The sequence below is a fragment of the Arthrobacter sp. TJ-265 genome (assembly GCF_058269135.1).
On the sequence record NZ_JBZCND010000001.1, the window covers coordinates 1,691,516 to 1,806,858 of the forward strand.

The window sequence follows — 115,343 nt, forward strand, 5'->3', positions numbered from 1 at the left end:
GCTCCACGGGCTCCATGTAGGTGACCACGCCGCGTCCCGCACAGTGCTCGCAGTCCTCTCCGAAGACCTCGAGCAGGCCCGTGCCCATGCGCTTGCGCGTCATCTGGACGAGGCCCAGCGAGGTGACCTCGGCGACCTGGTGCTTGGTCCGGTCCCGGCCGAGGCATTCCACGAGACGCCGGAGGACGAGGTCGCGGTTCGCCTCGAGCACCATGTCGATGAAGTCGATGACGATGATGCCGCCGATGTCACGCAGGCGCAGCTGGCGCACCACTTCCTCGGCGGCCTCGAGGTTGTTCTTGGTGACGGTCTCCTCCAGGTTGCCGCCGCTGCCGGTGAACTTCCCGGTGTTGACGTCCACGACGGTCATGGCCTCGGTGCGGTCGATCACGAGGGACCCGCCGGAGGGCAGGTAGACCTTGCGCTCGAGGGCCTTGGAGATCTGCTCGTCGATGCGGGACGCCGCGAAGATGTCCTCCTCGCTGGTCCACTTCTCCAGCCTGCCCACGAGGTCCGGCGCCACGTACATGACGTAGGCCTCGATGGTGTCCCACGCGTCCTCGCCCGAGACGACGAGCTTGGAGAAGTCCTCGTTGAAGACGTCGCGGACCACCTTGATGGTGAGGTCGGGCTCGCCGTACAGCAGTTCGGGCGCGAGGGTCTTGGTCGAGCCGGCCTTGCGCTCGATCTCCTCCCACTGCGCGCGGAGGCGGTTGATGTCGTGGGTCAGCTCCTCCTCGCTGGCGCCCTCGGCCGCGGTGCGGACGATCACGCCGGCGCTCTCGGGCAGGCGGTCCTTGAGGATGCGCTTGAGCCGGTTGCGTTCGACGTCGGGCAGCTTGCGGGAGATGCCCGTCATCGACCCGCCCGGGACGTACACGAGGTAGCGGCCGGGCAGGGAGATCTGGCTCGTGAGCCGGGCACCCTTGTGTCCCACCGGGTCCTTCGTGACCTGGACGAGGACGGGATCCCCCGACTTCAGGGCGAGCTCGATGCGGCGCGGCTGCCCGTCGAGGCCCGCTGCGTCCCAGTTGACCTCACCGGCGTACAGCACGGCGTTCCGTCCCCGTCCGATGTCGACGAAGGCGGCCTCCATGCTAGGCAGCACGTTCTGGACCTTGCCGACGTACACGTTGCCGATCAGCGAATCCTGCTGCGTCCTGGAGACGAAGTGCTCCGCGAGCATGCCGTCCTCCAGCACGCCGATCTGGATCCTGTCGTCGGACTGGCGGACGATCATCTGGCGGTCGACGGACTCGCGGCGGGCGAGGAATTCAGCCTCGGTGATGACCGTGCGGCGGCGCCCGGTGTCGCGCGATTCGCGGCGGCGCTGCTTCTTCGCCTCGAGGCGCGTCGACCCGCGCACGCTGGTCACGCGGTCGGAGACGGGCTCGCTGGCCTGCCGCGGCGCCCGGACGCGCGTGACGGTGTTGGGCGGATCGTCGTCCTCGCCGCCGGTGAGTTCCAGGTCCTGGTCACCACGGCGGCGACGGCGGCGGCGACGGGACGTCACGCTGGCGCCCTCCTCGGGACCGTTGCCGTCGGGCTGGTCATCAGGGCTGTCGGCGTCCTCGGTGGCGGCCTCGGCCTGGCCGGAGTCGCCCCGGCCGCGGCCCCTGCTGCGGCGGCTGCGGCGCGAGCGGCGGCCGGATTCCTCGGTCTCGTCCTCGCCCGCTTCCTCCTCGCGCGGCGGTGCGACCTTCACGGACGGCACGGAGACCGTAGTGAGGTCCGGCGCGTGGAACAGGAGGGACAGCGGCGACTCCGGGATCGCGAACGGATCGAGGCGGCCGCCGTCCGGGGTCTCCCCGGACTCTGCGTCCTCCGCTGCGTCGACGGTTCCGCGGGCGGTGTCGTCGGCGGTGTCGTCGGCCCTTGCGGCCGCACCGCTCGTGGCGGAGGGCTCTGCTGCTACGGGATCGATCCCCGCCTGCTCGTCCTGCTGCGGGGGCTCGGAGGCACGGCGGCTGCGGGTCCGCGCGGAGGTGCGGCGGGCGCGGGCCGGCTTCTCCTCCACGGCGGTCCCGGCTGCCGCCTCGGCGTCGACGGCAGGCGCGTCGGCGGCGACCGGCGCGGCCTGCCCGATCGAGCTGTCGACAGCGGTGTCGACGGCGCCGGCGGGTCCTGCCTCGGCGCTGGCGGCACGACGGCGGGTGCGGGATGCCCGCGCGGGGGCGGCGGGAGCCTCGGCGGGATCGCCGGCGGCGGGCGACGCCGTCCCGGTCGAGGTGTGCACGGCGTCGGCCGGTTCGATCGCGGCCGGCTCCGCCGTCTTTCCGACGGCAGGGACCGCTACGGGCTCGACGGGGGCCGATGCCACGCCCGCGGGTCCTGCCTCGGCGCTGGCGGCACGACGGCGGGTGCGGGGCGCCCGCGCGGGGGCGGCCGGGGCGTCGTCGGCTGCTGCCGGCGGCGCCTCCCCGGCGTCCGCCGTGATCGCGGGGGACGCCGTCTGGTCGGTCACGACGACCGGCTTGCGGACGCGCGGGGCCCGCTTGCGGACCGGCGCGGCGGTCTCGGCTGGAGTATCGGTGGTGGTCTCGGTGGGGGCGGCGGCCCCTGCAGCGGTGTCCGCGGCGGTCCCGGCGTCGGGCATCACCTGCGTCGCCGAGGGCGGCGCCCCGGCCGGGGCACTCGCCGTGCGGCGTTTCCTCGGCGCCCTCGCCGGTGCGGCCTGGGCCTCGGGTGCCTGCGTGGTCACGGATGCTTCCGCTGCGGTCCGGTCGTTGCCCTGCTGTTCTGACTGATCCATGGGTGCTCGCTCCAAGCCCCTGCGGCACCGGCCACATTCCAGCGCCCTCGAGGGCGGTCTGTCGGCCGACCGCGGGCCTTTCGCCCGGCGGCTGACCGGAAGTCGATGTCATGTCGTCCGAGGTCGCACCGTCATGGGGGTGCTGAATCACTCGGCGACCAGTGGCGCTTTTCCAACTCAGCCGCCGTGGTGGACGGTGGGTCCCGCCGGCGGATTCCGCCTACTTCCGCCGACGGGCGGACTCGGTAGGACGGAAGCATCGCTTGCGGAACGGAAGCCTGTCACTGGACCGGCGGAGGAATGTGGTTCCCTCGCCAGCCTTCGTCATTGTCTCACACCACCCCCCGAAAGGGGCGTCCCGTGCGGCGTGGACGCGCTCGGGACGCCCCCGGGAACTGCTCCCGGACCTGTCAGCTCCGCGGGAACCGATCCGTGGCGGGAGCGTGGTCGCCGGCGAGCGGACGGGCCACGGGAACCTTCGTGCCGAGAACCTGCGCGACGACGTCGTGCGTGATCTTCTGGGCGGTCAGTCCCACCCGCTCGAGGACCTGGCTGCGCGAGCCGTGGTCGAGGAACTCGACCGGGAGACCCACCTCGTTGAGCGCGGTGTCCACGCCCGCTGAACGCATCTCCTGGCGGATCCTGGACCCCACGCCGCCGGCCCGGACGCCGTCCTCGACGACGATCACGATCCGGTGCTCCGCGGCGAGGTCGATCACCGATCGGCGGACCGGCAGGAGCCAGCGGGGGTCGATGACGGTGGAACTGATGCCCTGCGCGCCGAGCCTGTTCGACACGTCGAGCGCCAGTTCGCTCATGGCACCGACACTGACGATCAGGACGTCGTTGGTCCGTGAGCCGGCGGGCCGGCGGGACAGGACGTCGACGCCGTCGTCCAGGCGCTCGACAGCCTCCACCTCTGCGCCCACCGAACCCTTGGAGTACCGCACCACTGTGGGGGCGTCCGAGATGGAGACGGCTTCGCGCAGTTCCTCGCGCAGCCGGGAGGCATCCCGGGGCGCGGCGAGGTGCAGACCGGGGATGGCCTGCAGCAGGGCCATGTCCCACATGCCGTGGTGGCTCGCGCCGTCGGGTCCGGTGACGCCGGACCGGTCGAGGACCACCGTCACCCCCGCCTTGTGCAGCGCGACGTCCATGAGGAGCTGGTCGAAGGCACGGTTGAGGAAGGTGGCGTAGAGGGCGATGACCGGGTGGAGCCCGCCGTAGGCCATGCCCGCCGCACTGGTGACGGCGTGCTGCTCGGCGATGCCGACGTCGAACACGCGGTCGGGGTGCCGGGCCGCGAAGCGGTGCAGTCCCACGGGGATCAGCATGGCCCCGGTGATGCCCACGATGTCGGGGCGCTCGTCGGCGATGTCGGCGATCTCGTTCGCGAAGACCGAGGTCCAGGACTGGGAACCGGCGCCGTCCACGGGTTCGCCGGTCTCGGGGTCGATGATGCCGACGGCGTGGAACTGGTCGGCCTCGTGGGCGCGGGCGGGCGCATACCCGTGGCCCTTCTCCGTGATCGCATGCACGATCACCGGTCCCTCGTAGTTCTTGGCGAGCTGCAGGGCCTGCTCGACGGCGGACTGGTCGTGGCCGTCGACGGGGCCCACGTACTTCATGCCGAGGTCCTCGAAGAGGCCCTGCGGCGCCCACCAGTCCTTGACGCCCTTCTTCATCGCGTGCAGGCTCTTGTAGCTGAACTCCCCGACCGGCCCGCCGTTCTGCATGCGGTTCTTCAACCGGTCCAGCGTGCGTTCGTAGATGCGGTGTGTCCGCACCGAGTCGAGGGTGGGCCGCAGGGACGCGAGGTAGTCGGCGACGCCGCCGATGGTCGGTGCGTAGGAGCGGCCGTTGTCGTTGACCACGATCACCACGCGGCGCCTCTTGTCCGCGGCGATGTTGTTGATCGCCTCCCACGCCATGCCGCCGGTGAGGGCGCCGTCGCCCACGAGGACCACGGTGTAGCGGTCCCCCTCACCGCTGAGGACGCGGGCCCGCGAGATGCCGTCGGCCCAGGAGAGCGAGGACGAGGCGTGCGAGCTCTCCACGATGTCGTGCACCGACTCCGCCCGCGAGGGGTACCCGGACAGTCCGCCCTCCTGCCGGAGTGTGCTGAAGTCCTGGCGTCCGGTCACGAGCTTGTGCACGTAGGACTGGTGGCCGGTGTCGAAGATGATGCTGTCGCGCGGCGAGTCGAAGATGCGGTGGATGCCGAGCGTGAGTTCGACGACCCCCAGGTTGGGGCCCAGGTGGCCGCCGGTGCGCGAGACGTTGCTCACCAGGAAGGTGCGGATCTCCCGCGCGAGTGCCGTCAGTTGCGCGTGGCTGAGCTTGCTGAGGTCCTGTGGGCCGTGGATCGTCTCCAAGAGTCCCATCCGCGCCTCCTTGATTCGTTCGGCGGGGCGGCGTGGCCGCCCCGAGTGGTCCTTAACTCTAACGTTCGGGGTCCGGGGAGGGTGCCATTGACAGGCGTCCGCGCAGCGGTGGGCGCTCCGGCTCGGTCGGGGCACGCTCCGGTTCAGGCGGGCGGCAGGAGGCGCGCGAACGACTCCATGTGGTGCGTGTGCGGGTACAGATCGAAGACCCGCAGGGCGTCGAGCGACCATCCGGCGGCGAGGAAGTAGCCGAGGTCGCGGGCGAAGGACGCCGGGTCGCAGGACACATAGCCGACCGCCCTCGGGCGGGCCTGGACGATCTGCCGGACGACCTTCTTGCCGGCCCCGGCGCGCGGCGGGTCGAGCAGGACGCCGTCGAGCGGTTCGTTCCAGCGCCCGAGCACGGCGTCCACCCGTCCCTGCACGATCGAGACGTGGTCCTGGCCGTGGAGGTTGCGTTTCGCGTCGCGGCTCGTGCCCGGTGATCCCTCGACGGACAGCACGCTGCCGTCCGGTCCGACGGCGCGGGCGAGCGGCACGGTGAAGAGACCGGCGCCGGCGTAGAGGTCGGCGAGGCGTTCGCCCGCCGCCGGCTGGAGTCCGTCGAGGACGGCGGAGACCAGGGCCTCGGGCGCTCCACGGTGGATCTGCCAGAAGCCCGCGCCCGTGACGCGGTAGTCGAGGCCGAGCACGCTCTCCTGGAGCCACGTGCGGCCCGTCAGCCGCTGCACCTGCCCCGACTCGGGCTCGAGGACGCCCACGGAGGCGCCGTCGATGGAGGAGGCGACGGCCGCGACGCGACGCGGCGAGGTCGCCGCGGCCGGCACGAGCAGCACGAGCGGCTCGCCCCCGCCGGACGGTACGGCGACGTCGACCCGCTCGATGCCGGTCAGGTCCAGCGTCCACAGGCGGAGATCGTTGACGGCTGCGACCGCGAGGGGCATCTCGCGGACCGGGACGACCTCGTGCGAACGGTGCAGGTGCATGGCGAGCCGCCCGGCGCGATCGACGGCGAACGCGGCGCGGGTGCGCCAGCCGAGACCGTCGGCCGACTCCCCCGGTGCCGATTCCACGGTCACCGGGTGGTCGACCCTCGCCAGGCGGGACAGCTGCTCCTCGAAGACGGCACCCTTGAGCCGGCGCTGCTCGTCGAGGGCGATGTGCCCGAACTCCGCGCCACCGACCGCCGCGCGCCCCCGGGCCGCGGCCCTCAGGGCGTCCGCGACGGGCCAGGGATGGGTGACCCGGGCGGGTGAGGCCTCGAGCACCTCGACGACGTCCGCGCGCCAGAAGCTCGCGGCGTCGTCCGTCTCCGTGAAGCGGACCCTGACGCGCTCACCCGGCAGGGCGTGCCGGACGAAGACGACGCGACCCTCGTGCCGGGCCACGAAGTGGCCCCCATGCGCGGCCTTCCCTACGGTCAGTTCGGCGGTCGGTTCTGCGGTCGGTTCACCGGTCGCTTCGGCGCCCTCGTCGGCAGCCGGGTCGGGCCGACCTCCGGGCGTCGCGGGATCGGAGGCTGGGGCGGCGTCGCTCATGGGTTTCTTCCTACTTCATGTCCTGATAGATCTGGGCCGCGTCGGAGGACGCGAGCTGCCACGGCACGCTGGCGACCATCACCCCGGGCACGAAGTGCAGCCGCGCCTTGATGCGCAGGGCGGTCTGGTTGTGCACCAGCTGCTCCCACCACTTTCCCACCACGTACTCGGGGATGTAGACCACGATCAGGTCGCGGGGCGAGTCCCTGCGGATCGAACGGATGTACTCGAGGATCGGGGAGATGGTGTCCCGGTAGGGCGAGGCGAGCACGGTGATCGGCACCGGGATCTCGTACTTGTCCCAGTCCGCGAGGGTACGGCGTGTCTGGTCGGCGTCGACGTCGACCGTGATGGCGTCGAGCCGTGAGGGCCGGGAGGCACGGGCGAAGGCCAGGGCCCGCAGCACCGGCTTCCGCACGTGGGAGACGAGGATCACGGCGTGGACCCGCGAGGGCAGGGCGCGCAGACGGACGGCGTCGTCGATCGCGAGTTCCGCCGCCACGGCGTCGTAGTGCTTCTTGATGGCACGCATGAGGACGAACAGGACCGCCATGGCGAGCACCGCGATCCAGGCCCCGTATTCGAACTTGGTGACGAGGACCACCACGAGGACCGCCGCCGTGAGGCCGAAGCCGAGCGTGTTGATGGCTCGGGACTTGTGGATGGTCCACCGGTTCTGCTTGCCCACGGTGCTGCGGAGCACCCTGTTCCAGTGCCGGATGAGCCCCAGCTGGCCGGCGGTGAAGGAGACGAACACGCCGACGATGTACAGCTGCACCAGGGCGGTGACGTCCGCCCGGAACACGAGAATGAGGACGACGGCGCCGAGTCCGAGCGCGATGATGCCGTTGCTGAAGGTGAGGCGGTCCCCCCTGGTCCGCAGCTGCCGCGGGAGGTAGCCGTCCGTGGCGAGGATGGACGCCAGGACGGGGAAGGCATTGAAGGCCGCGTGGCCCGCGAGCATCAGCATGAGCGCCGTCGCGGCGACGACCAGGTAGAAGGCCGGCGAGCCGGCGTCGAAGACGGTGCGGGCGAGCTGGCTGACCACGGGCGCCTGGATGTAGCCCTCCGGGATTGGTCCGCCGTCGAGCAGCAGCTGTGCTGCGGGGTTCTGCACCACGTGCACGCGCGCGGCGTTGGCGAGGTAGATGACGCCCGCGAGCATCGCGGAGGACACCAGGCCGAGGACCAGGAGCGTCGTCGCCGCATTGCGTGAGCGCGGCTTCTCGAAGCGCGGCACGTTGGAGCCCGGGCCTTCGAGCCCGGTCAGGGCGGCAGCTCCCGCGGAGAACGCCCGGAGGATCAGGAGGCCGCCCGCGAGACCCACCAGGCCGGCGTCGAACGCGGCATCCGGGACGATCTCGAAGCGCGCGCTCGGGGCCTCCGCCAGGGTCCCGGTGAGCGCCTGTACGGCGCCCGTGACACACAGGGCGAGGATTCCGGTCAGGAAGCCGTACGTGACGACGGCGCGCGCGCGGACGCCCCGCGTGATGCCGCGCAGGTTCAGCAGCACGAGCACCGCGACGCCGGCGACGGCGAGGCTCACGCGCACGTCCTCCAGCGCCGGGGCGAGCGAGACGACGTACTGCGCAGCCGCCGAGACGGACACGGCGACGGTGAGCAGGTAGTCGATCATCAGCGCCGAGGCCACCGTGGTGCCCGCCCGGGGTCCGAGGTTCCGTTTCGCGATCTCGTAGTCGCCGCCACCGGAGGGATAGGCGTGGACCGCTTGCCGGTAGGAGGCGACGACGACGAGCAGGACGGCGATGACGGCGAGGCCCACCCACGGCGAGATGGCGACGGAGGCCACCCCCGCGAGGGCGAGTGTCAGGAGGATCTCGTCCGGCGCGTAGGCGACCGACGACAGCGCGCTGGCCGAGAACACGGGCAGGGCAAGGCGCTTCGGCAGGCTCCTGTTCCTCAGCCTGTCGCTGGCGAAGGGCTTGCCCACCAGCACCCGCTTGACGGCCTCGAGAAATGTCAGCACAGCCCAAACACTAGCGCGTCCGGGCGTCCGGCCAGCCACTAGGCTTGGTGCTGGTACGGCAGGGAACGACAGGATCTACACCAAGAATCAGGGGTGCCCTCGGTGGCTCATTTTGTGATCATGGGTTGTGGCAGGGTGGGCGTCAGCCTCGCCCACACACTCGACGAATCGGGCCACTCGGTAGCGATCATCGACCAGGACGACCGCGCGTTCCGCCGCCTCCGCTCGTCCTTCGGCGGCCGCAAGGTCACGGGTGTCGGCTTCGACCGGGAGACCCTGAAGTACGCCGAGATCCAGGACGCCTACGCCTTCGCGGCCGTGTCCAGCGGCGACAACTCGAACATCCTCGCCACCCGGGTGGCGCGCGAGACGTTCCACGTCCCGCACGTGGTGGCGCGCATCTACGACCCGGGACGTGCGGAGATCTACCAGCGCCTCGGCATCCCCACGGTCGCCGCCGTGCGCTGGAGCGCCGATCAGGTGCTCCGCCGGATCTTGCCCGAGCAGACCATCAACGGCGACTTCCGCGAGACCTCCGGCCGCCTGATCCTCGCCGAACTCGCGCTGAGCGACGCATGGCTGGGGCGGTCGCTGAGGAGCATCGAGGCCGCGAGCGGCGTGCGGATCGCGTACCTCACGCGGTTCGGCGAGGGCATCCTGCCCACCGGTGAGACGAGTTACCAGCAGGGCGACATCCTGCACGCCATGATGAAGACCACCGCGACGGGCGAGATCGGGCGCATCCTCGCCGCCGCACCGAAGGAGGAGAACCAATGAGGGTCGTCATCGCGGGGGCAGGGAGCGTCGGCTCGTCGATCGCACGGGAGCTGCTCGGCAACAAGCACGAGATCCTGCTCATCGACGAGAAGCCCGAGGCGATCGGCCGGAGCGGGCTCAAGGGTGCGAAGTGGCTGATCGGGGACGCGTGCGAGCTCACGACGCTCAAGGATGCGCGGCTCGATGAGGCCGACGTGGTGGTGTCCGCGACCGGTGACGACAAGGTCAACCTCGTGGTGTCGCTGCTCGCCAAGAGCGAGTTCGGGGTGGGGCGCACGGTCGGGCGGGTGAACAACCCGAAGAACGATTGGATGTTCGACGACTCCTGGGGAGTGGACGTGGCCGTCAACACGCCCCGGCTCATGACGGCCCTCGTGGAGGAGGCCGTGGAGATCGGCGACCTGGTGCGCCTGCTGACGCTGCAGACCGGGGTGTCCTCGATCGTGGAGTTCACCGTCCCTCAGGATTCCCCCCTCATCGGCGAGACGATCGGCTCCCTCGACCTCCCGCAGGACTGCGCCGCCGTCGCCATCCTGCGCGACGACTCCCCCATCACGCCCAGCCCGGACGACCTGGTGGAGGGTGGCGACGAACTGTTCTTCCTCGCGGCCATCGCGGCGGAGGACGAACTCCGGGTGGCACTGTCCGCCCGGAACGACGACGACTAGCTGTCCCGGCCGGAGCGTCGATCGAGTGGCTCACCCGTCCCGACCATGCACCGGCCTGGCGTTCGCCGGGGGTTCTCCGACCTCGTGGAGGGTATGGCCGCCGCAGGCCGTCCTGGTCACGTCGGCCCGCTCGATGCGCGACACGGTGAACCATCGCATCGCGTTGCGCAGTCGGCACCACCCGACGAGGTACCACTGGCCGTTTGTGGAGGCGAACAGCACGGGTTCGACGTCGCGGGTGGTCGTGGTCCCGTCTCCCGATGTGTAGCGGAGACGGATGACCCGCTGCTCGGCCATCCCCTCCTCCAGTGCCGACCTGATGGTGCGCGGGGAGGAGGGCATGGCGTCGACCCAGACGCGGCCGGCCAGCTCGTCGGCTCGTGCTCGGGTCCTGGGATCGAGGACGTCCAGGATCTTCCGGATCCCGGCTGCCGCCAGATCGGCGTAGGGGGCATCGGGTGCGGCGGACACGGCCGCCATGAGCGCCACGGCCTGCGCCGGGGACAGGCTGACAGGCGGCAGGGAGGCGCCTGCGGCCAATCCGTAGCCACCGCCCGGACCCGGGCGCGACCATACGGGCGCGCCGCTGTTCCCGAGCGCAGCGAGGTCTCTCTTGACCGTGCGCACGGACACGCCGAACTCTCCCGCCAGCCGCTCGGCGGAGCAACCCCGTGATCCGTTACGGCGCAGCATCTCGGACAGGGCATGGAGTCGTTCTGCTCGCTTCACCGTCCGGTCCGCACCAAATTCATGACAGAAATGGTGACATACACCTGCCCGTAGCGCCCACGAGGATGTCGACATGACAACTACCACGAGCAGTCCGACCATTCTTCTCATCCCGGGTCACTGGCTGGGTGCCTGGGCGTGGGATGACGTCCTCGAACACCTGGGGACCGACCACTCCCGTGCAGTCGCGATGACGCTGCCCGGTCTCGATGGGGACGATCCCGAGCGTGCGGTGAGGAGTCTCGACGATCAAGCCGCAGCGGTCCTGGACGTCCTTGCCGGCCTCGGGGTCTCCGAGGATCAGCCGGCGACCATCGTCGCTCACAGTGGGGCGAATGCCCCCGTCAGTCTCGTCCTCGACCGGCACCCCGAGCTCGTCCACCGGGTGGTGTGGGTCGATTCCGGCCCTGTGGCGACGGGAAGCGTCTCCGCCCCGGACCTCCCTGAGGGGTTGGAGGAGCTTCCGCTGCCGCCCCTCGACGTCCTCGCACAGCAGGCGAGCCTCGAGGGCCTGAGCGCGGAGGTCCTCGAGCATTTCCGGGCCCGGGCCGTCCCCGAGCCCGGCCCCGTGCTTCGTCAGCCCGTCGAGCTCACGAACGATGCCCGCCGCAAGGTCCGGACCACCCTGGTGTGCTGCTCGATCCCGAGTGCGCGGGTGCTGGAGCTGGCTCGTACAGGCCATGTCATGTTCGCCGAAGTCGCGACCATCGAGCACCTCGACGTCATCGACCTCCCGACGGGGCACTGGCCCATGTGGAGCCGTCCCCGCGAGCTCGCCGAGGCGATCCGGTCGGAGGCCTCCCGAACCGGCTGAACTGCACGTACGACCTGTGAGGGCCGGCCGCATCCGGTGAGTACGGCTACCCGACGGCGGACGGTCCGGCGTCGGCGGCCGGGCGGGGGCGCGAGACCAGCCACGCGAGCCAGAGGCCGAGCGCGTACAGCGGCAGGCCCATGGCGACGCGCATCGATCCCAGCGCGGCGATGTTCCCGGCCAGGTAGAGCGGCACCTGGACGGCCAGGCGCAGCGCCAGCACCGCCACGATGATCCAGGTGGCGATTGCGTAGGCGCGGACGCGTGCGGGGTCCTTCCGCCATTCGATGCCCTCGTTGCGGATGAAGCCGAAGAGCAGCCCGGCGAAGGGCCACCGGAACAGCACGGAGGCGGTCATCGCGATGATGTAGCCGCCGTTGATGAAGAAGCCCGGGAGGAAGAAATCCTCCGCGTTGCCGGTGCGCTGTGCCACGACGGCGCAGAACGCCACACCGATGAGTCCCGCGAGGGCCTGCGTCAGCGGGGTCCTCGAGACGAGCCGGAGGACGGCGAAGACGGCGGAGACCGCCAGCGCCGCGACGAGCGAGACCGTGAGGTCCCTCGTCAGGGTGAAGAGGACGGTGAAGACCAGCCCGGGGGCGATGCTCTCGGCGAGTCCCTGGATCCCTCCGATCGAGGAGAGGACGTCGATCTGGCCGGAATCGGAGCGCTTCACCCCGGACTTCGCGGCGTACTGCAGGGCGAGGTCCGCCGCCGTCGGCCCGGCCTGCGGGCCTCCCGGCCGGTCCTCGACCGGGCCGGCTTCGCCGTCCGGCAGGATCTCCTGGTCCGCGGGCCGCCGGGGGGCGTCGGGGTCCTCGATGGGGTGGCTCATGTCGGGGTTCCTCATCCGTTCTCGTCCGGGCGGCCGATGATCTCGTAGCGGGGGTTGTACACGGTGGGCGTGCCGTCCACCGTGGTGAGCATCCCCTCGAACCGCAGGGCGACTCCTGCCTCGACGCCCGGTACGCGCCGCTGACCCATCCAGATGATCCGGACGGCCACCCGCGCGCCGTTCCGGTCGATCCTGACGAGGACGCTGAAGGAGGGAGCGGCCATGACGGGCGCGATGGTGAGGCTGGTCACCACACCGTGGGCCTTGATCCTGCCACGCTGCGGCAACGCGGCGGGGGGTGCGGGAGTACGCCCCGCCAGGTCGGCGGGGCGTGACCCTGACGGCAGCGCCGGCATGACGGTCAGCGGATCTCGGTGATCTCGGGACCGCGCTCGAGCGGATTCAGATCGGGACGCGCAGGAGCGGGGGGAGCGGCCGGAGCCCCTGCCGAGGCGTCCTTGGGCAGCCTGAGCTGCAGCAGTTCGCGCGGCGGGAGGGGGTGGTCGCCGCGGACCACGACGACGCCGCGGAAGAGCTGCTCCATGGGTGCAGCGGCGGTCGGCTCGAGGGCTGCGGGTCCTCCGAAGACTCCCCGCAGGAACCAGCGCGGGCCGTTGATGCCCACGAATCGTGCAACCCGGTAGCCGGCCTGGCCGTCGGGTGTCTGCGCGGGGAGCTTGGCGAAGAGTTCGGTGCCGAGCCTGCCCGGCCGTTCCTCGACCGTGCCGCCCTGGGATCCCACCGACGCGCCGATCTGCTCGCGGATCTCGTCCCACAGGCCTTCCGTCTTCGGCGCCGCGAAGGCCTGCAGCTGGAGGGTGGATCCGCCGAGGTCCAGGGTCACGGCGATGACGCGCTTGCTGCGCTCCTCGACCTCGAGGCGCAGCTGCAGCCCCTCGGCCGCGTTGATCCGCAGGGCGCCGAGGTCGATGTAGCCGTGCGCGGTGTCCTGCTCGGAGAGGTCGAAGGGCCCGAGGGTGGTGCGGTCGTAGTCCGCACTGGACACGAGCGCGGCGGCCTGCGGGATCCCGGGTGCGGACGCTGCGTCGTCAGCGGGCACCACCGCCTCAGCGGAAGGGGCGGTCCCGGCCGTCGCGGCCGTCTCCTCCGGCGCAGCCGGCGCGGCCGGCGCAGCCGTGCCGTCGTGGTCCTGGTGCTCCGACGCGTCGGCGGCGTCGTCCTGCTTCTTCTTCCTGGGGCGCCCAAAAGCCATGTCCGGGTTCCTTTCCTGGTGACGTGGTCGAGGTGGTGACATCTTCGGTGGTCGCTGCTGCGACGCGGGGTGGGGCGTCAGCCGCCGGCGGGCGTCGCGACGCCGGCCGGCGGGGCGGGAGTCCCGAAGCCTCCGGTCGAGCCGAAGCCCCCGGCGCCCCGGGCGCTGTCGGGCAACTGGTCGACGACGGCGAACACGGCATGCTCCACACGCTGGATGACCAGCTGGGCGATCCTGTCGCCGCGCGAGAGGCGGACGGCGTCCTGCCGGTCGGTGTTGAGGAGGCAGACCTTGATCTCTCCGCGGTAGCCGGCATCGACGGTTCCCGGGGCGTTCACGATCGTCAGCCCGTGCCGGGCTGCGAGCCCCGACCTCGGGTGCACCAGGCCCACGTAGCCCGGCGGGAGCGCCATCGCGACCCCCGTGGGGACGAGCGCCCGGTCGCCCGGCGCGAGGACGAGGTCGACGGCGGAGCGCAGGTCCGCGCCCGCATCGCCGTCGGTGGCGTACGCGGGGGGCTCGAGGCCGTCGTCGAGCATCAAGATCTGGACCGGGAGGTCCTGCTGTGTACCCATGAACTGCATCTCCAACGCGAGCTATCCGGTGACCAGCACCCCACTTTAGCCCCTTTGCCCGAGCCCCACCTGACAGTGGCGGGACCCTCCGTGGGCCGCACCTGTCAGGTGGGGTGGGGATGAGACGGGGGCCAAAGGGTGGAATGCTGGTGTCATGTCCAGCGCGCCCGGGGAAGCACCCCAGAACACACCCGACCAGACCGTCCTCTACGACGAGCGCCTGTGGCCCTCACCCTGGATCTGGCTGATCGCGGCAGGGTTCTCCGCGGCAACGATCATCATGTTCGCGCCCATCTCGATGGTCGTCGGCTACGCGGTCGCCGTCGTCGTCGCGATCATCATCTTCACCCTGCTCATCCTGTCCACGCCGCGGATCACGGTCACCCCGACCACGCTGTCGGTGGGCCGGGCGACCATCGAGCGGCAGTACCTCGGGACGGTGGACTGGTACGGCGGCGAGGACGCGACCTACCAGCGCGGCCCGGGCCTGCACGGCCTCGCCTACCTGTGCATCAGGGGCTGGATCTCGCCGGTCGTGAGGATCGAGGTCACGGATCCCGAGGACCGCACTCCCTACTGGCTCGCGTCCTCCCGAACGCCCGAGCGCCTCGTCGCCGCCCTCGACGGCTGAGGCTCAGCCCTCACAGTCCACGCAGTACAACTGCCCGCCCCGGTCCAGGGCGATCTGCGAGCGGTGCCGGACGAGGAAGCAGGAGGCGCACGTGAACTCGTCGGCCTGGGCCGCGAGGATCTGCACGGAGATCTCCTCGCTGGAGAGGTCGGCGCCGGGCAGGTCGAAGGAATCGGCGGCCTCGAGTTCGTCGTCGTCGATCACCGCCGTCTGCAGCGTCGCGCCGGTGCCGAGCGCCTCGAGTCGGTCGCTGCGGGTGTCGCCGTCGTCGTCCACCGTCGTTCTCGGCGCGTCGTAGTCTGTCGCCATATCCGCCTTCTCACGCTCCATACCGTCCGGATTCTGTCCGGCCATCCGCGGGTCGTCTGCCCACGGCTGCCATAACGCTACTGCCTCCCCATTTGTGCCCGCCGCCGCGCTGCGGCCCGCCACGCCTGATCACGTAGTAGGAATGGCCGCCATTCAGTGGCACAGTTTCATCTAGGAATCATTGTCGGCTGGAGGAATTGATGCAGGAGTTACGCCTGGTGGGTGTCCATGAGGACGGCGGACATCTGCTGTTGAGCGGCGAGGAGGGCACGTCCTACCGGCTGCCCATCGACGACGCGCTGCGCCGTGCGACCACCCCGGCCGACGCTCCGGCCCCGGCGCGGGATGCGTCGCCGAAGGAGACCCGGACGAAGCCGCCGAAAGCCCCGGTCCACCTGACCCCCCGAGACATCCAGGCCCGTATCCGGATGGGTGCGACGGCGGAGCAGGTCGCCGCCGAATCGGACCTCGACCTCGCCCACGTGCAGCGCTACGAAGGTCCTGTACGCGCCGAGCGCGACTACCTCGCCTACCTCGCGCAGCGCGTGGAGGTCGCCTCGCCGCTTCCGAGCCATGACGGCTACCGGTCCGCCTTCGGCGACGACCCCGCCCTCCTCGGCGACATGGTCGCCTACCGGGTCCAGAGCTACGGGGTGGACCCGGCGTCGCTCGAATGGGACTCGTGGCGGCGACAGGACGGGACCTGGCACGTGGAGGCGTCGTTCGAGCTGCCCGAGGGCTCGACCGTCGACCTGGGTGAGCAACCGCCCGCGCAGTGGACCTACAACCCCACCCGCAAGACGGTCGTCAACGGCAACCGGTGGGCGCAGGTGCTCAGCGAGCTCGAACCCCTCGACGGTCCGCTCCCCGCCCGGCGACTCAGCGCCGTGGCGGATCGCGTGTTCGACTTCGAGGCCGAGAAGGCCGACGAGGCACCCGAACCCACCCCCGCCGCCCAGGACGGCCTGCTGGACGTCCTCCGCTCGCGCCGCGGCCAGCGCCTCGGCGCGGACGAGGACGGCGACGACGCCCTCGCGGAGCTCCTCACCCGGGGCGGCATCCCGGCCGCCCATCCGAGGGTCGACGACGGGACCGAGGACACCGGGACCAGCGGCACCGGGACGGACGAGGCCGGCGCCCACCAGGACGGGTCGACGGAACGGGACCCGGCAGCCCCCGGGCTCGCGCTCGCGCCGCGCTTCGGGGACGACGACGTGCTCGCCGGAGAAGCCGGGTCCGAGGAGGGGACGGCCCAGCACGAGGACGGGACACCGCGGCTCTACGACGGAGTCAGCACGGACACCCGCGAGATCAGCATCTTCGCGCAGCCCTCACGCCGGGATCAGCCGCCGGCCGGAACCGGTCCCGACGGCAGCGGCCGGACTGCCCGCCCAGCGGGCCGGGACGTGCCCAGGGGTGCGGGCAAGGGCACCGGCAGGGACGCTGCCGCGGACTCGAGCAAGGACACCGGCAAGGACACCGGCAAGGACACCGGCAAGGACGGCGCGGAGGTCGCGGCCGAGCGCCGGGTCAAGCCCAAGCGCTCGAGCGTGCCGAGCTGGGACGACATCGTGTTCGGGCGCAAGAACGACTGACCCTCCCCCGCCGGCCCGGCCGAGTGTCCCGGTCAGGCGCGCCGACGGCGGGTGATCGCGACGCCGACGACCACCCCGGCCAGTGCCCAGAAGGCGCCGGCCCCGACTCCGGCCAGAGGGATCCAGAACGGGACCCGGAGCGTGTCGGCGTCGTGGTATTGCCTGTGCTCTGCATGATCGTCGGTGTGTGGCATGGTCAGATTCTGCCAGATTCATGCTCCCGCGCCTCGAAGGGCAGCGGAACCTCGTTGGAGTAGAGCGACGGCGAGGTCCTGGAGGTCTGGCGGCGCATGTGGTGCCGTCGGCACAGCGTCTCGTACCCGACCACGGGCTCGCGGTCCCGTCCGCCGGACAGCGGATGGTCCTCGGGACGCCGCAGGAGCGCCGGGGCGTCGTCCTCGATCGGCTGGTCCACGTCGCCGACCACCATCTGGTCCCCCTCGACGACCATGACGCCGTCCACCGTCCGGGCGTTGTGGGTGGCCCTCTTGCCGCACCAGCACAGCGCCTCGACCTGCAGCACCTGCACGCGGTCCGCGAGTTCGATCAGGCGCTGCGACCCGGGGAAGAGCCGCGTGCGGAAGTCCGAGGTGATCCCGAAGGCGAAGACGTCGATGTCCATCTCGTCCACGACCCGCGCCAACTGGTCGATCTGGTCGATGGTGTAGAACTGGGCCTCGTCGCAGATCACGTAGTCGATCCGCGCGCCCATGGTCTGCCGCAGGGTGAGCTCGGTCCAGAAGTCGGTGTCCGGGAAGACCTCGACGGCCGGCACCTGGAGCCCGAGGCGGCTGGAGATCATGGACTCCCCCGCCCGGTCGTGGGAGGTGAAGAGCACCCCCCGGCGGCCGCGGGCCTTGTGGTTGTGGTCCATCTGCAGCGCGAGGGTCGACTTCCCGCAGTCCATGGTGCCCGAGAAAAACAGGAGCTCAGCCACGGCGGACCCCCTTGCCGCGGCTCCCCCGGGGGCGGCCGGGACCGGCGGGCGTCGCCAGGGTGATGAGGGGGATGTCGCGCTCGGCCCGCGTGAGGGAGCCGTGCTGCCCCACCAGATCGAATGCGGTCGGCTGAACGCGCCGCCCGTCGATGAGGGCGATCCCCTCCCGTGCCAGCACGAGCAGGTCGCCGATGCGCGGCAGCACGTCCTCACGCACGGGCCCGAAGTAGCCTCCGGCGACGGCCTCGTCCCGCGTCAGGACCCAGGCCCGGGACCCGAAGGCTTCGTGCCAGCGCAGTGCCAGGGCGTCCCGCTCCCCGGCGGGGAGGTCCGGGGCGAGGTAGAGGTGGAGCATCCGCGGCTCGCCGCCCGTGTGGGCGACGCCCTCGAGGAGGTCCGGTTGCTCGGAGTAGTCGATCCGCTGCGGTGCCGCGATGTCCACCATGCCGTGGTCCGCCGTCAGGAGCAGGAGGGTGTCCGACGGCACGCGGCGGGCCAGGAGCTTCAGGGCGGCGTCGAGATCCTCGAGCGCCCGCAGCCAGTGCTGGGAGTCGACGCCCCACCGGTGACCGGCCTTGTCGAGGTCGTTGACGTAGAAGTACATCAGCATGGTCGGCGCCGCTGCCAGCCGGACGGCGGCGGCGTCGATCTGCGCGTGGATGGTGCTCGCCCCGGCGAAGGCGCCGCCGCGCAGTGCCGCGCGCGTCATGGGCGAGTCCTCGAAGCGGGGGTGGCTCACGGTGACGACGGGGACGTGCGCGGACACCCTCTCGAAGACCGTCGGGTGCGGCTGCCAGGCGAGCGGATCGACGGCGTCGTCCCACCGGCCGAGCATGTTGACCACGGTGTCCTGCGCGGGATCGAGGACGTCGTAGCCCACCAGGCCGTGCTGGCCCGGGGCGAGGCCGGTACCCAGGCTGGCCAGCGATGCCGCCGTCGTCGAGGGGAAGGCGGAGGAGAGGATCCGCGCCGACGCGAGGCTCTCCCGCAGGAACGGGGCATGCGCCGCGTATCTGCGCAGCAGCGCCATGCCGAGCCCGTCCACCATGACGACGGCGATACGCCGCGCGTCGGGCAGGCCGAGGGAGTTGGTGAAGCCGTCCACGCCGAGCGCGGCGGCCGAGCTGGTCATCACCTCGGCCACCGTGGACGCGCCGTAGGCAGGCGGGGCGGGAAGGGGCTCCCTGTGGAGGAAAGGCATCAAGCGCTACCGCTGGTGGTGCGGCCTGTTGAACCGCGCGCCGAAGCCGGGCTGCCGGCGCGGCGTCACGTCCGGGGCGGCGACGTACCCGCCCGAGACGGGGCTCGCCGTGTTGACCTTGCGCAGCGCCCGGGCGAACCCCTTGGCGTTCTGCACCGCCTGCGCACCGTCCGCCTCGGCACTGACGCGCAGGACGATGTCCTCCTGCGCCATCGTCCCCGTGAGGCCGTGGTCGGCGTCGCACTGCGGGTCCCCGCAGCTGGCGGGGCCGATGTCCAGGCGCTGCCCGCCGGACCAGGCGATGGCGAGGGTCATCTCGCGGACCTGGTCGGTGGGCTTGTAGTCCTGCGGCTGCGCGTAGAGGTAGCTGAGGACCACGGAGCGGATCTGGCTGACGGGGACGGACTCCGTGGAGATCTGCGCCATGACCTGCTCGCCGGCGTCGTCGAGCTGCTGGTCGTCCACGTGCGTGATGACCAGCATGTCCTCGGTGAGGACCAGGACCGTGATGTGGCGGTGCACCTCGGTGCGTTCGAAGTGCGTCTCGAGGTGCGCGACGTGCGAGAGCGGCTCCCGGCCGTCGAGGGCGTCATGGACGACGTCGGCCACGAGCCGGGGATAAAAGCCTGCCCGCTCGAGCGATGCATCGAGGTCGCGCCACTGTACGGAAAGCGATGGGGTCATATCCCCAGTTTCCCCCACCGGCCCGCCTCCTGCCTAACCAACCCGCGCACGCGGCACGGGCGCCGTCAGTCGCGCATCGCACGCCGTGCGCTGTCGGTGCGGCGCTGCGGATTGCCGACGTCGATCGCGGCACTGAGCACCGAGAGGCCGGACGCGGCGACGAGCACGGGATTGAACTCGAGCCGGGCGATCTCCGGGTGGTTGTCCTTCAGCAGTGCCACGCGCGCCACGAGGTCCTCGATGGCCGCGACATCGGCGGGAGGCAGGCCCTGGTAGCCGAAGAGCTTGCGGGAGGCCCGCGGGGCGCGCACGAGGTCCGCGATGTCGCCGGTACTGAGGGGCGGGACGGCGTGGGCCCAGTCGTCGAGGAGGTTGACGGCGTCGCCCGCCAGACCGAAGGAGATCACCGGGCCCATGAGCGGATCCTCGATGGCGCGGAGGCTGCACGCCTGACCGGAGGGAGCCATGGACTGCACCTCCATGCCGAAGCTGCCGAACGGGGCGAGCACCTTCTCCATCAGGGTGATGTTCCTGCGCAGCGACTCGGCGTCGTCGATGTTCAGCCGGACGCCGCCGAGGTCGAGGCGGTGGCGCAGGTTCTCGTCCATGGTCTTCAGCGCCACCGGCCAGCCGAGGCGTCCGGCAGCCTCGACCGCTTCGTCGGCGGAGGAGAAGCGGGCGGACGGCTGGAGGTGCATGCCGTAGCAGCCCATCAGCGCGGCGCTCTCCCCGGCGGTGAGCCTCGTGAGTTCGACGTCGGCCACCCTGGCCCGCACGCCCGCCAGGACCCGCGTCGCGGCGTCGACGTCGACGCCGTCGGGATCCACGAACTCCCCGTGGTCGCGGGAGCGCCAGTGCGCGTACCGGACCACGGCGCCGAGCGCGGCCAGGGCCGCTCCCGGACTGGGGAAGCAGGGCAGTCCGCGCTGCAGGGGCAGCGCGCGCCCGGTGTCGGTGGTGGCCTGCCCGGCGGGGGCCGCCGCGGCGGGCGCCCGGACGGGACCGGGGTCGGGAGGCGCCGCGGATGCATCGGCTGCGGCGGGGGGTGCGGGCGCGTCGCCGGACGACGGCGCGGCCACCAGCCCGTCGAGCTGGACCCCGGCATCGAGGATGCCCGTGAAGGACGCGATGACGGGCTTGCCCGCGGCCTCGGCGCACCGCTGCAGGCACGCGGCCACGGCCTCGGCGGTGAGCCCGCGGGCGGGCAGCGTGGTGACAATCGCCGTGTGCACGGCGTCGTCGCGCAGTGCATCCGCCACGGCCGCGGTGAGGGCGGGCAGGGCGACCGACTGCCCCGTGTCGAGCAGCAGCCCGGTCTCCAGCCGCGCGACCGTCATGCCCTGCGACACGACGCCGTCGGCCACCACCTTGCCGAGGGCGGACGAGTTGCTGAACACCGCCACGCCCGGGCCCTGCGGCAGGGGCTGGCTCGCGACGATCTGCGCGATGTCCATGAGCTGCTCCGTCGTCTCGACGCGCATCACCCCGGACTGCCGGAGCATGGAGTCGAGGGCGCCGGGGGGCGCCTGGCTGGTGCGGACGGCGTGGCCCGGGGGGAGCTGCAGGCCCGTGACGTCGCTCTTCGCGACGATCACGGGTTTGGTCCGGGCCAGGCGGCGGGCGATCCGCGAGAACTTCCTCGGGTTGCCGATCGATTCGAAGTACAGGCCGACGGCGCGGGTGGTCGGGTCGTCCTCCCAGAACTGCATGGCGTCGTTGCCCGAGACGTCGGCGCGGTTCCCGGCGGAGATCACCGAGGAGACGCCGAGCCCGCGCCGGTACGCGCTGGCGTAGAGGAGCACGCCGAGGCCTGCGGACTGGCTGAAGAGGGACAGCGCCCCGCGCATCGGCAGCCCGGGCGCCATCGAGGCATTGAGCCGGATCCCGGGATCCGTGTTCACGAGGCCCAGCGACGCCGGCCCGACCACGCGCATGCCCTGCGCCCTGGCCTTGTGCACGAGGGCGCGCTGCCGCGCCAGGCCGTCGCCGTCGTCCTCCCCGTAGCCGGCGGTGGCGACGAGCAGGCCCTTGACCCCGGCACGCCCGCACTCGTCGACGACGGCCTCCACCTGGTCCTGCGGTACGGCGACGACCGCGAGGTCCACGGGTTCCGGGACCTCGGCGAGCGAGGCGTGGGAGACCATGCCGTGCAGCTCGAAGGCCTCGGGGTTGACGGCGTACACGCGCCCGGTGAAACCGCCGTCCACCAGGTGGTCGAGCAGCGCGTAACCCACGGTCCCCCACTCGCGGCTGGCACCGATCACGGCCACGGACGACGGCGTCAGGAGTTCCGCCATGCTCCTCGCCTCCGCCCGGTGCTCACGGGCCTCCATCACCGCCTGGGACTTCCGGGTGGGGTCGATGTCGAAGCTGAGCATCACGACGCCGTCGTCGAAGTGCCGCTCCACCTCGTAGCCGGCCTCGGCGAAGACCGTGATCATCTTCCGGTTCTCGGGCAGGACCTCCGCGGAGAACCGCCCGATGCCGTTCTCACGGGCGGCGGCGGCGAGGTGCTCGAGCAGGATGGAGCCGACGCCGCGCCCCTGGTGGTGGTCGGAGACGTTGAACGCCACCTCGGCCTCGAGCGGGTCGTCGAGCCGGTCGTACCGGCCGATCCCGATGATGTCCCCGCCCCGCGTGATGACGAACGCGACGCGGTCCCGGTGGTCCACCTCGGTGAAGCGCCGGAGCTCCTTGGCGCTGAGCCTGGCCTTGTAGGTGAAGAACCGCAGGTAGATGGAATTCTGGGACTGGCGGACGTGGAACGCCTGGACGGCGTCGGCATCGGAGGGTGAGATGGGCCTCAGATGGGCCGTCCCGCCGTCGCGCAGGACGACATCAGCTTCCCAGTATTCGGGGTATTGTCCGTCTGCCACCATAGACTCAGGGTAGTCGGCATCCCCCGGGCCGGGCCGGGACCGCGGTCGGAACCGTCCCCGGGTCGCGGATGCCGCTCGACCACCCCGAACCGTACCCCTGAGTTGTTGAGGAACCGCCACGTGGCCAGGCGCCAGAACTCCGCACCGCCGGAGAATTTCACCGAGAAGATCATCGACATCGACGTCGAGACCGAGATGGAGGATTCCTTCCTGGAGTACGCGTACTCCGTGATCTACTCGCGCGCACTCCCCGACGCCCGCGACGGCCTGAAGCCCGTCCAGCGGCGCATCCTCTACATGATGACCGACATGGGCCTGCGCCCGGACCGCGGGCATGTGAAGTCCGCCCGCGTGGTGGGCGAGGTGATGGGCAAGCTCCACCCGCACGGCGACAGCGCCATCTACGACGCCATGGTGCGCATGGCCCAGGACTTCTCCCTCCGCCTGCCGCTGATCGACGGGCACGGCAACTTCGGCTCGCTCGACGACGGCCCGGCGGCCGCCCGGTACACGGAGGCGCGCCTGGCGGCCCCCGCCCTGACGCTGACCGACCACCTCGACGAGGACGTCGTCGACTTCGTCCCGAACTACGACAACCAGCTCACCCAGCCGGAGGTGCTCCCCGCCGCCTTCCCGAACCTCCTGGTCAACGGTGCCAGCGGCATCGCCGTCGGCATGGCGACGAACATGCCGCCGCACAACCTCGGCGAGGTCGTCGCGGCAGCACGCCACCTCATCGCGCACCCGGAGGCCTCGCTCGAGGACCTCATGCGCTTCGTGCCCGGACCGGACCTCCCGAGCGGCGGGAAGATCGTGGGGCTCGACGGCGTGCGGGACGCCTACGCGACGGGACGCGGCTCCTTCAAGACCCGCGCCACGGTGAAGGTGGAGCAGCTCTCCGCCCGCCGGACCGGCCTCGTGGTCACCGAACTCCCCTACACCGTGGGGCCGGAGAAGGTGATCGAGAAGATCAAGGACGCCGTCACCGCGAAGAAGCTCCAGGGCATCTCCGACATCGTCGACCTCACGGACCGCAAGCACGGCCTGCGCCTCGTGATCGAGCTGAAGAACGGCTTCAACCCGAACGCGGTCCTCGCGCAGCTGTACCGCTTCACGCCGATGGAGGACTCCTTCGGCATCAACAACGTGGCCCTCGTGGACGGGCAGCCCCGCACGCTCGGACTGCTGGAGCTCCTGCAGGTCTACATCACCCATCGGATCCTCGTGGTCCGCCGCCGCACCTCCTACCGGCTGCAGCGCAAGCGCGACCGCCTGCACCTCGTGGAGGGCCTGCTCGTCGCGATCGTGGACATCGACGAGGTCATCCAGATCATCCGCTCCTCGGACGAGACCTCCGCCGCGCGGGAGCGCCTGATGTCCATCTACGACCTCTCCGAGGTCCAGGCGAACCACATCCTCGAGCTGCGGCTGCGCCAGCTCACCAAGTACTCGCGCATCGAGCTCGAGAAGGAGCAGGACCAGCTCCGCCTCGAGATCGCCGAGCTGGACGCCGTCCTCGGGTCGGAGGAACGGCTCCGCACCCTGGTCTCCGACGAGCTCGCCGCGCTGTCGGACCAGTTCGCCACACCCCGGCGCACCGTCCTGCTGGAGTCCGAGGCGGCCGCCCCGCTGAAGGGCTCCACTCTCCCGGCGCCCGCTGCCAGGGGTGCGAAGGCGCTGATGCCGCTCGAGATCGCCGACGATCCCTGCTGGGTCCTCCTCTCGGCGTCCGGCCAGCTCGCCCGTACCTCCGATCGGCAGCCCTTCGGGGACGGGCAGCGGATCAAGCACGACGCCTTCCGGTCCGTCCTCGCCTCCACGGCGCGCGGCGAGGTGGGTGCCGTGACCTCGGCCGGCCGGATGATCCGCCTCCAGGTCATGGACATGCCCGCCCTGCCGCCCACGGCCGGCGTGCCGAACCTCGCGGGCGGGGTGCCGTCGTCGGAGTTCATCACGCTGGAGCGCGGCGAGAGCCTCGTGGGGCTCGCCCCACTGGGGGCGGTGGTCACCCTCGGCACCGCGCAGGGCGTGGTGAAGCGCGTGCAGCCCGACTACCCGCTGAACCGCGACGACTGGGGCGTCATCTCGCTCAAGCCGAAGGACAAAGTGGTGGGAATCGCTGCGGCCTCCGATGCCGACGACCTCGTCTTCATCACCCGCCTGGCCCAGCTCCTGCGGTTCCCGGCCTCAGTCGTGCGGCCGCAGGGCCGGACGGCCGGCGGGGTGGCCGGCATCAAGCTCGCGGCCGGCGACGCCGTCCTGCACTTCGGGGCGGTGTCCCACGGGGACGGGCAGGGCGTGGTGGTGACGGTGGCCGCGGCGGGCGACGCGCTGCCCGGGACGGCTGCGGGCTCGGCGAAGGTCACCGAGTTCTCCGAGTATCCCGTCAAGGGCCGTGCCACCGCCGGTGTGCGCGCGCACCGCTTCCTCCGAGGCGAGGAGTCGCTCTCCCTGGCATGGGCGGGCCATGGCCCCGCGCGTGCCGCCTCCGCCAACGGCGTGGCCCGCGCCCTGCCCACCGAACACGGGCGGCGCGACGGTTCCGGTGTCCCCCTCACCCAGCAGATCGACGCCGTCGGACCGAACCTGGTGGGTCTCATCGAGGCGACGCGGCCGGCGGTGCCGGAGGTCGGTGGACCGACGGCGGCGTCGCAGCCCGGCGATCCGGCACGGGACGCACTCCCGGACGACGACGCCCAGGGCACGCTGCTCTAGGGCCGGCCGCCGGGCCCGAGGACCGTTCCCAAGGTCTCGCAGCGGGCGTATGCTCCCCTGCATGGCCAGCGTCCTTTCGGCCCGTGATCTCGCCAAGTACTACGGTCGGGTGCATGCACTCGACGGGCTGGACCTTGACGTCGGAGAGAGCCGGATCCACGGTTTCCTCGGGCCCAACGGTGCCGGGAAGTCCACGACGATCCGCGTCCTGCTCGGCCTGGCCCGCGCGACGTCGGGCACCGTCGAGGTCTTCGGCGCCGACCCCTGGCGTGAGGCCGCCTCCCTGCACCGCCGGATCGCGTCCGTCCCCGGCGATGTCAGTGTCTGGCCGAACCTGTCCGGCGGGGAGACGATCGACTTCCTCTCCCGCCTGCGCGGCGTCCGACGCCACGAGCGGGGTTACCGCCTCGAGCGGGAGCGGCTGATGGAGGCCTTCCTCTTCGACCCGCGCAAGAAGGGCCGGGCCTACTCCAAAGGTAACCGCCAGAAGCTGGCGCTGATCGCGGCCTTCGCGGTGCCCGCCGAGCTCTACATCCTCGACGAACCGACCAGCGGCCTGGACCCCCTGATGGCGATGGTGTTCCAGCACGAGATCACCCGGGTGCGGGAGGGCGGCGCCACCGTCCTGCTCTCGAGCCATGTCCTCTCCGAGGTCGAGCAGCTGTGCGACGTCGTGAGCATCGTGCGTGCCGGGAAGGTCGTGGAGTCCGGCACCCTCGCCGACCTGCGCCACCTCACCCGTACCGAGGTCTCCTTCGCGGCAGCGGACGCCTCGCCGCTCGAGTCCATCCCGGACGCCCACGATGTGCGGTTGGAGCACGGACGGGCCCGGTTCACCGTCGACAGCGACCACGTCTCCTCGGTGCTGCCGGCGCTCACGGCACTGCAGGTCGAGGGGCTCCGCATCGAACCACCCTCCCTGGAGGAGCTGTTCCTCCGGCACTACGGCGACGACATAGCCCCGACCGGTCAGGACGGGACCGTTCGCGAGCGGCACAGGACAGCGGCCCGATGACGACGTTCCCGGCGCTCCTCGGCCAGCGAGTGCGGCGCGACGGGGTGCAGTTGCTGCTGTGGACGGCCGGCACCGCCCTGCTGGCCTACCTGACGAAGGTGAGTGTCGCGCAGGCGTACGGCACCGAGGAGGCCCGCGCCTCGATCTTGGCGGTGGTCATGGCCAATCCCGTGATCCTGCTCTTCCGTGGACTGCCGTCGGGAGCCGGCGAGGGCGCCTTCATGCTCTTCCTGATCTTCCCGTTCCTGGCGCTCCTCGCGGCCCTGATGAGCTCGTTCCTCGCCGTGCGGCACACACGCGGCGACGAGGAGACCGGGCGCGCCGAACTGGTGGCAGCCACCCGGGCCGGACGCCGGGCGCCGCTCGGTGCCACGCTGACCCACGGCATCCTCGCCAATGTCGTGCTGGCGACCCTCAGTACCGTCGCACTGACCGCCGCCGGACTCGGGGTCCGGGGCTCGGTCGTGTCCGGCCTGGGCGCCGGCGCCGTGGGGCTGACCTTCCTCGGTGTGGGCCTCGTCTCCGCCCAGCTCATGAGGACGTCGTCGGGCGCGAACTCCCTGGCCGTCTGGGTCCTGATGGTCTCGTTCCTGACAGCCGGGGTCGGCAACGCCCTCGGCACGCCGAGCAACGATCTGCAGCGCATCGAGAGCTCCTGGCTGACCTGGCTGTCACCGTTCGGGTGGGGAGAGCAGACCCGGCCGTTCGCCGAGGACGACCTGTGGCCGATCCTCTGGTGTGCAGCACTCGGGATGGTGCTGGCCGGCGTCGCGGTCGCCCTGCATTCGGTCCGTGACCTCGGCGGGAGCTTCGTCCCCGAGCGGCGGGGCAGGCGCAGCGCCCCCGCGACGCTGTCGACCCCGCTCGGTCTCGTCGCGCATCAGACCCGGGCCTCGATCCTCGGGTGGGGTGTCGGGGGCCTGGTCACGGGGATCCTCGCAACCACCCTCGCTGCGGTGATCCGTGACATCGGGGCGGACAACCCCGCCGTCGAGCAGGTCATCCGCTCGATAGCCGGCGGCGCGGACGTTGAACAGGGCACGGTCGTCGTCTTCTTCACGATGCTGGGCATCCTCGCCGCGTGCTGCGCCGTACAGACGGTCTGCAGGGCACGCCAGGAGGAGACGCGCGGCACGGCGGAGCTGGTGCTGAGCACCCCGGTGGACCGCGTCCGGTGGCTCGCGAGTTTCCTCGTCATCGCCTTCGTCGGCATCCTGGTGGTGATCGGGGCGGCCCTGGCGGGCGCCGCGGCGGGCCTCGCCTCCCGCGACGGCGACTGGGCCCTCCTGGGTGATGTGGCCATCACCGGTGCGGGGCAGATCGCCGCGGCCTCGGTGTTCCTCGTCGTCACGGCGGTGATCTTCGTCGTCGCCCCGCGGCCGACCATCCCGCTCGGGTGGGCGCTCGTGCTGGTCAGCATGATGCTCGGGCTGTTCGGGCCCCTGTTCGGCTTCCCGGACTGGGTGGTCCAGCTGTCACCCATGGGCGTCACGCCCACGGTGACGGGCGACGGCGTCGATGTCGAGGGCCTGTGGTGGCTGGTTGCGGCCGTCGCGGCGGGCGGCGCTCTGGCGCTGGGTCTCATGCGCCGCCGGGACCTCGCCCCGGCGGGGTGAACGGACCGACGATCATGCACGACATGTGACCACGTGCGTACTGATGCACTTATGCTGAGGTAACGTGCTCCTGCTCGAGACGGGTCCTCCGCCATGCTGTCCGTCCTACGCCGTCCCGCGTACCGGAATCTCTTCACCGCCCAGGTCGTCGCCCTGCTGGGGACGGGCCTGCTGACCGTGGCGCTCGGCCTGTTGGCCTTCGATCTTGCGAGCGGTCGGGCGGGCGCGGTCCTGGGCACGGCATTGACGATCAAGATGGTCGCCTACGTCTTCGTGACACCCGTCATGGCGGCGCTCGTCGACCGCCTCCCCCGGAAGGCGGTCCTCGTGGGCGCGGATCTGGTGCGCGCGGCGATCGCCCTGAGCCTGCCGTTCATCGACCAGGTCTGGCAGGTCTACGTTCTGGTGTTCGTCCTGCAGTCCGCGTCGGCGACCTTCACCCCGGCGTTCCAGGCCCTCATCCCGGTGGTGCTGCCCGAGGAGAAGGACTACACGAAGGCGCTGTCACTGTCCCGGCTCGCCTACGATCTCGAGTCCCTGGTCAGCCCGCTGCTCGCTGCGGCCCTCCTGACGGTGATGACGTTCCACACCCTGTTCGTGGGAACCATGCTCGGCTTCCTGGTGTCCGCGGCCATGGTCCTCGCGACCGCCTTGCCGGCGATCCCGCCGGCGGTGCAGCAGGGCTCCCTGCTGCACCGCACCACCCTCGGCAGCCGGATCTTCCTGCGGGAGCCACCCCTGCGCGGGCTGCTGGCCCTGGACCTCGTCGTCGCGGCCGCCACGGCCCTCGTGCTGGTCAATACGGTCGTCTACGCGCGGGACCTCTTCGGCGGATCGAACACCGACGTGGCGATCGCCCTGGCGTCCTTCGGTGCGGGCTCCATGCTCGTCGCCTTCCTCGCGCCGCGCGTCCTGGAGCGCACGCCCGACCGGACCTTTATGCTCATCGGCGCAGCGGTCCTGACGGCGGGACTGCCGGCCGCGGCCTTCCTCGCCCTGACCGAGCAGAGCCGGGTGCCCCTCACCGGCACTTCGTGGGCGATCCTGCTCGGCCTGTGGTCCGTCCTCGGCATCGGCACCTCCATGATCAGCACCCCCTCCTCGCGGCTGCTGCGCCGCGCCGCCACCGACAGCACCCGGAGCTACCTCTTCACCGCCCAGTTCTCCCTGTCCCACGCCTGTTTCATGCTCACCTACCCCGTCGCCGGCTGGGTGGGCGCGGCCGCGGGCCAGGCCGTGGCCGCGCTGACCCTCGCGGCACTCGCACTCGCGGGCACCGTCGTCGCCTTCGTGGTGTGGCCGTCGGGGGCCCGGGACGGCCACGCTCCGACGTCGACGACGTCGACGACGTCGACGACGCCGGACGGGCGAACGGCCCGGCCGGCGGGCGGCGGACGGTAGGTCAGGACATCACCGCAGGCGCCGGGAAGGGAAGGGACGTGGTCGGCATGGGCGGACAGACGGGCGGACATCTGGGTGGGGAGTCCGCCGACCCCCGGGGGCCCGCCGCTCCGGACGACGGCCCGCAGGGCGGGCCGAGCCTCGTCCACCCGGTGGAGCCGGACGCCGAGCGCCTCGAGGCCGGCGCGGCGACCTTCCGGATGCTGTCGGATCCGACCCGCCTGCATATCCTCTGGATCCTTACCGGCGGGCCCGCCGACGTCGGGAGCCTCGTTGCTGCCACCGGCGCGAACCGGACGGCCGTGAGCCAGCACCTGGCCAAGCTCCGGCTCTCCGGGCTGGTCTCCACGCGGAAGGATGCGCGCAACGTCATCTACAGCATCGTGGACGGACATCTGTCCCGCCTCATCCTCGAGGGCATGAACCACGCCGACCACCGTGTGACCGGAGAGCCGGTCCACGAGTAGCCACCCGCGACCGGGTCCTCGGACGGGACGGTCAGGGCGAGCCCGCGGCGCAGGACGAGGGCGGGGAGGATGCGCCATGAGTTCGCTGGTGCTGCCGGCCCTGGCGCGGCCGCGGCGCGCTGACCCCCACCCGCTCGGCAGCCCTCCGCTCCGGCGTCATGACCGGCGGTCCATGCCGCTCGTCCCGCCGTCCGCGGGCTCGCCCTGATCCGGGCCCGGGCCGGGCGTCGGTTGCGCGTCGTCGCCCGTGGACATCTCCGGCCCGCCGTCCCGGCCGGCCCGAGCCCGCGCCGTCGAGCCGCGGCGCCCGCCCCGGAGCGGCTGGAGGGCGGCCATCTCCTCCTCGCCGGCGGTGCGGAAGGGGGCGACGGCGGGTCCCGGCAGGTCCCGCCGTGCCTGGCCGCGGGTGGCGACCAGGCTTGCGACGACGGCGGCGGTGAGGATGGTGGTGATCACTGCGAGGGAGATCGGCGTGGGGATGTAGTAGAGGTCGATCTTGAGGGCCATCTTGATGCCCACCCAGACGAGGACCAGGGCGAGCCCGACCTTCAGGTACACGAAGCGGTGGATGAGGTCGGCCAGCAGGAAGTACATGGCGCGCAGGCCCAGGATCGCGAACGCGTTCGCGGTGAAGACGAGGAACACCTCGTCGGTGACGGCGAAGATCGCGGGGATGGAGTCGACGGCGAAGACGATGTCGGTGACTTCCACCAGGACGAGGACGGCGAGCAGGGGGGTGGCGAGCAGGATCCCGTTCTTCCGGATGAGGAACCGCTGGCCGTGGAAGGCGTCCGTCGTGGGCACGTACCGGCGGAAGAGCTTCAGGGCCCGCGACTTCGACGGATCGATGTGCTCGTCGCGCTGCACGAGCATCCGGTACCCGGTGAAGAGCAGGAAGGCCGCGAAGACGTAGAGGACCCCGGAGAAGTTCTGAATCAGCACCGACCCGGCGGCGATGAAGATCCCGCGGAAGACCAGGGCGCCGAGGACCCCGAAGAACAGGACGCGGTGCTGGTACTCGCGGGGGACGGCGAAGAACGTGAAGATGATCGCCCAGACGAAGACGTTGTCCACGGCGAGGGACTTCTCGATGAGGTAGCCGGCGAAGTACTGCTGCCCGAACCCGGCGCCCCAGACCCGCCACACGATGATCCCGAACACGATGCCGCAGAACACCCACACGCCGGACCAGGCGGCCGCCTCGCGGACGCTGATGACGTGGGCGTGCCGGTGTGCGACGAGGTCGACGACGAGCATGAGGAGGATGAAGCCGATGACGGCGAACCAGACCCAGAGGGGGACGTCCATGAAGTGCCTTCCAGTCAGTGGATACCAACTGGAGGTCTCTCCCGGCCACCCGGGTGGCCCTGTCCGCCGGAGGGTGCCGGGACCCCCGTAGTGACGACGAACCGGATGTGGGGATACTCCCCTCCGTGCCTACGAGTGAACCACAGTCCGCCCGCCGAGGGGAAGAGGTGGGGGAAGGGTCAGGCGGGGCGCACGTGCAACGGCAGGTCGAACACGATCGACCGCTGGGTCGGGACGTAGCCCATGCGCTCGTACAGGCCGAGCGCCCCCGAGGGGTTCTCCGTGTCGACGCCGAGCCCCGCGTTCCGCATGCCCGCCGCGCGGTACCGCCTCATCGCCTCGGCCAGCAGGGCCGGGGCGAGGCCGCGACCCCGCCAGGTCCGCCGGACACCGAGGAGGTCGGTATAGCCCTCCGTGCGGCCGAGCAGCCGCTGGGAATCGGGATCGTAGCTGGACAGCTGGTAGGCGACGACCTCGCCCGTCGAGGGGTCCAGGAGCGCGAGGCTCCAGTCCGCACGGAACTCCGGGTGGCTGACGGTGAACTGCCACGATTCCTGATCGCGCGGCTCGCTCCCCCAGTGGTCCTGGAAGGCGTCGTTGTGGGCGAGGCGGACCAGCTCGGAGATGCCGCGGTCCGCGCCCTCGGCGAAGGTGAGGAGCTGCAGCCCCTCGGGGAAGGTGAGGTCGGGGATGGGCTGGTCCAGCGGCCTCGTCATCTCCGTGAAGTAGCGGACGATGCTGCTGCCGCTCGCGGTGAGCAGCGCCAGGTGCGAGGGGTTGCGCTCCTCGACGTAGTTCCGGAAGACCCCCTCCGTGTGTCCGGTCTCCCGCAGCCGCATCTCCGCGCGCCAGGCCTGCCAGGCGAGGACGGCCCGGCCGATACCGCGGCCGCGCCACGCGTGGTCGACCCCGCCGGCGCCGTGGATGAGCGACGAGCCGGGATTCCGCGACAGGCGCCCGAAGGCCCGCGGCTCGCCGTCGCCGTCGAACCCGGCGACGGTGTCCCTGCGGGGATCGTTCTTCGAGGCCCGCAATGCCTGCTCGAGGTCGGCGCGCTCTTCCACCCAGTCCGGCTGGTCCTGCTCCGCGATGCGCCGGATGAGCGCGTGCCAGCGGGGGATGTCGGCGTAGGTGAGCGCCCGCCACTGCAGCCCGTCGGGCAGCTGTGGAGCATCCGGTGCCGGGGTGTCCGCACCGGCGTCGTGGCCGGGCGTGGAGGGCGTGTTCATGGCCCCAGCGTATTCCAGGAGGAGCGCGCCCACCCTCACCCGGGGCAGGACGGAGCAGTCCGTGGCGTACCCGGCCGGCCTGGCGTGGCCCCGCCGGTCAGGCGTCCACCCCCCGGGACGTTCGGTCGTGGACGGCGCGGGCGTCCAGCGCCACGACGTCGTCGCACCGTGCGGCCTCCGCGGGGTCGTGCGTCACGAGGAGTACGGCGGTGTCGGGGAGTCCCCGCCGCAGATCCTCGAGCAGCGACCGGGCGCCGTCGGCGTCGAGATGGGCGGTGGGTTCGTCCAGGAGGACGACGCCGGACCGCGTGAGCAGGGCGCGCGCCACGGCGAGCCGCTGCCGCTGCCCGCCGGAGAGCCTGGATCCTCCCGCGCCGGCGGGTGCATCCAGCCCGTCGTCGAGCCCTTCGACCAGGCCGGTCAGTCCCACGGCACCGAGGACGGCGTCCAGCTCGGCGTCCGTGGCCGGGTCGCCGGGCGCACGGGCGAGCTGCAGGTTGGAGCGCAGGCTGGAATCGAAGAGATGGCTTTCCTGGGGGCACCAGGCGATGCGCGGTGTATCGCCGTCGTGCCCGGGCTCCCCGTTCACGAGGAGTGTCCCGCGTTCGAGGGGGAGGAAGCCGAGGAGGGCACCGATCACCGTGGACTTGCCGCTGCCGGAGGGACCCGTGAGCCCGGTCCAGCGCCCCGGTGCCAGCTCGAGGTCCAGGCCGGCGACCACGGGGCGCCCGGGCTCGTAGCCGATGCTCGCCCGGCGGAGCGCGGCGGACTGCGCGGGCGGGTCGCCGATGCTGCCGTCCGTGTGCTGCAGGCCCTCCTCCCAGCCGGCAGGGCTGAGGTGCGGGAGGATCCGGCCCGTCACGGCCGCCAGTGGACCCCAGTGCTGCACGGCGGACGTGCCGGCGACGAACGGCTCGATCAGGGCGAGCTGCATGAGCACCAGGACGGCCGTGAGGTCCGCCGGCAGACCGCCCGCGCCGACGAGGATGCCGAGGGAGGCGGTGCAGCACGCGGCGACGATCACGGCCGTCGACGCACCCGCCGCCGCGGCCGAACGACGCGCCGCCGCCGCGACCGATTCCCCCAGCTCACGCGTTTCGGCGAGCGCGGGCCGGTGGACGCCGTTCACCCGGAGATCGGGGGCGGCCCGCAGCAGGCTCGTGACGCGTTCGAGGCCCTGGGCCCGCAACCGGACCGCGGCCGCGCCCGCGGCCCGCTCACGCAGGACGGCGACGGCCGGTGCGACGACGAGGGCCGCGACGACGGACAGGGCCTGCCACCCGAGGGAGGCCGGGTGCAGCACGGCCGTCGTGAGGAGCGCGCCGGTGCCGGTCAGCACCGAGACCAGGAAGGGCAGCAGGGCGCGCGAGGACAGGTCCCGGAGCTCGTCGATGTCCCCGACCAGCCGTTCGATGCCCCCGGAGCCCCGGGCGATCGTGCGCCACGACCGCCCGGTGCCGAGCAGGCCGATCCACAGGCGCAGCCGCGTATCGTCCGCCCGGCGGAACACGGCGCGGTGCAGCCAGAGACGTTCCTCGTAGCGCAGGAGGGAGCGGCCGATGCCGAAGAAGCGGACGCCGACGATCGCGGTGAGCAGGTAGAGGATGGGCGGCTGGTCGGCGGCCCGGACGATCAGCCAGCCGCTGAGCGCGGTCAGGGCGACGGCGAAGACCGAGGCGCCGAGCCCGAGCACGGCTGCAGCGAGGAACCGCCGGTCCCACGGCCGGACCAGCGCGAGCACATCACGGGCCACGTGCGGCCACGACGCCGCGGGGGCGTGCGACCGGCGCCCGACCGCATCCCCGGAGGGGGTCCGGGATACCGCGGATTCGGGGGTGGTGCCGGGAACGGTATCGGCCCGCGTGGTGGGCCGGGTCCCCGCGTCGGGCTCCGCGAGCACGCGGCCGGACCGGACCTCCGGCATCCCCGCCCTCTCCGGGATGTCCGGGATGTCCCGGATGTCCGGGATCTCCGGGATCTCCGCCCTGGAACGGGGCATCGGGCCGGGCGCACCACCGCGCGAAGGCGCCCCGCCGAGGCGCACCTCGGCCGATGCGAGGCGCGCCGTCTCGTCGTCGTGCGCGATCAGCAGGACGGTCAGGCCGGTGCGGCGCTCCATGACGGCTGCGCGGATGGCGCGGGAGGCGTCGTCGTCCACGTGGGCGGTCGGCTCGTCGAGGAGGAGGAGGGTGACGGACGGATCCTGTGCGCGCAGCAGGGCGCGGGCGACGGCGACGCGCCGCAGTTCGCCCGGGCTCAGTTCCGTGCTGCGGCGGTCGGCGAGTCCGGTGGCACCGACGGCGGCGAGCTGGGCGTCGAGGATGGGCGATTCCGCGGGAAGCCCGGCATAGAGGGCGAGTTCGGCGCGAACCGTCTCGAGCAGGAGTTCGGGGTGCTGCGGCACCCAGGCGACCGAGCCGGGCCGGAGCCCTGACACCCGGCCCCCGAGGCGGAGCCCGGGAGGGAGGGCCGCTCCCCCGGCCAGGGCGCGCATCACGGTGGACTTCCCGGAACCGCTCGGGCCCCGGAGCGCGGTCACGGTCCCGGGCTCGAGCACGAGGGAGATGCCTGGGAGGACCGGCTCGAGGAGGCCGTCGTACCGGGCAGTGAGGCCCTCCACCCGGATGGCGTCCGGTCCACCCGCCCCGCCGTCCGCTTGGCCCGCGCGCACCGGCAGGTCCTCCGGCGGTGCCGCGGGGGCGTCGATGACCGCACGGACGCGGGCGCCGGCCTCCTCCCCGTCCTCGCTGGCGTGGTGGGCCGTACCGACGTCGCGCAGGGGGCCGTAGCACTCGGGCGCGAGGATGAGGGCGATCAGCGCGGTCTCCAGGCCGAGGTCACCGTGGATCAGGCGCACGCCCGCGAAGACCGCGACGACCGCCACCGAGAGGGTGCTGATCAGCTCGAGGGCGAGGGAGGAGAGGAAGACCGTGCGGAGGGTCGTCATGGTGCGGGAGGTGTAGGTGTCGGCGATGTCCCGGAGGGCGCGGGTCTGTTCGGCGGCGCGGCCGAGCCCGACGAGGACGGGGAGACCCCGCGCGAGTTCGAGCAGGTGGTCGGACAGGCGTCCCAGCGCGGTGGTGGCCTGCTGCGTGTGCTCCTGCGTGTGGAGGCCGATCAGCACCATGAACACGGGCACGAGCGGCACCGTCAGGACGACGACGAGCGCGCTGACCCAGTCCGCGGCGAGGATCCGCGCCCCGATGAGCAGCGGGACCACGGCGCATGTGACGAGCGCGGGCAGGTACTGCGTGTAGTACTTGTCGAGCCCGTCGAGCCCGCGGGTGAGCAGCACCGCGAGGGAGCCCGTGCCGCTGCCCGCGGCGGCACGGGTGGTGCCGCCGTCGTCGAGCAGGCGCAGGAGCGCCGCCTCGCGCATCCGCTCCCTGGTACCGAGTGCGAGGCGCGCGGCGGTGGCGTCCTGCCCCCACGCCGCGACGGTGCGCAGTCCGGCACCGAGGACACCCTGCAGCAGCACGCCGCGGACGTCGAGCGAGCCGGCGGCGAGCGAGCCGGCGGCGAGGGAGCCGGCGGCGAGGGAGCCGATACCGAGGGCGAGGGCCTGTGCCAGGAGCACCAGCCCGGCCGCGCGGACGGCGGCCAGGACGCCGAGGAGGTACAGCGCCGACGTCGACCCCGCGGCGCCCGCGGGCCCTCCTGCCCTCAGCGTGGTCAGCGGCGAGACGCGCCGGCCCGCCGGTACGGCGTCGCCTTCCTCCGGGGTGACCGGAACGCGTCCGGCATCCGGCCGGGACACGGCGGTCCCGAGGGCGCCGCTCACAGTGCGGTGACGGCGTGCGCCGCCGGGATGCTCGACTCCGAGACCCGCTGCCGGAAGACCCAGTAGGTCCACGCCTGGTACGCGAGGACGAGCGGCACCCCGAAGCAGGCGACGATGCTCATCAGGCCGAGCGTGTAGGGCGAGGACGACGCGTTCTGCACGGTCAGGTCGAAGGCGGGGTCGATCGTCGACGGGAGGACCACGGGGAACACGGCCCCGAAGATCGACCCGACCAGCGCCAGCATCCCGAGGCCCAGCGCCGCGAACGCGCGGCCGTCACGGCCCACCGACGAGAAACGGTGGGCGGCGGTCAGCGCGCCGACGGCGACGACCACGGCGAGCCAGGTGAGCACCGATCCCGTGTCCAGCTGCACCAGGAGCGCCCACGCGAGGAACGGGAGCATCGCGACCGGCAGGAGCCGGCGGAACAGGCGGTCCGCCAGCATGCGCACGCCGCCGTCGGTCTTCAGGGCGATGAACGCGGCGGCATGGACGAGGCAGAACAGCACGACGGCGGCGGCACCGAGGAGTGCCGGCAGGGTGGCCCAGGCGAAGGCACCGCCCACGCGGTCGCCGTTCGCGTCGAGCGGCAGGCCGGTCGTCGTCAGGGCGAGCGCCGCGCCGATCCCGGCTGCCGCGGCGAACGACCCGAGCGCGATGGCCCGGTCCCAGCCGTTGCGCCAGGTGTCGCTGTGCCGTTTGCCACGCCACTCGAACCCCACGGCCCGGAAGATCAGACCGAGCAGGACCAGCAGGAACGGCAGGTAGAGCGCGGACAGGAGGGAGGCGTACCAGTAGGGGAAGGCCGCGAACGTGGCGCCCACCGCCGTCACGAGCCAGACCTCGTTCCCGTCCCACACCGGGCCCACCGTGTTGAGCAGCACGCGCCGCTGGGTGTCGTCACGGGCCATGAGCTTCATCAGCATCCCCACGCCGAGGTCGAAGCCCTCGAGGAAGAGGTAGCCGGACCACAGGACGGCGATCAGTACGAACCAGAGGGTGGGCAGGGCCTCGGTCATCGGGGATCCTTCCGGGCGGTCGAGAGGGGCAGGGAGTCGGGGTGCGGGGCGGTGGCGTTGCCGGGGTGGTGCGGGCGGCTCGCGACCGCGGGCCCGGTGGGCCGGTCAGTAGGCGAAAGCGAGGACATCGCCGTCGTCCTTCCTGCCGCCGTCGGCCCCCGGGTCGCCCTCCGGACGGGCGAGCTCGGGCATCGCGGAGGCGGTGCCGCCGCGGACGTAGGTGACGAGCAGCTTCACCTCGACCACGAGCAGGGCGGCATAGACGAGGGTCAGCAGGACGAGCGAGGTGACCAGCTCCGGGAGGGACACGCCGGGCGAGACCGCCGCTGCGGTGAACATGAAGACGCCGTCGATGCCGGTCGGGTCCGGATTGGGTGCGACGACGAAGGGCTGGCGACCCATCTCGGTGAAGACCCATCCCGCGATGTTCGCCCCGAACGGCGCGAGGATCCCGAAGACCGCCAGCCGCATGAGCCACCGCGATTCCGGGACGGTGCCCTTCCGCAGGACCCACAGGGCGGCGGCGGCCGCCGCGGCGGCGACTGCCCCGAACCCGATCATGATGCGGAATCCCCAGTAGGTGACCTCCATGACCGGCAGGTAGTCGATCTCCGACCCCGCCAGGTCCCCGTACATCGGATCGTCCGGCAGGTGCGTGCCGTACTTCTCCTGGTATTCGGGCAGGAGGGTGTTGACGCCCTTGACCTCGGTGGTGAAGTCGCCGTTGGCGAGGAAGGACAGCACGCCGGGCACCTCGATGACCGCGGTGATGTCCTCACAGCTCTGCGCGCCGAGGTTGCCGACCGACAGGATGGAGAACCCGGTGCCGTCATGGCAGGCCGCTTCGGCGGCCGCCATCTTCATGGGCTGCTGGTCGAACATGAGCTTGCCCTGGAGGTCGCCGGTGATGCCGGTGCCGGCGAAGGCGATCATGGCGACGACGGCGCCGGCCCGTGCCGAGCGGAGCCACACGGTGTGATCCGCCGTGTCCCGTGCACCGCCGCCGTCACCGACGACGACCGTCCCGTCGGGGCCGAGGGTGTCCAGACCGTCGTGGCGCCTCTTCCACAGGTGGTACCAGCTGATGCCGAGGAGGAAGGCACCGGCGACGGCGAGGCAGCCGAAGAGGGTGTGCGGGAAGGCGACGAGGGCGGTGTTGTTGGTGAAGACCGCCCAGGCATCGACCATGACGGGCCGGCCGTCGACCATCTCGACGCCCACGGGGTGCTGCATCCAGGAGTTCGCGACGAGGATGAAGTAGGCGGAGAAGACGGACGCGAGCACCGCGGCCCACAGCGAGAGCAGGTGGACCAGGCGCGGAAGCCGTCCCCAGCCGAAGATCCAGAGGCCCAGGAACGTGGACTCGACGAAGAAGGCCAGGAGCGCCTCCATCGCGAGCGGCGCGCCGAACACGTCGCCGACGAAGCGGCTGTACTCGCTCCACGCCATGCCGAACTGGAACTCCTGCACCAGACCGGTGGCGACGCCCACGATGAAGTTGATGAGGAAGAGCTTCCCCCAGAACTTGGTCATCCGGAGGTAGTGCTCCTGGCCGGTGCGGTACCAGAGGGTCTGCATGGCGGCCACGAGCAGGCCGAGTCCGATGGTCAGGGGGACCATGATGAAGTGGTAGACGGTCGTGATTCCGAATTGCCAGCGGGCAATTTCCAAGGCTTCCATCGGGCCCTTTCAGCAGTGCGTCGCGCCGATGTCGACGAAACTTCTACGGTCTGTAGAACTTGTTCTTCTACATATCGTAGAACATGCCGACGACACTTCTACACGGAGTAGAATCGTTGGACGGGAGGTTGTACGTTAGAGCTACCACGCTTCAGCATCTCCCTCCCGGGAATGCAGCCTCGTCCCCCCGACGGGCGCGGATCGCGATTGATCGAAGGAACGAACATGGCAACGCTCGGAGACCTGGAACGCACAGTGATGGACCTGCTGTGGACGACGCCGGAGGCGATGACCGCCAACGAGTTGCGGGATGCCATCGCCGAGGCGCCGTCCGGAGAAGTGGGGCGGGAACTGGCCGTGACGACGGTCCTCACCGTGCTGTCGCGGCTGGAGAAGAAGGGCCTCGTCAAGCGGGAGCGCGACAGCCGCCCGCACCGCTACATGTCCGTCACCAGCCGCGAGGACCACACGGCGGAACTCATGCACGAAGTGCTCGTGACCGCACCGGACCGCGAAGCCGTGCTCGCCCGTTTCATCGGCAGCGTGTCCGAGGCCGAAGCCCAGACCTTGCGCAAGCTGCTCGGCGGCAGCTGACCCGCCCCGTGTTCTGGGCCTCCTACCTGCTCGCGGCGCTCGCGATCATCCTCGCGTGGCCCGCACCCATCGCGCTCTCGCGGGCCGGCTGGCCGGCCAGGGCGCCCTTCACGGCCATGGTGCTGTGGCAGTCGATAGCCCTGGCCGGCGGCCTGTCCATGATCGGCGCCATGCTGGTCTGGGGCCTCGAGCCCCTCGGCGACAATCTCGTCACGGCCTCGGCGGCGTTCCTCGACATCCTGCTCGCTGACGGGTCGGCCGAATCCCTCGGCGTCATCCACGTCTTCGCGATCAGCGCCGCGATCCTCCTCTTCGGACACCTCGTCTTCACCCTGGCCCTGACCTTCGTGCGCATCCACCGGCAGCGCCGGCGGCATCGGGACATGCTCACCCTGCTCAGCTCCCCCGCGGCCGGTCAGCCCGCGACGCTCGTCATCAAGCACCCCGCGCCGGTCGCCTACTGCCTGCCCGGCGGTGCCCGCTCCGTCACCGTCATGTCGGACGGACTGATGGACCTCCTCAGCCAGGCGGAGCTCGACGCCGTCCTCACGCACGAGAACGCGCACCTGCACCAGCGGCACCATCTGCTGCTCTGGGCCTTCGCGGCCTGGCGGGCGGCGCTGCCGTGGCTGCCCACCTCACGCCTCGCACAGCAGGCCGTCAGCGAACTGATCGAGATGCTCGCCGACGACGAGGCCCTGCGCCATGTGGACGAACCGACGCTCGTCCGTGCGATCGCCATCGTGGGCGCGGGAGCTGCGCCGTCGACGCCGGACGCCCTCGATGATGCGCTGGCCGACGAGAGCGGCATCCCCCTGACGACCGCCAGGGCGGTATCCGGCGGGACCTCCGACGTGACCTCGACGGTGCCGCGCCTGCGCCGCCTGCTGAGCCCCCTGCCGCCCCTCAGCCTGATCCAGCAGGGACTCGCCCTGTCCTCCGCCGGATTGCTGCTGGTGATTCCTCCGCTGCTCCTGGTGGCCCCCGAGCTGCTGGGCTGAGTGCCCGTCAGGCGTCGATGCGGTCCCGGTCGAGGGAGGCCGCTCCCGCGACGATGAAGTCCTTGCGGGGCGCGACGTCGCTGCCCATCAGCAGGTTGAAGACGCGTTCGGCGGATTCGGCCTCCTGGATGCGGACGCGTCGCAGCGTCCGGTGCCGCGGATCCATGGTGGTCTCCGCGAGCTGGTCCGCGTCCATCTCCCCGAGCCCCTTGTAGCGCTGGATCGGCGACTTGTAGCGCTTTCCCTGCTTCTCCATGGACGCGAGGAGCCGCGTGAGTTCCGCCTCCGAATAGGTGTAGATCATCTCGTTGGCCTTGGAGCCCCCGTTGATCACCTCGACCCGGTGCAATGGCGGGACGGCGGCGTACACCCGGCCGGCCTCCACCAGCGGACGCATGTACCGGAAGAACAGGGTGAGGAGCAGCGTCCTGATATGGGCACCGTCGACGTCGGCATCGGTCATCAGGATGACCTTGCCGTAGCGTCGCGCGTCCAGCTGGAAGCTCCGCCCCGACCCCGCCCCGATGACCTGGATGAGGGCGGCGCACTCGGCGTTGGAGAGCATGTCCCCCACCGAGGCCTTCTGCACGTTGAGGATCTTGCCCCGGATCGGCAGCAGCGCCTGGTAATCGGAGGAACGGGCGTTCTTCGCGGTACCGAGCGCGCTGTCACCCTCGACGATGAAGAGTTCGGACCGCTCGGCGTCGTCGATGCGGCAGTCCGCGAGCTTCGCCGGCATGGAGGAGGTCTCGAGTGCGTTCTTGCGCCGCTGGGTCTCCTTGTGGACCCGCGCCGAGATGCGGGACTTCATCTCCGCGACGACCTTCTCCAGCAGCAGCGCCGACTGCGCCTTGTCGTTCCGGGACGTCGAGGACAGCCGCGCCTGCAGCTCCTTCTCGACGACCTTCGCGATGATCGCCCGGACGGCGGAGGTCCCGAGGATCTCCTTGGTCTGGCCCTCGAACTGCGGCTCGGCGAGGCGCACGGTGAGGACAGCCGTCAAGCCGGCGAAGACGTCGTCCTTCTCGATCTTGTCGCTACCGGCCTTGAGCTTGCGCGCGTTGGCCTCGATGACCTTGCGGAAGGTCTTCAGGAGCGCCTGCTCGAAGCCGCTCTGGTGCGTGCCGCCCTTGGGGGTCGCGATGATGTTCACGTAGCTGCGGACCGTGGTCTCGTAGCCGATGCCCCAGCGCAACGCGATGTCCACCTCGCAGTCGCGCTCCACCTCCGCCATGTGGCTGTGCCCGCGGTCGTCGAGGACGGGCACGGACTCCTTGAAGCGACCCGACCCGTGGAAGCGCCACACATCCGTGACCGCAGCGTCGAGCGCCAGGAACTCGGCGTACTCGGAGATGCCACCGTCGTGCTGGAAGACCTCCTCCACGGGCCCGGACTCCGCCGGCGTGCCCGGGAGCCTCCGCTCGTCCCGGAGCGTGATGCGCAGGCCCGGCACCAGGAAGGACGTCTGGCGGGCGCGGGTCTGCAGTTCCTCGTAGGAGAACGTGGCGTCCGGCGTGAAGATCTGGCGGTCCGCCCAGTACCTGATCCGCGTCCCCGTCACACCGCGCTTGGCCGTCCCGACGATCTCGAGGCGCGACCCGTCGAGGAAGGGCTCGAAGGGGGCGGTGGGCGACGGCGTCCTGCCGTCCTTGAAGATGCCCGGCTCACCACGGCGGAAGGACATGGCGTAGGTCTTGCTGCCGCGGTCGACGAAGACGTCCAGGCGGGAGGACAGCGCGTTGACCACGCTGGCGCCGACGCCGTGGAGGCCACCCGAGGCCGTGTAGGAGCCACCGCCGAACTTGCCGCCGGCGTGCAGCTTGGTGAAGACCACCTCGACGCCGGTCAGGCCGGTCTTGGGCTCGATGTCCACGGGGATGCCCCGGCCGTCGTCGTGGATCTCCACGGAGCCGTCGGCGTGCAGGATGACCGTGATGCTCTGGCCGTGGCCGGCCAGTGCCTCGTCGACCGAGTTGTCGATGATCTCCCACAGGCAGTGCATGATGCCCCGGGAGTCCGTGGACCCGATGTACATCCCGGGACGCTTGCGCACCGCCTCGAGGCCCTCGAGGACCGAGAGGTGCCGGGCGGTGTAGTCCGAGGTGGGGGTCACGGTGTATCAGTCTCCTTGGCGGAACGGGCACGATCCCGGACAGGCGTCAGGAGGGTGGTTGCCGGGATGGGTGGCCCCAGTTTATTACCTCGCGCCGACAGGAACCGGCAGGAGCCGTCGTCGGCGTCCCCCGGACGTGACCCATACCTCTGATACGCCGCCAGCGAAAGGGGGCCCAGCCTGCGAAGGAGCGGCGACGAATAGTGGTTATATGAATACACGATCCACATGAGGAGGCATTCATGACCACTGCAGTAGCCACTCGCGAGCTCACTGCCCTGGACCGCTGCGATCGCTGCGGCGCCCAGGCCTACGTTCGGGCAGTCCTTCAGTCCTCCGGTGGAGAGCTTCTGTTCTGCGGCCACCATGCGCGCGCCGTCGAAGCTAACCTCAAGCCACTCACGTCCGAGTGGCAGGACGAGACGCAGCGGCTTCACGCGAAGCCGGCCCTCATCGGCGACTGACCGCCGCAGGGACCACCGACCACGAAGACCATGAGGCGCCCCGTGTACAGGCGCTGACGTACAGGGAAAGGCCCGCTCCGGACGGAGCGGGCCTTTCCCTGTCATGGGGCCTCCCAGCCCCATGACGAAGGGCCCCTCCCGCAGGAAGGGCCCTCGGCGTAAGGAGGCTCGATGGTCAGTCGAGGTAGTCCCTCAGGACCTGGGACCGGGAGGGGTGGCGCAGCTTCGACATCGTCTTCGACTCGATCTGGCGGATGCGCTCACGCGTGACGCCGTAGACCTTGCCGATCTCGTCCAGCGTCTTCGGCTGGCCGTCGGTCAGCCCGAAGCGCATCGCCACGACGCCCGCCTCCCGCTCGGAGAGGGTGTCCAGCACCGAATGGAGCTGCTCCTGCAGGAGGGTGAAGCTCACGGCGTCGGCCGGGACCACGGCCTCGGAGTCCTCGATCAGGTCACCGAACTCCGAGTCGCCGTCCTCGCCGAGCGGCGTGTGCAGGGAGATGGGTTCGCGGCCGTACTTCTGGACCTCGACGACCTTCTCCGGTGTCATGTCGAGTTCGAGGGCGAGTTCCTCGGGGGTGGGTTCGCGGCCGAGGTCCTGCAGCATCTGCCGCTGGACGCGGGCCAGCTTGTTGATGACCTCCACCATGTGGACGGGGATGCGGATGGTGCGGGCCTGGTCCGCCATGGCACGCGTGATCGCCTGGCGGATCCACCAGGTCGCATAGGTGGAGAACTTGAAGCCCTTGGTGTAGTCGAATTTCTCGACCGCACGGATCAGCCCCAGGTTGCCTTCCTGGATGAGGTCCAGGAAGAGCATGCCGCGCCCGGTGTACCGCTTGGCCAGCGACACGACGAGGCGGAGGTTCGCCTCGAGGAGGTGGTTCTTGGCGCGCTTGCCGTCGTGGATGACGAACTCGAGTTCGCGCTTCAGCTTCGGGTCCATGTCCGGATCCGCGGCGATCTTCTCCTCCGCGAAAAGACCGGCCTCGATGCGGAGGGCCAGATCCACTTCCTGCTCCGCGTTCAGCAGGGCGACCTTGCCGATCTGCTTCAGGTAGTCCTTGACGGGGTCCGCGGTCGCGCCGGCGGACACGACCTGCTGCGCGGGTGCGTCGTCGTCGTCGGCATCGGAGTAGACGAAGCCGGTGCTCGTCCCGACCTCGGGGGTCTCGGGCTTCGCGTCCTCGGCGTCGACGTCGACCTCGACGGCGGGATCCGGTGTGTCGACGGCGTCCACGGAACCCTGGGCATCCGCTGCCGAGGCCTTCGCTGCAGCGGCCGAAGCGGCCTTGGTCGCCGGCTTCTTGGCCGCCACCCGTCGCTTGGTAGTGGTGGTACCAGCGTCTGGCGACGCCGGTGCTGCTGTCTTCTTGACCGACACAGAGAACCTTTCGTACGGCGGTGTGTGGCATCGTCAGAGGGACAACACCACTATGACCCTGTCAAGTCCGCGCTCGATACCAGACGGATACTGCTCGGGTCAGGTCCCAAGGGAACAGTCCTGCAGCCCTCGCTATTCCTTGGGAGCCGCCCTTCGGCAACAACCCGCGTGGAAACGCTCGGTGAAGTTCTGGTGCACGGACCCAACCGGGTCTCAACTTTCATTGTCTCACGGCTCGCCGTTCCGCCGGAAATCACCCCGGCCGCCGGTGGCCGGCTCCTGCCGCCGTTCCCGAGGGTCCGGCCGACGGCCTCAGGCCGCGTCATGCAGGGCCGTCGCGGCCCCCGCCGTCCACGCCGTCGCACGGCTCCGGGCCCACGCCGGCAGCCCGCCGCGGCGCAGGAGTTCGTGCAGCAGGCGTGCGAGGCGATAGCCGGGCACCGCCTGCTCCGCCGCATCCAGGAAGACGGCCGCGCGCGATCCCCGACCCCGTGCGTATTCGAACCAGGCGCTCATGGTCAGGGCCGCGGCACGGGACTCGCCCTCCGATACCGCCGCGAGCCGCGCGAGGAGGACGCTCATCGCATCGACGCGGCCCCAGGCGATCGCGCCGGAGTACCTGCCGGCCAGCACATCCGCATAGAGCAGCGCCTCGGCGCCCCGGGGAGCAGGTCCTGCCGTCGGCGTCGCCTCGGACCCGGAGTCCCCTCCGGCGCCGGCCCCGTCCGTCCGGAGGGCGGCGATGGCGCCCTGGAGCGGACCGGCGCTCCGCACCTCCGGCAGGACCCGCGCAGCGCCGGGCCGTTCCCCCTCCGGTGCTGTCGACGGCGTGTCGGCCCGCGCCTCCGACGCGAGCAACCCGCAGGCCGTCGCGCCGTCGAGGGCTGCCGCGGACCCGAGGCACGCACTGGCGAGGAGGAAGTCGCGGACCGCCCGCGACTCGACGCTCGCCAGCAGGAAGCCCGCGACGTCGGGCTCGGCCTCGACGTCGAAGCCCCCCGCGCCGGGCAGGACGGCGTCCCACAGGGCCGACGTCGCGCGGAACTGCCCGGGCGCCGTCCATCGGCCTGCGCAGCACGCGGCATAGTGCGCCCGCGCGCCTTCGACGGCCCGGACCGCCGGGTCGGGGGCAGCCGCGCCCGGTACGTCCCGTGCGGCGACGGAGGGCGCGGCACGGAGGACGGCGTCGGGCGCGGATGCGTCGAACGCACTCCCCCCGAAGACCAGCTCTGCGTTCAGTGCGCTGTGCGCCACGGTGTCGAGGGGCTGGCCCGGCCAGGGGCAGCACTCCTCGTCCGTGCAGAAGATGTCGCGCCACCCTGACCGCCCGACGAACCAGCCGCCGCGGACGGGGAGGCCTGCGGTGCCGAGGACCGTCTCCATGGTCAGCACCAGGCCGCTGCGCGGTGCCGGGGCGTGTCTCTCCCAGTGCTCCTCCGTGTACACCACGATCAGCGTGCCGTCGGCGTCGACGTCGCCCTGCAGGAAGGAGAGCACACCGTCGGCGAACCCGAGCGGATCCGTCCCGGCGCCGGTGAGGTCCACACGCAGCGTGGCCCCGAGCCTCCTGCCGCTGGTCGTCAGGACCACCAGGCTCTCGTCGGGCATGAAACCGAGGGCGTGGGGGATGTAGGAGAGGATGTCGGCCGGTGAGGTGACGACGAAGGACGGTGACGCCGGGGTGCCCGACGCGGGGCTCGTGGGAGATGACATGCCGCCAGCGTCCTCGGGTCGCCTGCGGGGCGCACGGGGGTCCGGGACTATGTGGACAACTGCCGCGGGGCTGCCGTCCTACTGGTTCCGGGCGGCTCTCTGCTCCCGGCGTCGCCGGCGTTCGCGGGCCAGGGCGTCACGGAGCGGCGGGACGACGACCCCCTGCTCGGCCATCCTCCGGCGGACCCTCCGCCGCGCGATGATGACGGCGATGGCGCCGACCGCGACGACGAGGAGCTGCACGGACATCGCGAGGCGGAAGGACGGCAGGGCGTACAAGTCGCCCTGCGAGAACCCCGTGGCGAGCAGGACGTCGAGGACGGTCCCGATGGCGAACATCGTCAGCAGGGACGCCATGAAGCCGCCGATGTTCACGATGCCGATGGCTGTACCCATGCGTGCGGCAGGGTTGAACGTGCGGGCGAAGTCGAACGCGATCATGGACCCCGGCCCACCGACGGCGAGCGCCACCACCAGCAGGGTCAGGAGCGGGAGGGGCGCGGGTCCCGGGTAGAGGAGGACCGCCAGCCAGGCCCCGGCCATCAGGGCGGCGATCGCGAGCACCATGGTGGAGCGACGCAGGGGATGCCGGCCCACGTAGCGGCCGAGGAACGGGCCGCAGACGATCCCGACGGCGACGAACAGGGTCATCAGCGCGGACGCCGCGCCTTCTCCCACCTTCTCGGCCCGCACCAGGTAGGGGTAGCCCCACATCAGGACGAAGACGGTGCCGGGGAACTGGATGGTGAAGTGCGCCCACAGGCCGAGCCGTGTGCCGGGCTGCTTCCAGGCGGCGGCGAGGGAGGTCCCGGTCTCCCGGATGGTCTGGGCGCTCCGCGGGCGGGCGACGGGCGAGTCCCGGATCAGGCTGACCGAGAGGACGACGGCGAGGACCGAGAGCGCGGCGGCGGAGAGGAACGCGGACTGCCAGCCGAAGACGGAGAGCACCGCGACGAACGGGATGACCGAGACCACCTGCCCGAGCTGGCCGATGATCCCCGTCCACTGCGTCAGGACGGGGATGCGGCGCGGTTCGAACCACGCGGGAAGCAGCCGGAGCACGCTGATGAACGTCATGGCGTCCCCCGCCCCCACGAACAGGCGGCCGGCGATGCCGGCCCCCACGGAATCCGCGAAGGCCAGCTGCGCCTGCCCCAGCGCCATGAGCACGCCGCCCGTGACGATCAGCGTCCGGGGGCCCCAACGGTCGACGAGGACGCCGACCGGCACCTGCAGTCCCGCGTAGACGAGCAGCTGGACGACGGTGAAGATCGACAGCTGCGAGGCCGAGGCGCTGAAGCGGTCCGTCGCCTCGAGGCCGGCCACGCCGAACGTGGTGCGCTGCGTGACGGCGATGAGGTAGGCCGCGACCCCTGCCGCCCAGACCAGGAGTGCCCGCGAAGAATTCACCCGCCCATTATCCCGTGGGAGATGCGCCGTCCGGTCCGTCGTCGTGCCGGTCGGAGGCGCCGGGCTTCGGCGCGGCGCCGGTCCCGGGAGAGGCGTCCTCGTGGTCGGCGCCACCGTCCTCGGCGCCGGAGCGGTCGTAGTCGATGGGCGTGGTCCCCAGGAACTCGGTGTCCCAGAGCAGCGTGGACTCCTCCTCCGCCTGCGGGCTCGCGAGGTAGGCCTCGACCGCGGCACCCAGCTCCTCCGCGCTGGCGAGCTCGCTGTTGTCCTTGACCAGCAGCGATTTCCGGGCGACGCCGTCGGCGTACTCGTCGTAGCGCTTCTCGAGCGAGGAAACCACGGACTGCACCTCCGTGGAATTGCCGACCTGCCGGGCGATCTGCCGCTCGACGTCGCGCCCGGTCTCCCGCAGGCGGTCGGTGGGCAGCACGAGTCCGGCGGTCGCGCCCAGGTATTCGAGGCCCGCCACGGCGGCTGGAGGGTACTCCGCCTCGGCGAGATAGTGCGGCACGTGGATGACGTGCCCCACGACGTCGTGCCCGGCCTCGATCAGGCGCAGTTCCAGCACGTGCCCGATGGAGGCCTGCAGCTCGGCGGTGGGACGCCAGGCGTTCATGCCGTCGATGAGGTCGGAACGGTTTCCGTGCAGCGTCACGCCGATCGGCCGCGTGTGCGGGACGGGCATCGGGATCGCGTGGATCCACGAGGTCATCGGCACGTCCAGGTCCTCGACGAGTCCGACGACCGCGCTCGCGAACCGCTCCCATTGGAGGTCCGGCTCGGCGCCGGTGAGCAGCAGGAAGGGCTCACCGAGTCCGTCGTACAGGCGGTGCAGTTCGAGCCGGTGCGGCCGGTAGTCCGTCAGGTGGTCCTCGGCGAAGGTGATCCTCGGGCGGCGTCCGCGGTAGTCCATGAGCTGGTCGGCGTCGAACTCGGCGACGGGCTCGTGCTCGAGCACCTCGAGGAGTTCCTCGCTGACCTGCGAGACGACCTGCCCGGCGTCCATGAAGCCGGTCAGGCTCACCAGCAGGGGCAGCCCACTGCTCCCGGGGTCGTCGAAGACGTCGGTGTCGGTGGTGTACAGGGTTCGTGGATCCAGCATGGCTCTCTCCTCCGGTCAGGTCCTGCTCTCCTCAACACCACCCGCGCCGCCTTCATTCCGGGCCGCCGCGGCGTAGAGACTACGATCGTCAGGACGGTTCCCGGACCACCGGATACCGGGACCACCTGCGACGCCGATCCGGACACGCATCCGGACACGAGGAGACAGATTCCGTGATCAGAACCACCGAACTACACCTGACCGCTTCCGCGAAGGACCTCAAGAAGATTCCGAGCGACGCGCTCGTGATCGCGGTCGCCAAGGGGGCCGACGGGCCCGTCCTGCTCGACAGCCCGCTCCCCGCGAAGGCCGCGCGTGCGCTCGGGGACTCCCTGCAGGTCCTCGGCATCACGGGGGCCGCGGACGAGGTCCGCCGCTTCCCCGGCCTCCCCGAGACCGGTGCCGATTCGCTGGTGCTCTCCGGCGTCGGACCGGTGTCCGCCGGAGCGGTGCTCCCTCCCGAGACCCTCCGCCGCGCCGCGGGCGCCGCGATCCGCCAGCTGACCGGACTGGAGACCGTCGTCCTCGCCCTGCCGGCCGAGACCGTCGTCGCCGCGACCGCCGTCGCGGAGGGCGCCGCCTTCGGCGCCTACAGCTACGAGGGCCACAAGTCCGGGCTCAAACCGGACGGCACGGTCGCCCCGGCCAAGGACCGGGACGCCGTCCGCAGCGTCGTCGTGTACACGCCCGTGGCCGACGACGCCGGGCTCGTCCCCGCGCTGCGGCGCGCCGTCATCCTCGGCAAGAACGTCAACGCCACGCGCACGCTCGTGAACCAGCCGCCGAGCCACCTCTACCCGGAGACGTTCGCGCAGGCCGCGAAGGAGCTCACGCGCGGCCTGCCCGTCAAGGTCACCGTGATGGACGAGAAGCGTCTCGAGCGTGACGGCTACGGCGGCATCCTCGGCGTCGGCAAGGGATCCTCCCGGCCCCCGCGCATGGTCAAGGTGGAGTACTCCCCCGCCAGGTCCGCCGTGCACCTCGCCCTCGTCGGCAAGGGCATCACCTTCGATTCCGGCGGACTCTCGCTGAAGCCCGCCGCGGGCATGCAGACGATGAAGCTGGACATGGCGGGCGCCGCCGTCGTCCTGACCACGCTCCTCGCCGTCGCCGAACTGGGCCTTCCCGCCAAGGTCACCGCCTGGCTGTGCCTCGCCGAGAACATGCCCTCCGGGACCGCGCAGCGCCCCGAGGACGTCCTGTCGATCTACGGCGGGCGGACCGTCGAGGTCCTCAACACCGACGCGGAGGGCCGCCTCGTCCTCGCCGACGGCCTCGCGGCCGCCAGCGAGGAGGCACCCGACGCCATCATCGACATCGCGACGCTCACGGGCGCACAGATGGTCGCCCTCGGCACCCGCGTCTCCGGCGTCATGGGCGACGACGGCGTGCGGGACGCCGTGAAGGCCGCGGCGGACCGGGCGGGCGAGCAGTTCTGGCCCATGCCCCTGCCCGAGGAACTGCGCCCCAGCCTCGACTCCCAGGTCGCGGACATCGCCAACATCGGCGAGCGGAACGGCGGCATGATGACCGCCGCGGTGTTCCTCCGCGAGTTCGTCGGGCAGGTCGACGGCGAGAAGATCCCCTGGGCGCACCTGGACATCGCGGGACCGGCCTTCAACGAGGGCGCGCCGTACGGGTACACCCCCAAGGCCGGCACCGGCGTCGGCGTCCGTACCCTGCTCGCGTACGTCGAGGACGTCCTCGCCCGCACCGCGTAGCATCCCGGGGCGCCGGACCGCACGCCGGTCCGGCGCCCCGCGTGCCTGGTCCCCGCCCCTCCCCGGGCCGGGTGAGAATGCGCACATCCGCGAACTGCGGCGTGCAGCGCCCGCGCTTCAGGTGGATGCGGACCACATCTGGGGATAGGGTGAAAAACGAGGGTACGAAGCACCTGCGACCGCACCGCGACCGCATCAGTCATCGATTCATCAACCGATCTATCAACCGACGCGCCCTGCGCGTCAACAGACCACGCGAGGGAGCGTCCAAGTGGCCGCATCGGCAACTGCGCAAGAATTCGACATCCTGGTACTGGGTGGAGGCAGCGGCGGATACGCTGCAGCCCTCCGCGCGGTGCAGCTGGGCTTCACGGTGGGGCTCATCGAGAAGGGCAAGCTCGGCGGCACCTGCCTCCACAACGGCTGCATCCCCACGAAGGCGCTCCTGCACTCCGCCGAGATCGCCGACGGCGCCCGCGATGCCGAGAAGTACGGTGTCAAGGCGACGTTCGAGTCGATCGACATGAACGCCGTCAACGCATACAAGGACGGCATCATCGCGGGCAAGTACCGGGGCCTGCAGGGGCTCATCAAGTCCAAGGGCATCACGGTCATCGAGGGTTCGGGCAAGCTCGCGTCGGAGAACACCATCGACGTCGACGGCACCGTCTACACCGGCAAGCACATCGTGTTGGCGACCGGCTCCTTCTCGCGCAGCCTCCCCGGCCTCGAGATCGGCGGCAAGGTCATCACCTCGGACCAGGCCCTCACCATGGACTTCGTGCCGAAGACCGCGATCATCCTCGGCGGCGGCGTCATCGGCTGCGAGTTCGCGTCCGTATGGAAGTCGTTCGGCGTGGACGTCACCATCATCGAGGCCCTCCCCTCCCTCGTCCCGAACGAGGACGCCTCGATCGTCAAGAGCTTCGAGCGGGCGTTCAAGAAGCGCGGCATCAAGTTCAACACCGGCACCCGCTTCAAGTCCGTCGAGCAGAACGAGGACGGCGTCGTGGTGTCGCTCGAGGACGGCAAGACCTTCGAGGCGGACCTCATGCTCGTCGCCGTCGGACGCGGACCCGTCACGCAGGACCTCGGCTACGAGGAGGCCGGCCTCACCCTGGACCGAGGCTTCGTCATCACCGACGAGCGCCTCCACACCGGCGTCGGGAACATCTATGCGATCGGCGACATCGTCCCCGGCCTGCAGTTGGCCCACCGCGGTTTCCAGCAGGGCATCTTCGTGGCGGAGGAGATCGGCGGCCTGAAGCCCGTCGTCGTCGCCGACCTGAACATCCCCAAGGTCACCTACAGTGATCCCGAGATCGCCTCCGTGGGCTACACCGAGAAGGCCGCCCGCGAGAAGTTCGGCGACGACCGTGTGGAGACGCACGAGTACAACCTCGCCGGCAACGGCAAGAGCTCGATCATCGGCACGGGCGGACTCGTGAAGCTCGTCCGCGAGAAGGACGGCCCGATCGTGGGGGTCCACATGCTCGGCAGCCGTATGGGCGAGCAGATCGGCGAGGCGCAGCTCATCGTCAACTGGGAGGCGTACCCCGAGGACGTCGCCCCGCTCATCCACGCGCACCCCACGCAGAACGAGGCCCTCGGCGAGGCCCACCTCGCCCTGGCCGGCAAGCCGCTGCACGGCTGACGCACAACCCTGCAGGCACCGCACCGGCTTGGTCCACGCCCCAAGGGCGTGGACTAAGCTCGGAAGCAGAAAAACCGAGCACGTCCAGCTGAGCAGGCCCGCACGTCGACCAGCTGCCAAAGGAACGATCTACGAAGGAGAAACGGGCGCACTATGTCTGAATCCGTGAACTTGCCCGCTCTCGGTGAAAGCGTCACCGAAGGCACCGTGACCCGCTGGCTGAAGCAGGTCGGTGACCGTGTCGAGGTCGACGAGCCCCTCCTCGAGGTCTCCACCGACAAGGTCGACACCGAGATCCCGTCCCCGATCGCCGGTGTGATCGAGGAGATCCTGGTCGCCGAGGACGAGACCGCCGAGGTCGGCGCCCCGCTCGTGCGCATCGGTGACGGCTCCGGGAGCAGCGATGAGGGCAGCGCCGACTCCGGCGCCGCTCCGGCCTCCGAGGAAGCCCCCGCCGAGGCAGAGCCCGAGGAGGAGTCGGCTCCTGCGGCCGCCGAGTCCCCCGCCGAGGAGTCGTCCGCCGGATCCTCGGAGGAGTCGTCGGAGGGCACCGAGGTCACCCTCCCCGCTCTCGGCGAAAGCGTCACCGAAGGCACCGTCACCCGCTGGCTCAAGGCCGTCGGTGACGACGTCGAGGTCGACGAGCCGCTCCTCGAGGTCTCCACCGACAAGGTCGACACCGAGATCCCGTCCCCCGTCGCGGGCAAGCTCCAGGAGATCCGCGTCAACGAGGACGAGACCGCCGAGGTCGGCGCGGTCCTCGCCGTGATCGGCTCCGGGGCTGCCGCGCCCAAGAAGGTCGAAGCCGCTTCAGGCGAACCGCTGGCCGCGGCACCCGCCGAGGAACGCGACGACGCTCCGGTCGAGAAGGCCCCGCAGGCCGCCCCGTCCGACGACGGCGGCGCGCCCGCAGCAAAGCCCGCCCCCTCCGAGGACGAGCCCGCCCAGAAGCCTGTCGAGAAGGCTGCCCAGAAGTCCGCGGCCGAATCCGCGCCGGCGCAGGAATCCGGAACCTCGGACGCCGCAGCCTACGTGACCCCCCTCGTGCGTCGTCTGGCCAACCAGAACGACGTCGACCTCTCGACCGTCAAGGGCACCGGCGTCGGCGGACGGATCCGCAAGCAGGACGTCCTCGAGGCGGCGGAGGCCAGGAAGGCCCAGAAGGCGGAGCCCGCGGCAGCAGCGTCCGCCCCGGCCCCTGCGTCCGCCGCACCGTCGAAGCCCGCGGCCCCCGCCGTCGAGCCCTCGAAGCTGCGCGGCACGGTCGAGAAGGCCCCTCGCATCCGGCAGACGATCGCCAAGCGCATGCGCGAGTCGCTCGAGGTGTCCGCCCAGCTCACCCAGGTGATCGAGGTCGACATGACGCGCATCGCGAAGCTGCGGACCGCGTCCAAGGACACCTTCCAGGCGCAGAACGGCGCGAAGCTGACCTTCCTGCCCTTCCTCTCCAAGGCCGTCACCGAGGCGCTCAAGCAGCACCCGAAGCTGAACGCCTCGTTCGACGAGGAGAAGAAGGAAGTGACCTACCACGACGCCGAGCACCTGGCGATCGCGGTCGACACCGAGAAGGGTCTGCTCGTCCCGGTCATCAGGGACGCCGGCAACCTCAACCTCGGCGGCCTCGCCAAGAAGATCGCCGACGTCGGCGCACGGACCCGCAGCGGTCAGATCGGCCCGGACGAGCTCTCGGGCGGGACGTTCACGATCACGAACATCGGCTCCGCGGGAGCCCTGTTCGACACACCGATCATCAACCAGCCGCAGGTCGGCATCCTCGGGACCGGCATCATCGTCAAGCGTCCCGTGGTCATCACCGGCCCCGACGGCGACGACACGATCGCGATCCGCTCCATGATGTACCTGAGCCTGACCTACGACCACCGCCTCGTGGACGGCGCGGACGCGGGTCGATTCCTGCAGACGCTGAAGGCACGCCTGGAGGCGGGCGCGTTCGAGGCCGACCTCGGTCTGTAGCGCCTGGCCGGCCACCCGGTCGCAGGAGAAGCCGCTTCCCGTGAGGGAGGCGGCTTCTCCTGTTCTCCCCCGCTCCCTAGGATGGGACCGAAGCACCGGATGCGACCTCCGCGTCCGTTCCACAGCAAGGAGAACCATGGCTACCGTTCGTACAGCCCACACCGTCTGGAGCGGGGACCTCCCCACCGGCTCTGGTCAGGTCACGCTCGACTCGTCCGGCCTCGGCACCTACGACGTCACCTGGAAGGCCCGCGCAGAGCAGTCGGGCGGCAAGACGAGCCCCGAGGAGCTCATCGCGGCGGCGCACTCCGCCTGCTTCTCGATGGCGTTCAGCCTCGCCCTCAGCGAGGAGGGCAACATTGCCGAGCGCATCGAGACGAAGGCGGAGGTCGACTTCCAGCCCGGCACCGGGATCACCGCCATCCGCCTCACGGTGGACGCCACCGTGCCGGGCCTGTCCGAGGAGGACTTCCAGCGCCTCGCGCAGGCCGCCAAGGAGGGCTGCCCCGTCTCGCAGGCCCTCGCCGCGGTGAAGGACATCTCGCTGGCCGCCACCCTGCAGGGCTGAGCCCTTCCATCCCGCAGGACGAGGGACCCCCGGACGGCGTCCGGGGGTCCCTCGTCCTGCGGCGCCTGCCGTCGTCCCGGCGAGGCCACCCCCGCACGGCGGCTCCGGTACCGTTCCCCCGTGACAAGTGGTTCGATGGGAGCATGCGTATCCTCCTCGCCGGCGCGTCCGGGACCATCGGTACTGCCCTCGCCCGCAAGCTCGAGACGGACCACGAGGTCCGACGCCTGGTGCGCAGGGCGCCGAAGGGTCCGCAGGAGGTCCGGTGGAACCCGTCCGCCGGGGACCTCGACGTCGACGCCGTCGAGTGGGCGGACGCCGTCATCAATCTCTCCGGGGCGGGCATCGCTGGCGGACTCTGGACGAGGCGCTATATCGAGACGCTGTACTCGTCGCGCATCACTGCCACCAGGACCCTCGTCGAGGCGATGCGGAAGGCGGCCACCCCACCCACGGTGTTCATCAGCCAGTCGGGGTCCAACTACTACGGGGATCGGGGCGACGAGGTGCTGACCGAGGGCTCCACCTCGGGTGACTCCCTCATGGCCGATATCTGCCGGCGCTGGGAGGCGGAGGCGCTGCGCGCTCCCGATGCCGTGCGCGTCGTGCTCACCCGGACGGGCGTCGTGATGGCGAAGCAGGGCGGGGCCCTGCCCGCGCTCCTGACCCCGATCCGCTTCTTCGCCGGTACGTCGCTCGGCTCCGGCCGCCAGTGGTGGCCCTGGATCAGCCTCGACGACGAGGTCCGCGCCGTCGAGTTCCTCCTCACCGCGCCCCTGTCGGGTCCCGTCAACGTCAACGCGCCGACGCCGTCGACCGTGGACACGATCACGCTGCAGCTCGGCCAGGCATTCCACCGACCGGTGTGGTTCCGCGTCCCCGGCATCTTCCTGAAGGTCGTCATGGGGCAGCTCGCCACGAACCTCCTGCTGGCGAGCGTCCGCATGGAGCCCCGCGCGCTGACCCGGGCCGGCTTCACCTTCGACGAGCCCACTCCGGAGGCCCTCGCCTCCTGGGTGCGCCGCTCCGTGACGTCCTGACCCCGCGGACGGCACGGCTCAGGCGGGCGGCGCAACGACGGAGTGGATCCGCCACCCGTCGGCGGACCCCCACAGGATGAAGATCAGCTCCTGCCGGTCGGCCGCCATGAGCGGGCCCGGCCCGGATCCCTGTAGGGCCGGTGCCGACGCCGTCTCGGTGTAGGAGGACAGCGCCGCCGTCGCCCGGACCACGGACACCTCGGTGGATCGCGGCGGGTCGGTGACCGCCGGGAGGGTCGCGAGCGCCGGGAGGTCTGCCAGCTCCGCGTCCGTCAGTGCGGCCGGGTCCCGGATGTCGATCGACAGGTCGCGCAGAGCCCTGCCCGTCCCGGCGAGCGCTCCGACCGCTTCCCGATCCGCCGCCATCGCCGGCGACCCCGCGACGTCGACCATGGTGAGCAGGTCCGGATCCGCCTCGGCGAAGGCCCGTGCCCTCGCGTCGGCCAGTCCATGCAGCGCGACGGCGGGATCACCGGGTCGTGCTGCCCGGTCCGTGTCGGGGCTGCCGGTGCCCGTCCCGTCCCGGGCCGGGTCCGCGCCAGGCCGCTCCTTCCCCCCGCCGGCCTCGCTCCGATCCGACGGGCCGGGGTCCGCAGGGTCCGGCCCGGGAATCGCCGGGGTCCCGCCGGGGACGGCATCGGGAGCGGCGCCGCGCACGGCGTCGGGTGCGGTGTCGGGTGCACGACCGGCCGCCGGCTCCGTGGAACGGACGACGTTGAGGGTCAGGGCCATCCCTGCCACGAGCAGCACGACGGCGGCGACCCCGGTCAGGAGCGCCAGCACGCCCCGGGTACGCCGCTCCCGCGAACCGGAGCGGCCCCGCTGCCGGGACACCGGGCCCGCTCGACGGGAAGCAGGGGCCTGTCCTCGACCCCGACGGCGTCCTCCCCGTGGCCGTGCTCCCGGCACGGATCCTCCTGGACTGCGTGGTCCCCGGAGCCGTGCTCCCCGGGAGCTGCCTCCGGGCAGGCGTTCTGCGCGCACGGCCCCCGGTCCACCCCCGCCGGCGGACGGGCGGATGCCGCCCGGCCGCCTCCACCGGGACCGCGGATCGCCGGGAGGCGGGTCGGCCCGTCGGGTCAGCAGCTCCGGCAGGACGCTCGCATGCACCGCCGGCACGAGGTCGACGGGAGCCGGCGCCGAGCCGGCCAGCAGGCCGCGGGCGAAGTGGTCCGCGGTGGGGCGTCGGTCCCTGTCGGAGCTCAATGCATCCTCGATGAGCTGCATGAGCTCCAGGGGTACCTCCGGGACGATCAATGCGAGCGGCGGCCGCTGCTCGGCGGGTCCGGGGATCCGGCCGGTCAGGGCGAACCAGGCCACGGCCGCCAGGGCGAAGACGTCGGCGCCGGCGTCGAACGATCCGTCGTGGAGCGGATCGAGGAAGCCGGGGGTCCCCGCGACGCCGTCCCGCCCGGCTCCCAGGAGGCGTCCGGTCCCGACATCACCGAGGAGTGGCTTGCCCTCGGCCGTGAAGAGGATGTTCCCCGGCGTCACGTCCCCGTGCAGGGCGCCGGCGCCGTGCAGGTAGCCGAGAGCCTGCGCCACCGGGACCAGGGCTGTCACGACCTCGGGGATCGGCAGCGGTCCACGGCTCGTGACGAGGGCGAGGAGCGAGCCGCCCGGGGCGAGGTCCATCAGCAGGCCGGGGCCCTGGTCCGTCTCGACGACGCCGTGCACCCTGACGAGGTGATCATGGGCGAACCGCTGCAGGAACCTCAGTTCGCGCACGAGGACGCTCATGCCCACGCCGCCCCCGACGCCCGATGACGGGGAGGGCGCCGCAGCACCGTTCGACCCCGCACCGGAGGCGGGCAATGGCGCAACGCCGGTGGCAGCGCGCCTCCCGCGACGGCCCGGCACCACGGCCCGCTCCGCGCCTCGTCCCTCCGCGGCACCTGCAGGAACCGGTGCGAGCACCTTCAGGGCCAGACGCCGACCCTCGTCGTCTGTCACCAGCCATACCGCGGAGGATCCGCCGCGTCCCAGGAGACGCCCGACCCGCAGTCCCGGGACGGCCGGCCGCTCTGCGTCGTCGGGACCCGCGCTCACCGTCCCGTCCGGTCTGTTGGGCGGGAATGCGGCATCCCCCGCCGCAGTGCCCGTCGTCGTGCCTGCTGAAGGCCTCGCCGCCGTCGACCCGGTGTCATCGTCCATGGTCCAGTTCTAGGGCACGTGAGCCGTCCGCGCGGGTTATCCACAGCCCAGCCGGCGACGCGCTCCGGACCCGATTGCAGCACTAGAACATTTGTTCTATTTTTAATGCACAGTTCCGGACGAGGCAGGTAGTCATGAAACGCACTCCCCCTGATGCAACCGAGGCCTGGCGTCCTGTGGACGAGGCCGTCGGACTCACCTTCGAGGACGTCGACGGCCTCCCGCAGCCCTGCCGGCTGCGCTGGCGGGGCTCCCTGTGGCAGGTGGTGGGTCCCCGTCGTCACTGGTCGACGTGGCGGGCACTGCCCTCGACACGGGCGGACAGGGAGGACGTGCGGCCGGTCCACCCGTGGCGGGCCGACTTCTGGCGATTCCAGGCCCAGACCGGCCCCGTCTCCCCGATCCTCCACTTCGAGGTGCGGCGTGCGGGGACGGACTGGCGACTGGTCCGCCTCGGTGCGACCTTCGACCTCCCCGATCGCTCCGAGGACCGGCGCGGATCGCCGTGCTGACCGTGCAGGCCCGGCCCGGAGGACGGCGGCAGGACGGTGTCGCCGGGCAGGACTAGGCTTGTGCCATGACCCTTGTGCTCTCACGCGTCGGCCTCGCTCCGGATTTCATCGAGTACACACAGGGGTGGGAGATGCAGAAATCACTCCACGCCCGGGTGGTGGAGGGCGCCGCGCCGAGCACCGTCCTGCTCCTCGAACACAGCCCCGTCTACACGGCAGGCAAACGCACCGAAGATCACGAGCGGCCCTTCGACGGCACACCCGTGGTGCCCGTCGATCGTGGCGGCAAACTCACCTGGCACGGGCCAGGACAGCTGGTCGGATACCCGGTCCTCGCGCTGCGGGATCCGGCGCGCGTCGCCGACTACGTCCACACCCTGGAGGAGGTCATCATCGCCTCCCTGCGCCCCCTCGGGATCGACGGCATCAGGATCGACGGGCGTTCCGGGGTCTGGCTCGCGGAGACCGGCGCGCGACCCGCGCGCAAGATCGCGGCCATCGGCATCCGTGTGAGGAACCGCGTCACCATGCACGGCTTCGCCGTCAACTGCAGCAACGACCTCGCGCCCTTCCAGCAGATCGTCCCCTGCGGCATCGCGGACGCCGGCGTCACCTCCATCTCCGCCGAATGCGGCCGCATGGTCACCCCGGCCGATCTCGTTTCGTCGATCGAGGCGGGACTGCGCAAGAATGAGGCGGTGCTGGTGGGCAACGATGACACCGGGACACCCCACCCTGCCGGTGCCGGCACGTCCGGCCCCGCCCAGAACCAGCCAGAAGGAGCTTCCCTGTGAGTCTTGCACCCGAGGGCCGCCGACTGCTGCGCGTCGAGGCGCGCAATGCCGAGACACCGGTGGAGCGAAAGCCCGACTGGATCAAGGCCAAGGTCAACATCGGCCCGGAATTCGTGTCCATGAAGAACCTGGTGAAGAAGGAGGGCCTGCACACCGTCTGCGAGGAAGCAGGCTGCCCCAACATCTTCGAGTGCTGGGAGGATCGGGAGGCCACGTTCCTGATCGGCGGCTCCGAGTGCACCCGGCGGTGCGACTTCTGCCAGATCGACACCGGCAAGCCGCAGCCCCTCGACCGCAGCGAGCCCTTCAAGGTCGCCCAGTCGGTGCAGTCGATGAACCTGCGCTACGCCACCGTCACCGGCGTCGCGCGCGACGACCTGCCCGACGAGGGTGTGTGGCTCTACGCCGAGACCATTCGGCAGATCCACAGCATGAACCCGGGCACGGGCGTGGAGATCCTCATCCCCGACTTCTCCGGCCGCCCCGAGCACATCGCCGCGATCTGCGACGCGGCCCCGGAGGTCTTCGCGCACAACGTCGAGACGGTCCCCCGCATCTTCAAGCGGATCCGGCCGGCATTCCGCTACGAGCGCTCCCTCGACGTCATCACCCAGGGACGCGACCGCGGCATGGTTACGAAGTCGAACCTCATCCTCGGGATGGGCGAGACCCGGGAAGAGATCTCCGAAGCCCTCCGCGACCTGCACGACGCCGGCTGCGACCTCATCACGATCACGCAGTACCTGCGCCCGAGCGAGCGCCACCTCCCGGTGGACCGCTGGGTGAAGCCCGGCGAGTTCGTCGAACTGAGCGAGGAAGCCGAGGCGATCGGGTTCCTCGGCGTCATGAGCGGCCCCCTCGTGCGCTCGTCGTACCGCGCCGGCCGCCTCTGGGCGCGCGCCATGCGCAAGAAGGGCCTCGAGCTCCCCCCGGAACTCGCCCACCTGGACGAGTCCGGAACCGCCCTGCAGGAAGCGTCCTCGCTCCTCGCCGGCTGACCTGCCCGCCGCACACGACGGCGGGCAGTCCGGCCGCCGCTCCCCCGCCATCCCGTAGAATCGAAGAACTATGTCGCACACGATCGATCCTTCCGGTTCCCCCACGCCCAAACGCCGCCTGTTCTCCCGCAAGCCGAAGGCCGCGAAGGGCCCGAAGAAGACCGGGCGGATGAAGCAGGTCTCCGAGGTCTTCAAGATGACCCGGCGCAACGATCCGAGCGTCGTCTGGTTCATGCTGCTGGCGTTCGTCGGCATCATCGCCCTGGGGCTGCTGATCGGGCTGCTGATCGACAACGTCGTCACGCTGATGATCATCGCCATCCCGCTCGCGTTCCTCGCCGCGATCTTCATCCTGTCGCGCCGGGCCGAACGTGCGGCGTTCTCGCAGATCGAGGGGAAGCCGGGCGCGGCCGGAGCCGCCCTGAGCGTCCTGCGTCGCGGCTGGATCCTCCAGGAGCAGCCCGTCGCCGTGAACCCGCGCACCCAGGACGCCGTGTTCCGCGTGATCGGTCGCCCGGGAGTCATCCTCGTCTCGGAGGGTCCGTCCACCCGGGTCAAGCAGCTCGTGGACGGCGAGAAACGCAAGATGGCCCGCATCATCCCCAACGTGCCCGTCCACGTGATCGAGACCGGCCGTGACGATCGTCAGGTCCCCCTGTCGAAGCTCCCGAAGACCGTCCAGAAGCTCAAGAAGACCCTCACCAAGCAGGAGGTTTCGGCCGTGGACAAGCGGCTGAGCGCCCTCGGTACGAAGCTCCCGATCCCCAAGGGCGTGGACCCGTTCAAGGCCCGGCCCGACCGGAAGGCGATGCGCGGGCGCTGACCCGCGGGTCGCCGTACCGGTCCCGCTGACACACGAGGAGCCCTTCCCGTCGGGAGGGGCTCCTCGTCGTCCGGTCCGTCGTGCCGGCTAGATGCGGAAGAGCCCGGTCCCGCGTACCCGGTCATGGATTCCACGCTGGTCCGTGTCGATGATGAGCGCCGGGATCACGAGGCACAGGAGCACGCTCCGGATGATCGCGGTGAGATAGCCCGCAGGCCTGCCGTCCAGGGTCTGCACCTGCATGCGCAGGATGCGATGCCCGATGCTGTAGCCGAAGAACCCGACGAACAGGATCTGTTCGGCGAGGAAGAGGTACAGCGTGGCGAAGGAGTCGTACCCGAAGAACGCTGCGGACAGCAGTGAGCAGATGACCCAGTCGATCAGGAGCGCCGCGGCCCTCGGCCCGAATCGGGCGATCGACCCCGGACCCGCTTCGGGCCGTCCCAGCCGCTGGCCGGGCCACTGCTGGTTGCCCGACGGTGAGGGGCCTTCCATCCACGAGCCGAGGTCATGTCTACTTACCACGCCTCCAGCGTACCCGGCGGTGAGCGGCCCCATTATGCCCGCCACCTCAGGGACGCGCTAGGGTGGGAGACGCACTTCCCCTCATGTAACGTCCCGGAAACAACGGCGACACCAGCGAGAAACTGCCCGCTCCTACAGTTGGAGCGAGACGGCGGCAGCGTCCCACTCCGCCGGAGCTCGTGACTTCCCGCGCCGTGCAGGGGCACGCGCTGGCGCCCAGTCTTTCCCCCAGCCCTGCGATAGGAGCATGAATGTTCAAGAATGCGGACGAAGTCCTCAAATTCATCGCCGACGAAGACATCAAGTTCGTCGATGTCCGGTTCACCGACCTGCCCGGCGTGCAGCAGCACTTCAACGTCCCCGCCAAGACGGTCGACGCGGACTTCTTCATCCACGGGCAGCTCTTCGACGGCTCCTCCATCCGCGGCTTCCAGGGCATCGCCGAGTCCGACATGCAGCTGATCCCGGACGTGACGACGGCGTTCATCGATACGTTCCGCGTCGAGAAGACCCTCGCCCTGAACTTCTCCATCGTCAACCCGCGCACCGGCGACCCCTACCACCGCGATCCGCGCAGCGTCGCCGAGCGGGCCGAGGCGTACCTCTCCTCGACCGGCATCGCGGACACGGCGTTCTTCGCCCCCGAGGCCGAGTTCTTCATCTTCGACAACGTGCAGTACGAGTCCTCCCCCCAGGGCAGCTTCTACAAGGTGGACTCCATCGAGGCACCCTGGAACAGCGGCCGCGAGGAGGTCGGCGGTAACCTCGGTAACAAGACGCCGTTCAAGGGCGGCTACTTCCCGGTGTCCCCCGTCGACAAGCAGGCGGACCTGCGCGACGCGATCTGCATCGAACTGGACAAGGCGGGCCTCGAGGTCGAGCGATCCCACCACGAGGTCGGCGGCGCCGGCCAGGCCGAGATCAACTACAAGTTCACGACCATGACGCACGCTGCGGACGACCTGCAGAAGTTCAAGTACATCGTCAAGAACGTCTCGAACGCCTGGGGCAAGTCCGCCACCTTCATGCCGAAGCCCGTCTTCGGCGACAACGGCTCCGGCATGCACTGCCACCAGTCCCTGTGGAGCAACGGCCAGCCGCTGTTCTACGACGAGCGCGGTTACGCCGGACTCTCGGACATGGCCCGCTGGTACATCGGTGGCCTGCTCAAGCACGCGTCCGCCGTCCTGGCCTTCACCAACCCGACGGTCAACTCCTACCGCCGCCTGGTCAAGGGCTTCGAGGCCCCGGTCAACATGGTCTACTCGCAGGGCAACCGCTCCGCCGGCATCCGGATCCCGATCACCGGGTCCAACCCGAAGGCCAAGCGCATCGAGTTCCGCGCGCCGGACCCGTCGTCGAACCCGTACCTCGCCTTCGCCGCGCAGCTCATGGCCGGCCTCGACGGGATCAAGAACCGCATCGAGCCCGCTGACCCCATCGACAAGGACCTCTACGAGCTCCCCGCCGAGGAGGCTAAGGACATCCAGAAGGCTCCCGGTTCGCTCGAGGAGGCCCTCCTGGCCCTCGAGGCGGACAACGAGTTCCTGCAGGCGGGCGACGTCTTCACGCAGGACCTGATCGACACGTGGATCGAGTACAAGCGCGAGATGGAGATCAAGCCGCTCTCCCTGCGCCCGAACCCCTACGAGTTCGAGCTCTACTACGGCGTCTAGCAGCACCCCGCACCACATGCGACGGCGGTCGTCCCCACTGCGGGGGCGGCCGCCGTCGCCGGTCCCGCAGCAGGAACGGGAGCGCTAGTACCCGTAGAAGTGCCGCTCGAAGATGCTTCGGCTGCGCCTCGTCATCCGGAGGTAGTCCTCCTCCAGGTGGGAGCCGCTGTCCGGACCGTAGCCGCACCAGCGCGCCACCGCCTCGAGGTCGCGGCGTGAGGACGGCAGCAGGTCGGACCCCCGGCCGCTCCAGATGAGGTTCGCCGCACGGATCCGGGTGGCCAGGGTCCAGCTGCCGCGCAGCATGGCGACGTCCTCCGCCGGGACCAGCCCTTCGGCCTCGATCACCTGCAGCGCGGCGAGGGTGGACTGCACGCGCAGGGCCGGAAGAGCATGCGCGTGCTGCAGCTGGAGGAGCTGCACCAGCCACTCGACGTCGCTGAGGGCACCGCGCCCCAGCTTCAGGTGCCGCGAGGGGTCGGCCCCGCGCGGTAGCCGTTCCGCCTCGACGCGCGCCTTGATGCGCCGGATCTCGCGGACGTCGCTCTCGGCGAGGTCGCGGGGATACCGTACGGGGTCGATGAGGTCCAGGAATTCGGTGGCGAGGCCGTCGTCGCCCGCCAGCGGGCGGGCCCTCAGGAGCGCCTGCGCCTCCCACACGAGCGACCAGCGGCGGTAGTACTCGCGGTAGGAGCCGATCGAGCGGACCATCGGGCCCTGCTTGCCCTCCGGGCGGAGGGCGGCATCGATCTCCAGCACGCGTTCGGCGAGCACGGCGGGCTTGCAGGGCTGGGTGAGCAGCGCGACCAGCCGTGCGACGATCGTCTCCGCCTGCTTCTGCGCCGCGGACTCGTCCGCCCCGGGTCGTGACCGGTGCACGTAGATGACGTCGGCGTCGGACCCGTACGTGATCTCGCGGCCGCCCTGGCGTCCCATCGCCATGACGACGACATCGGTGAGCTGCTCCTCGCGCGCGAACACCTGGTTCTCGGCCACGTGCAGGGCACCGAGGACCGCCGCCCGGTCGGTGTCGGACAGCGCCTCCCCTACCTCCGCCTGGGACAGCAGGCCCGAACTGTCGGCGACGGCGATCCTCAGCAGCTCGCGGCGCCGGATGAGGCGGATCAGGCGGATGGCATCCTCGGGCTCCGGGTGCCTGGACATCTTCGACCGGATCTCGTGCCACTGGGCCTCGAAGGTCTCCGGGACGAGCTCGGCGTCGGAGCCCAGCCACTGCGTCGATTCCGGGGACACCTCCAGCAGGTCGGTGATGAACCGGCTGCTCGACAGGACGGCGCAGAGGCGTTCCGCCGCAGCGTTGGAATCGCGCAGCATGCCCAGGTACCAGTGGCTCTCGCCGAGCGATTCGCTGAGCCGACGGAACCCGAGGAGCCCGGCGTCGGGATCGACGCCGTCGGCGAACCAGCCCAGCAGGATGGGCAGGAGTTGCCGCTGCAGCAGTGCGCGTCGCCGGAGCCCGCCGGTGAGTGCCTCGATGTGGCGCATCGCGCCCCGCGGATCCTGGTAGCCCAGCGCCGCGAGGCGTGCCTGCGCCGCCTCCGCGGTGAGCTGCACGTCCTCGGGCCGGAGCGTCGCCGCGGTGTTGAGCAGGGGCCGGTAGAAGATCGATTCGTGGAGCCGCCGGACGAGGCGCCGCGTGGACTGCCATTTGTCGTGGAGGCTCTGGGCGCTCGGACGTACCCGCACCATGCATCCCTCGGAGGACCGCGCGAGGGCGCGCAGCGACGTCTCGTCCTCGGGCATCAGGTGGGTGCGGCGCATCTGCATGAGCTGGATCCTGTGCTCGAGGACCCGCAGGTAGCGGTAGGAGTCGTCGAGGTCCAGCGCGTCGGAGCGTCCCACGTACCCGGCGGCGCTCAGGGCGGCGATGGCGGAGACGGTGTCCCGGACCCGCAGCGACTCGTCCAGCCGTCCGTGGACGAGCTGCAGCAGCTGCACGGTGAACTCGACGTCGCGGAGGCCGCCCGGGCCGAGCTTCAGCTGGCGTGCCTCCTCGTCGCGCGCGATGTTGTCCGTGACGCGGCGGCGCATGGCCCTGACGCCCTCGACGAAACCCTCCCGCTGCGACGACGCCCAGATGAGCGGGGCGATGGCCTCCTCGTACCGCCGGCCGAGGTCGGCGTCCCCTGCCGCGGCCCGGGCCTTCAGGAGGGCCTGGAACTCCCAGGTCTTGGCCCACCGCTCGTAGTAGGACACGTGTGACTGCAGCGTCCGCACGAGCTGGCCGTCCTTGCCCTCCGGCCGGAGGTTCGCGTCCACCTCCCACAGGGCCGGCTCCGGACCGGGCGAGTACACGCCCCGGGACATGCCGGACGCGAGTCCCGTCCCGATCCGGGTGAGCGTCGTGTCGTCGAGGTCCTCCCCCTCCACCACGTAGACGACGTCGACGTCGGAGATGTAGTTCAGTTCGCGGGCACCGCACTTGCCCATCGCGATCACGGCGAGCCTGACCCGGGCGACGACGTCGGGCCCGTACACCTCGCCGAGTTCCGCCCGCGCGACGGCGAGCGACGCCTCCAGCGCGGCGGCGGCGAGGTCCGCGAGTTCACGCGCGACGACGGGCAGGTAGTCGACGGGCGCACAGTGCCCGAGGTCGCGGACGGCGAGGTCCGTGAGGAGCCTCCGGTAGGCGACCCGGAGCCGACAGTACGCATCGACGCCGACGACGCCCGCGACGGGATTGGCCGCGGCCGGATCGGCGTCGACGGAGCCGAGCAACTCGGCGCGCAGCCCCTCGGGAGCGACGACCGGCGGCGTCGCCGGCCTGGTCCTCAAGACGTCCAGGTGTTCGGGGCGGCGCATGAGGAACTCCCCGAGCGCCTCGGTGGCGCCCAGCAGCCGGAACAGGAGGCCGCGTCGGCCTTCGTCGGAGAAGGCCGCCGTGACCGCCGTGCGATCCACCGCCAGGAGCCTCACGAAGGACTGCAGCGCCATGTCCGGGTTGGCGGACAGGGCGAGACCGGCGAAGAGGTCGTCGTCGTCGAGGCCACGCAGTTCCGGGGCGTCGAGGAAACGCCGGCTCTTCTCGAGGTCCGTGAAGCCGTAGCTGATCAGCTTGCGGTTGAGGCTCATGCCCCAACCCTAGCCATGTCCTCCGGGACGGCCTTACAGGATGTTGAGGTTCCGGCGCAGCTCGTAGGGTGTCACCTGGATGCGGTAGTCGTGCCACTCCGCGCGCTTGTTCCGCAGGAAGTTCTCGAAGACCTGCTCGCCCAGGATGTCGGCGACGAGCTCGGACTCCTCCATGACGCGGATGGCGTCGTGCAGGCTGGCGGGGAGGGGGTCGTGTCCCATGGCGCGGCGCTCGGCGGCAGTGAGGCTCCAGACGTCGTCCTCGGCGGCCGGCGGCAGGTCGTAGCCCTCCTCGATGCCCTTCAGGCCCGCGCCCAGGAGCACCGAGTACGCGAGGTAGGGGTTGCTCGCGGAATCGATGCCACGGTACTCGATGCGCGCGGACTGGCCCTTGTTGGGCTTGTAGAGGGGCACCCGCACCAGGGCGGAGCGGTTGTTGTGGCCCCAGGACAGGTAGCTCGGCGCCTCGCCGCCGCCCCAGAGCCGCTTGAAGGAGTTCACGAACTGGTTGGTCACGGCGGTGAACTCGGGGGCGTGCCGGAGGATGCCGGCGATGAACTGGCGTGCGGTCTTCGACAGCTGGAACTCGGCGCCCGCCTCGTAGAACGCGTTCGTGTCGCCCTCGAACAGCGAGAAGTGGGTGTGCATCCCGGACCCGGGATGCTCGGAGAAGGGCTTCGGCATGAAGGTCGCATAGCTGCCCGAGGTCAGGGCGACCTCCTTGATGATGGTGCGGAACGTCATGATGTTGTCCGCGGTCTGCAGCGCGTCGGCATAGCGCAGGTCGATCTCGTTCTGCCCGGGCCCCGCCTCGTGGTGGCTGAACTCCACGGAGATGCCCACGGACTCGAGCATCGCCACGGCCGTCCGCCGGAAATCCTGGGCCACGCCGCCCGGCACGTGGTCGAAGTAGCCCGCCTGGTCCACCGGCACGGGCTGGCCGTCCGCGCCCGGTTCCGCGGACTTCAGCAGGTAGAACTCGATCTCCGGGTGCGTGTAGCAGGTGAACCCCATGTCGGCGGCCTTCGCGAGGGTCTTCTTGAGGACCCCGCGCGGGTCGGCGGTGGACGGCCGGCCGTCCGGGGTGAGGATGTCGCAGAACATCCGGGACGTCTGCTCCTTCTCGCCGCGCCAGGGCAGGATCTGGAAGGTCGACGGGTCCGGCTGGGCCAGCATGTCGGACTCGTACACCCGCGCGAGCCCCTCGATGGAGGATCCGTCGAACCCGAGGCCCTCCTCGAACGCACCCTCGACCTCGGCCGGGGCGAGCGCCACCGACTTCAGGGACCCGACGACGTCGGTGAACCACAGCCGTACGTAGCGCACGTCCCGCTCCTCGATGGTGCGCAGTACGAATTCCTGCTGCCGGTCCATGACAACCTCATTCCTCGAATCGATGCCCGGACCGCTCGGTCGGAGCGGCAGGCAGTACCTGCCCGGGACGCCCTGCTCCGGCGCCGCGGACCGCCCGCACGGCTCAGGGCCGTCCCGGGCGCGCGTGAGGCGCCGTCATCACTCTACTGATCCGCGGGCCCGGAACATGCGCGGCCGCGCCTCGCCATTCTCGCGCGCCCGTGTTAACGGCCGGTTACGGCGGGCGGCCCGCCTCGAGCGGCCCCGGAACGGCGCAGCGCCGTCCGATAGTCTCGTGTCATGACTTCCGCCGAATTGCCCGCCCCCTACGGAGCGGGCGCAGGCACGACGCCGACCCCGCCCGCAGCCACCCCGACCGGCCGCATCCGCATCCACCACCTGCAGCAGGCCAAGGAGAACGGCACGCGGTTCGCGATGCTGACGGCGTACGACCAGTACGCGGCCCAGGTGTTCGACGAGGCCGGCATCGAGGTGCTCCTCATCGGCGATTCGGCCGCCAACAACGTCCTCGGACACGCCACGACGCTGCCCATCACGCTGGACGAGATGATCCTCTTCAGCCGGGCGGTGAGCACGGCGGCCCGGCGGGCCCTCGTCGTCGCCGACCTGCCCTTCGGCAGCTACGAGGTGTCCCCCCAGCAGGCCGTCGAATCCTCGGTCCGCCTCCTGAAGGAGGGCCTGGTGCACGCCGTGAAGATGGAGGGTGGCGGCGAGTACGCCGGAACGGTCCGGGCGCTCGTGCGCGCCGGCATCCCGGTCATGGCGCACATCGGCTTCACGCCGCAGAGCGAGCACGCGCTCGGCGGGTACCGGGTCCAGGGGCGCGGGGACGCGTCGCAGCGCATCGTCGACGACGCCGTCGCCCTCGCCGACGCCGGGGCCTTCTGCATCCTCATGGAGATGGTGCCCAGCAGGACCGCGGACGCCGTCGAGGCCGCCGTGCGCGTACCGACGATCGGCATCGGGGCCGGCCCGGGCACGACGGGCCAGGTGCTGGTGTGGCAGGACATGGCGGGGCTGCGCGGCGGCCGGCAGGCGAGATTCGTCAAGCAGTACGCGGACGTCCGGACGGTCCTCACGGATGCCGCCCGCGCCTACGCGGACGACGTCCGGGCCGGCACGTTCCCCGGCCCCGAGCACACGTTCTAGCTGTACTGCCCGGGGGCCTACGCGTCGTCGTCCCGGTCCCAGGCCTCGTTGCGCTGCTGGACCTTCTCGAGGGCCTTCTCGGCCTCGGCCCTCGTCGCATACGGTCCGATGAGCTGCGACCAGTCCGACTGCCGGTCCTCCTCGATCTCGTGCGTGCGCACGTTGAACCAGTACTCCGTCATGTCGACCTCCTCGATCCGGGCGCGGAACGTGGTGTCCGCCGGCCGGTCCGGCAGCGCCTTTTCGGCCGCCGACCAGCGCCCGCTATAGAATCAGGGTATGCCCCAGACTTCCGCCGCCGCGCCCCTTGGGACTTTGACGCCCGGCGCCATCTCGCCCCAGCGCCCCGTTCCCCGGGGTATCGCACGCCCGGAGTACGTGGGCCGCAAGGCGCCCGCCCCCTTCACCGGATCCGAGGTGAAGACGCCGGAGACGATCGAGAAGATCCGTGTGGCCGGCAGGATCGCCGCCCAGGCCATCGTCGAGGTCGGCAACCACGCGAAGCCGGGCGTGACCACCGACGAGCTCGACCGGGTCGGCCACGAATTCCTGCTCGACCACGGCGCCTATCCCTCGACGCTCGGGTACCGGGGGTTCCCCAAGTCGCTGTGCTCGTCACTGAACGAGGTCATCTGCCACGGCATCCCGGACTCCACCGTCATCGAGGACGGGGACATCCTGAACATCGACATCACGGCCTTCAAGGACGGCGTGCACGGCGACACGAACTACACCTTCTGCATCGGCGACGTGGACGAGGAATCCCGCCTGCTCGTCGAGCGCACGCAGGAATCCCTCAACCGCGCCATCCGCGCGGTCGCACCGGGCCGCGAGATCAACGTCATCGGCCGCACCATCGAGTCCTACGCGAAGCGCTTCGGTTATGGTGTTGTCCGTGACTTCACCGGGCACGGCGTGGGCGAGGCGTTCCACACCGGGCTGATCATCCCGCACTACGACGCCGCCCCGGCGTACAACCGCGTGATCGAGCCGGGGATGGTCTTCACGATCGAACCGATGCTCACGCTCGGGACCGTCGACTGGACCATGTGGGCGGACGACTGGACCGTCGTGACGAAGGACCGGAAGAGGACGGCGCAGTTCGAGCACACTCTCCTGGTCACCGATCGCGGCGCCGAGGTCCTGACCCTCCCGTAATACCGCCTCGGCGATCCACACCGCACGCTGCACCACGACCATGTCCGGCACGCGCCGGACGACGCCTCAACCCATCCGTCGAGAGAGAGTCATGCCCAAGGACACCGAGAAGAAGAAATCGAAGAAGCTCCCCGCCACGGTCATCGGCGTGGACATCGGCGGCACGGGCATCAAGGGCGGCATCGTCGACCTCGAGAAGGGTGTGATCGTCGGCGAACGGTACCGGATCCCGACGCCGAAGCCGTCGACGCCCGAGGCCGTCGCCGAGGTGGTCGCCCAGATCGTCGCGGAGCTCTCCTCCCGGCCCGAAGGCCCTGCTGCCGACGTCCCGGTGGGCGTCACCTTCCCCGCCATCATCCAGCACGGCATCGCCCGGTCCGCGGCGAACGTGGACAAGAGCTGGGTCGACACCGACGTCGACGGCCTCTTCAGCAAGGTCCTCGGCCGGGAGGTCCACGTGATCAACGACGCCGACGCCGCCGGTCTCGCGGAGGTCCGCTACGGGGCCGGCAAGGGCAGGATGGGCACGGTCCTCGTGATCACCCTGGGTACGGGTATCGGTTCGGCGTTCATCTTCGACGGGAAGCTGGTGCCGAACGCGGAGCTCGGCCACCTCGAGATCGACGGGCACGACGCCGAGACGAAGGCGTCCGCCGTCGCCCGTGAGCGGGACGGCATCGACTGGGACGAGTACGCCGTCCGCCTCCAGCGCTACTTCTCGCACGTGGAGTTCCTCTTCTCCCCCGAACTGTTCATCGTGGGCGGGGGGATCTCGAAGCGCAGCAGCGAGTACCTGCCGTCGCTGGAGCTGCGCACCCCGATCATCCCGGCGCAGCTGAAGAACCAGGCGGGGATCGTCGGCGGGGCGCTGCAGGCCGCACTGCTCTCCGGCCCGAAGGCCTGACGTCGGAGAACCCCAGACGCCTGCTCCCCGCCTCGGCGACGCTGGAAGGACGTGGAACCGGTGGTGGCGTCGGCTTCCCCTCCGCAGCCACCACCGGGGTCTGTAGGGCGCTAGTGCGCCGTCAGGGGCCGCTGCATCCCGGTGGGAACGCGCTGCCCGTGGCCCTCGTTCTGCCGGCGCAGGGTGCCGATGGCCTCCTCGAAGTCCTCGAGGGACTCGAACCCCTGGTACACGCTCGCGAACCGCAGGTAGGCGATCTGGTCGAGCTTCCGGAGCGGTTCGAGGATGGCCAGCCCCACCTCGTGTGCATCGATCTCCGCGACGCCGCTGGCCCGGACGTTCTCCTCGACCTCCTGCGCCAGGAGGGCGAGGTCGTCCTCGGTCACCGGGCGGCCCTGGCAGGCCTTGCGGACACCGTTGATGATCTTGGACCGGCTGAACGGTTCGCCGGCTCCGGAGCGCTTGACCACGCTGAGACTCGTCGTCTCCACGGTGCTGAAGCGGCGGCCGCACTGCGGGCACTGGCGACGGCGCCGGATCGCGGATCCGTCGTCCGCGAGGCGGCTGTCGACGACGCGGGAGTCGGGGTTACGGCAGTACGGACAGTACATGGGTCCCTCCCGCTCCGTAGGCCGTTCCGACAACGTGCCGAGACCAGTTTAGGACTACATGTAGTGAAACAACAACACTGTAATTACCAGATGTAGTGGCCGACCGCAGGAGTGGGTGCGGCGTGGGTGCGGCCGCGGATCAGGATGCGCCGACCTCGAAACGGGCCGCGACGGCCTCCCCGTGCGCGGGGAGGTTCTCGGCCTCCGCCAGCGAGAGGATCGAGGACGCGACCTCGCGCAGCGCCTCGCGGTCGTAGTGCACGAGCTGGACGGCACGCAGGAAGGTCGTCACGTTGAGCCCGGAGGCGAAGGCGGCCGTCCCGCTGGTGGGCAGGACGTGGTTGGACCCCGCGCAGTAGTCCCCGAGGCTGACCGGGCTGTAGGCGCCGATGAAGACGGCGCCGGCGTTGCGGATGCGCCCGGCGACCTCCGCCGCGTCGATGGTCTGGATCTCGAGGTGCTCGGCCGCGTAGGCGTCGCACACGGCGATCCCGTGCTCGACGTCGTCGACCAGGATCACGCCTGACTGCGGCCCGGACAGGGCGGTCCGCACCCGCTCCGCATGGCGCGTCCGGGCGGCACGGGCCTCGAGTGCCCGGACGACGGCGGCCGCAAGCTCCTCGGAGTCCGTCACCAGGACGGACGCCGCCTGGGGATCGTGTTCCGCCTGGCTCACGAGGTCCGCGGCGACGAGGTCGGGGTCGGCGCTCGCGTCGGCGAGGACGGCGATCTCGGTGGTGCCGGCCTCCGAGTCGATGCCGACCTGGCCGCGGACCAGCCGCTTGGCCGTGGCCACGAACACGTTGCCGGGCCCGGTGACGACGTCCACGGGATCGATGTCCCGGCCGGTCCCCGAGTGGTCCCGGATCCCGTAGGCGAGGGCGGCGACGGCCTGGGCGCCGCCCATGGCGTACACCTCGGTGACGCCGAGCATGGCGGCGGCGGCGAGGATCACGGGGTGCGGCCAGCCGCCGAACTCCTTCTGCGGGGGCGAGGCGAGGGCGATCGATCCGACGCCGGCGGCCTGCGCGGGCACCACGTTCATGACCACGGAGGACGGGTAGACGGCGAGCCCGCCGGGCACGTAGAGGCCGACCCGGTCCACGGGGATCCACTTGTGCGTCAGGTGCGCTCCGGGCGCCACCTGCACTTCGACGTCGTCCGGCACCTGGGCCCGGGCGAAGACGCGCGCCCGCCGGATGGCCTCCTTGAGCGCGGCCCGGACGTCGTCGTCCAGGCCGGCGAGGGCGGCGTCCACGACTTCGGCCGGCACCCGCGGGTGCTCCTGCTCGACGCCGTCGAAGCGCAGGGCGAGTTCCCGGAGGGTCTCGATGCCGCGGGCACGGACATCGTCGATGATGGCCTGCACGGCGGCTTCCGAGGAGCGGGCATCCGCGGCGGCGCGCGGCATAGCCCTCTTCAGGTCGCCCGGCGAGAGGGTCCGGCCGCGCAGGTCGATGGAGCGGAAGCCGACGGTCGGGGAGGTGCTGGACGGTGGATTCACCCTGAGAGTCTATCGGGAGTGCCGTACGCCCGCTCACCCACGGGCGGCCCTCCCGACAGGCGCCGTGGTCAGGTCCGGCGGCGCGCGAGGCCGATGAGGGCCGTGGCGAAGATGATGACGGCGGCGACGGCCGGCCAGATGGCCAGGGCGCCGTAGGAGTGCAGCAGGAAGTCGGATCCGGGCAGCCCGTCCTGCCCGTGCGGTCCGAGCAGGTACGCGAGGCCCTCCCCGACGGCGAGGGCGAGGAGGGAGCCGAGGGCGGACCCGCCGACGGCGGCAAGGATGCGCGCCACCGCGGCGGGCAGCATGAGCCGCAGGGCCACAACGGTGCCGACGGCGATCCCGGCGACGAGTTCGAGGCCGGCGAGGGTGAGGTCCCGGAGGAGCCACTGGTCGGCGGAGGACGGATCGCCGAACAGGCGTCCGGTGGGAGCGAGGAGCCACCATGCGGCGCCCACGACGGCGCCCAGGAGGATCGTGGACCCGACCCACCAGAAGACCCCGGCGGGCGGCACCGATCGCCGGTCCTCGGCCACGGAGTAGACGGGAGGCGGGTAGTTGCTCGGTCCGGTGGCCGGTTCCCTGCTGGCACGCATGACTTCTACATTAACAAACCGCTCCGCCCCCGGGGTGCGCGCCTAGGGTTGGGGTGTCTAACGCCGAGAGCCCCCGGAGGAACCACGTGAGCAATCCAGGCACCGCCGCGCCGCCATCGACCTCGCCCACGGGCGTGCACGCGGAGTCCTTCCGCGAGGTCTTCCGCCGCCATGCCGCCGGCGTGGCCATCATCACCGCCACCTACGACGGCGTGCCCTACGGTTTCACGGCGACGTCCGTCGCGTCGCTGTCCGCCGAACCGCCGCGCTTCTCGTTCAACATGGCGCGGTCCTCGTCCTCGTGGCCGGCCGTCGCGAACACCAGCTTCGTGGGCGTCCACATGCTCAGCACCGAGAACGAGGGCCTGGCGATCCGCTTCGCGCGCACGAAGGACCGGTTCACGGGCGACCACTGGGAGCCGGGACCGGAGGGCGTCCCGATCCTCCGGGACGTCGCCGGCTGGCTCGTGGGACGCATCAGCATGCGCCTGTCCTTCGAGAACAACGCCGTGGTCGTCGCGGAGGTGGTCGCGGGGACCATCGGTCGCGACGGCGCTCCCCTGCTGTACCACGGCGGCAGTTACGGGACGCCGACGGCCACCGACTACGTCATCTGACGCGACGTCATCTGACGCCGGCACCCGCCCGGACCTGCCGGTCAGGCGTCGAGGCAGGCCGGCCCGAACAGGATCTTGAGGTCCCCGAAGAGTCCCGGTGTCGGGTTGACGCGCAGGTCCACGCCCAGCTTCATCACCTCGACTTTCCGCGAGCCGTTGAGCCGGATCAGCACCTCACTGGTCCCGGGGTGTGTCCTCAGCACGTCACCCAGCGCCGTGACCGCGGTCTCCGTCGCCTTGTGCTGCAGCATGGAGATCACCACCGGCCCGGAGTGCCCCTCGCTGAGGTCCGGCACCGTCAGTTCCTGCGCGTTGAGCATCACGGCGCCGTCGTCGCGGCGCTGGAGACGGCCGCGCACCACGACGATCAGGTCCTCCGCGAGGACCGCCGAGATGGGGCCGTAGACCTGGCCGAAGAACATGACCTCCATGGACCCTGCGAGGTCCTCGACCTCCGCCCGCGCGTAGGCGTTGCCGCTGTTCTTGGCGATCCTGCGCTGGAGCGAGGTGATCATGCCGGCGATGGTGACGATCGCACCGTCCGCCGGCCCCTCCTCGCTGATGATGGACGGGATGGAGGAGTCGGCGTGCTGGCCGAGGATGCCCTCCAGCCCCTGGAGGGGGTGGTCCGAGACGTACAGGCCGAGCATGTCCCGTTCGAAGGACAGCTTGTCCTTCTTGTCCCACTCGGGCAGGTCCGGCACCTCGACGGACAGGCCGCCCACGACGCCTCCGGCGTCGTCGAACGCACTGAAGAGGTCGAACTGGTTCGCCGCCTCGTTGCGCTTGAGGACGATCACGGAATCCACGGCCTCCTCGTGGATCATCGCGAGGGCCCGCCGCGGATGCCGCAGGGAGTCGAAGGCGCCGGCCTTGATCAGGGATTCGATGGTGCGCTTGTTGCAGACGACGGCGGGCACCTTCTGCAGGAAGTCGCTGAACGAGGTGAACGCCCCCTTCTCCTCCCGCGCCCCCACCATCGCGCCGACGACGTTCGCGCCGACGTTGCGGATCGCGCCCATGCCGAAGCGGATGTCCTTGCCGACCGGGGTGAAGTTCACGCTCGACTCGTTGACGTCCGGCGGCAGGACGGTGATGCCCATGCGGCGGCACTCGTTGAGGTAGATCGCCAGCTTGTCCTTGTCGTCGCCGACGCTCGTGAGCAGTGCCGCCATGTACTCGGCCGGGAAGTGCGCCTTGAGGTACGCCGTCCAGTAGGACACGAGACCGTACGCCGCGGTGTGTGCCTTGTTGAACGCGTAGTCGGAGAAGGATTCGAGGACGATCCACAGCTTGTCCATCGCGGCCTGCGAGAAGCCGTTGGCCTTCATGCCCGCGAAGAAGTCGGCCTGCTGCTTGTCCAGCTCGGACTTCTTCTTCTTGCCCATCGCGCGGCGGAGCATGTCTGCCTGGCCGAGCGTGAAGTTCGCCAGCTTCTGGGCGGCGCTCATCACCTGCTCCTGGTAGACGATGAGGCCGTACGTGCCGCCGAGGATCTCCTCGAGCGGCCCCTCGAGCTCGGGGTGGATCGGCTCGATGTCCTGCAGGCCGTTCTTGCGCAGGGCGTAGTTCGTGTGCGAGTTCACGCCCATCGGACCCGGCCGGTACAGCGCCAGGACGGCGGAGATGTCCTCGAAGTTGTCGGGGCGCATGAGCTTCAGCAGCGACCGCATGGGCCCGCCGTCGAGCTGGAACACGCCCAGCGTGTCGCCGCGCGCCAGGAGTTCGTAGGACTCCTTGTCGTCGAGCTCCAGGTCCTCCAGGACGAGGTCGACGCCCTTGTTGGCCTTGATGTTCTCGACGGCGTCCGTGATGATCGTCAGGTTCCTCAGGCCGAGGAAGTCCATCTTGATCAGTCCGAGGCCCTCGCAGGTGGGGTAGTCGAACTGGGTGATGATCTGGCCGTCCTGCTCACGGCGCATGATCGGGATGATGTCGATCAGCGGGTCGGAGGACATGATGACGCCGGCGGCATGTACGCCCCACTGGCGCTTCAGGCCCTCGAGGCCGAGGGCCGTCTCGAACACCTTCTCGGAGTCGGCGTCGGTCTTCAGGAGCTCACGCAGCTCCTCCGCCTCGGAGTAGCGCTTGGCGTCCTTGTTGTGCACGTCGGCCAGGGCGAGGCCCTTGCCCATGACGTCCGGCGGCATGGCCTTGGTGAGCCGCTCCCCTGTGGAGAACGGGTACCCCATGACGCGGGAGGAGTCCTTGAGCGCCTGCTTGGCCTTGATGGTGCCGTACGTGACGATCATGGCCACGCGCTCGTCGCCGTACTTCTCGGTCACGTACCGGATGACCTCCGCGCGGCGCCGATCATCGAAGTCGACGTCGAAGTCGGGCATCGAGACGCGCTCGGGGTTGAGGAAGCGCTCGAAGATCAGGCCGTGCTTCAGGGGGTCGAGGTCGGTGATGCGCATCGCGTACGCCACCATGGACCCGGCACCCGAGCCGCGGCCCGGCCCCACCCGGATGCCGTTGTTCTTCGCCCAGTTGATGAAGTCGGCGACCACGAGGAAGTAGCCGGGGAAGCCCATCTGCGTGATGACGCCGACCTCGAACTCCGCCTGCTTGCGGACGTCGTCGGGTACGCCCGCCGGGTAGCGGTACTGCAGTCCGGTCTCGACCTCCTTGACGAACCAGGACTGCTCGTTCTCGCCCTCCGGCACGGGGAACCGGGGCATGTAGTTGGCCTTGGTGTTGAACTCGACGTCGCACCGTTCGGCGATGAGCAGCGTGTTGTCGCAGGCTTCCGGGTAGTCGCGGAAGATGGCGCGCATCTCGGCGGGCGACTTCAGGTAGAACTCGTCGGCGTCGAACTTGAAGCGCTTCGGGTCCGCGAGGGTGGACCCGGACTGGACGCACAGCAGGGCCGCGTGGGCCTTGGAGTCCTCGGCGTGCGTGTAGTGCAGGTCGTTGGTGGCCACGAGCGGCAGCCCGAGGTCCTTCGCGAGCCTGATCAGGTCCGCCTTGACGTTCCGCTCGATGTCGAGCCCGTGGTCCATCAGTTCGCAGAAGTAGTTCTCCGCCCCGAAGATGTCGCGGAAGTCCGACGCCGCCTGCCGCGCCTCGTCGTACAGGCCGAGCCGAAGCTTGGTCTGGACCTCGCCGGACGGACAGCCCGTGGTGGCGATGAGCCCCTTGCCGTAGGTCTGCAGGAGGTCCCGGTCCATGCGCGGCTTGTAGAGGTAGCCCTCGAGGGAGGCGAGGGAGGACATCCGGAAGAGGTTGTGCATGCCCTCGGTGGTCTCCGACCAGAGGGTCATGTGGGTGTAGGCGCCCGCACCGGAGACGTCGTCGCGCCCGCCGCCGCCCCACTGCACGCGGGTGCGGTCGTTCCGGGCGGTCCCCGGGGTGAGGTAGGCCTCCACGCCGATGATGGGCTTGATGCCGGCGCTGGTGGCCTTGCTCCAGAAGTCGAAGGCCCCGAACACGAACCCGTGGTCCGTGGTGGCGAGGGCCTTCATGCCGAGTTCCTCGGTGTGGCTGAAGAGGTCCGTCAGCCGGGCGGCGCCGTCGAGCATCGAGTACTCGGTGTGGTTGTGGAGATGGACGAACGAATCTGTTGATGCAGGAGTAGCCACCCCCCGAGTCTAGTGCTCCCCCGACCCCGCGGCGGGCCCCGGGGCGTGTCGTCCGGGGTCGCCCCGGCGTGTCACACCAGGCCGTCGGACAGGGCCGTCAAGGCGTACGCGAGATCCACCGGATACGGGCTCGTCGCGGTGACCGGCTCACCCGTGCGCGGGTGCGCGAAGCCCAGGCGGTGGGCGTGCAGCCACTGCCGGGTGAGGCCGAGTTCGGCCGCCAGGCGGGGGTCCGCCCCGTACGTGAGGTCCCCCGCGCAGGGATGGCGGAGCGCGGAGAAGTGGACGCGGATCTGGTGCGTCCGGCCGGTCTCGAGGTGCACCTCGACCAGGCTGGCCCGGCCGAAGGCCTCGAGCACCTCGTAGTGCGTCACCGAGTCGCGGCCGCCCTCCATGACCGCGAAGCGCCACTCGTGGTGCGGATGGCGTCCGATCGGCGCGTCGATGGTGCCCTTCAGCGGCTCCGGCAGCCCCTGCACGACGGCGTGGTAGACCTTGTCGACCGTGCGCTCCTTGAAGGCGCGCTTGAGGGCCGTGTAGGCGGGCTCGGTCTTGGCGACGACCATCGCCCCCGAGGTGCCGACGTCGAGCCGGTGGACGATGCCGACGCGCTCGGGGGCTCCCGACGTGGAGATGCGGTAGCCGGCCGCGGCGAGTGCGCCGACCACCGTGGGTCCCACCCAGCCGGGCGACGGGTGGGCGGCGACGCCGACGGGCTTGTCCACGACCACGAAGTCCTCGTCGTCGAGCAGGATGCCCATGCCGTCGACCGCCTCCGGGATGACGCGGTGCCGGTCCTGCGGATCCGGCAGGTCGACGTCGATGCCGTCACCGGCGTGGACGCGGTCCGACTTCGCCAGCGGCACGCCGCCGCGCAGCACCCGCCCGTCCGCACACCACTGCGCGACGGCGGAGCGGGAGGCGTCGAGCAGGCGGGCGAGGACGGCGTCCGCCCTGTTCCCGGCCTCGGCCTCCGGGATGATGAGCTCCCGGCGGTCACCTGCCATGATCGTCCCGGTGCTGGGTCGGGTCGGCCGCCGGGCCCGTCGCCGGGCCTGTTACCGGGCCGGCCGGCTCGTCGGTCGGCTCGTCGTCGCGGCGACCGTCCAGGCCGATGCCCCGCAGGGTCAGGATGCAGATGAGCACCACGCCGCTGACGACCGCCGAGTCGGCGATGTTGAAGATGGCGAAGTTCGGCAGGGCGATGAAGTCCACCACGTGGCCCTGGCCGAACGAGGGTTCGCGCAGGAGGCGGTCCGTCAGGTTGCCCAGGGCGCCCCCGAGGACGAGTCCCAGCGCCACCGACCACCCGCGGGAGGCGACCTTCCTCACCTGCAGGATGAGGGCGGTGGACACGACGACCATGATGATCGTGAACACCCAGGTGTAGTCCGTCCCGATCGAGAACGCGGCCCCCGGGTTACGGAAGAAACGCCAGCTGAGCAGGGGCGGGAGGACCGGCGTGATCTGCCCTTCGGTCATCGTGGACACGACCCACCACTTGGTAAGCTGGTCGGCCACATAGACGACCAGCGCGCACGCGAGCATCAGGAGCCCGTAGCGCGGCGGGATGCGGTGCGCGGGTCCCGGGGCGTCCGCCGGGGTGCTGTCCGCTGCGGCCGACGGATCGCCGTCGGGCTCGGGGGTGGTGTCGGCGGGCTGGTGCTCGTTCACGGTCCATCCAGGGTGTCGGGGCTGTGTGGTCTGTCGTCGGGGCCATCGGGGCGGGCCCGGTGGCTCCCGACGCCGGAAGGGCCGGCTCCCGGGGTCGTGCCCCGGCAACCGGCCCTTCCACTGCTGCCCCGACGCGGGTCGGGCCAGGACGTCTCGCTAGGAGGCGGACTCGGTCGCGAGGGAGTCGCGGGCATCGAGGTCGCGGAGCTGGCCCTCGATGTAGGCCTTGAGGCGTGCGCGGTAGTCGCGCTCGAAGCCGCGGAGCTGCTCGACCGTGCTCTCGAGGACCGTCTTCTGCTCCTCGAGGTCCCCGAGGGTCTTCCGGCTCTTCTCCTCGGCCGCGTCGACGAGGCCGGTGGCCTCGAGCTGGGCTTCGGCGATGATCTTGTCGCGCTGCTCGACGCCCGCGTTGACGTATTCGTCGTGCAGGCGCTGCGCCATCGCGAGGACGCCGGCGGCGGATTCTGCCGAGGTGACGGAGGCCGCGGTCGCGGGGATCGCAGCGGGGCTGGTCTCGTCGTCGGCCTGGGTGACCTGGGCGGACTCCTCGTCGGTCGCCTTCTCGGTGTGCGTGCTCGCCGCGACGGGGGCGGGGATCGTCGTGGCCTGCGAGGCGTCCGAGGGGTCGTCCCCGAGCCTGCGGCGCAGTTCCTCGTTCTCGGAGTTCAGGCGGCGGAGCTCGACGACGATCTCGTCGAGGAAGTCGTCCACCTCGTCCTGGTCGTAGCCCTCGCGGAACTTCGTCGGCTGGAACCTCTTGTTGACAACGTCTTCTGGCGTCAAAGCCATGTGGTCACCTCATACTGATAGGAGCCGGCCCGCCGACTGGCGGTCATGGCTGCGGTACCGGATTGTGGACATGAACCGCTGGACTCACGTCGAACTGTGCATCAGCGTATATCTTCCCGGGTGTCATTGCCGAAACGGCCCCGGAGGCTATCGTGCGAGATTCGCGGACACGGACATCAGGATCAGCACGACCACGAACAGTGCCAGGAACGCCAGATCGAGCTGGACCCCGCCCAGGCGGAGGGGCGGAATGAGCCGGCGCAGGGCCTTGATGGGGGGATCCGTGACCGAGTAGATGCCCGAAGCCAGCACCAGCGCCGACTTCTGGGGACGCCAGTCGCGGGCGAATCCCTGGACGGCGTCGTAGATGATGCGCAGGATCAGGGCGAGCTGGAACAGCATCAGTACCAGGTAGATCAGGGCGAATACCAGACTCACAGAGCAGTTTCAGTCCTTCGTGCCTTGGAGGGTCTTGCGCGACCGGAGGGCCGCAGCTCAGCTCTGGTTGAAGAAGCTGGTCTGTCCTTCGCTTGCCTTCAGGTCCTCGCCGAGTACTTCAATATACGACGGCGAGAGCAGGAACACCTTATTCGTGACCCTCTCGATGCTCCCGTGCAGGCCGAACACGAGGCCCGCCGAGAAGTCGACGAGGCGCTTGGCGTCGGACTCCCCCATGTCGGTGACGTTCATGATCACGGGGATCCCGTCGCGGAAGCTCTCGCCGATGAGCTTCGCGTCGTTGTACGAGCGGGGGTGGATCGTGGTGATCTGGCGCAGGGCGGCGGAGTCCTCGCGGGACGACGGCGCGCGCTTGATCGGCGTGACCGGGGCCCGGTATTCCTCGGCGGGGGCCACGCGGACGGCGGCCGGAGCCGGCTCGAGGTGACGCTCGTCGCGATCGTAATCCACCGTGTAGTCCTCGTTCCTGCTCTGCGCGCTTTTCGTTTCGGGCTCGTAGTGCTCATCACCGTCGGCGAGCCCAAGGTAGATCATTGTCTTGCGCAGTGCGCCAGCCATGGTGACTCCTGTTCTGAGAGTGGATCGGTGGGTCCGGGGTCCTGCCATAGGCCACCGACCCGGTGCCCGTCGTACCGCCGTTCTAGCGTCGACGCTACCCCACCGCCGGACGCGGACCGAGGACATCAGACCCGATCCTGAGGTGTGTCGCCCCGGCGGCAACGGCCTCCTCGAGGTCACCGCTCATCCCCGCCGAGACGGCGGATGCGGCAGGGTCGACGCCGCGGACCTCGGCCGAGATGCGCAGGAGCCGTTCGAACGCCTCGACCGGGTCGGCGCCCAGGGGCGCCACGGCCATCACCCCTGCGAGCTGGAGGCCGTCCGTCGCCGCGCAGGCCTCCGCCAGTGCCGCCGCCTCGGAGGGGTGGGCCCCTCCCCTGCCCGCGGATGCCTCCGCGGGACCGGCTCCGGTATCGAGGGTGAACTGGAGGAAGCACCGCAGGTCCTCCCGGGCACCGGTCCCCGCAGCGGCCCGCCGCTCCTGCTCCGCCCTGACGGCCTTGCCGAGCGACGCGATGAGCGGGAGGCGATCCACGGAATGCACGCTGTGGGCGTAGCGGACCACCGACCGGGCCTTGTTGGTCTGCAGCTGCCCGATGAAGTGCCACGCCAGGGTGAGGTCCTGCAGTTCGCCCGCCTTCGCCGCCGCCTCCTGGTCGCGGTTCTCACCGACGTCGGTGACGCCGAGTCCGGCGAGGATCCGCACGTCGGAGGCCGGGAAGTACTTGGTGACGACGATCAGCTCCGGTTCGCCGCGTCCGGCCGACGCCGCGGCGGAGGAGATGCGGGTCCGGACGTCCCGCAGGCGTTCCGCCAGCTCGCGGTCCCGGGGGGAACCCGGTGACACCTCGGGGCTCACGTCCGCCACACGAGGCCAGCGATGCGCCCGGCTCCGGGTTCCCGCCGGTGGGAGTACAGCCCGGGGTTCTCGACGGTGCAGCAGGGGCCGCTCCCACGCAGGGGTTCGACCCTGGCGCCGGCCCGTGCGAGCTGCAGGTGGACGGCCCTCGGCAGGTCGAGTGCCGGCGTCCCCTGCCGCGTCCGCGACGCGGCCTCGGGCAGGACGTGCGCCATCGTCCTCATCATGTCGTCGGGCACCTCGTAGCAGGAGCCGCACACGGACGGACCGATCCACGCCGTGAGCTCGCGTGCTCCGTGGCGGCGGAGCGTCCTGACCGCGTGCTCGACGATGCCGTTGCCGACACCCACGCGGCCCGCGTGCACCACTGCCGTGGCCCCCGTCCCGCCGTCCGCGATCGGGGCGTCCGCCAGGACGACCGGCACGCAGTCGGCAACGAGGACGGCGAGCGGCTCGCTCCCGTCCGGCGACACCATGCCGTCCGCGTCGGGCGGGTCCTGCGTGGTCGGGCCGACGACGGCGACGCGGTCCGAATGGGTCTGGCTCATGAAGCGCAGCGCGCCGCCGGGGATGCCCATCGCGGACTCCAGCCGGCGGCGGTTGCCGCGGACGACGTCGGGCTCATCACCGACGTGGAGGGCGAGGTTGCCCGCCCCCACGGCCGTGAATGCAACCCTGAGCCCCGCGCCGACCTCCTCGTGCCAGTGGAACGCGGAGGTCGGCCCGGGCACGCCGTCCGTGTCCACCGACTACTTGAGGAAGTCGGGCACGTCGAGGTCGTCCGAGCGGCCGGCCGACAGGTCGGGCTCGACGATGGCCGGCAGGTCGACGTCGAAGCCCGAGTCCGCCGGGACGGCCTGGACGTTCTGGGCACGCTGCTGCGACCAGGCACCGAGGCCCGCGGTCGCCGCACCGGCCATGCGCTGCTGGTCGCCGCCCACGCGGGGGGCGACGGCGGGCCGTGCCGCCGGTGCTGCTGCAGCGACGGGCTGGGACGTGGCGTCCACCTGGTCGAACCCTGCCGCGATGACCGTCACGCGGGCCTCGTCACCGAGGGCGTCGTCGATGACGGCGCCGAAGATGATGTTGGCCTCGGGGTGCGCGACCTCCTGGACGAGGCGCGCCGCCTCGTTGATCTCGAAGAGGCCGAGGTCGGAGCCGCCCTGGATGGACAGCAGGACGCCGTGGGCACCGTCGATGGAGGCCTCGAGCAGCGGCGACGCGATGGCGAGTTCGGCCGCCTTGACGGCACGGTCCTCGCCGCGTGCGGAACCGATGCCCATGAGGGCCGAGCCCGCGCCCTGCATGACGGACTTCACGTCGGCGAAGTCGAGGTTGATGAGGCCCGGCGTGGTGATGAGGTCGGTGATGCCCTGGACGCCCGAGAGCAGGACCTGGTCCGCGGAGCGGAACGCGTCGAGCATCGAGACGTTGCGGTCGCTGATGGACAGCAGGCGGTCGTTCGGGATCACGATGAGCGTGTCGACCTCTTCGCGGAGCGTGTCGATGCCGCTCTCCGCCTGGTTCGACCGGCGACGTCCCTCGAAGGTGAACGGACGCGTGACGACGCCGATCGTCAGGGCGCCGAGGGAGCGGGCGATCCGGGCGACGACGGGCGCACCACCGGTGCCGGTTCCGCCACCCTCACCGGCGGTGACGAAGACCATGTCGGCCCCGCGCAGGACCTCCTCGATCTCCTCGGAGTGGTCCTCGGCGGCGCGGCGGCCGACCTCCGGATCCGCTCCGGCGCCGAGCCCGCGCGTGAGTTCGCGGCCGACGTCGAGCTTGACGTCGGCGTCGCTCATGAGCAGGGCCTGGGCGTCGGTGTTGATGGCAATGAACTCCACGCCACGGAGTCCGACCTCGATCATCCGGTTGACGGCGTTGACGCCGCCGCCGCCGATGCCGACGACCTTGATGACGGCCAAGTAATTCTGAGGTGCTGCCACGTCCTGTGTCCCTTGTTCGAATCTGTGTGCTGTACGGGGGTCTGCCGGTGCTCCGGCGTCGACCTTCACCCGAAATAACGTTAACGTTCAGGTTGAGGGTTAACGTTATGTCAAGTAACTTCTATGTTCGACGCTAGGTGCATACGCATCCCGTTGCAAAGACCGGGCACAGTGTGTCGGCGTGTCGGCCCCCGATCCCCCGTGTCGCAGGCCTCCGCGGCGTCATCGTGTCACCGGCCGGTCCGGTGTGCTGACGTCGAACACCTTCACGGGCGGGTCGGTCGCGGGGACCGACAGCATCGCCTCGAGGACCCTCGCCTTCTCCGCACTGCGCTCGGCGCTGCCCCAGAAGATCTTCTGCTCCCCCGAGAGCGAGAGCTGGATGGAATCGACGCTCGACGCCGACGCGCTGTTGAGGCGCGACAGGATGCCCGCGGGCAGTTCGACCAGGACGGCGGTGATCGAGGAGAACACCTCGGAGTTGACGGCGTTGGCGCCGCCGTCGATCAGGGGCAGCCTGACGTCGTCGCGCCGGGCGACCTGCTCGAGCTGCCGGCCCTCCGCGTCGATGAGCACGAATTCGCGGCCGTTCTGCAGGACGGCGACGGGCACGCGCTCCTTCAGCGTGACCACGAGCGTGGACGGCGGCTCCGCCGCGATCCCGACGTCCTCGATGGGTGCCTTGTCGGCGAGCAGGTCCGCCACCTGCTCGCGTGAGATCCGGGTCAGCGGCGTCCCGGTCAGGGGCGCGAGGGCCGCATCGACCTCGGCGGTCGTGACCAGCGTATTGCCCTGCACGGAGACCGTGCGGAGGGCGAGGGCCGGCGAGAAGATCACGTACGCGACCAGCCCTCCGAGGACGAGCATCAGGGCGACGACGGCGATCAGGGTGTTCCTCAGCCGGTGGGAACGCCGCGGGGCCGGGAAGTCGAGGACCGTCCCGGAGGCGCCCCGCTCCGGTCGCCCGGCGAGCGTGGCGGTGCTGCCGGCGGTGCTGCCGGTGGTGCGGTTCCTCGCGCCCGGGGCCCGGGTGCCTCTCGCGCCGGGCACCCGCGTCGCGGGGGGCTTCCGCGGCGTCATCCGGCGGCCCCCGCCGGGCCCGCACCGGCGGCCCGGTCCGTCAGCAGGCCGACGAGCCGGATGCCGTACTGCGTGACGTCCCCGGCGCCGATCGTGAGGACGATGTCACCGGACCGGGCGCCGCCGACCACGGCCTGCAGGGCCTCGTCCGGGTCCGGGACGTACGCCCCGCCGGAGCCGCGCATGAGGTCGGTGATCGTCCAGCCTCCCACGTCGTCGACGGGGTCCTCCCGCGCCGCGTAGACCGGCAGGACGACGGCGGTGTCGGCGAGCGAGAGCGCGTCGGCGAACCCTGCGGCGAATTCCCGGGTGCGGGAGAACAGGTGCGGCTGGAACAGGACGTGCACGCGGTGGTCCCCGGCCACCGTCCGCGCCGCGGTGAGCGCTGCCTGCACCTCGGTCGGGTGGTGGGCGTAGTCGTCGAAGACCCGCACGCCGTCGCCCTCGCCGCGCGCCTCGAACCGGCGTGCGGCACCCGAGAACAGGGACAGGCCCGTCGCGGCGACGGCCGGGTCGACGCCGAGTTCCAGCGCGACCGCGAACGCCGCCGCCGCGTTCAGGATGTTGTGGCGCCCGGGCACGCTCAGTTGCAGGTCCTGCTCGGCGTCCAGGCCGTCGACGGCGAAGGACAGGACGCTGTTCGTGGTGCTGCCGACCGCCCGTGTGGCGCCGATCCGGATGTCGGCCGTGTCGGCGTAGCCGTAGGTCCGGACCCGGCGCGTCCCGGGGATGGCCGCGGCCAGCGCGGCGGCCCCCGGGTCGTCGGCGCAGGCGACCAGCAGTCCGTCCTCGGGCAGCCGGTCCGCGAACCGCCGGAACGCGGCATGGACGGCGTCGGCGGTGCCGTAGTGGTCCAGATGGTCGGCCTCGGCGTTCGTCACGACACTGATGCGCGGCGAGTAGTTGAGGAAGGAGCCGTCGGATTCGTCGGCCTCGGCGACGAACACGTCCCCGCCGGCCCACTCCGCGTTGACGCCGAGTGCCGCCACGTCACCCCCGATCGCGAACGACGGGTCGAGCCCTGCCTGCCGCAGCAGGACCGTGATCATGGCCGTCGTCGTCGTCTTGCCGTGGGTCCCGGCGACCGCGACGGCGAGACGGCCGCTCATCGCCGCGGCCAGTGCCTCCGACCGGTGGAGCACGGGCAGGCCGCGGCGCCGGGCCTCGGCGAGCTCCGGGTTGCTGTCGCGGATCGCCGAGGAGATGACGACGGTCCCGTGCTCCGGGACCGCGGCCGCGGTGTGGCCCACCTGCACGTCGGCGCCGAGGGCGGCGAGGGCGCGCAGCCCCCGGGACTCCGCCGCGTCGGACCCCGAGACGCGCAGTCCACGCCCGAGGAGCACGCGGGCGACGGCGGACATGCCGGCTCCCCCCAGGCCGATGAAATGGACGGGTTCGGCCAGGACCGCGTGGGCGGCTCCGGTGCTGGTCGTGGTGCTGCTCGTGGTGATGCTGGTGCCTTCCGTCGTGCCGTTCGCGGGTGTGGAGGTCCCGTCGCCGGCGGTCCTGTCGTGTCCGGCGCTCATCGGCGGGACTCCGCGAGGGCCAGGACGAGCTCCGCCATGCGCCGGTCCGCGTCCCGTACGCCCTGGGCGTAGGACGCCGTCGACATCGCGGCGAGCCGCGGGGCGTCGGAGACCAGCGGCAGGACGTTCCTCCGGATCCAGTCGGCGGTGAAGGCCTCGTCGTCGACGGCGATCGCCCCGCCGCACTCCACGAGCCCCGCCGCGTTGAGCCGCTGCTCACCGTTGCCGTGGGGCAGCGGGACCAGCACGGCAGGCAGACCCACGGCGCCCACCTCGCTCACGGTCGCGGCACCCGCGCGCGCGACCAGGAGATCGGCGGCCGCGTACACGCGCTCCATCCCGTCCACGAACTCGACCTGGTGGTACCCGGGCACTGCCAGCGGCGCGCCGTCGTCGCCGGGGACCTGCTTGCCCCTGCCGGTGATGTGCAGGATCTGGATGCCCGCCGCGGTGAGCTCGGGCACGGCGCCGGCCACGGCGCGGTTCAGGCTCGCCGCTCCCGACGACCCGCCCGTGGCGATGAGCGTGGGCCGGTCCGGGTGGAGCCCGAGGGAGGTGCGGGCGTCGACGCGTCCGGCGGCGCGGTCGAGGTCGGCGATGCTGCGGCGCATGGGCATGCCCACCAGGACCGCGTCCGTCAGGCCGGTGCCGTCGAACGCGACGGCGACGCGTGCCGCGATCCGCGCGCCCACCCGGTTGGCGATCCCGGGGCGGGCGTTCGCCTCGTGGATCACGACGGGGATGCGCCGGGTCCACGCGGCGAGGTACACGGGCGTCGACACGTACCCGCCGACCCCGACGACGACGTCGGCCCCTGCGTCCGCCACGATCGCCCGCGCCTGCCGGACGGCCCGGAGGAGGCGCACCGGGAGCTTGAGGAGGTCCGTCGACGGCCGTCGTGGCATGGGCACCCGGTCGATGGTTCGCAGCTCGTAGCCGGCCGCCGGGACGAGGCGCGTCTCCATGCCCGCTTCGGTGCCGACCGCCGTGATGCGCGTGCCCGGACGGTCCTCGGTGATGGCCCCCGCGATGGCGAGCAGCGGGCTGATGTGGCCGGCCGTGCCGCCGCCGGCGAGGACGACGGACACCGCGCGGTCGTCGGTGGTGGGGTGTGTCATGGAAGTACGGGGCCTCTTCCGGAGGTTAGGACGCGGACCGGTCCGGTGCCGCGACGGCGGAGTGCGGGGTCTTCCGCGCGAAGGAGAGCAGGACACCGACGGCGGCGAGCGTGAAGGTCAGCGCGGACCCGCCGTAGGAGATGAAGGGCAGCGGCACGCCGATGACGGGCAGCAGGCCCGTCACCATGCCGATGTTGACGAACGCCTGGCCGATCAGCCAGACGAGGATGGACCCCATGAGGATCCGCACGAACGGATCGGTGTAGCGCATCGCCACGCGGATGGTCGCCACGGCGAGGATGCCGAACAGCAGCACGACCACGAAGGTGCCGATCAGCCCGAACTCCTCACCGATGATGGCGAAGATGAAGTCGTTGTGGGCCTCGGGGATCCAGTTCCACTTCTGCCGGCTCTGGCCGATCCCGACCCCGAACCAGCCGCCGGAAGCCATGGCGAACAGCCCGTTGTCGGACTGCATGCACAGGTCCGTCCCGTCGTCGCAGTTGAGCCGGAGCCACGCGGCGATGCGCCCGCCACGGTTCGAGCTCGTCGCGACCATCAGGAGGGACCCGACGACGGCCACGGCGCCCACCAGGGTGAACATCTTCAGCGGCGCGCCGGCGAAGAAGAGCGCCGCGGCGGCGATCATCATGAGCACGAGCCCGGTCCCCAGGTCCCCGCCGATCAGGACCAGGCCGATGGGCAGCCCGCCCAGCGGCAGTGCGGGGATCAGGGCGTGCTTCCAGTCGCGGATCAGGGCCTTCTTGCGCTCGAGCACCGCCGCGAACCACAGGGCCAGCGCGAGCTTCGCGGGCTCGGAGGGCTGGATCGTCTGCGAGCCGATCCGGATCCAGTTCTTGTTGCCGTTGATCTCGACGCCGATGACCAGCACGAGGACGAGCAGCACGATCGCGAGCCCGAGGCTCGGCCAGGCGAGCGCCTTGTAGGCGCGGGGTCCGACCCGGGACAGCACCAGCATCAGGATCAGGCCGGCACCGGCCCAGACGGCCTGCTTGAGGAAGAGGTCGAACGTGTCCTTGCCCTCGGAGATCGCCTCGACGGAGGACGCCGAGAGCACCATCATGAGGCCGATGGCGGTGAGCGCCAGGGCCGCGCCCAGGATCAGGTAGTAGCTGGAGCCGGACGGCGAGTGGTCCGAGCCCTCGAGGACCTCCCAGCCGCGCCGCACCCGGGCGCGCAGGCCCTTCGCCGGCTCGTCGGCGGGCGCGCCTGCTCGCCCGCCGGGGGCCGCCGTGGTGGCACCGCCCCGGACGGTACGCCCGGTGATCGCGGGACGGGGCGTCGACGGCGAGGAGGGCGTCCCTCCGGAAGGGGCCGGCCGCCCCGCCCCCGTGGTCCGGCCGGACCGGACGGAGGGCTTGCGTCCTCCCGGACGGGTTGGCGTGCTCATTACGACTCCTTAGCGGTGATGCCCTGTCCGCCGCGGGCCCGGACGGCCGCCATGAAGGCCGACCCCCGGTGCGCGTAGGAGGAGAACTGGTCCATCGACGCGGCGGCCGGCGCCATGAGTACCGTGTCGCCGTCCCGGGCGAGCCGCCCTGCTTCCGCGACCGCCCACCGCATCAGGGCGTCTCCGGCCGGCGGGTCGGGTGGCCCGCCGGAGCCGGGCCCCCGTCCAGTGTGAAGGCTCGGCGGGAGGGAGACGGGAACATCGGGCGCGTGTCGGGAGAGCGCCCCCTGGAGGGGTGCGGGATCCTCGCCGAGCAGGACGACGGCGCGGAGGCGCCCGGCGTGCTCCCGCACGAGGTCCTCGTAGGAGACTCCCTTGGACAGGCCACCGGCGATCCAGACGACGGACTGGAAGGAGGCGAGCGATGCCGAGGCGGCGTGCGGGTTGGTGGCCTTCGAATCGTTGATCCACAGCACGCCGTCCTCGTTCGCGACCACCTGGATGCGGTGGTCGCCCGGCTGGAAGGCGCGGATCCCGTCGCGTACCGCTGCGGCGGGGACGCCGGCGGCCCGGACGAGCGCGGCGGCGGCCAGCGCGTTGGCGACGAGGTGGCGCGGCACCACCTCGCCGAGTTCGCTGATGGACGCGAGTTCGGCGGCCGAGTCCTTGCGCTGCTCGATGAACGCGCGGTCGACCAGCAGGTCCTCGACGACGCCCATCATGCTGATCGACGGCATGCCGGTGGTGAACCCCACGGCGCGGCAGCCTTCCATGACCTCGGCGTTCTCGACCATGGTCTCCGTCTCGCGCTGCTCCACGTTGTAGATGCAGGCGATCTTCGTCCGTTCGTAGACCGAGGCCTTGGCCGCGAGGTAGGCCTCGTAGCTGCCGTGCCAGTCCACGTGGTCCTCGGCGATGTTGAGGCACACGCTCGCCAGGGGTTCGATGGAATGGGCCCAGTGCAGCTGGAAGCTGGACAGTTCGACGGCGAGGACGTCGTAGCCCAGGGGGTCGCGGATGACGTCGAGGATCGGGGTGCCGACGTTGCCTGCGGCGACGGCGCGCCTGCCGTCGGCGATCAGCATGGACTCCGTCAGGCCGACCGTGGTCGTCTTCCCGTTGGTCCCGGTGATCGTGAGCCATTCGGCGGTGGTGCGGCCCTCGCGGATCCTGACGCGCCACGCCAGCTCGACATCGCCCCAGATGGGGATCCCGGCGGCCGCGGCGTCGGCGAGCAGCGGCTGCGTGGGAGGCCACCCGGGCGAGGTGACGACGAGATCGGGCCGCTCGCCGTCGACCAGGGGCAGGGTTGCGGCATGGTCCGCGCCGAGCAGGACGTCGCGTGCACCGACGATCCGCAGGGTGTCGGCCTTCGCCTCGTTCGCGGGCGTCACCCCGGCGTCGACGACGACGACGACGGCGCCGAGCTCGATGAGGGTGTCCGCCGCGGAGAAGCCTGAGGCTCCGAGGCCGGCGACGACGACCCTGAGCCCGGCCCAGTCGGCGTCCCACGAGGTGAGGCCCGCGAGGCGCGGTGTCTCCCAGGTGTTGGGCACGCCCTTCCCGTCCGGTGCGCTCATCCCACGACCCATTCCGCGTAGAAGATGCCGAGCGCTGCGGCCACGAACAGGCCCGCCAGGATCCAGAACCGGACCACCACGGTGACCTCCTGCCAGCCCTTGAGCTCGAAGTGGTGCTGGAGCGGCGCCATCTTGAAGACGCGCTTGCCGCCCGAGAGTTTGAAGTAGCCCACCTGGATGATGACGGACAGGGTGATCATGACGAACAGGCCGGCCAGGATCACCAGGAGCAGTTCGGTGCGGGACAGGATCGCGAACCCGGCGATCGCGCCGCCGATCGCGAGGGACCCGGTGTCCCCCATGAAGATCTTGGCGGGTGAGGTGTTCCACCACAGGAACCCGACGAGCGCACCGCACATCGACCCGGCGATCAGCGCGAGGTCCAGGGGGTCCCGCACCTCGTAGCAGACGCTGCCCGCGCCCGGCGAGCCACAGCTCTGGTTGCTCTGCCAGATGCCGATCAGCATGTACGCGCCGAAGACGAGGATCGAGGCGCCGGCGGCGAGCCCGTCGAGGCCGTCCGCGAGGTTCACCCCGTTGCTGGCCCCGGTGATGATGAGGTTCGACCAGATGACGAAGAGGATCGCTCCGAGGACCGTCCCGGCGAAGGCGAGGTCGATCGGGGTGTCGCGGATGAACGAGATCGCCGTGGAGGCCGGGGTACGCCCTTGCTCATTGGGGAACATCAGGGCCAGGACGGCGAACGCGACGCCGACGCCCGTCTGGCCGGCGATCTTCGCCGGGGCCGACAGGCCGAGGCTGCGCTGCTTGGAGATCTTGATGTAGTCGTCGGCGAAGCCCACGAGGCCCATGCCGCCGGCGAGGAAGAGGAGCAGCAGGCCCGAGGCGCTGGGCCCGGAGGCGGGAGCCCCGATCGCCATCATCAGCAGGTGCGTGAGGAAGTAGGCCAGCAGCACGGATCCGACGATCACGGCGCCGCCCATGGTCGGCGTCCCGCGCTTGGTGTGGTGCGCGGTCGGTCCGTCGTCGCGGATGAACTGGCCGTAGCTCTTCTTCACGAGGAGCCTGATGAACAGGGGCGTTCCGACGAAGGCGAAGATCAGGGCGGCGGCCGAGCCTATGAGGATTGCTATCACGGCTGGGGGGCCTTTCCGGAAGCGTCTGGCGTGCCGACCGCTTCAGAGTCTGCTGCACTGTGGTTCGGGCTGTGGTCCGGGTTGGGCTGCTGCGCTATCCGGTCTCCGAGGAACCGGAGCCCGACCCCGTTCGAGGACTTGAACAGGACGATGTCGCCCGGCTCGAGCTCGGCGGCGAGCAGCCGCTCCGCCGCCTCGACGTCGTCGACGTGCACGGCTTCGCTGCCCCATGATCCCTCGAGCACGGCGCCGTTGAAGAGCGCCCGCGTGTTGGGGCCCACGCAGACGAGCTTCGAGATGTTGAGCCGGACGACCACGCGTCCCAGGAGGTCGTGCTCCTCGATGCTGCTCTCGCCCAGTTCGAGCATCTCGCCGAGGACGGCCCACGTCCGCCGGCGACCGCGGCCGAGTTCGGCGAGGGTCCGCAGGGCTGCGCGCATCGACTCGGGGTTGGCGTTGTAGGCGTCGTTGATGACGGTCACCCCGTCGGCGCGCTCGGAGCGCTCCATGCGCCAGCGGCTCGCGGCCGCCAGGCTGCGGAGGCCCTCCGCGATCCGGTCGGGGGCGCATCCGACCTCGTAGGCGACGGTCGCTGCGGCCAGCAGGTTCGTCGTGTGGTGCAGTCCGAGGAGCGGGGACACGACCTCGTGGTCGCTGCCGTCCGGGAAGGTAAGGGTGAACGAGGGGTTCCCCTCGGGCGTCGTCGTACTGTTCCTCGCCCGGACCACGTCTCCTTCGGCTGCGAAGTCCTCCGAGGAGGTGAAGAACGCGGTGCGCGCACCGGTCCGGGACCGCATCGCGAGGACGCGCTCGTCGTCGGCGTTGATGACGGCGGTACCCGTCGCGGAGAGGGCCTCGACGAGCTCCCCTTTCGCCCGGGCGATGTTCTCGACGCCGCCGAACTCCCCCGCGTGGGCCGAACCGACGCCGAGGACGACGCCGACGTCCGGCTGGACCAGCGAGGCGAGGTAGGCGATGTGGCCGGGCTTGGTGGCGCCCATCTCGATCACGAGGTACCGCGTCTCCCACGTCGCCTCGAAGACCGTCAGCGGGACGCCGACCTCGCCGTTGTAGGAACCCCGGGGAGCAACGGTGGGGCCTGCCTGGGCGAGGATGCCCGCGAGGAGGTCCTTGGTGGTGGTCTTCCCGGCGGAGCCGGTGATGCCGATGACGGTGACGTCGCCGGCGGCCCGCAGCCGGCGGACCGTCTCCGCGGCGAGCTCGCCCATCGCGAGGATCGCATCGGGGACGACGACGGAGGGGTAGGGGGCGTCGTCCGGTCCGGTGACCTCGCGCTCGGCCAGCGCCAGGACCGCCCCGCGGGCGAAGGCACCTCCCAGGTGGAGGTGCCCGTCGGACGCCTCGCCGGGCTTGGCGACGAAGAGCGCCCCGGGGACGCACTCCCGCGAATCGGTGGCTGCGGAGGTGACGGTGATGGCGGGGCCGGCGGGATCGATCCCGACCGGTCGTCCGCCCGTGAGTGCCGCGATCTCGGCTGCGGTGAATTCAATCATGACGGTTCAGGACTCTATCCCGGGGCGGGAAAGCCCAGAGAATCCGTGCCTTGTCAACGCGGAACGCAGTTCCTCCCGGTCGTCGAGTGACAGGTTGACGCCCTTGACCTCCTGCCAGACCTCGTGGCCCCGGCCCGCGACGATGACGGTGTCGGACGGGCGGGCCAGGGCCACGGCGCACTCGATCGCCTCCGCCCGGGGGAAGACCTCCAGTACCTCGCACGTGAGCCCCTCCGCGCGGACCGCCGCGTCGGCGCCCGCCCGGACGGCCCGGCGGATGACCGCTTCGTCCTCGTCGTGGGGGTCGTCGTCGGTGACGATGAGGATGTCGGACAGGCGGGCTCCGACGGCCCCCATCACGGGTCGCTTGGATTCGTCGCGCTGCCCGGTGGCGCCGAACACGGAGATGACCCGGCCGCCGGGTCGCCGGACCGAGGCCAGGGTCCGTTCGAGCGCGTCGGGATTGTGCGCGAAGTCGACGATCGCTGCGGGTTCCTCGCCGACGAGCTGCATGCGTCCCGGCACCTCGGTGGTGAACGGGTCGTGGTCGTCCAGGGCGCGCTGGACGTCCCCGACGGCGACGCCCGACGCGAGGACCATGACCGTGGCCAGGGCGGCGTTGGAGACGTTGAACGTCCCGGGGAGGCCCGTGCGGACCAGCAGCCGCTCCCCGGCCCGACCCTCGAGGGCGAAGGCGTGCCCGAGGCCGCTGGGCCGCACGTCCGTCACCGTCCAGTCGGCCGCCGGCGCCCCGTCGGCGTCCTGCTCGGTCCGCAGCGACAGGACGGGCACCCCTGCCGTGCCGGCGAGGCGGCGCCCCCAGGCGTCGTCGACGAGGACGACGGCGCGCCGGCAGCGGTCCGCCGTGAAGAGCGTCGCCTTCACGGCGAAGTAGTCCTCCATGGTCCCGTGGAGGTCGAGGTGGTCCTGGGTGAGGTTCGTGAAGCCGGCGACGTCGAACCGGACGCCGTCGACCCGCCCGAACTCGAGGGCGTGCGAGGAGACCTCCATGGAGGCCGCGTGGAGGCCCCGCTCCCGCATGAGGGCGAGCAGCGAGTGGACCTGCGGTGATTCGGGCGTGGTGAGCGCGCTCGGGATGGCGTCCTCGCCGGCCCGGATCTCGATGGTGCCGATGAGCCCCGTGGTCCGGCCCAGTGCGGCGAGGAGTGCGTTGAGGAAGTAGGTCGACGTCGTCTTGCCGTTCGTGCCGGTGATCCCGAAGAGGATCGGGGCGGCGTCCGGGGCGTCCGGCTGGCTGTCGAAGATCACGCCCGCGAGCGGTCCGGCGGCCCGGCGGGGGTCGGGGACGACGACCACGGGCGGGGCGTCGAAGCCGGCCGTCGCCGCGGCACGGGCCACGATCGCGGCGCCTGCCTCGTCCGTCAGGACGGCCACCGCGCCCGCACGCACCGCCTGCTCGGCGAAGTCCGCGCCGTGGCGTGTGGCTCCGGCGACGGCCGCGTAGACATCCCCGGGGAGCACCGACCGCGAATCCAGGGTGAGGCCTGTGACCACGGGGAGATCCGGCGCACCGGCCGATCCGGCCAGCGGCCCGATCGCGGCCAGGGCGGCGGACAGGGCGACCGGGTGCGGGGCACGCGGTCGCATCAGGGAGGCGCCGCCTCCCCGCGAGTTGTTCGATTGCACGATACTCCGGCCTCCGGGTCAGTACTCGACCGGATAGATGTCCGGCTTCATCGTGGACGCCGGGACGTTGTTGGAATTGAGGACCTGCTTCATCACCTTCTGGAACGACTGCCCCGGGATGAGGTAGTACAGGTCTCCCTGCGGACGCTGGAGCGTGACGACGACCACGTACTCGGGGTCCTCGATCGGCGCGATCCCGGCGTAGGACAGGGTATAGCCATCGTAGCCGCCCGCCGGACTGGGGGCCTCGGCGGTGCCGGTCTTCGATCCCACGCGGTACTGCTCGAGCTGCCCGGTCTTGCCCGAGCCCTCCTCGGTCACCGTCTCGAGCATCTTCCGCGTCTTGGCAGCCGTGTCCGCGGACACCACCCGCGTGCCCTCCGCCTGGGGGACCGTGTGCTCGGTGCCGTCCGGGTCGATGTACGCGTCGATCAGCCGCGGCTGCAGGCGCACCCCGTCGTTGGCGATCGTCTGGTACACCATGGCGGTGTGCAGCGCGGTCTGCGCGAGTCCCTGGCCGAACAGGACGGTGTACTGCTGGCGGTCGTCCCACTTGTCGGGGGTGGTCAGCAGGCCCTGGTTCTCCTCGTTGAGCCCGGTTCCGAGCGGTTCGCCGATGCCGAATTTCTTCAGCCAGTCGTACCGTTCCTGCTTGGTCAGCTTCTGGCCCACCTGCACGGTCCCGGTGTTCATCGACTTCGCCAGGACGCCCGCTGCGGTGCGCTTCTCCGTCTTGTGCTCGAAGGCGTCCTTGAACGTCTGGCCATCGATGGTGTACCGGTTCTCGAGGGTGAACCTGGAGGTCGGCTCGATGAGCCCCTGCTCGAGCGCGGCGGCCATCGTGATGACCTTCGTCGTGGAACCCGGTTCGAAGGACGCGCTGACGGAGTTGGGTCGGCGCTGCTCGGCCGGCGTCGCGGTCGGGTCGTTGGGGTCCGGCGTCGTGGACTCGGCCATCGCGCGGATGGCGCCCGTGTCCGCCTCGACGACGACGATGTTCCCCCACTCGGCGTCGTACTCCTCGACCTGCGACGCGATCGTCTGCTGCGCGAACCACTGCAGGTCCTGATCGATGGTGAGCCGCACGTTCTGGCCGTCGACCGCCGGGACGTCCTCGTTCGTGGCGTACGGGATGCGGATGCCGTCCCCGCCGATCTCGAAGGTCCTGCTACCGGCAGTGCCCTCGAGCGCATCGTTGAGCGAGTACTCGAGGCCCTCCTGCGGCTCGCCGTTCTCGGACACGAAGCCGATGATCGACCCGCCGACGGCGCCCGCCGGATAGGTCCGCACGCTGGTCTCGTCGGCGTAGACACCGGGGATCTTCACGGCGAGGGCCCGGTTCTTGACCTCGGGTGTCACCGATTTGAGGATGTAGTTGAAGCTCTTGTCACCGAGGACGGCGCCCCTCAGCGTCTCCCCATCGATGCCGATGACGGCGGAGAGCTCCGAGACCGCCTGGTCCATGGGGATGACCTCCCACTCCTCGAGGTCGTCGTTGAAGCGGCGGAACTCCTCCACGTCGCTCAGGCGCTGGTCGACCACGAGGTCGTAGCGCTCCACGCTCCGTGCGAAGTACTTGCCGTTCATGTCGACGATCGAACCGCGCACGGGCTGCACGGCGGTGGTCGTGAGCCGCTTGGACAGACCGGCCTGTGCCATGCCGTCGAGATCGAGGGCCTGCAACTGGAAGAGGCGCACCCCGAGGACCATCAGGAGGACGAGGACGAACGCGAGCCCCACGCGGAGCCGCCTGGAGCCCAGGGCCAGACGCATGCTGTCGGGGCTGCCGAGGCGTGCAGGGGTCACGGAGAATCCTTGTCGATCGGTCTGGGGCGAAGTTCTGGAACCGTTCTGCTACTGGCCGGAGCCGAGCTGCTCGGGACCGGGGATCGTTCCCGACCCGCTGCTCGCCGCCGCGTCCCCGTCCGTCGCGGGACCGGTCGGGTCCGACCCGAGGTTCGGCGCAGGGATGAGGACCTCGGGTTCGGGGCCCTCGGTCGCGGGCTCCGGCGTGCCGGTCACCTTCATCGAATCTAGCTCAATGGTCCCGAAGGTCGGGGAGGACACCATGCCGAGTTTCGTCGCGGCGGCGGCCAGGTTCTGGGGGGCTTCCCTCGCCTCGATGGCGAGCACGAGCGCCTCGTTCTCCTGGCTCAGGGCTGTCTGCTGGTTGCGGAGCTGTACGAGTTCGTACTGCGTGCCGGAGACGGAGATGTTGAGCATGAGCACCGCGGCAAGCGCCGCGGCGAGGACGAGCAGGCTGAAGACGGCGAAGGGCACCTTGCGTCGGGCCGGGCGCGCGGGGACCACGGACAGCGGCGTCCGGGCCTTCGGGGTGGCGATGGCTGCGGTGGACGGTCCGGTCAGCCGTCCCGGGGCCAGCGCGTAGGCGCCGTTCCCGGAGAAGGCCGCGACGCCGTGGCGCTTCTCCACGGTCAGTGCCTGGCTCATATGGTCATCCTGTCGACGGGTCCGGCTTTGATTCGTTCAACTGCCCGCAGCTTGGCCGAGGCCGCCCGCGGGTTCTCCTCGATCTCCGCCGCGGTGGGCGCTTCGGTGCCGCGGGTCAGCGATCGGAGGTAGGGCTTGTGCTCCTCGAGTTCCACCGGGAACCCGACGGGCGCGGAGGACTTCGTTCCCGCGGTGAAGGCGCTCTTCACGATGCGGTCCTCCAGGGAGTGGTAGGACATCGCGACGACGCGGCCACCGATCAGGGCGGAGGCGATGGCCGCGGGGACGGCCCGCTCGAGAACGGTGAGTTCCTCGTTGACCTCGATCCGCAGCGCCTGGAACGTCCGCTTGGCGGGGTGGCCGCCGGTGCGGGCTGCCGCGGCGGGGACGACGCCGCGGATGACGTCCACGAGCTGGGACGTGGTCCTGAACGGTCCGGTCTCCCTCCCCCGCACGATCGCCGATGCGATCCTGCCGGCGAACTTCTCCTCGCCCCAGGTGCGGATGATGCGGAGGAGGTCGTCCTCGCCGTAGGTGTTGACCACCTCGGCCGCCGTGATGCCGCGACTCGTGTCCATGCGCATGTCGAGCGGGGCGTCGTAGGAGTAGGCGAACCCCCGATCGCGCTCGTCGAGCTGCAGAGAGGAGACGCCGAGGTCGAAGAGGACGCCGTCCACGCCGTCGATGCCCAGGTCCTCGAGCACCTCGGGCAGCTCGTCGTACACGGCATGGACCAGGTCGGTGCGGGCCGCGTAGGGGGCGAGCCGTTCGCCGGCGAGTCCGAGCGCCTCGGTGTCGCGGTCGACGCCGACGAGGTGCGCATCGGGGAAGCGCTGGAGCATGGCCTCGGCGTGGCCTCCCATGCCGAGCGTGGCGTCGACGACGACCGCGCGACGACCGGCGGCTTCCGCTGCGGCGACGGAGGGTGCGAGGAGGGAGACGCAGCGGTCGCGGAGGACGGGGACGTGGCGTTCCCCCGTCGGCCGGTCACCCGTCATGCGTCCTCTCCCTCCTGCAGTTCGTACTCGTCTCGGGTGTCACTGCAGGCAGGTAGGGAGGCCGGCCTTCTTGGATCAGACCCCCATCCGGCCGGAGGGCCGTCGCCTGGCTTCGGGGAAGTGAAGCCAGGAGGCGTACCGGATCCGGCGGCTGGAGATCTCATCCAAGGGACGTTCCCACCTGCGCCGTCGTGCTGCGTGCTGGTCCTGCTGTTGTTCAGAGGATGCCCGGGAAGGCATCCTCGTCCGTCTCGGAGAACGCCGTCTCCTTCTCCGTCAGGTAGGAGTCCCAAGCGTCCGCCGCCCAGATCTCCGCGCGGCTCCCCGCCCCGATGACCGCGAGGTCCCGGTCGAGTCCCGCGTAGGTCCTCAGCGCAGGCGGGATGGTGATCCTGCCCTGCTTGTCGGGTACCTCGTCCGAGGCGCCCGACAGGAAAATGCGGTTGTAGTCCCTCGCCTGGCGTGACGAGATGGGGGCCGCGCGCATCTGTTCGTGAACCCTTTCGAACTCACTCATGCTGAAGACGTAGATGCACCGTTCCTGGCCCCTCGTGAGGACAAGACCCTCGCTCAGTTCCTCGCGGAACTTCGCAGGGAGAATGAGCCTGCCTTTCTCGTCCAGACGGGGGGTGTGAGTTCCGAGGAACATCCCTGACCGCCTGTTCTGAGTCCGCCAAGCCCAGCTTGGTGCCGTACCGCTCTTATATTCCCCACTTTACTCCACAACTCTCCCCGGTCAACGTATTCGGCGCGCGCCGCGCCCTTTTCGTCGCGGCGTGTCGCGCTCTGCGCGGCGGGCGACCGCGCGACGGCGCGCCCGATCCCCGCGGGGAGTGAAGTGGAGGGGTTAAACGAAGAAGGACCCGCCGGGGCGGATCCTTCTGGACTACGGTCGGGCGTCCCTGACTCCTATGTCTGGTCGCGCTTCCGCTCGTCCCATTTGTCTTCGAGACTGGACATGAAACCGCTCTTGCCTCCGGTCGATGCCTTGGTCGGCTTGCCGAGTGGCTGGCCGGCATCGACCTGCTTCGACTTCGTCGTGGCGAAGTACACGCCACCTCCCATGATCAGGAAGCCTGCGACGCCGATGAAGATGTTCTGGTAGACGATGCCCGCCAGAAGGACGAGGATGCCCGCGATCGTAATGAGCGAACCGATGACCAGGCGCCGGGTCGACATCGACTTCCGACTGTCCGAGGCCATGGAGTGCGCGAATTTGGGATCGTCGGCGTGCAACTGCTGTTCAAGCTGATCAAGCAACCTCTGCTCGTGTTCCGAGAGTGCCATGACCGCCTCCTTGATGTGGGTACCAACGTTCCTCCACCCAACCAACGCTCCTGACGCTGTACCGGTTCCCGATGCGGGGGTCCGGGACCGCAGGTTCCGGGTGGTGGATTTGCGTCATGACCGGTAGTTGGACTACCGGGTTAAAGACTAGTGTGCTACCCCCGGGGCGCAAAGTCACAATGCGGTGTTGGGAGCCACCTCTTCTGGATGATATGGGACCCTCCTGGCGCTCAACGGCGAGGATCCCGATCGCCCTGCACAGGTCCCCGCCGTGACCCTCCGGACGGTCCGGACGGCGGCGGCCGACCACCGCCACGGACGTCCGGAGGAGTCCCGGCCCGGTCGTCGTCGGCCTCCGGCGGCAGGCCGCCGCCGGGCTCGCCGGGAGGTGCCGGCGGGCGTCCTCGTGCGAGGAGGCCCGCCGGCATGACACCGGCGTCCCCGAACTTCCGGTTCACGTCGTCGAGGGCCCGTTCGGCGAGCCTCCAGTTGTCGTCCTGCCGGTCGATCGTCAGTTGCGTGGAGCCGTCGCCGCCGGTCACAAGAGATTCCGCGCGGAGGCCGATCAGCCGCACCGCCATGGGCCTGTCGCCCAGACCGGCGAGCAGTGCCGTCGCCGCCCGGTAGAGCGCATTCGCATTGTCGACGGGCTCGTCGAGCTTCTTCGATCGCGTGAGTGTCGAGAAATCCTCGTAGCGGAGCTTGAGCGCAACCGACCCGGCGCGGTGGCCCGAGGCCCGCAGCCTCGTCGCGGTGCGGTGGGCAAGCCGCAGCAGTTCCCGCCGGAGGACGTCGGAGTCCTCGACGTCGCGGGAGAACGTCTCCTCCGCGCCGATGCTCTTCTCGGGACGTGAGACGACGACCCTCCTCGGGTCGCGGCCCCAGGCGAGGTGGTGCACGTGCTCGCCCGAGGCGCCCAGCAGGCGTCGGAGAGTGGCCACCGGGGTGTGCGCGACGTCCTCCACGGTGCGGATGCCGATGCGGGCCAGGACCTCCTGCGTCTTCGCGCCCACACCCCAGAGGGCGGAGACGGGAAGCGTGTGGAGATAGGCGACCGTCTGGTCCCCCGGGATGAGCAGGAGGCCGTCCGGCTTGGCCCTCGCGGAGGCGATCTTCGCCACGAACTTCGTCGTCGCGGCCCCGACACTCGCCGTGATCCCCAGCGTGGAGTGGATCTCCGCGCGGATCTGCTCACCGATGGCCCGCGGGCTGCCGAGTCGCCGGAGCGAGCCGGCGACGTCGAGGAAGGCCTCGTCCACGCTCAGCTGCTCGACCTCCGGCGTGACCGACCGGAAGATCCCCATGACCTGGGCGGAGACCTCCGAGTACCGGCGGTGGTGCGGAGGGAGGATGACCGCGGTGGGGCACTGCCGCATCGCGACCGCCATCGGCATCGCGGACCGCACGCCGAACCGGCGGGCCTCGTAGGAGGCGGACAGGACCACCGATCTTCCGGACGGGGAGCCCACGACCACCGGCACGCCACGCAGGTGCGGGTGGTCCAGCAGTTCCACGGAGACGTAGAAGGCGTCCATGTCGATATGCAGGATGTGGCACTCCGCATACTCGACAGGTTCCTGCCCCGCGTCCTTTGGCACGCCTTCATCGTACGCACCGGCACCGACACCGCAGGGGCCGCCGGTTAGAGTGGGGACACCACCGAAGACGAGCCGCACGGGAGATTCATGCTGTCCGCACCTGCCATCCCCGACCAGGGCGGCCCCGCTCCCGACGCCATCACCGTGGAGCAGGAACGGTTCCGATCCTCCCTCACGCGGTCCATCGAGGGCTTCCTCGCCGACCAGAGCACGGTCCTCGGCTCCATCTCCGACGAGGCGCTTCCCCTCATCTCGAGCATCGCCACGCTGACGAGCGGAGGGAAGCGGATGCGGGCGCTGCTGTGTTACTGGGGCTGGCGGGCGGCGGGCGGATCACCGCTGGCGTCCGCCCCGGTGACGGCAGGCACGGCCCTCGAGTTCTTCCAGGCCGCGGCGCTGATCCACGACGACATCATCGACCGGTCCGACACCCGGCGCGGGCGCCCGAGCGTCCATCGGCAGTTCACGGCCCGCCACGCAGACGCGGGATGGCACCTCGACGCGGAGCGGTTCGGGGTCGCCGCGGCCATCCTGGCCGGCGATCTCTGCCTCGCCTTCAGCGAGGAGCTCTTCACGGGCTGCTGCTCCGGCGTCAGGGGCGACGCCGGGACCGCGGCGCGGGTGATCTTCAATCGCATGCGCACGGAGGTGATGGCGGGCCAGTACCTGGACCTGCTGGAAGAGGCTGTCGGTCCGGACCAGACCCCGGCGGTGGCCGCGGACCGCGCTCTCAACATCCTCCGCTTCAAGTCCGCGAAGTACTCGATGGAGCGGCCCCTCATGCTCGGTGGAGCGCTCGCCGGCGCGGACGACGCCCTGCTCGCCGCCTACTCGGCATTCTCGTTGCCGCTGGGTGAGGCGTTCCAGTTGCGCGACGACGTCCTCGGCGTCTTCGGCGACCCGTCGGTGACGGGCAAACCCGCCGGGGACGATCTCCGCGAGGGCAAGCGGACCTTCCTGATCGCGCGGGCACTCGGATCCAGTACCGGGACCGGGCGTGCCCGCATCAACGCGATGCTCGGCGACACCTCCCTCGACGCCGACGCGGTGGACACCTTGCGGGCGATCATCGTGGACAGCGGAGCGCTGGCCCACACGGAGCAGCTCATCGGGCAGAAATCCGAGGAGGCGTTCCTGGCGCTCGGGGACCTCGAGGTGGACCCCGTCTCCCTGCGGGCGCTGCGCCTCCTCGCGGAGGCTGCGGTGACGCGGACCGCCTGACGGTCCCGCACCGGACAGTCCGGGGCGGACGGGGGATCCCTACCAGGCGGCGGCCTGGGCGCGGCGGCGGATCTCCGTCTTCCGGCCCTCCCGCAGGGCGTCGATGGGCCGGCCCGGCAGCGACTCGTCCTCGGTGTACAGCCACCGGATGATGTCCTCGTCGCCGTAGCCGCTGTCCGCCAGGACCACCACGGTGCCCTTGAGGCTGTCGAGGACGCCCCCGTCGACCAGGAAGTCCGCCGGCACACTGCGGATGTTGCGCTCTCCGATCCGCACGCTCACGAGTGCACGCTCGCTGACGAGCGAGTGCACGCGGGTGATGGGCAGATCGAGCGCCTCGGCCACCTCGGGGAGATTGAGCCAGGCCGGAACGAGTTGTTCGAGTTCAGTCACCGTCCAAGGGTGCCATGCTCCCGCACCCAACTCCACCCGGCCGCCCCTTCGGCAAGGACTCCTCAAGAAGCACCGGGAGGGACACGCCGATCTTGACGATTCCCTGCATTTTCACGCCCTTGTGCTATCGAACCCATCGTGTAGATTCACTTGAGTCACACCGATCACACCTTTAACACGTAAAACAGCAGCATCATCAGCACCTGCACGTTCCCGGACAGGAAGAGTCACCCCGGGGGCGTGCGTCCGCGCGGACTCATCCGCCAACAGACGAGGAACGAAACATGACTGCCCAGCGATCGAACGCACCGCTGAACGGCACCCGCAGGAAGGCCGACGGCGCGAGCCGGCGCGGCCTGAACGTCGCCGTGACCACCGCCGCCCTCCCCGCGGTGCTTCTCTCCTCCGTGGCCCTCGCCCAGCCGGCGTCGGCGGCTCCCGCCGTGCAGGTCCCGGTCACCCGGCACCTCGGAGCAACGCAGACGGTCCTTCCCCCGCGGGCCGTCGTCCCGGCCGGCCTCGTCGCCGCGCAGATCCCAGCACAGAAGATCGCCGTCGTCGCGCAGACGGTGCCCGGCACCTACACCGTGAAGCCCGGCGACACCATCGGCGCGATCGCCAAGCGGTACGGACTCTCCACCGCGGCCGTCCTGACGCGCAACGGACTGACCGCGCGGACCGTCATCTACCCCGGACAGAAGATCAAGCTGGCCGGTGGGTCCGTCCCTGCAGCGAAGTCCGCCCCCGCAGCACCGGCCGCCCCGGCCGCCGCGGCGACCTATGTCGTCAAGCCCGGCGACACCCTGGGTGCCATCGCCTCCCGCCATGGGGTGAGCCTGCAGAGCGTCCTCACGGCCAACAGGCTCTCGATGTCCTCGATCATCTACCCCGGCCAGAAGCTCAGCCTCGGCGGCAAGGCTCCCGTCGCCGCTCCCGCTCCCGCTCTCGTCAAGTCGAAGCCCGCACCGGCGCCCTCCCCGGCGGGCGGCACCTACGTGGTGAAGTCCGGCGACACGCTCGGAGCCATCGCCTCACGCAACGGCGTCGGCCTGGATTCGCTGCTCACCGCCAACGGCCTCTCGCGGTCGTCGATCATCTACCCCGGTCAGAAGCTGAAGCTCACCGGTTCCGTCACGCCGCAGGCGACACCCCCGAAGGTGCAGGCCCCCGCGCCCGCTCCGTCCGCCGGGTCCTACACCGTGAAGGCCGGCGACACGCTGGGCGCCATCGCCTCCCGGAACGGTGTGGGCCTCTCCGGCCTGCTCGCCGCGAACCGCATGAGCATGACCACGGTCATCTACCCGGGACAGAAGCTCACCATCCCGCGTCCGGGCGCCACGCCCGCCCCCGCCCCGGCCCCCGCCCCGGCCCCCGCGCCGGCCGGCCTCGTGCCGTCGAGCTTCCTCGGGTTCACGTACCCGGACAAGGTCGTCGCGGACGCCAACGCGAACAAGGCCCTGCTCAACGCGCTTCCCGCGCCGTCGCAGGCCGAGATGAAGAAGATCGTCGCCGACACCGCACGCTCCATGGGCGTCGACCCGAGCCTTGCCATGGCGTTCGCCCATCAGGAATCGGGCTTCAACCAGCGCGCGGTCTCGCCGGCGAACGCCATCGGCACCATGCAGGTCATCCCGTCGTCCGGTCAGTGGGCGAGCGACCTCGTGGGGCGCAAGCTCAACCTCCTGGACCCGTACGACAACGCCACGGCCGGTGTCGCGATCATCCGCTCGCTCACCCGCACCAGTCCGTCGCTGGACATCGCCATCGCGTCCTACTACCAGGGCCAGTACTCGGTGCAGACCCGGGGCATGTTCGCGGACACCAAGCAGTACGTCGCGTCGGTCAAGGCCCTCCAGAAGACCTTCCGGTAGGTCGACGCCGGCCCGGTACCGGTGAGGGGGTGGGGCCGTGTGGTCCCACCCCCTTTTCGCTGCTCCCGTTTAGTATCGAAGGGTGCACCAGCAACGGAAGGACCCCCTCGAGGGAGCAACTGTCGACGGGCGCTACGTCGTCCATTCGCGGTTGGCCCGCGGGGGCATGTCCACCGTCTACCTCGCCACCGACCGCCGCCTGGACCGGCGCGTGGCGCTCAAGGTCCTGTACCCGCACCTGGCCGAGGAGGCCGGCTTCATCGACCGCTTCGAGCAGGAGGCGAAATCCGCGGCCCGGTTGTCCCACCCGCACGTCGTGGGCGTGCTGGACCAGGGCGTGGACGACGTCGACGGGCAGGACGTCGCCTACCTGGTCATGGAGTTCGTCCAGGGCCGCACCCTGCGGGACGTCCTGCGCGAGCACGGCCGGCTCACACCCCGCCATGCGCTGGACCTGCTGGACGCGGTCGTCGAGGGGCTGGCCGCCGCCCATGACGCAGGACTGATCCACCGCGACGTGAAGCCGGAGAACGTCCTCCTCTCCGAGACGGGCCAGGTGAAGATCGCCGACTTCGGGCTCGCCCGCGCCGTGTCGGCGACCACGGGCACGGCGACCCTCGTGGGCACCGTCGCCTACCTGTCCCCCGAGCTCGTCCTCGGCCGGCCCGCCGAAGCCCAGAGCGACATCTATTCGACGGGCGTGATGCTCTTCGAACTCCTCACCGGGCGGCAGCCCTTCACGGGCGACACCCCCATCCAGGTCGCCATCCAGCACGCGCAGGCGGACGTGCCGGCGCCGTCCCGGTTCCTTCCCGGCCTGGCCGCGGACATCGACGAGCTGGTGCAGTGGTGCACCTCCAGGGATCCCGAGGACCGCCCGGTGGACGGGTCGGCGCTGCTCGGCGAGCTCCGGCACATCCGCGCGACGCTCACCGACGAGGAACTGGACTTCGCACCCGAGGACGCACCCGACGCCGTCCCGGAGCAGGATCAGCTCACCGTCGCCGTCGTCCCGCAGCTCCCGGACGACGGCGCCCGGACCGTGGCCCTGGCCCGGTCCGCGTGGGCTGCCGGGCCCGACGACGCCGCCGGGACCGGCCGCACGGAGGTCCTGCCCGGCGGGGCGAGCGAGGACCACCGCACCAGCGTCATCGGCAGGGACCGCAACGCGACCCGGGTGATCGGAGCGATGCCCGCCGTCCCGCCGGCGTCGGGCCCGCTCGCACCGCCCGTGGAGAAGGAGCGGTCGGGCAGCACGGCCGCCGCGGCGGGCGGTCCCGGCGGACGCACCGCCCGCCCGCTGTCGAAGCGCCAGCAGGCGCGGGAGGCGCAGCGTCCGCAGAAGACCCTGCGCGGGCGGACCGGGCGGCGTTCCGTGCGGCTGCTCGTGGCCCTGCTGATCGTCCTCGCGGGCCTGGTCGCGGGGCTGGGCTGGGTCTTCGGTGCCGGGCCGGCCGGGGTCGTCACCCTGCCCGACGTCGCGAACGTCCCGCTCGGGGAGGCGCGGGCCGCCCTCGAGGACGAGGGGCTCGTGTCCGTGTCCACGGAGGAGGCCTTCAGCGAGGAGGTCCTCCCCGGCCTGGTGATCGGCACGGAGCCCGCCGCGAACACCGAGGTCCGGCGCTTCGAGCGCGTGGACCTCCTCGTCTCCAGGGGGCCCGAGCTGTTCGCCGTGCCCGACCTCGGCGGCCGGACGCAGGACGAGGCCGCGGCCGAGCTCGAAGCCGCCGGACTCGCCGTCGGCGCGCTGGGCCAGGAGTACAGCGAGAGCGTGCCGGCCGGCGTGATCCTGCGGCAGGACCCGGAGCAGGGCGCCGAGCGCCGGCGCGGTTCCGTCGTGGATCTCGTGATGTCCCTCGGTCCCGCGCCGATCGCCGTCCCCGACGTCGTCGGTCTCGCCGAGGAGGACGCCGTGGCCGCCCTCGAGGAGGCGGGACTCATGCCGGTCGTGGACGGGACCCGCGAGTACAGCCGGACGGTGCCGGAGGGCGCCGTCGTGGGCCAGAGCCCTTCCGGCACCGACGTCCAGCGCGGGACCGGCGTCACACTCACGATCTCCCGCGGTCCGCGCCTGGTGCAGGTCCCCAGCGTCTTCTCGCTGTCGGAGGAGCGTGCCGTGGCCGCCCTGGAAGCGGCCGGCTTCGAGGTGCAGGTCGACTACACCTTCGGCAGCCCGGTCCTCGGTCTGGTCGCCGGGCAGAGCCCTTCGGGCGAACAGCCCGAGGGCACCGTCATCCGCATCACGGTCACCTGAGGCCCGGCTCCCCCACGAACGCCGGAGGCGGCCACCGGGGTGGCCGCCTCCGGTGTCGACGTGCGTCGGGACATCAGCTCTTCGAGAGCGCCCCCGCGACGAGGAACGCCATCTCGAGTGACTGCATGTGGTTCAGGCGGGGATCGCACACGGACTCGTACCGCTCGAGGAAGGCCTCCTGGTCGATCGGGTCGGCGCCGCCCAGGCACTCGGCGACGTCGTCGCCGGTCATCTCGACGTGCAGCCCGCCCGGGAACGTACCCAGGGAGTTGTGCACCTCGAAGAACCCGCGCACCTCGTCGATGACGTCGTCGAAGTTGCGTGTCTTGTAGCCGTTGGGCGAGGTCACCGTGTTGCCGTGCATCGGATCGGTGACCCAGAGGACCTGCGCACCCGAGTCGGTGACGCGCTCCACGAGCTGCGGCAGCTTCTCGCGGATGTTCCGGGCGCCCATACGCGTGATGAACGTGAGCCTGCCCGGTTCGCGGTTCGGGTCGAGCTTGTCGATGAGCGCGAGGGCGTCGTCCCCCGACGTCGACGGACCGAGCTTGACGCCGATCGGGTTCCGCACCCGCGACAGGAAGTCCACGTGTGCGCCATCGATCTCGCGGGTGCGCTCCCCGATCCACAGGAAGTGCGCGGAGGTGTCGTACGGGAGGGAGGTGCGGGAATCGATCCGTGTCAGCGCCCGTTCGTAGTCGAGGAGCAGGGCCTCGTGGCTGGCGAAGAACTCGACACGCTTCAGGGCTTCGAAGTCGGTGCCGCACGCGTCCATGAAACGGACGGCGCGATCGATCTCGCGGGCGAGCGACTCGTAGCGGGAGTGCGCCGGATTGGCCATGAAGCCCTTGTTCCAGTGGTGGACCAGCCGGAGGTCCGCGAATCCGCCCTGCGTGAAGGCCCGGATCAGATTCAGGGTCGACGCCGACGTGTGGTAGGCCTTCACCATCCGGGAGGCATCGTGCCCGCGGCTCTCCGGGGTGAAGTCGTAGCCGTTCACCATGTCCCCCCGGTAGGCCGGCAGGGTGATGCCGTCACGCGTCTCGTCGTTGGAGGAGCGCGGCTTGGCGAACTGGCCGGCCATGCGCCCCATCTTGATGACCGGCAGGGAGGCGCCGTAGGTCAGGACGACGGCCATCTGCAGGATCGTGCGGACACGGGCACTGATCTTGTCGGCCGTCGCACCGTCGAACGTCTCCGCGCAGTCGCCGCCCTGCAGCAGGAAGGCCTTGCCCTGGGCAGCCGCGGCGAGCCGCTCACGCAGCACGTCCACCTCCCCGGCGAAGACGAGGGGCGGGAGGCTGGAGAGTTCCTTGACCGATGCCGAATAGACTCCCGGGTCCTGCCACGAGGGCTGCTGCGCTGCGGTCATCGAACGCCAGGCATCGAGGCCGGCAAGGGTGGACGAAGCGGGATCCGCGGTACGCGGGAGGACGGGAGCTAGAGAATCGGTCACACCCGAATTCTACTGGCTGGGCGACCACGGCCCGATTCGGCATGTCATGGCAGCCGCGCGCGGTGTCACAGAGGGACACCTCATGCAGGGGCGCCTCCGCGGAGGCTCCGGTGCCGCGCCTGCGCCGACCTGCGCTGACCTGCCGACGCGCTAGGCCGGGCCGGTCGTCCCGTCGCCCGGGGCGTCCTGGCCCTCGTCGGCCTTGCCCTGCGCATCCGAGGATGCACGGCCGACCTCGGTGACGGCGCCCGGTGCGGGGGTGCCGCCCTCGTTGCCGATCCGCACGGCGGCCCTCCGGGTGTCGGCGCCGGGCCTGGGCGCCTTCCGGCCGGCGGCCTTCTCCGCGGCGAGCCGCTCCTTGACGGTACTGGCATACGCGTCGACGTACTCCTGCCCGGACAGGCGCATCAGTTCGTACATGATCTCGTCGGTGACGGACCGCTGGACGAAGCGATCGTCCTCGAGCCCCTCGTAGCGGGAGAAGTCGAGGGGCTCGCCGATAATGATGCCGACACGGCGGATGTTGGGGATGCGGCGGCCGATGGGCTGCACCTTGTCCGTGCCGATCATCGCCACCGGGATCACCGGCACGCCGGTGGCGAGGACCAGCTTCGCGACGCCCGTCTTGCCCCGGTAGAGGCGCCCGTCGGGGCTGCGGGTCCCCTCGGGGTAGATGCCGAGGACGCCGCCGTCGTTCAGGATGTCCATCCCGGCGCTCAGCGAGGAGGACGACGCCGCCCCGCCGGAGCGGTCCATGGGCAGCTGGTTGGACAGCCGGAAGAAGAGCGCCGTCAGCCGGCCCTTGACGCCCTTGCCCGTGAAGTACTCGGATTTCGCGAGGAAGACGACGGGGCGGGGAACGACGATCGGGAGGAAGATCGAGTCGGAGAACGACAGGTGGTTGCTGACGATCACGGCCGGTCCCGAGGTGGGGACGTTGTCGAGTCCCTTGACCCACGGCCGGAAGAGGAGGTTGAGGATCGGACCGACGATGATCCGCTTCATCACCCAATAGAACACGCTGCCAGCCTCCCTGGATGGACGGTGCGGCACTCGGCAATGCCGCCCGCTTTTTCCTCTGGAAGCCTACTCTAAGGGTGCCGGCGTGACGGACGGCGTCACGAACCCGTGGCCGGGCAGTACCGACACGCTGGGAATCGGTTGACGTAGGGCCGTAGGGTGTCCACGATTGAACGAGCACGCCCACTGATGTCCGAAGATGCCGGGCGGAGATCCTCCGAACCCTGGCCGCAGCACGCGACGGCAGGTAGCAAAGTATGGGCCCCCGAGGGCAGGAACCGAACGAATCCACGGATGACGCCGTCTGGCAGGACCTCGTGGCGCGGCTGGAAGGCACGCCCACCGATCCCGATTCCCCCGCCGCGCCGCTCCGCGCGCGGATCGACGGAGCGCCCGCGCCCCGACCGGACGATCCCCACGGCCAGGAGCAGCCACCCTCCCGCGGCGCTCATGACGGCGCACATGATGCCGTCCGTGCGGCGGATGACGTCCCGGGTGACGCCACCGGGACCACCAGTCGCGAACGGGCGGAGGCCATCTTCCGCAACCAGCCCCTCCGCTCCACGGGACCGCGCGACTACGCGGCGCCGGACGACCCCGACGAGGACGAGGGGTTCACGCCGGAGGACCCGCCGCCGCTCGGATCGGGTGACCCGCTCACGGTCCTCGCCTGGATCGGCGCCGCAGGCGGACCGATCATGCTGTTCCTCATCGCCATGTTCTGGCGGACGGCCCCGATGGCCGTGACCCTCGGCCTGCTCGCGATCTTCCTCGCGGGCGCCGGATACCTGGTCACCAGATTGCCCAACCAGCGGGACGTGGGGGACGACGGCGCCGAGGTCTGACGCTCGCAGGCGTCGTCGGGCGACCCTGCCCGTCCGGCGGCCCTGCCCGTCCGCCCCGCTGCCTCAGGTGCCGCTGCGTGAGAGCAGCCGGGAGAGGTCCGCGGCTCCGATGAGCCCTGCGGCCGGTCCCAGCGCCGCCCGCTCGATCCGCGCCACGGGCCGGAAGCCCCGACCGGTCAGGTTCCTTCCGAAGGCACGCCGGGCCGGCTCCAGGAGGAGGTCCCCCGCCGCGCTCAGCCCGCCGCCGATCACGAACGTGCCGGGGTCGAGGGCGGCCGCCAGGTTGGCCAGTCCCAGCCCCAGCCACTGGCCGACGTCGTCGACGAGTTCCCGGGACGTCGGGTCCCCCTCCATGGCGAGCCGGGTGACGAGGGCCCCGGTGATCGCGCCGCCGTCGGCCGCCGCGGCGTCGATGATGCCCTGCGCCACGGGCGATTGCGCCGCAGCCAGCTCACGTGCCTCGCGTCCCAGCGCGTTGCCCGAGGCGTACTGTTCCCAGCACCCACGATTGCCGCATTCGCAGCGCTGCCCCTGCGGGACGATGATCTGGTGGCCGAACTCGCCCGCGACACCGTACCGGCCACGCTCGACGCGCCCGCCCATGATCATGGCCCCGCCGATGCCGGTCCCGAGGGTCACGCAGACCAGGCGGGACTCCCCGCGCCCCGCGCCGAACCGCCACTCGGCCCACGCGGCGGCGTCGGCGTCGTTCACCACCGTCACGCGCCGCCGGAGCAGCCTCTCCAGGTTGCGCCGCACCGGCTCGTTGCGCCATGCAAGATGCGGGCTGAACAGCACGGTGCTGTTGGACAGGTCCATCCAGCCCGCCGCCCCGATCCCGACCGAGCGGACGCGGTATTCCCTCGACAGTTCGCGGACGAGGTCGGTGACGGCCGCCTCGACGGCACGCGCGTCCTGGCCGGGTGTGGGCCTGCGCGCCTCGGCAAGGATCCGCCCGTGGATGTCGACCACGCCGGCGGCGATCTTGGTGCCGCCGATGTCCACCCCGACCGACAGGCCGCGGCGCGCGGGATTGGGGAAGGCGGTGCGGGCCGGCCGGGCGGCCATCGGTCCGGGGCCGCTCCACGGGAGGCCCGTCCCGGAGCGCAGCCGCCGGGCACGGGGGGTTCCCGGCTCGGGCATGATCGGCATGCGGTCCTCCTCGTCATGGCGGACGCGCGCGCACCCGTTACCGATTCGTACATTACTGGAGGGCGTTTCGGACAGGTAACCATATAGGGTGAAACCACCTCATCGTGGGGTGATATCAAAGGAGCTATCGTGCGCGACATCAGCGTCCCCGTCCTTGTCGACGTCCCCCGCCGGACGAACACCACGGATCTCGTGGTCCGGCAGGCGACCAAGCCGTCGAACCCGGCCCTGTTCGCCGTCAAGGGACCCTCGGGCGAGTGGGAGAACATCTCGGCCACCGAGTTCCGCCGCCAGGTCGAGGACGTCGCGAAGGGGCTGATCGCCTCCGGCGTCCAGGCCGGGGACCGCGTGGCCATCATGGCCCGCACGCGGTACGAGTGGTCGCTGGCCGACTTCGCGATCTGGTTCGCCGGCGCGGTGTCCGTCCCCGTCTACGAGACCTCGTCCCCCGCGCAGGTCGCCTGGATCCTCAGCGATTCGGGCGCGGTCGGGGCCTTCGTCGAGTCCGCACGCCACGAGGGCGTGGTCCGTGAGGCCGTGGCCCTGGAAGGCATCGGATCACTGCAGCACGTCTGGCAGTTCGACGGCGACGGCCTGGACACACTGCGGACGGCCGGGGTGGGCACGGACGAGCAGATGCTGTCCGACCGCCGGGCGTACGCCGGGTTGGACGACGTCGCCACGGTCATCTACACCTCGGGCACCACGGGCAAGCCCAAGGGTTGTGAACTGACGCACGGGAACTTCGTCGAACTGTCGGAGAACGCCGCCGCGGCCCTCCCGGAGGTGGCACGCGAGGGTGGGCAGACCATCATGTTCCTCCCCCTCGCCCACGTCTTCGCCCGTTTCATCTCGGTCCTGTGCGTGGCGGCGGGCGCCACGGTGGCGCACACGCCCGACGTCAAGAACCTGCTCCCCGACCTGCAGAGCTACCGGCCCACGTTCATCCTGGCCGTGCCGCGCGTCTTCGAGAAGGTCTACAACAACTCGATGCTCAAGGCCGAGGACGGCGGCAAGGGCAAGATCTTCCACGCGGGGGCCGATGTGGCCATCGCCTGGTCGAAGGCCGACCAGGCGGGGAAGGTCCCGCTGACCCTCAAGGTCAAGCATGCCGTCTTCGACCGCCTGCTCTACGGCAAGATCCGCGCGGCCATGGGCGGCCGGGTCGAGCATGCTGTGTCCGGCGGGGCCCCCCTCGGGGACCGGCTCGGGCACTTCTTCCACGGCATCGGACTCATGGTGCTCGAGGGGTACGGGCTGACGGAGACCACCGCTCCCATCACGGTGAACACGCCCAAGCGCATCAAGATCGGGACCGTGGGTGCCCCCCTCCCGGGCAACGCGGTGAAGATCGCGGACGACGGCGAGATCCTCGCCAAGGGCGTCTGCGTCATGAAGGGCTACTACAACCGCCCGGACCTGACCGCCGAGGCCTTCCTGGACGGGTGGTTCCGCACCGGCGACATCGGCGAGCTCGACGACGACGGCTTCCTGCGCATCACGGGCCGGAAGAAGGAGATCATCGTGACGGCCAGCGGGAAGAACGTGATCCCGGCGATGCTGGAGGACGCGATCCGCGCCAACGCGCTGGTCTCCCAGTGCGTCGTCGTCGGCGACGGCCGGCCCTTCATCTCCGCCCTCGTCACGATCGACGAGGAAGCCCTGCCGGGCTGGCTGGACCGGCACCAGCTGCCGGCCGGCACCACCACGGCGGAGGCCGCCGAACACCCGAAGGTCCTCGCGGAGATCCAGGCCCTCGTGGACCAGGCGAACTCGACCGTCTCGCGGGCGGAGGCCATCAAGGAGTTCCGGATCGTCACGACCGACTTCACCGAGACCACCGGGCATCTGACGCCGTCCCTGAAGATCAAGCGGGCCCAGGTCCTCAAGGACTACTCGGACGTCGTGGAGTCCATCTACAGCAAGGCCGCCGTCTGACCGGACCGAGGTCCCGCCCCGGCGGGCGGGACCGCCGGGTCAGTCGATCCGGAGGTTCAGCAGCGCGTTCTCGACCACTTCGGTGAGGGCCGGGTGGATCCAGTACTGGCCCCGCGCCATCGTGTGCGCGTCCAGTCCGAAGGACATCGCCTGGATGACCGGTTGGATGATCATCGATGCCTCATGGCCGAGGATGTGGGCGCCGAGGATCCGGCCCGAGTGCTGCTCGGCGATGATCTTGACGAAACCGGGCGAGTCCTCCATCGCCCACCCGTACGCGGTCGAGCCGTAGTGCTGGACGGCCGTCACGACGGCCGTGCCCTGGGTCTCGGCGTACGCGAGGGCCTCTGCCTCCGTCATGCCGACGGTCGCCGCCTGCGGGTGGGAGAACACCGCGGCGGGCACGAACCGGTGGTCCCTCGCCCGCAGCGACTCGGGATGCAGCAGGTTGTGGGCGACGATCTTCGCCTCATGGTTCGCGACGTGCTTGAGCTGGTAGGGGCTGCTCACGTCGCCGAGGGACCAGAGTCCGTCCACCGGCGTCCCGTTGCGCAGGACGCGCTGGAACTCGTCGACGGCGAGGCGCCCGTCGGCGTGCACGTCGAGCCCGGCTTCCGACGCCCCCAGGCGGTCGGTGTTCGGCGTGCGGCCGATCGCCACGAGCACGGCGTCCACCTCGAGGTCGGCGACCCCGGCCGGCCCGTCGAGCCGGGCGGTGACGCTGCCGTCGGCGTTGGCGGCGAGGCCGGTGACATCGGTGTTCAGCCGCAGGTCCCACCGGCTCGCGGCCTGCTCGGTGAAGGACTCCGACACGGTGTGGTCGAGGTGCCGCAGCATGCCGTCGGACCGGACCGCGAGGGTCACGCGGGTCCCGAACGAGCCGAACACGTGTGCGAACTCCGCCGCGATGTAGCCTCCGCCGATGACGAGCAGGCGCCGCGGCTGCTCGTCGAGGCGCATCACGGAGTCCGAGGTGTGCACCTGGGGCAGGGTGATGCCCGGGATGTCCGGGAGCGTGGCGCGCGAACCGGCGGCCAGGACCAGCTGATCCGCGGTGACGACGTCCCCGCCCGGCGTCTCGAAGGACTTCTCCCCCGTCAGCCGGACGTACTCCTCGATGAGGGTGACATTCGCGAGCTCCTCCGCCCGGTACGTCCTCCCTCCCCTCGAGATGGCGTCGATCCGGGTGAAGATACGGTCGCGGATGTCCTGCCAGCGCACCCCGTCAAGGGTGAGGTCCACACCGAGGCGCGAGGACTCCGCCGGCGCCGAGGCCAGCCCGGCGGGGTACACGAACATCTTGGTGGGGATGCAGCCCACGTTGAGGCACGTACCGCCGAAGGTCCCGCCCTCGACGAGCACCACCTTGCGGTTGTCCCATTCCGGGGAGATGAGCGTGTTGCCCGAGCCGGAGCCGATGATCGCGAGGTCGTAGTGGGTCACACCCGCAGTCTAGCGGCGGTCACGGCCGGGGCCGGGCGGGACCGCGGGCCGCGGGCTCCCCCGCGACCCGCGGCCCCCGGTCAGGACGCCGAGACCACGAGCAGGAGATCGCCGCCCTGTGCGGGCGCGGGTCCTGCGAGGGCGACGCGCTGGACGGTGCCGGCCACGGGTGTGGTGATGCTGGCCTCCATCTTCATGGCCTCGATGGTGGCGACCGTGTCCCCGGCCTCGACGGTGTCGCCCTCGGCGCGGGTGACGGTCACGGACCCCGCGAACGGAGCGCCGATCTGGCCCGGGGTTCCCGGGTCCGCCTTCTCGGCCGCCGCGACGTCGCTGTGGACGCTCCTGTCACGCACGCTGACCGGCCTCATCTGGCCGTTGAGCGTGCACATGACGGTCCGCATGCCCTTCTCGTCGGGCTCCGAGACCGCCTCGAGGGTGGCGATGAGCCGGACGCCCTTCTCGAGCTCGATGACGTGCTCGGTGTTGGGCTGGAGTCCGTAGAGGTAGTCGGCCGTGCCGAGGAGGGAGACGTCCCCGTAGGTGTCGCGCGTGGCCCGGAAGTCCTTCGTCGGTCCGGCGAACAGGAGCGTGTTCAGCGCGGACCGG

General features: G+C 70.9%; 93 protein-coding genes and 1 pseudogene (2 of these 94 running past the window's edge). 32 read left to right on the top strand and 62 right to left on the bottom strand.

The annotated features are described in order from the left end of the window. The 4 genes from AC4D2E_RS08065 to AC4D2E_RS08080 all read right to left on the bottom strand — a co-directional run. A protein-coding gene (locus tag AC4D2E_RS08065; protein WP_490952229.1) for an Rne/Rng family ribonuclease crosses the window boundary here: on the bottom strand, positions 1-2,752 show its 5' portion. The gene continues 725 nt to the left of window position 1, outside the view; only the first 2,752 of its 3,477 coding nucleotides appear in the window; the start codon lies at positions 2,750-2,752; the stop codon falls past the left edge of the window. 410 nt (positions 2,753-3,162) lie between these two features. After that, positions 3,163-5,136, bottom strand: coding sequence for a 1-deoxy-D-xylulose-5-phosphate synthase (gene dxs / locus AC4D2E_RS08070; protein WP_490952230.1), 1,974 nt, complete (start codon positions 5,134-5,136; stop codon positions 3,163-3,165). Positions 5,137-5,279: 143 nt separating this feature from the next. Further along, positions 5,280-6,674, bottom strand: a complete 1,395-nt coding sequence (locus AC4D2E_RS08075; protein ID WP_490952231.1) for a class I SAM-dependent RNA methyltransferase — start codon at positions 6,672-6,674, stop codon at positions 5,280-5,282. Between the two features lie 10 nt (positions 6,675-6,684). After that, on the bottom strand, positions 6,685-8,661 hold the full coding sequence (locus AC4D2E_RS08080) for an APC family permease (protein ID WP_490952232.1): 1,977 nt from the start codon (positions 8,659-8,661) through the stop codon (positions 6,685-6,687). Positions 8,662-8,763: 102 nt separating this feature from the next. On the opposite strand from AC4D2E_RS08080, the gene AC4D2E_RS08085 reads away from it, so the two are divergent. Then, entirely contained in the window at positions 8,764-9,438 is a 675-nt protein-coding gene (locus tag AC4D2E_RS08085) for a potassium channel family protein (protein WP_104164359.1), read from the top strand. Continuing rightward, positions 9,435-10,106, top strand: coding sequence for a potassium channel family protein (locus AC4D2E_RS08090; protein WP_104164357.1), 672 nt, complete (start codon positions 9,435-9,437; stop codon positions 10,104-10,106). Before AC4D2E_RS08085 ends, AC4D2E_RS08090 begins: the two co-directional genes overlap by 4 nt. A gap of 30 nt (positions 10,107-10,136) precedes the next feature. Here AC4D2E_RS08090 and AC4D2E_RS08095 read toward each other — a convergent pair whose 3' ends face one another. Continuing rightward, positions 10,137-10,835, bottom strand: coding sequence for a helix-turn-helix transcriptional regulator (locus AC4D2E_RS08095; RefSeq protein ID WP_490952233.1), 699 nt, complete (start codon positions 10,833-10,835; stop codon positions 10,137-10,139). A 73-nt stretch (positions 10,836-10,908) separates the two neighbouring features. On the opposite strand from AC4D2E_RS08095, the gene AC4D2E_RS08100 reads away from it, so the two are divergent. After that, entirely contained in the window at positions 10,909-11,649 is a 741-nt protein-coding gene (locus tag AC4D2E_RS08100) for an alpha/beta fold hydrolase (RefSeq protein ID WP_490952234.1), read from the top strand. 46 nt (positions 11,650-11,695) lie between these two features. On the opposite strand, the gene AC4D2E_RS08105 is transcribed toward AC4D2E_RS08100, so the two are convergent. From AC4D2E_RS08105 to dut, 4 genes are all read right to left on the bottom strand, one after another. Next, complete coding sequence (locus AC4D2E_RS08105; protein ID WP_490952235.1) at positions 11,696-12,484, bottom strand: DUF3159 domain-containing protein; 789 nt, start codon at positions 12,482-12,484, stop codon at positions 11,696-11,698. Between the two features lie 11 nt (positions 12,485-12,495). After that, positions 12,496-12,735 (bottom strand): hypothetical protein, encoded by a 240-nt coding sequence (locus tag AC4D2E_RS08110; protein ID WP_490952236.1) that lies wholly within the window; start codon positions 12,733-12,735, stop codon positions 12,496-12,498. Positions 12,736-12,845: 110 nt separating this feature from the next. Beyond that, positions 12,846-13,697, bottom strand: coding sequence for a DUF3710 domain-containing protein (locus AC4D2E_RS08115; protein WP_490952237.1), 852 nt, complete (start codon positions 13,695-13,697; stop codon positions 12,846-12,848). Positions 13,698-13,774: 77 nt separating this feature from the next. Next, positions 13,775-14,281, bottom strand: a complete 507-nt coding sequence (gene dut / locus AC4D2E_RS08120) for a dUTP diphosphatase (RefSeq protein ID WP_490952341.1) — start codon at positions 14,279-14,281, stop codon at positions 13,775-13,777. Positions 14,282-14,426: 145 nt separating this feature from the next. Between dut and AC4D2E_RS08125 the strand changes: the two genes are divergently transcribed. After that, on the top strand, positions 14,427-14,903 hold the full coding sequence (locus AC4D2E_RS08125; RefSeq protein WP_490909091.1) for a DUF3093 domain-containing protein: 477 nt from the start codon (positions 14,427-14,429) through the stop codon (positions 14,901-14,903). A gap of 3 nt (positions 14,904-14,906) precedes the next feature. Here AC4D2E_RS08125 and AC4D2E_RS08130 read toward each other — a convergent pair whose 3' ends face one another. Then, positions 14,907-15,212, bottom strand: coding sequence for a DUF4193 domain-containing protein (locus AC4D2E_RS08130; protein ID WP_104166571.1), 306 nt, complete (start codon positions 15,210-15,212; stop codon positions 14,907-14,909). Between the two features lie 200 nt (positions 15,213-15,412). Between AC4D2E_RS08130 and sepH the strand changes: the two genes are divergently transcribed. Next, positions 15,413-16,807 (top strand): septation protein SepH, encoded by a 1,395-nt coding sequence (gene sepH / locus AC4D2E_RS08135; RefSeq protein ID WP_490952238.1) that lies wholly within the window; start codon positions 15,413-15,415, stop codon positions 16,805-16,807. 32 nt (positions 16,808-16,839) lie between these two features. Here sepH and AC4D2E_RS08140 read toward each other — a convergent pair whose 3' ends face one another. The 5 genes from AC4D2E_RS08140 to AC4D2E_RS08160 form a co-directional block, all read right to left on the bottom strand. Beyond that, complete coding sequence (locus tag AC4D2E_RS08140; RefSeq protein ID WP_146067329.1) at positions 16,840-17,001, bottom strand: hypothetical protein; 162 nt, start codon at positions 16,999-17,001, stop codon at positions 16,840-16,842. Positions 17,002-17,003: 2 nt separating this feature from the next. After that, on the bottom strand, positions 17,004-17,744 hold the full coding sequence (locus tag AC4D2E_RS08145) for a thymidine kinase (protein WP_490952239.1): 741 nt from the start codon (positions 17,742-17,744) through the stop codon (positions 17,004-17,006). Further along, positions 17,737-18,945, bottom strand: coding sequence for an alkaline phosphatase family protein (locus AC4D2E_RS08150; protein ID WP_490952240.1), 1,209 nt, complete (start codon positions 18,943-18,945; stop codon positions 17,737-17,739). Before AC4D2E_RS08150 ends, AC4D2E_RS08145 begins: the two co-directional genes overlap by 8 nt. Positions 18,946-18,951: 6 nt before the next feature. Continuing rightward, positions 18,952-19,629 (bottom strand): DUF5998 family protein, encoded by a 678-nt coding sequence (locus tag AC4D2E_RS08155; RefSeq protein ID WP_104164340.1) that lies wholly within the window; start codon positions 19,627-19,629, stop codon positions 18,952-18,954. A 65-nt stretch (positions 19,630-19,694) separates the two neighbouring features. Continuing rightward, positions 19,695-22,508, bottom strand: a complete 2,814-nt coding sequence (locus AC4D2E_RS08160; protein WP_490952241.1) for a bifunctional acetate--CoA ligase family protein/GNAT family N-acetyltransferase — start codon at positions 22,506-22,508, stop codon at positions 19,695-19,697. A gap of 120 nt (positions 22,509-22,628) precedes the next feature. Between AC4D2E_RS08160 and AC4D2E_RS08165 the strand changes: the two genes are divergently transcribed. The 5 genes from AC4D2E_RS08165 (at position 22,629) to AC4D2E_RS08185 (ending at position 29,722) form a co-directional block, all read left to right on the top strand. Then, positions 22,629-25,223: a DNA gyrase/topoisomerase IV subunit A gene (locus tag AC4D2E_RS08165; protein ID WP_490952242.1), complete on the top strand. Its 2,595-nt coding sequence runs from the start codon at positions 22,629-22,631 to the stop codon at positions 25,221-25,223. Positions 25,224-25,284: 61 nt separating this feature from the next. Continuing rightward, positions 25,285-26,238 carry an ABC transporter ATP-binding protein gene (locus AC4D2E_RS08170; RefSeq protein WP_490952243.1) on the top strand — a complete coding sequence of 318 codons (954 nt, stop codon included), beginning with the start codon at positions 25,285-25,287 and terminating at the stop codon, positions 26,236-26,238. Then, positions 26,235-27,854, top strand: coding sequence for an ABC transporter permease (locus AC4D2E_RS08175; protein WP_490952244.1), 1,620 nt, complete (start codon positions 26,235-26,237; stop codon positions 27,852-27,854). Before AC4D2E_RS08170 ends, AC4D2E_RS08175 begins: the two co-directional genes overlap by 4 nt. A 93-nt stretch (positions 27,855-27,947) precedes the next feature. After that, positions 27,948-29,255 (top strand): MFS transporter, encoded by a 1,308-nt coding sequence (locus AC4D2E_RS08180; RefSeq protein ID WP_490952245.1) that lies wholly within the window; start codon positions 27,948-27,950, stop codon positions 29,253-29,255. 47 nt (positions 29,256-29,302) lie between these two features. Then, positions 29,303-29,722 (top strand): ArsR/SmtB family transcription factor, encoded by a 420-nt coding sequence (locus AC4D2E_RS08185; protein WP_104166565.1) that lies wholly within the window; start codon positions 29,303-29,305, stop codon positions 29,720-29,722. Positions 29,723-29,878: 156 nt separating this feature from the next. Here AC4D2E_RS08185 and AC4D2E_RS08190 read toward each other — a convergent pair whose 3' ends face one another. From AC4D2E_RS08190 to AC4D2E_RS08210, 5 genes are all read right to left on the bottom strand, one after another. Beyond that, positions 29,879-31,030 carry a TerC family protein gene (locus tag AC4D2E_RS08190; RefSeq protein ID WP_490952246.1) on the bottom strand — a complete coding sequence of 384 codons (1,152 nt, stop codon included), beginning with the start codon at positions 31,028-31,030 and terminating at the stop codon, positions 29,879-29,881. A 179-nt stretch (positions 31,031-31,209) separates the two neighbouring features. Continuing rightward, positions 31,210-32,259, bottom strand: coding sequence for a GNAT family N-acetyltransferase (locus AC4D2E_RS08195; RefSeq protein ID WP_490952247.1), 1,050 nt, complete (start codon positions 32,257-32,259; stop codon positions 31,210-31,212). A gap of 97 nt (positions 32,260-32,356) precedes the next feature. Beyond that, positions 32,357-36,112, bottom strand: coding sequence for a thiol reductant ABC exporter subunit CydC (gene cydC, locus AC4D2E_RS08200; RefSeq protein ID WP_490952248.1), 3,756 nt, complete (start codon positions 36,110-36,112; stop codon positions 32,357-32,359). Next, complete coding sequence (cydB, locus tag AC4D2E_RS08205; protein ID WP_104164328.1) at positions 36,037-37,059, bottom strand: cytochrome d ubiquinol oxidase subunit II; 1,023 nt, start codon at positions 37,057-37,059, stop codon at positions 36,037-36,039. Before cydB ends, cydC begins: the two co-directional genes overlap by 76 nt. A 105-nt stretch (positions 37,060-37,164) precedes the next feature. Next, entirely contained in the window at positions 37,165-38,739 is a 1,575-nt protein-coding gene (locus AC4D2E_RS08210; protein ID WP_490952249.1) for a cytochrome ubiquinol oxidase subunit I, read from the bottom strand. Positions 38,740-38,964: 225 nt separating this feature from the next. On the opposite strand from AC4D2E_RS08210, the gene AC4D2E_RS08215 reads away from it, so the two are divergent. Next, a complete protein-coding gene (locus AC4D2E_RS08215) occupies positions 38,965-39,333 on the top strand; it encodes a BlaI/MecI/CopY family transcriptional regulator (protein WP_104164325.1) in 369 nt (122 codons plus the stop codon). An 8-nt stretch (positions 39,334-39,341) separates the two neighbouring features. Next, complete coding sequence (locus AC4D2E_RS08220) at positions 39,342-40,334, top strand: M56 family metallopeptidase (protein ID WP_104164323.1); 993 nt, start codon at positions 39,342-39,344, stop codon at positions 40,332-40,334. A 7-nt stretch (positions 40,335-40,341) separates the two neighbouring features. On the opposite strand, the gene AC4D2E_RS08225 is transcribed toward AC4D2E_RS08220, so the two are convergent. Further along, positions 40,342-42,447 (bottom strand): DNA gyrase/topoisomerase IV subunit B, encoded by a 2,106-nt coding sequence (locus tag AC4D2E_RS08225; protein ID WP_490952250.1) that lies wholly within the window; start codon positions 42,445-42,447, stop codon positions 40,342-40,344. 242 nt (positions 42,448-42,689) lie between these two features. Between AC4D2E_RS08225 and AC4D2E_RS08230 the strand changes: the two genes are divergently transcribed. Then, positions 42,690-42,911, top strand: a complete 222-nt coding sequence (locus tag AC4D2E_RS08230) for a DUF7455 domain-containing protein (protein WP_104164319.1) — start codon at positions 42,690-42,692, stop codon at positions 42,909-42,911. A 175-nt stretch (positions 42,912-43,086) separates the two neighbouring features. Here the strand turns inward: AC4D2E_RS08230 and AC4D2E_RS08235 are convergent, their stop codons facing one another. The 4 genes and pseudogenes from AC4D2E_RS08235 to AC4D2E_RS08250 form a co-directional block, all read right to left on the bottom strand. Continuing rightward, a complete protein-coding gene (locus AC4D2E_RS08235; protein WP_258069614.1) occupies positions 43,087-44,229 on the bottom strand; it encodes an RNA polymerase sigma factor in 1,143 nt (380 codons plus the stop codon). 378 nt (positions 44,230-44,607) lie between these two features. Further along, positions 44,608-46,008 carry a DUF4192 family protein gene (locus tag AC4D2E_RS08240; RefSeq protein ID WP_490952251.1) on the bottom strand — a complete coding sequence of 467 codons (1,401 nt, stop codon included), beginning with the start codon at positions 46,006-46,008 and terminating at the stop codon, positions 44,608-44,610. 78 nt (positions 46,009-46,086) lie between these two features. Further along, a complete protein-coding gene (locus tag AC4D2E_RS08245) occupies positions 46,087-47,418 on the bottom strand; it encodes an MFS transporter (protein WP_490952252.1) in 1,332 nt (443 codons plus the stop codon). 208 nt (positions 47,419-47,626) lie between these two features. Beyond that, positions 47,627-48,520: pseudogene (locus tag AC4D2E_RS08250) on the bottom strand (proteasome assembly chaperone family protein); the annotation flags it as partial. 173 nt (positions 48,521-48,693) lie between these two features. Here AC4D2E_RS08250 and AC4D2E_RS08255 point away from each other — a divergent pair. The 5 genes from AC4D2E_RS08255 to AC4D2E_RS08275 all read left to right on the top strand — a co-directional run bounded on the left by AC4D2E_RS08255 (position 48,694) and on the right by AC4D2E_RS08275 (position 55,477). Beyond that, complete coding sequence (locus tag AC4D2E_RS08255; RefSeq protein WP_104164309.1) at positions 48,694-50,241, top strand: leucyl aminopeptidase; 1,548 nt, start codon at positions 48,694-48,696, stop codon at positions 50,239-50,241. Positions 50,242-50,512: 271 nt separating this feature from the next. Beyond that, positions 50,513-51,895, top strand: coding sequence for a dihydrolipoyl dehydrogenase (lpdA, locus tag AC4D2E_RS08260; protein ID WP_104164307.1), 1,383 nt, complete (start codon positions 50,513-50,515; stop codon positions 51,893-51,895). Between the two features lie 153 nt (positions 51,896-52,048). Further along, complete coding sequence (gene sucB, locus AC4D2E_RS08265; protein WP_490952253.1) at positions 52,049-53,869, top strand: 2-oxoglutarate dehydrogenase, E2 component, dihydrolipoamide succinyltransferase; 1,821 nt, start codon at positions 52,049-52,051, stop codon at positions 53,867-53,869. A gap of 136 nt (positions 53,870-54,005) precedes the next feature. Then, positions 54,006-54,437 (top strand): OsmC family protein, encoded by a 432-nt coding sequence (locus tag AC4D2E_RS08270; protein WP_490952254.1) that lies wholly within the window; start codon positions 54,006-54,008, stop codon positions 54,435-54,437. Between the two features lie 143 nt (positions 54,438-54,580). Continuing rightward, complete coding sequence (locus AC4D2E_RS08275; protein ID WP_490952255.1) at positions 54,581-55,477, top strand: TIGR01777 family oxidoreductase; 897 nt, start codon at positions 54,581-54,583, stop codon at positions 55,475-55,477. 18 nt (positions 55,478-55,495) lie between these two features. Here the strand turns inward: AC4D2E_RS08275 and AC4D2E_RS08280 are convergent, their stop codons facing one another. Further along, entirely contained in the window at positions 55,496-57,631 is a 2,136-nt protein-coding gene (locus AC4D2E_RS08280; protein WP_490952256.1) for a serine/threonine-protein kinase, read from the bottom strand. Between the two features lie 134 nt (positions 57,632-57,765). Here AC4D2E_RS08280 and AC4D2E_RS08285 point away from each other — a divergent pair, with 134 nt between their 5' ends. From AC4D2E_RS08285 to AC4D2E_RS08300, 4 genes are all read left to right on the top strand, one after another. Beyond that, positions 57,766-58,143: a hypothetical protein gene (locus tag AC4D2E_RS08285; protein WP_146067327.1), complete on the top strand. Its 378-nt coding sequence runs from the start codon at positions 57,766-57,768 to the stop codon at positions 58,141-58,143. Between the two features lie 65 nt (positions 58,144-58,208). After that, on the top strand, positions 58,209-58,937 hold the full coding sequence (gene lipB / locus AC4D2E_RS08290) for a lipoyl(octanoyl) transferase LipB (protein WP_490952257.1): 729 nt from the start codon (positions 58,209-58,211) through the stop codon (positions 58,935-58,937). Then, positions 58,934-59,935, top strand: coding sequence for a lipoyl synthase (lipA, locus tag AC4D2E_RS08295; RefSeq protein WP_490909067.1), 1,002 nt, complete (start codon positions 58,934-58,936; stop codon positions 59,933-59,935). Before lipB ends, lipA begins: the two co-directional genes overlap by 4 nt. Positions 59,936-60,005: 70 nt before the next feature. Next, a complete protein-coding gene (locus tag AC4D2E_RS08300; protein WP_490909065.1) occupies positions 60,006-60,758 on the top strand; it encodes a DUF4191 domain-containing protein in 753 nt (250 codons plus the stop codon). Positions 60,759-60,845: 87 nt separating this feature from the next. Here the strand turns inward: AC4D2E_RS08300 and AC4D2E_RS08305 are convergent, their stop codons facing one another. Further along, positions 60,846-61,283, bottom strand: coding sequence for an RDD family protein (locus AC4D2E_RS08305; protein WP_490952258.1), 438 nt, complete (start codon positions 61,281-61,283; stop codon positions 60,846-60,848). A 251-nt stretch (positions 61,284-61,534) separates the two neighbouring features. Between AC4D2E_RS08305 and glnA (AC4D2E_RS08310) the strand changes: the two genes are divergently transcribed. Beyond that, positions 61,535-62,959 carry a type I glutamate--ammonia ligase gene (glnA, locus tag AC4D2E_RS08310; protein WP_490952259.1) on the top strand — a complete coding sequence of 475 codons (1,425 nt, stop codon included), beginning with the start codon at positions 61,535-61,537 and terminating at the stop codon, positions 62,957-62,959. 84 nt (positions 62,960-63,043) lie between these two features. On the opposite strand, the gene AC4D2E_RS08315 is transcribed toward glnA (AC4D2E_RS08310), so the two are convergent. Together AC4D2E_RS08315 and glnA (AC4D2E_RS08320) are read right to left on the bottom strand one after the other, a co-directional pair. Further along, on the bottom strand, positions 63,044-66,052 hold the full coding sequence (locus AC4D2E_RS08315) for a bifunctional [glutamine synthetase] adenylyltransferase/[glutamine synthetase]-adenylyl-L-tyrosine phosphorylase (RefSeq protein ID WP_490952260.1): 3,009 nt from the start codon (positions 66,050-66,052) through the stop codon (positions 63,044-63,046). Positions 66,053-66,085: 33 nt separating this feature from the next. Next, positions 66,086-67,426: a type I glutamate--ammonia ligase gene (gene glnA, locus AC4D2E_RS08320; protein WP_104164283.1), complete on the bottom strand. Its 1,341-nt coding sequence runs from the start codon at positions 67,424-67,426 to the stop codon at positions 66,086-66,088. Between the two features lie 279 nt (positions 67,427-67,705). Here glnA (AC4D2E_RS08320) and panB point away from each other — a divergent pair, with 279 nt between their 5' ends. After that, positions 67,706-68,575, top strand: a complete 870-nt coding sequence (panB, locus tag AC4D2E_RS08325; RefSeq protein WP_490952261.1) for a 3-methyl-2-oxobutanoate hydroxymethyltransferase — start codon at positions 67,706-67,708, stop codon at positions 68,573-68,575. A 17-nt stretch (positions 68,576-68,592) separates the two neighbouring features. Here panB and AC4D2E_RS08330 read toward each other — a convergent pair whose 3' ends face one another. Beyond that, positions 68,593-68,757: an SPOR domain-containing protein gene (locus tag AC4D2E_RS08330; RefSeq protein WP_146067326.1), complete on the bottom strand. Its 165-nt coding sequence runs from the start codon at positions 68,755-68,757 to the stop codon at positions 68,593-68,595. A gap of 97 nt (positions 68,758-68,854) precedes the next feature. On the opposite strand from AC4D2E_RS08330, the gene map reads away from it, so the two are divergent. After that, the gene (map, locus tag AC4D2E_RS08335) at positions 68,855-69,733 is read left to right on the top strand and encodes a type I methionyl aminopeptidase (RefSeq protein ID WP_104164279.1); all 879 of its coding nucleotides are present in this window, start codon (positions 68,855-68,857) and stop codon (positions 69,731-69,733) included. A gap of 91 nt (positions 69,734-69,824) precedes the next feature. Beyond that, positions 69,825-70,637 carry a polyphosphate--glucose phosphotransferase gene (gene ppgK / locus AC4D2E_RS08340; RefSeq protein ID WP_104164277.1) on the top strand — a complete coding sequence of 271 codons (813 nt, stop codon included), beginning with the start codon at positions 69,825-69,827 and terminating at the stop codon, positions 70,635-70,637. Positions 70,638-70,747: 110 nt separating this feature from the next. Here ppgK and nrdR read toward each other — a convergent pair whose 3' ends face one another. From nrdR to AC4D2E_RS08355, 3 genes are all read right to left on the bottom strand, one after another. Then, positions 70,748-71,248, bottom strand: coding sequence for a transcriptional regulator NrdR (gene nrdR / locus AC4D2E_RS08345; protein ID WP_490952262.1), 501 nt, complete (start codon positions 71,246-71,248; stop codon positions 70,748-70,750). Between the two features lie 139 nt (positions 71,249-71,387). Next, positions 71,388-72,752 carry a histidinol dehydrogenase gene (hisD, locus tag AC4D2E_RS08350; RefSeq protein ID WP_490952263.1) on the bottom strand — a complete coding sequence of 455 codons (1,365 nt, stop codon included), beginning with the start codon at positions 72,750-72,752 and terminating at the stop codon, positions 71,388-71,390. Between the two features lie 68 nt (positions 72,753-72,820). Then, positions 72,821-73,348, bottom strand: a complete 528-nt coding sequence (locus AC4D2E_RS08355; RefSeq protein ID WP_490952264.1) for a hypothetical protein — start codon at positions 73,346-73,348, stop codon at positions 72,821-72,823. Between the two features lie 86 nt (positions 73,349-73,434). On the opposite strand from AC4D2E_RS08355, the gene AC4D2E_RS08360 reads away from it, so the two are divergent. After that, the gene (locus tag AC4D2E_RS08360) at positions 73,435-73,965 is read left to right on the top strand and encodes a flavin reductase family protein (protein WP_490952265.1); all 531 of its coding nucleotides are present in this window, start codon (positions 73,435-73,437) and stop codon (positions 73,963-73,965) included. 41 nt (positions 73,966-74,006) lie between these two features. On the opposite strand, the gene dnaE is transcribed toward AC4D2E_RS08360, so the two are convergent. The 23 genes from dnaE to dinB form a co-directional block, all read right to left on the bottom strand. After that, positions 74,007-77,546, bottom strand: a complete 3,540-nt coding sequence (gene dnaE, locus AC4D2E_RS08365) for a DNA polymerase III subunit alpha (RefSeq protein WP_490909059.1) — start codon at positions 77,544-77,546, stop codon at positions 74,007-74,009. Between the two features lie 71 nt (positions 77,547-77,617). Next, positions 77,618-78,553: an RluA family pseudouridine synthase gene (locus AC4D2E_RS08370; RefSeq protein ID WP_490952266.1), complete on the bottom strand. Its 936-nt coding sequence runs from the start codon at positions 78,551-78,553 to the stop codon at positions 77,618-77,620. Beyond that, entirely contained in the window at positions 78,543-79,094 is a 552-nt protein-coding gene (gene lspA / locus AC4D2E_RS08375) for a signal peptidase II (protein ID WP_490952342.1), read from the bottom strand. The genes AC4D2E_RS08370 and lspA overlap by 11 nt, the downstream gene beginning before the upstream one ends. 282 nt (positions 79,095-79,376) lie before the next feature. Continuing rightward, the gene (locus AC4D2E_RS08380) at positions 79,377-80,009 is read right to left on the bottom strand and encodes a DivIVA domain-containing protein (RefSeq protein WP_104164267.1); all 633 of its coding nucleotides are present in this window, start codon (positions 80,007-80,009) and stop codon (positions 79,377-79,379) included. A 147-nt stretch (positions 80,010-80,156) separates the two neighbouring features. After that, a complete protein-coding gene (locus AC4D2E_RS08385) occupies positions 80,157-80,447 on the bottom strand; it encodes a YggT family protein (RefSeq protein WP_104164265.1) in 291 nt (96 codons plus the stop codon). A 57-nt stretch (positions 80,448-80,504) separates the two neighbouring features. Next, positions 80,505-81,026, bottom strand: a complete 522-nt coding sequence (locus AC4D2E_RS08390) for a cell division protein SepF (RefSeq protein ID WP_490909054.1) — start codon at positions 81,024-81,026, stop codon at positions 80,505-80,507. A 94-nt stretch (positions 81,027-81,120) separates the two neighbouring features. After that, positions 81,121-81,885, bottom strand: a complete 765-nt coding sequence (locus tag AC4D2E_RS08395) for a YggS family pyridoxal phosphate-dependent enzyme (RefSeq protein WP_490952267.1) — start codon at positions 81,883-81,885, stop codon at positions 81,121-81,123. Further along, positions 81,882-82,631 carry a purine nucleoside phosphorylase YfiH/LACC1 family protein gene (locus AC4D2E_RS08400; RefSeq protein WP_490952268.1) on the bottom strand — a complete coding sequence of 250 codons (750 nt, stop codon included), beginning with the start codon at positions 82,629-82,631 and terminating at the stop codon, positions 81,882-81,884. The genes AC4D2E_RS08395 and AC4D2E_RS08400 overlap by 4 nt, the downstream gene beginning before the upstream one ends. 3 nt (positions 82,632-82,634) lie before the next feature. Further along, entirely contained in the window at positions 82,635-83,834 is a 1,200-nt protein-coding gene (gene ftsZ, locus AC4D2E_RS08405; protein ID WP_104164261.1) for a cell division protein FtsZ, read from the bottom strand. Between the two features lie 222 nt (positions 83,835-84,056). Next, entirely contained in the window at positions 84,057-84,914 is an 858-nt protein-coding gene (locus tag AC4D2E_RS08410) for a cell division protein FtsQ/DivIB (RefSeq protein WP_490952269.1), read from the bottom strand. Next, entirely contained in the window at positions 84,911-86,440 is a 1,530-nt protein-coding gene (murC, locus tag AC4D2E_RS08415) for a UDP-N-acetylmuramate--L-alanine ligase (protein WP_490952270.1), read from the bottom strand. The genes AC4D2E_RS08410 and murC overlap by 4 nt, the downstream gene beginning before the upstream one ends. Beyond that, positions 86,437-87,558, bottom strand: coding sequence for an undecaprenyldiphospho-muramoylpentapeptide beta-N-acetylglucosaminyltransferase (gene murG / locus AC4D2E_RS08420; RefSeq protein WP_490952271.1), 1,122 nt, complete (start codon positions 87,556-87,558; stop codon positions 86,437-86,439). Before murG ends, murC begins: the two co-directional genes overlap by 4 nt. 25 nt (positions 87,559-87,583) lie before the next feature. Next, entirely contained in the window at positions 87,584-88,969 is a 1,386-nt protein-coding gene (ftsW, locus tag AC4D2E_RS08425; protein WP_104164253.1) for a putative lipid II flippase FtsW, read from the bottom strand. Then, positions 88,969-90,549 (bottom strand): UDP-N-acetylmuramoyl-L-alanine--D-glutamate ligase, encoded by a 1,581-nt coding sequence (gene murD / locus AC4D2E_RS08430; protein WP_104164251.1) that lies wholly within the window; start codon positions 90,547-90,549, stop codon positions 88,969-88,971. Before murD ends, ftsW begins: the two co-directional genes overlap by 1 nt. Beyond that, positions 90,546-91,646 carry a phospho-N-acetylmuramoyl-pentapeptide-transferase gene (gene mraY / locus AC4D2E_RS08435; RefSeq protein WP_104164249.1) on the bottom strand — a complete coding sequence of 367 codons (1,101 nt, stop codon included), beginning with the start codon at positions 91,644-91,646 and terminating at the stop codon, positions 90,546-90,548. Before mraY ends, murD begins: the two co-directional genes overlap by 4 nt. Next, positions 91,643-93,160 (bottom strand): UDP-N-acetylmuramoyl-tripeptide--D-alanyl-D-alanine ligase, encoded by a 1,518-nt coding sequence (locus AC4D2E_RS08440; protein ID WP_490952272.1) that lies wholly within the window; start codon positions 93,158-93,160, stop codon positions 91,643-91,645. Before AC4D2E_RS08440 ends, mraY begins: the two co-directional genes overlap by 4 nt. A gap of 6 nt (positions 93,161-93,166) precedes the next feature. Beyond that, the gene (locus tag AC4D2E_RS08445) at positions 93,167-94,768 is read right to left on the bottom strand and encodes a UDP-N-acetylmuramoyl-L-alanyl-D-glutamate--2,6-diaminopimelate ligase (protein ID WP_490952343.1); all 1,602 of its coding nucleotides are present in this window, start codon (positions 94,766-94,768) and stop codon (positions 93,167-93,169) included. Between the two features lie 57 nt (positions 94,769-94,825). Continuing rightward, the gene (locus AC4D2E_RS08450; RefSeq protein ID WP_258069607.1) at positions 94,826-96,613 is read right to left on the bottom strand and encodes a peptidoglycan D,D-transpeptidase FtsI family protein; all 1,788 of its coding nucleotides are present in this window, start codon (positions 96,611-96,613) and stop codon (positions 94,826-94,828) included. Between the two features lie 48 nt (positions 96,614-96,661). Continuing rightward, entirely contained in the window at positions 96,662-97,258 is a 597-nt protein-coding gene (gene ftsL, locus AC4D2E_RS08455) for a cell division protein FtsL (RefSeq protein WP_104164243.1), read from the bottom strand. Beyond that, positions 97,255-98,256, bottom strand: a complete 1,002-nt coding sequence (gene rsmH / locus AC4D2E_RS08460; protein WP_104164241.1) for a 16S rRNA (cytosine(1402)-N(4))-methyltransferase RsmH — start codon at positions 98,254-98,256, stop codon at positions 97,255-97,257. The genes ftsL and rsmH overlap by 4 nt, the downstream gene beginning before the upstream one ends. A gap of 217 nt (positions 98,257-98,473) precedes the next feature. After that, entirely contained in the window at positions 98,474-98,905 is a 432-nt protein-coding gene (gene mraZ / locus AC4D2E_RS08465; protein WP_104164239.1) for a division/cell wall cluster transcriptional repressor MraZ, read from the bottom strand. A 260-nt stretch (positions 98,906-99,165) separates the two neighbouring features. Next, a complete protein-coding gene (locus tag AC4D2E_RS08470; protein WP_104164237.1) occupies positions 99,166-99,543 on the bottom strand; it encodes an SCO2097 family morphological protein in 378 nt (125 codons plus the stop codon). Positions 99,544-99,773: 230 nt separating this feature from the next. Next, the gene (dinB, locus tag AC4D2E_RS08475; RefSeq protein WP_490952344.1) at positions 99,774-101,078 is read right to left on the bottom strand and encodes a DNA polymerase IV; all 1,305 of its coding nucleotides are present in this window, start codon (positions 101,076-101,078) and stop codon (positions 99,774-99,776) included. Between the two features lie 150 nt (positions 101,079-101,228). On the opposite strand from dinB, the gene AC4D2E_RS08480 reads away from it, so the two are divergent. Then, complete coding sequence (locus AC4D2E_RS08480) at positions 101,229-102,362, top strand: polyprenyl synthetase family protein (protein ID WP_490952273.1); 1,134 nt, start codon at positions 101,229-101,231, stop codon at positions 102,360-102,362. A gap of 39 nt (positions 102,363-102,401) precedes the next feature. Here AC4D2E_RS08480 and AC4D2E_RS08485 read toward each other — a convergent pair whose 3' ends face one another. After that, positions 102,402-102,755 carry an Rv2175c family DNA-binding protein gene (locus AC4D2E_RS08485; RefSeq protein WP_104164233.1) on the bottom strand — a complete coding sequence of 118 codons (354 nt, stop codon included), beginning with the start codon at positions 102,753-102,755 and terminating at the stop codon, positions 102,402-102,404. Between the two features lie 284 nt (positions 102,756-103,039). Between AC4D2E_RS08485 and AC4D2E_RS08490 the strand changes: the two genes are divergently transcribed. Together AC4D2E_RS08490 and AC4D2E_RS08495 are read left to right on the top strand one after the other, a co-directional pair. Further along, the gene (locus tag AC4D2E_RS08490; RefSeq protein WP_490952274.1) at positions 103,040-104,626 is read left to right on the top strand and encodes a LysM peptidoglycan-binding domain-containing protein; all 1,587 of its coding nucleotides are present in this window, start codon (positions 103,040-103,042) and stop codon (positions 104,624-104,626) included. Positions 104,627-104,708: 82 nt separating this feature from the next. Next, complete coding sequence (locus tag AC4D2E_RS08495; RefSeq protein WP_490952275.1) at positions 104,709-106,880, top strand: Stk1 family PASTA domain-containing Ser/Thr kinase; 2,172 nt, start codon at positions 104,709-104,711, stop codon at positions 106,878-106,880. Positions 106,881-106,953: 73 nt separating this feature from the next. Here the strand turns inward: AC4D2E_RS08495 and AC4D2E_RS08500 are convergent, their stop codons facing one another. After that, on the bottom strand, positions 106,954-108,336 hold the full coding sequence (locus AC4D2E_RS08500) for a class II 3-deoxy-7-phosphoheptulonate synthase (protein ID WP_258069602.1): 1,383 nt from the start codon (positions 108,334-108,336) through the stop codon (positions 106,954-106,956). A 150-nt stretch (positions 108,337-108,486) separates the two neighbouring features. Then, on the bottom strand, positions 108,487-109,356 hold the full coding sequence (locus AC4D2E_RS08505) for a lysophospholipid acyltransferase family protein (protein ID WP_490952276.1): 870 nt from the start codon (positions 109,354-109,356) through the stop codon (positions 108,487-108,489). Positions 109,357-109,613: 257 nt separating this feature from the next. Here AC4D2E_RS08505 and AC4D2E_RS08510 point away from each other — a divergent pair, with 257 nt between their 5' ends. After that, on the top strand, positions 109,614-110,201 hold the full coding sequence (locus tag AC4D2E_RS08510) for a hypothetical protein (protein WP_104164229.1): 588 nt from the start codon (positions 109,614-109,616) through the stop codon (positions 110,199-110,201). Positions 110,202-110,264: 63 nt separating this feature from the next. Here AC4D2E_RS08510 and AC4D2E_RS08515 read toward each other — a convergent pair whose 3' ends face one another. After that, complete coding sequence (locus tag AC4D2E_RS08515; protein WP_104166543.1) at positions 110,265-111,269, bottom strand: ROK family glucokinase; 1,005 nt, start codon at positions 111,267-111,269, stop codon at positions 110,265-110,267. Between the two features lie 213 nt (positions 111,270-111,482). On the opposite strand from AC4D2E_RS08515, the gene AC4D2E_RS08520 reads away from it, so the two are divergent. After that, positions 111,483-113,291, top strand: coding sequence for an AMP-dependent synthetase/ligase (locus AC4D2E_RS08520; RefSeq protein ID WP_104164227.1), 1,809 nt, complete (start codon positions 111,483-111,485; stop codon positions 113,289-113,291). A gap of 39 nt (positions 113,292-113,330) precedes the next feature. Here the strand turns inward: AC4D2E_RS08520 and AC4D2E_RS08525 are convergent, their stop codons facing one another. Together AC4D2E_RS08525 and AC4D2E_RS08530 are read right to left on the bottom strand one after the other, a co-directional pair. Beyond that, complete coding sequence (locus AC4D2E_RS08525; RefSeq protein WP_490952277.1) at positions 113,331-114,734, bottom strand: mycothione reductase; 1,404 nt, start codon at positions 114,732-114,734, stop codon at positions 113,331-113,333. Between the two features lie 80 nt (positions 114,735-114,814). After that, positions 114,815-115,343: the final stretch of a pyruvate carboxylase gene (locus tag AC4D2E_RS08530; protein ID WP_490952278.1), read on the bottom strand. Its footprint extends 2,894 nt past the window's final position; the window shows 529 of its 3,423 coding nt (coding positions 2,895-3,423); its start codon lies beyond the right edge, outside the window; the stop codon is at positions 114,815-114,817.

What these genes read in the sequence shown, in the direction of transcription:
- dxs (WP_490952230.1), bottom strand. Translation starts at nt 5,136, where the DNA reads ATGGGACTCTTGGAGACGATCCACGGCCCACAGGACCTCAGCAAGCTC.
- AC4D2E_RS08075 (WP_490952231.1), bottom strand. Translation starts at nt 6,674, where the DNA reads ATGAGCGACGCCGCCCCAGCCTCCGATCCCGCGACGCCCGGAGGTCGG.
- AC4D2E_RS08090 (WP_104164357.1), top strand. Translation starts at nt 9,435, where the DNA reads ATGAGGGTCGTCATCGCGGGGGCAGGGAGCGTCGGCTCGTCGATCGCA.
- AC4D2E_RS08100 (WP_490952234.1), top strand. Translation starts at nt 10,909, where the DNA reads ATGACAACTACCACGAGCAGTCCGACCATTCTTCTCATCCCGGGTCAC.
- AC4D2E_RS08105 (WP_490952235.1), bottom strand. Translation starts at nt 12,484, where the DNA reads ATGAGCCACCCCATCGAGGACCCCGACGCCCCCCGGCGGCCCGCGGAC.
- AC4D2E_RS08115 (WP_490952237.1), bottom strand. Translation starts at nt 13,697, where the DNA reads ATGGCTTTTGGGCGCCCCAGGAAGAAGAAGCAGGACGACGCCGCCGAC.
- dut (WP_490952341.1), bottom strand. Translation starts at nt 14,281, where the DNA reads ATGCAGTTCATGGGTACACAGCAGGACCTCCCGGTCCAGATCTTGATG.
- AC4D2E_RS08125 (WP_490909091.1), top strand. Translation starts at nt 14,427, where the DNA reads ATGTCCAGCGCGCCCGGGGAAGCACCCCAGAACACACCCGACCAGACC.
- AC4D2E_RS08130 (WP_104166571.1), bottom strand. Translation starts at nt 15,212, where the DNA reads ATGGCGACAGACTACGACGCGCCGAGAACGACGGTGGACGACGACGGC.
- sepH (WP_490952238.1), top strand. Translation starts at nt 15,413, where the DNA reads ATGCAGGAGTTACGCCTGGTGGGTGTCCATGAGGACGGCGGACATCTG.
- AC4D2E_RS08140 (WP_146067329.1), bottom strand. Translation starts at nt 17,001, where the DNA reads ATGCCACACACCGACGATCATGCAGAGCACAGGCAATACCACGACGCC.
- AC4D2E_RS08150 (WP_490952240.1), bottom strand. Translation starts at nt 18,945, where the DNA reads ATGCCTTTCCTCCACAGGGAGCCCCTTCCCGCCCCGCCTGCCTACGGC.
- AC4D2E_RS08155 (WP_104164340.1), bottom strand. Translation starts at nt 19,629, where the DNA reads ATGACCCCATCGCTTTCCGTACAGTGGCGCGACCTCGATGCATCGCTC.
- AC4D2E_RS08160 (WP_490952241.1), bottom strand. Translation starts at nt 22,508, where the DNA reads ATGGTGGCAGACGGACAATACCCCGAATACTGGGAAGCTGATGTCGTC.
- AC4D2E_RS08170 (WP_490952243.1), top strand. Translation starts at nt 25,285, where the DNA reads ATGGCCAGCGTCCTTTCGGCCCGTGATCTCGCCAAGTACTACGGTCGG.
- AC4D2E_RS08175 (WP_490952244.1), top strand. Translation starts at nt 26,235, where the DNA reads ATGACGACGTTCCCGGCGCTCCTCGGCCAGCGAGTGCGGCGCGACGGG.
- AC4D2E_RS08180 (WP_490952245.1), top strand. Translation starts at nt 27,948, where the DNA reads ATGCTGTCCGTCCTACGCCGTCCCGCGTACCGGAATCTCTTCACCGCC.
- AC4D2E_RS08185 (WP_104166565.1), top strand. Translation starts at nt 29,303, where the DNA reads ATGGGCGGACAGACGGGCGGACATCTGGGTGGGGAGTCCGCCGACCCC.
- AC4D2E_RS08190 (WP_490952246.1), bottom strand. Translation starts at nt 31,030, where the DNA reads ATGGACGTCCCCCTCTGGGTCTGGTTCGCCGTCATCGGCTTCATCCTC.
- AC4D2E_RS08195 (WP_490952247.1), bottom strand. Translation starts at nt 32,259, where the DNA reads ATGAACACGCCCTCCACGCCCGGCCACGACGCCGGTGCGGACACCCCG.
- cydB (WP_104164328.1), bottom strand. Translation starts at nt 37,059, where the DNA reads ATGACCGAGGCCCTGCCCACCCTCTGGTTCGTACTGATCGCCGTCCTG.
- AC4D2E_RS08210 (WP_490952249.1), bottom strand. Translation starts at nt 38,739, where the DNA reads ATGGAAGCCTTGGAAATTGCCCGCTGGCAATTCGGAATCACGACCGTC.
- AC4D2E_RS08215 (WP_104164325.1), top strand. Translation starts at nt 38,965, where the DNA reads ATGGCAACGCTCGGAGACCTGGAACGCACAGTGATGGACCTGCTGTGG.
- AC4D2E_RS08230 (WP_104164319.1), top strand. Translation starts at nt 42,690, where the DNA reads ATGACCACTGCAGTAGCCACTCGCGAGCTCACTGCCCTGGACCGCTGC.
- AC4D2E_RS08240 (WP_490952251.1), bottom strand. Translation starts at nt 46,008, where the DNA reads ATGTCATCTCCCACGAGCCCCGCGTCGGGCACCCCGGCGTCACCGTCC.
- sucB (WP_490952253.1), top strand. Translation starts at nt 52,049, where the DNA reads ATGTCTGAATCCGTGAACTTGCCCGCTCTCGGTGAAAGCGTCACCGAA.
- AC4D2E_RS08270 (WP_490952254.1), top strand. Translation starts at nt 54,006, where the DNA reads ATGGCTACCGTTCGTACAGCCCACACCGTCTGGAGCGGGGACCTCCCC.
- AC4D2E_RS08275 (WP_490952255.1), top strand. Translation starts at nt 54,581, where the DNA reads ATGCGTATCCTCCTCGCCGGCGCGTCCGGGACCATCGGTACTGCCCTC.
- AC4D2E_RS08280 (WP_490952256.1), bottom strand. Translation starts at nt 57,631, where the DNA reads ATGGACGATGACACCGGGTCGACGGCGGCGAGGCCTTCAGCAGGCACG.
- AC4D2E_RS08285 (WP_146067327.1), top strand. Translation starts at nt 57,766, where the DNA reads ATGAAACGCACTCCCCCTGATGCAACCGAGGCCTGGCGTCCTGTGGAC.
- lipB (WP_490952257.1), top strand. Translation starts at nt 58,209, where the DNA reads ATGACCCTTGTGCTCTCACGCGTCGGCCTCGCTCCGGATTTCATCGAG.
- AC4D2E_RS08300 (WP_490909065.1), top strand. Translation starts at nt 60,006, where the DNA reads ATGTCGCACACGATCGATCCTTCCGGTTCCCCCACGCCCAAACGCCGC.
- glnA (WP_490952259.1), top strand. Translation starts at nt 61,535, where the DNA reads ATGTTCAAGAATGCGGACGAAGTCCTCAAATTCATCGCCGACGAAGAC.
- AC4D2E_RS08315 (WP_490952260.1), bottom strand. Translation starts at nt 66,052, where the DNA reads ATGAGCCTCAACCGCAAGCTGATCAGCTACGGCTTCACGGACCTCGAG.
- glnA (WP_104164283.1), bottom strand. Translation starts at nt 67,426, where the DNA reads ATGGACCGGCAGCAGGAATTCGTACTGCGCACCATCGAGGAGCGGGAC.
- panB (WP_490952261.1), top strand. Translation starts at nt 67,706, where the DNA reads ATGACTTCCGCCGAATTGCCCGCCCCCTACGGAGCGGGCGCAGGCACG.
- AC4D2E_RS08330 (WP_146067326.1), bottom strand. Translation starts at nt 68,757, where the DNA reads ATGACGGAGTACTGGTTCAACGTGCGCACGCACGAGATCGAGGAGGAC.
- map (WP_104164279.1), top strand. Translation starts at nt 68,855, where the DNA reads ATGCCCCAGACTTCCGCCGCCGCGCCCCTTGGGACTTTGACGCCCGGC.
- ppgK (WP_104164277.1), top strand. Translation starts at nt 69,825, where the DNA reads ATGCCCAAGGACACCGAGAAGAAGAAATCGAAGAAGCTCCCCGCCACG.
- nrdR (WP_490952262.1), bottom strand. Translation starts at nt 71,248, where the DNA reads ATGTACTGTCCGTACTGCCGTAACCCCGACTCCCGCGTCGTCGACAGC.
- AC4D2E_RS08355 (WP_490952264.1), bottom strand. Translation starts at nt 73,348, where the DNA reads ATGCGTGCCAGCAGGGAACCGGCCACCGGACCGAGCAACTACCCGCCT.
- AC4D2E_RS08370 (WP_490952266.1), bottom strand. Translation starts at nt 78,553, where the DNA reads ATGGCAGGTGACCGCCGGGAGCTCATCATCCCGGAGGCCGAGGCCGGG.
- lspA (WP_490952342.1), bottom strand. Translation starts at nt 79,094, where the DNA reads ATGCTCGCGTGCGCGCTGGTCGTCTATGTGGCCGACCAGCTTACCAAG.
- AC4D2E_RS08380 (WP_104164267.1), bottom strand. Translation starts at nt 80,009, where the DNA reads ATGGCTTTGACGCCAGAAGACGTTGTCAACAAGAGGTTCCAGCCGACG.
- AC4D2E_RS08390 (WP_490909054.1), bottom strand. Translation starts at nt 81,026, where the DNA reads ATGGCTGGCGCACTGCGCAAGACAATGATCTACCTTGGGCTCGCCGAC.
- AC4D2E_RS08410 (WP_490952269.1), bottom strand. Translation starts at nt 84,914, where the DNA reads ATGACGCCGCGGAAGCCCCCCGCGACGCGGGTGCCCGGCGCGAGAGGC.
- murC (WP_490952270.1), bottom strand. Translation starts at nt 86,440, where the DNA reads ATGAGCGCCGGACACGACAGGACCGCCGGCGACGGGACCTCCACACCC.
- murG (WP_490952271.1), bottom strand. Translation starts at nt 87,558, where the DNA reads ATGACACACCCCACCACCGACGACCGCGCGGTGTCCGTCGTCCTCGCC.
- ftsW (WP_104164253.1), bottom strand. Translation starts at nt 88,969, where the DNA reads ATGAGCACGCCAACCCGTCCGGGAGGACGCAAGCCCTCCGTCCGGTCC.
- murD (WP_104164251.1), bottom strand. Translation starts at nt 90,549, where the DNA reads ATGAGCGCACCGGACGGGAAGGGCGTGCCCAACACCTGGGAGACACCG.
- AC4D2E_RS08440 (WP_490952272.1), bottom strand. Translation starts at nt 93,160, where the DNA reads ATGATTGAATTCACCGCAGCCGAGATCGCGGCACTCACGGGCGGACGA.
- AC4D2E_RS08445 (WP_490952343.1), bottom strand. Translation starts at nt 94,768, where the DNA reads ATGCGACCGCGTGCCCCGCACCCGGTCGCCCTGTCCGCCGCCCTGGCC.
- ftsL (WP_104164243.1), bottom strand. Translation starts at nt 97,258, where the DNA reads ATGAGCCAGGCACTGACCGTGGAGAAGCGCCACGGCGTCGCGGCCTTC.
- rsmH (WP_104164241.1), bottom strand. Translation starts at nt 98,256, where the DNA reads ATGACGGGTGACCGGCCGACGGGGGAACGCCACGTCCCCGTCCTCCGC.
- mraZ (WP_104164239.1), bottom strand. Translation starts at nt 98,905, where the DNA reads ATGTTCCTCGGAACTCACACCCCCCGTCTGGACGAGAAAGGCAGGCTC.
- AC4D2E_RS08470 (WP_104164237.1), bottom strand. Translation starts at nt 99,543, where the DNA reads ATGGCACTCTCGGAACACGAGCAGAGGTTGCTTGATCAGCTTGAACAG.
- dinB (WP_490952344.1), bottom strand. Translation starts at nt 101,078, where the DNA reads ATGGACGCCTTCTACGTCTCCGTGGAACTGCTGGACCACCCGCACCTG.
- AC4D2E_RS08480 (WP_490952273.1), top strand. Translation starts at nt 101,229, where the DNA reads ATGCTGTCCGCACCTGCCATCCCCGACCAGGGCGGCCCCGCTCCCGAC.
- AC4D2E_RS08490 (WP_490952274.1), top strand. Translation starts at nt 103,040, where the DNA reads ATGACTGCCCAGCGATCGAACGCACCGCTGAACGGCACCCGCAGGAAG.
- AC4D2E_RS08510 (WP_104164229.1), top strand. Translation starts at nt 109,614, where the DNA reads ATGGGCCCCCGAGGGCAGGAACCGAACGAATCCACGGATGACGCCGTC.
- AC4D2E_RS08515 (WP_104166543.1), bottom strand. Translation starts at nt 111,269, where the DNA reads ATGGCCGCCCGGCCGGCCCGCACCGCCTTCCCCAATCCCGCGCGCCGC.